Here is a 115,343-nt window from a genome sequence, read left to right as displayed (position 1 = left end):
CACCCAGGCCGGGGGGCGCTGGCGCAGATACTCACGCAGGGCCGCGGCGCCCGGCTGCCGCAGCGGCGCGCTGAGCAAAAGCCAGGCATCTTCGGTGAGCGGAAGGCTGCTGCTCAGGCGCTGACGGGCGCCCAGCAGCAGCTCGCCGCCGGCAGTGCGGCGCGCTGACCGGGTAATGATTTGCCCGCCCGCCAGTATGCCGGCCTGAAAGGTAAACAGGCGGCGCTGCCATAGCGGGTTTTGCGCCCGTTCAGCCAGCGGCCAGCGGTGCGACAGATGCAAAATGCTGCCGGTATCCGGATCGCTAAACCAGAGACGTAAGCCGTACTGCTGGTTATCCTGCCAGCCGCGCATGCCAAGGGAAATCAGCCGCAGATGATCGAGCTGCGCTTCACCGGCAATACCCTGACCGACGACGGTGCGCCACGGCAGGGGCGGCGTCTGGCCGGCATCGGCAAGCTGCGCCATTCGGTCGGCGCTCTCAAGACGGGCATTAAGGCCCGCGAGCTGGGCCAGCAGCTGCTCAGGCACGTAGTGGCTGGCGCGCTGCTGGCAGGCATCGACGCCTTCGCGCAGCTCGGCAAGCGCGCCGATGACCCAGCGCCAGTTGGCCGCATGCGCTGCGCGCTGCGCGCGGGTGAACGCGGCTTCGAAGCTGATTGGCGGCTGGCTGACGCCGTTTTGCCACAGCAGTTGGCTTAGCTGACGGAGGCTTTGTCGACAGGCTTCGCCCTCGGGCGTAGCAAAAGGTCCGCCGCGGGCGGCGACCCTGCGGCTGCGGGTTTGCCAGACCAGATGCGTAAAGCCCGGCTGTTGGGCTTCGGCGTCGGTAAAGGCCTGCACCGCCAGCGCGATATGCTCGCACAGGGAGCCTTCGATGCAGTCGCAGCGGGCAAAGCGGATACTGCTGCGGGAATAAAAACGCACATCGCTCATCGGCAGCTTTGCCGACGGCGTTTCGTTGGGTCGGCAGAACAATTCCACCGTCAGCCCTTTATCCGCCAGCTGCTGCGCCCGCTTGAGAATCGACTCGGGCAGGGTGGCCAGCTCCTCCTGCCACAGGCCGGGATGCCAGCGCTCGTCAGCGTTTGGCTCCCCTTCAGGAGCCGCGTGACCGGCGTTGGCGCGCTGATAGCTCAGGATCAGCATCACGCGATGGCGGCACATGCCGCTAGCGCCGCAGGTACAGCTAGACTCTTTGAGTGCCCGATCTTTTTCCAGCCGGGTACGGGTACCATCGCGAAAAACGGCGGTCAGCGTACCGGCCTCATCCTGCTCCAGCGCGGGGATATTGCCGTTATCCAGCTCTTTTTGAGCGCGTTTCACAAACCCGGCGTTGCTCAGCGCGGTGAGCGCCTGCGGCGTGAGCTCCAGTAATTCAGGGCGTAAAGGCATCATGATTGTAAATTCTCCGCCAGCCAGGAGGCGAGCTCGCCGGGCGTCATGGCGGCGATTTGCGCCCCGACGTTGACCAGCGACTGGGCCATTTCATGGTCATAACAGGGGGACGCCGCGTCGTCCAGCGCCGCCAGGCCGAGGACTTTGATGCCGCTTTGTACGCTCTGCTTGACCTGGTTAATCAACAGCGAGTTCGCTCCGCCTTCAAAAAAGTCGCTCACCAGCACAATCACGCTCTTGTGCGGTTGCTCAATCAGCTGCCGCGCATACTCTACGGCCTGGGCGATATGGGTGCCGCCGCCGAGCTGAACTTTCATCAGCAGCTCGACCGGGTCGGCGACATCCGCCGTGAGATCCACCACGCTGGTGTCGAACGCCACGAGGTGCGTGCGAATGCCGGGCAACTGCCATAAGCAGGCCGCCATGACCGCGGAATGAATCACGGAATCCACCATTGAACCGCTCTGATCGACCAGCAAAATCAGCTGCCATTTTTCGCTGTGGCGCTTCACGCGGCTGATAAACTTTGGCGATTCAATGTACAGCTTGCCGCGCTGCGGGTCCCAGTGCTGGAGGTTGGCGCGCAGGGTGCCTTTGAAATCAAAGTTGCGCGCCAGCGGGATGCGCGAAGGCCGCTGCCGGTCGCGCGCGCCGGAAAACGCCTGACGAACCTCTTTTGCCAGCCGGGCCATAATTTGCTCCACCACCTGGCGCACCAGCTGTCGGGCGGCGTTCAGCACGTCAGGATTCATCAGATGTTTGGTATGCAGCACCGCGCGCAGCAGGCTTTCGGAGGGTTGAATTCGTTCCAGCACTTCCAGATTCGTCACCACCTCGTCAATGCCGTAGCGCAGCACCGCATCGCTCTCCAGCCGCTCGATAACCGGCTGCGGAAACAGCGTATGAATGGCGTTGATCCACTCCGGCGTCGTCAGGTCGGACTCTTCCAGCCCGCCCAGCCGTTCGCCCCGCTGCAGCCGTTGCGGATCGCGGCCGTAAAGCCACTCCAGGGCCCGGTCTACCTGGCGGGCACGCTCGTCGAGACCGCCGAGGCTATTGTCGGCGGCCGGGCCCAGAATCAGCCGCCAGCGCTGGAGTTCACGGGTTGTCAAAATATCGGATAGCGGATGCATTAGCGTCCTCCCCAGTGGCGAAGCGCCGCCAGCGCCTGCTGCTCCAACAGCTGGTGATGGATTAACCGCTGCGGCGAGCAGGAAACCGGCGCCTGTAGCGCATGGGTCGGCAGCATGGTCATGTGATAGTGATCGAGCACCTGGCGGGCCAGCGCGCCGCGTTCGCGGGGCGGCAGCCAGGCCATCGCCGCGCGTAAATCCGGCAGCGCGAGAATAAACTCCTCTTCCGCCAGACGGGCGAGACGCTCGCTGAAGCCAGCGATAAAGGCGGGCTGACAGGCAAGCTGATGGCGGGCCAGCGCCAGCATGCCATGTACCGCCTCTCCCAGACGCTGCGCGGGCAGCCGCGTCAGCAGGGCCAGCGCCGTTTCAGCGGTAGCGGCGGGGTGCTCGAGACGCATCAGCGCGCCAAGCGCCGCGCCGCGGTCGAGCGGTGCGGCATCGGCTGCGTGAATTCGCCGTTCAAGCAGCGCGAGAGCGGCGCTGAGCGAAACGCCCGGTAAAACGCTGCCGCTGTGGAGATCGCGCAGGATGTGGCACAGGGTCTGCCAGCTATGCAGATGGGCGTGAAACTGCTTCTCGTCGGCGACGCCGCTGGATTCGCAGAGCCACAGCGTCCGGTCAAGCGCCGCGCTGAGCGTGATTTCCAGCACGGCGGCGTTCTGCATGCCGCCGATGTCATCCCGCTGCCAGAGGGCATACAGCACCTCCAGCGCCGGCCCCATTTCGGCAAACTGGCTCTCTTCGGCAATCAGTTGCGCCAGCTGTTCCAGCATCTGCTGGCTAAAGGTGGCGAGCCCCGCCAGCGCCGCCTGATTGAGGCTGGCGGCGAGGCTTTTGATGCCAAAGGAGGAGAGAATATTCCCTTCCAGCCGCCGTCGCGCGGCATCCGCGAGGGAGGCGCCGTAGCGGGCGGATTCAATCAGGACGGCATGCTGTTCCATGGTGCGAAACACTCCCCAGCGCTCTTCGCCATCGCCGGAAAGGGCTACCGCGCTGCCGGTTCGCTGCTGGAACCCGGGGATCTCAAGAATGGCCAGCCGGTGTAATACCTGACTTTTCGCTAATCCGTCGGGCGCAAAGCGGTTGAGGTTCAGATTCGCCGGCGGGGCAATCCCGACGCGCGCCAGCTCGCGTTCGACGTCCTGCGGCAGCGGCGGCAGCGGCGTTCCCGGCGCGAGCTTGCCGAAATCCGCCCCCGCCAGCGCATCCACGATGGTCAGCAGAATAGGATCGGTTTGCGGATGGATGGCGCCGCGATAGCTCCACGGCAGCGGGGCGTTTAGCGCTTCTTTGATTAACGAGCCCGCCAGCGCGTCAAGCCAGTCGCAGCGCAGGGGCTGGGTATGGCCGCGCATCCGGGCCAGCGCCATGGCGCGCAGATGGGCGGCTGCCAAATCGGCGGTTGAGGCCGGAAGGCGATGCTGACGCAGGCGGGCGAGCAGGGTTTTCAGCAGCTGTTCCCCGGCCTGCCGCTGACCGAGCTGCCAGCACCAGCGCTGCCAGACCGGCGCCGGCATCCCGGAAAGATAGCCCGCCAGTACGTCCAGCCGCTTTTCGCTGTACGGCGTCAGATAGCAGCCGGTGACGGCATCGGGCGTCGGCGGAGGCGGTAATGCCGGCTCCTGCTCCTGCGCCGGGCAGTTCCGCCACAGGGTAGCCAGCGCCGGAGCGTGCCAGCCGCCGCAGACCACCACCACCGGGCCGTTATTTTGCCGCATCGCCCATGCCAGCCAGCGGGCCATATAAGCTTCCCGTCGCCGGCTGTTTTCGCCACCGCCGCTGTCGCCGCGTAGCTGGACAAACCAGGTCTCCAGCGCCTGTTTCAGCCCGGCGCGCTGGTTTTCATCTTCGAACAGATGGTCCCACAGCGCGTCGGTATTCTCCATGCCGCTGACCTCGAGCAGGCGCTGATGGTCATCGGCGCGGCGGGCGTCAGAGGGATCGCTGTCGTTGTCGTCCTGCGCCCAGACGGGTAAATCGATAAAGCGGATATGCGCCCCCGTTGCCCGCGCGGCCAGCAGCGCCTGCCACTCCGGCGAGAATTCGGCGAACGGCGTCCAGGCGCTGCGTCCTGCCGCGCCGCCATGCTGCTGCTGGCAGTAGCTGTAGACGGCGATGGGCTGTTGGTGGGGTAAAAAAAGCTCGTCCAGGCGATGGTTAAAATCCGCCGGACCTTCAATCAGAACGTAGCGCGGGCACACGCGTTCTATTCGTTCTTTCACCAGCCTGGCGCAGGCCGGGCTGTGGTGACGAACGCCGATGATTAACGGCTGTTCTGGCATGCGTGTTCCCTCACGGCAGGCGGTGGCGGGCCTGATAATAGGCCTGCCAGTGGGCTTCTTTATGCGTGCCGACGCGTTGTTCAAAATAGCGGCGCAGGCGGGCGCGGTCATCTTCATTGTCTTTCACGATGGTACCGGCGATGCAGTCTACCAGGTCGGCGGGTTCGCCGGCGCGACCGGCGAGGAACCATGCCCGCACGCCGACGGCGTGGGCGACGTTGACCGCTTCGGCGGTGGACATCACCGCGCTGAGGGTATCCATCGCGGTTTTCTTACCCCCGTCGGCGCGCAGATCGCGGAAGGTCTGGATCAGCAGTTCCAGTACGACATCGGGGACTTTATGCGGGATGCCGCTATGCTCCAGCAGGCGGGCCGACGCGTTAGCCACCAGTTCCAGCTCCTGCTGAAAATCCATAATCGGAAAGACGGTTTCGAAGTCGAAGCGGCGTTTTAGCGCCGCGCTCATTTCGTTAACCCCGCGATCGCGGGTATTGGCGGTGGCAATAATATTAAATCCGGCGCGGGCATAGAGCTGGCTATCGTCGCCGGTTAGCTCCGGGATCGCCATGACGCGGTCGGATAGCATCCCCAGCAGGCAGTCCTGAACCTCCAGCGGCGTACGGGTAATCTCTTCAAAGCGGACGATTTTACCGTCACGCATGCCCTGATACAGCGGGGCGGGCACCAGCGCCTGCGTCGACGGGCCCTGGTTTATCAGCAGCGCATAGTTCCAGGCATATTTGATTTGATCTTCGGTAATCGCCGCGCCGCCCTGAATGGTGAGCCCGGCGTCGCCGCAGATGGCGGTGGCCAGCAGCTCCGAGAGCAGCGATTTAGCCGTGCCCGGCTCGCCGACCAGCATCAGGCCGCGCCCGGTCGCCAGCGTGACCAGCATCCGCTCGACGGCGGCCGGACTCATGACCACCTTGCGGCTGATGTCGCGAGCGCTATCGCCAAGGATAAACGCGCGCGCCGCAGGCAGGCTTAGCTGCCAGCCGGGCGGGCAGGGGAAACAGTCGTTCTGCTGCAGCCGGGCGAGCTCATCGGCGTAAAGTATGGCGGCAGGGGGGCGCTGAAGATGTGGTTCCTGTTGTATCATCGTTTCTTCCTTAAAGAGACCGCGGTAATGGGAGCGTTTTTATCCTATGTGCAGCGAATAGCGTAAACGCGCTTTGCTTATCCACGGAAAATGACCTCAATCGTGCTTAGCGCCTCGCTGAGATCCTGTGGATCGAGCTGTGAGAACGCAGCGGGCCGTTCGCCATCATAGAGTCTGATGGCGGCAAACCGCTGAGGAGCCTTCGCATCCATGTTGTAGTGCACGAACCCTGGCGTGATTTCCAGAATCAGTCGATGCCGCCCGACATCGTAGCAGAAACGGTTTTCAGCGCCCTGCCACCAGCCGCGACTGCGGATGCCCAATAATTGCCCGCAGGTTGTTGATTTTCCCTGCCAGCGCGTAAGCTCGCTGCGGGCGGTTTCTTCCGCCAGCAGCTGCACCGTCTGGCGCGTTAGCTGGCGGAACGGTGGCAATAGCTGATAATCGGCAAAAATTTGGCTAAATGCTGCCCGCGTCGCGTCATCCATTTCCAGCGGATGAGCAAGGCCGAACAGCGCCTCTTCCGGTAGAGCGATAGGGTCATCCTGGCCATCGCAGAATTCCTCTTCCGCGGCGACGCGAAAGGCGTTGAGCAGGCGACGGGGTTCACTGGCGGCGTAGATTCCCCATACCAGGCGCCGGGTAAGATTGTTGGTCAGCGGATGATCGACAAACAGCGATTGAAACTCCGTTCGCGTCCAGCGCCGTGCCAGCCGCAGGGCGTTTTCCAGATGCGGCAGCAGGCGTTTGGCCACCTGGGCTGCGTCTTTTTTCAGGCCTTTCAGCCTGGCCAGCGCTTCCGCGGCTTTTACCTGGTCATCTTCGGCGCGCAGGCGCGGCAGGCTCTTTTGCCGCGCTCCCTGCTGGTCGTAAATCACCGGCAGCAGATTTTCATCAAAACGGACATAAAAGCCGCGGGAACCAAAATCAAAAGCCAGCGTTTGGGGATCGTCCAGCCCCAGCGTAGGCGTTAGCCGATCCTGCAGCTGCTCTTCGCTGAGATCGCGGGCTTCGGCGACCTCTTTAAGAGACTGCCTGGCGCTTTCGCGCAGCGGGCGGGATTTGGCGCCCTGCGCGATGTGGTGCAGCTGCAGCAGCGCCATATCGCTGCCGATGCGGGTGAGAAGATGCAGCCCGCTGGCGGCGCGGGCGGATTTCCCTTCCTGCGGCCAGGCCAGGATAAGCTGGGTTAAATCACGCACTGTCGCTTCATCGCCAAAAATCCCCAGCGCCTGAAACGCCCAGTTATCTTTGGCTGGGGCTCCGGCAGTCTGCCATGCGTTAAATAAATCCCAGACGAAAGCGGCCAGCGATTGGGGCTGGCAGGCGGCTTTGGCTAAATCCAGCCCGCCGTAATGATGGCCGCCCTGGGCGAAGCGCAGCATTTCGCCGAAGATCTCCAGCGCATCGTCAGTCAACGGCTGGTCGGTGCCGATAAGCCGCGGCCTGCGCCAGAGCGTCGGTTGCCAGAAGTCAGGCACTTTTGGAATGCGGACAGGGTAGTTGTCCAGCGGATCCTGCGTCAGCAGCTGTTCCAGCTTCGTCCACAGTGCCGGTTCGTTCCAGCGTTGTGCTACCGCTTTCAGCCGTTCATGGTGGCCTTCCTGGTACAGCAGACGCAGCGCGTTAATAGCCGCCTCGCGGCTATCGCCCGCTTTATCGAACGCCAGTGGGATTAACGCGGCGGCTGCGTGCTCCGGCCACTGCAGGAGCCACTGACGAGCCAGTTGGCTGTGCGCCTGCAAGCGTCGCCAGACGCGGGCCATCGGTAGCGCCAGCTCCGTTGCGCCGAGATGCGTCAGCAGGGGGAAGATCTCCTTTGGCCGATGCTGCAGCGCCAGCAGCAGGCCGGGTAGGGCATCGGTCCCGAGAATGCTCAGCGCATATTCGGCGCCGACAAATCTAAAGTTAGCGGCATTGATGCCCTGCCAGGCCACCAGCGCCCGCTCGCGAGGCAGCTGCATAAGCAGATAAAGATTCCAGCAGTCGTTGGGGTTGTAGGCCTTTACCAGGTAATCCCCCCATGCCTCCAGTAGCGTAGCGATATCGAAGTTTTGCAGTGCGTGGCAGGCGTTGCCCCACCAGACATAGCGATGAAAATATTTCTCCGTATCGAAATGGTCCCGCTTGCCGCATAACGTGTACTGGTGGAACAGGTATTCAATACTCTGAAAGCCCAGCTCCTGCATGACGATGGTGCAACCTATGCTGGCGAGACGTTCATCGAGCGGAAGGTTATTAAAGAAACAGGCGGGTTTGCTGGCAGCCAGCGCTTCCCGCTCTCCTGGCTGCCAGTGCTCCTGAGGCGCAACGGTCAGCGACGTTAGCGCAAAACGCGGGGGCGCGACTTTTTTCTTTTTGCCGCGCCACGGCGGCGAGCGCAGGATCTCCGGCAGGCAGGAGCGATCGGCTGCCAGCGTAACGTCTGAAGGCATCGATGGTCGGCTGGCCGCCAGAAGTTCCTGTGCCTTCGTGCTTAGCCAGGGAGTAACCTGCTCAGCCAGCTGAGGATGCGTATTGAGCAGCGTCCGCAGCAGCATTCTCCAGCTTTCTTCACGCTTTTTCTGCTGCTGCGGACGCTTTTTCTCTGCGATCTCAGGATAGCCCGGACGAGCGGGCGGTTCCGGCAGCGCCAGCAATTCCGCTACAGCGGCCAGAGCTGCATGGGGATATTTTTTGGCGAATGTTGACACGCGCTGCTGGCTGGGTTTGTTTTTATCCGCCACCAGCAGCAGCAGCCGGATAGCCTGCGGATGGTTAATTTGCGCCAGCAGGCTGCCGCAGTCATCCCGGTGCGCATATATCGCCAGCCTGGGGATCGCCGCCAGCCCCTGCTCGCGCAGCAGGGCCGCGCAGGCGGAGTAACCGTAGCGGTTTTCGTCGCACATCTCGCTGGCCTGACAATCGGTAAAGACATCAAGCCAGCAGGATTGCTCCAGTACTGCCAGCTTAGCAGGATCGGTCGCTACCGCTTTCAACCACTCGCTTGATGAACGGCTGGCGTATTTATCAGCGTCGAGCAGGCTATTCGCAACGTCCGGTCGTTCCGGCAACAGCAGGGCAATAAACGGTTTACGATTAAGCTCGATATCAGGGAGCGCGCGGATAAGTTTGTCAGCGCAGCGTAGCCAGATCGCCTCTTCAGCCAGCGAAAGGTGTTTTCGCAGACGCAGATCGAATTCGTGGTAAGTATCGCAGCGAAAACCGTACTGGTACGCTTTTTTCGGATGAGAAAAAACGATGCTGGGTGGCTGAAGATTGCTGTGGGTCACGGTGATAAATTGCCGTTCAATCACCACTTCGGTGGCATATTCCACGCCCCTTAGCTGGACGATTTCATCGAGTAGCTCGGGACTGTCATCTTCTGCCAGCCGGGTAAGCGCCGCCAGCGCGCGGGGGGGCATTGCCGGTTTGGCTTCGCCCACATAGCCGACCGCCTGCGCAATAGCCTGCCGCCATTCGGCAGTGCATGTTTCATAGTCCCACGTAAGGGCCTGAATATGCTGATAGCGCGAGGGAATATCGTTCGCCAGTCGTTGCAGGCGTCCCTCTTCGATCGGCGGTACCGGGTCGCCAGGCCAGCGGCGATGGCTTAACGGTTGTTTGCCCTTTTTAAAGGATAGCTCCAGCTGCGCGTCATCCGCCAGCCATGGCGGGAGTGCTGTGTTGTGCATAAACGTTCCTTGTGTTACTCAAACAGCCCGTCGATATCGTTAATCAATTCGCTGAGGGTGACGTTATCCAGCACCGAAAACGTGGCCTGCTGTTTGCCGTTGCCGCCCCAGCCGTACTGGTGCGCATTTTCGGCACACAGCCATATTTTGCTCAGCAGCTGCTCGGCGCTGAGTTCATCCGGCAGCAACCCGACGGCAAAGCCTTCGTCGATTTCCATCACCAGCGTCCACTGGCCCAGCGGTTTAAGCATCCAGCCAATCCAGCCTGCATCCTGCGGTTCGCCGCGCAGCCAGCCTTTATTCGCCAGCCCTATTACCCGCCCGCTCGGGCATTTGCGCCCGGCCCAGCGGGTCAGCTCGGTGGCCGCCAGTTCGGCGGTCGTCAGGGTGTAGCAGCTGCGGTCAAGCTGGCGGAACGGCGGCAGCAGCTCATAATCGGCGAACAGCTGACCGAAGGCGGCGGCGTCTTCCGCGGGCATTTCCAGCAGATGCGGAAGACCGATTTGGACCGCGCCTTGCGGCAGGGTGAACAGATCGTCATCGGCGTTACCGTAGCTGTTGTCTTCCGCCACGCGGAAGCAGGCCAGCAGCCTGTTTTCGGCGTCGTAGACTCCCCATACCAGGCGGCGGGTGAGGTGGCAGACCAGGGGATGATTAACCAGAAACTGCCGGAAGTTTTCCGCCGTCCAGCGGCGACGCTGGCACATGGCGGACTCCATGCGCGCGATTTGCTGGGCGGCAATCGTGCGGGCGTCTTTTTTCAGGGCTTTGTAGCGATTAACGGCCTCGGTAGCCAGCGCCTTATCATCGCTTTTATTCGGCTTCGGCAGGTCCTTAAGGCGGCTGCCGTTTTCATCGCGCACGTACGGCCTGAGGGCTTCACCAAAGCTAATGATAAAGCGCCGCGGGCCGAAATCGAGGGTCAAGGTTCCGTCGGCGTTGAGTCCCAGATCCGGCGCGAGGCGGTCCTCCAGCTCTTCCACGGTCAGCGCGCGGCTTGCGGCGATATGGCCGATTTTCTCTCTGGCGCGCTCCTGCAGGGCTTTGAACTTGAGTTTCCCGGCGATGCCGTTCAGCTGCATCAGGGCGATATCGGTGCCGATGGCGGCGAGAATATCCAGCCCGACGGTAGCGCGTTTATGTTGGGATTCTCCCGGCCAGGCGCGGATCAGCGGGGTGAGCGCGCGGGCGGTATCGTCGTTACCGAAGATGCCGAGCGCGGTAAAGGCCCAGCTCTCTTTCGACGGCGCGCCGGCGGTTTGCCAGGCGCTGAACAGATCCCAGGCGAAGGCGGCGAGTGATGCCACGGTACAGAGATCTTTTACCTGCTGCAGGCCGGGGTAAATACCTTCCTCTGACGGGAAGCGCAGCATTTCGCCGAGCGTTTTTAATGCGTCGTCCGGCAAGGCAAGGCCATTTTCCCGCAGCAGCGGTCGCGCCCACAGCGCGGGCTGATAAAACGCGGGCAGCGGCGGAATTTTCGTCGGATGGTTATCCAGCGGATCGAGCGCCAGTAGCGCGCCGACCGCCGCCATCACCTCCGGCCGATCGTAGCGGCGGGCAACCTGTTCAAGCAGCGGCTGATGACCGTTATCCATCAGCATGCGTATGGCCAGGCGCGCACTGTCCTGCGCTTCGCCCGCTTTGCCGAGAGCGGCGGGCAGCAGGCCGGCAATGGCGTGCTCCGGATAGGCCAGCAGCCACTCGCGCGCCTCTTCGCGCAGCGTTTTCAGCTTGTGAAAGGCGCGGGCGACGATGGGGGCCAGTTCGCTGGCGGCAAACCAGATAGCGACCGGTAAATTCTCCTGCGGATAGCGGGACAGGGCGTGAATAAAACCCGGTAGCCCGGCAAGACGCAGATAGGCCATCACATATTCCCCGCCGGTATGGGGCTCTTTACTCAGCGAGCTCCAGGCATCGGCTGCCCGGCCGGCGGGCAGCGCGGTGAGCATATAAAGATTCCACTCCCCCGGATAAGGGGCGTGGTAAGCGTGGAATTCGGCGATCAGCGCGGGATAATTCTGCCGCCGCCAGGCATCTGCTGCGGCGTCGGAGGCGTGTTCATAGCGATTGTTTTGACGGCTCCAGACCCTGAAACCCAGGCGCGTAAGGTACGCTTTCTCACTCTCCTGTTGGCTCATCTCCACCTGCTGCGCGTACCAGTTCCGCTGGGCGAGAAGCGCGTTGGCCGCCTCTTCCGTCAGCATACAGGCCGGTTCTAAAGCCAGCGGCGTTAAGCTTAGCTGAGGGATCGGTGATTTTTTCTTTTTCGCCGTCCACGGGGGCGAAACCAGCACCGGCGGCAGAATATCGGCCCCGGCGCAGTCGACCCGCTGGCTTAACTGCCGTTGGCAGGCTGCCAGCAGCGTTGCGGCCTGCGACGAGAGCCACGGCGAAATTTGCGCCGCCAGCTCCGGCTGCGCGCTCAGCAGGGTCATCAGCATAATGCGCCAGCGCTTCTCTTCTTTCTGCGCCAGCAGTTCGGCCAGCGCCGCCAGCGCCGCGTGCGGGAAGCGGGCGCTGGCGCGGGCCATCCGCTCGTGGCAGCGTTTGCCTTGTTCGCTCACCCGGATCAGCTGCATCAGCGCCTGGGGATGGTTCACGCCGCTTACCCGCTCTCCGCACAGGTCATCGTGAACGTAGGGCGCAAAGCGGGCGATACCGGCGACGCCCTGTTCGCGCATCACCGTCGCGTTCCAGACGCTGCCGTGGTAATAATCGTTAAACAGATTTTCCGTCTGGTAAGGCTCCAGCGCTTTGACCACCTGCGGGTCGCGGGCGACGACCTTCAGCCATTCCGCCGTCTTCACATTTTTGTGCGCCAGTACCCGACGGGCGATATCGTTCACGATATCCTGGCGTTCCGGCAGCAAGAGCGCCACCAGCGGCTGTTGCCCGATGGGCATATCCGGCAACGCGGCGATCAGTTTATCCACGCAGCGCCGCCAGAGCGCCTCATCCGCATGAGCCAGATGGGCGCGCAGGCGCACGTCGAGCAGCGCCGGCCCGCGCGCGCGGGTGGGCTCGGCGCGGAAAGTCACCTGAAGGGTTTGATAATTATAATCAAACTCAATGTGCTGCAGGGCGATAAACATCTCGATGGCATATTCCAGACCGTAAACGTAAACAATCTCGTCCATCAGACCGGCATTATCAGCGCTGCGCCAGCCGCGGCGCGTGGCTACCGCCACCTGAACCGCCAGCGCCGCGGGTGAAAGCGGGCCATCGGTCAGGGCCTGGTTGATGATTTGCTGCCAGTACGCGGAGCAGTCGGCAGAGTTAAAGGTGACGATATTCCCTGATTGTTTGTGGATCTCGTTGCCGAGGTCCATCAGTTTGCTATTTTCAGGCGCGGCGATCGGTTTACCGGGAAAGAGGCGAGAAGGGAGCACCTCTTCAAGCAGCTCATCCGATAAAAGCAGTTCGCCATCGTCCGCCAGCCACGGACGGGTGATGTCTGAGGGCGTTGAGGCGTATTCGGGCTGTGGGGCGGCTGGTGGCGATGCGGGTAAGGCAGGCTGCTCGGTGCGAGTAACTTCAACGTAGCCTTTGCGGGTTTTTTCGTTAATCAATTTGACTTCAGCCTTGCTGGCCGCCGCGTCGGCAAAGGTTTTGATCTGGCTCTGCCCGTGTGTGCCAACCTTGCCCCAGCGTAGATGCAGCTCGTGGCCCTGCTGCTCAATCGCCCAGAATTTATGTGATTTTTCGTCCTGATAAATAAAGGTTTTCATCAACGTCCCTGTGTTTTTATCCAGCCTGGCGTTGATGCTAACAGCTATTGACAGGAACACCGAGGGTGGGGGTAGCAAGAATACAATTTTCAGAATTTATAAAATAAAAAAAGCGCTGCCGGAGCAGCGCTTTATGCGTCATTACTTGACCTGCTGGCCCGGCTGGGCGCCGCTGTCCGGGCTGAGCAGGAAGATATCTTTCCCGCCAGGACCCGCGGCCATCACCATGCCTTCAGAAACGCCGAAGCGCATTTTGCGCGGCGCCAGGTTGGCGACCATCACCGTCAGGCGGCCAATCAGCACCTGCGGGTCCGGGTAGGCGGAACGGATGCCGGAGAAGACGTTGCGCTTCTCGCCGCCGAGATCCAGCGTCAGGCGCAGCAGCTTGTCGGAACCGTCCACGAACTCGGCGTTTTCAATCAGCGCGATGCGCATATCGACTTTGGCGAAATCGTCAAAAGTAATGGTTTCCTGAATCGGATCGTCCGCCAGCGGGCCGGTGACCGGCGCTGACAGCGCTTTGACTTCTTCTTTCGACGCTTCGACCAGCGCGTCAACCTGCTTCATCTCAATGCGGTTGTAGAGCGCTTTGAAAGCGTTAACCTTGTGACCGAGCAGCGGCTGCTGGATAGCATCCCAGCTCAGTTCGCCGTTGAGGAACGCTTCGGCGCGGGCGGCCAGCTGCGGCAGGACCGGCTTCAGCCAGGTCATCAGCACGCGGAACATATTCAGGCCCATGGTGCAGATGGCCTGCAGGTCGGCGTCGCGCCCTTCCTGTTTAGCCACCACCCACGGCGCCTGCTCGTCAACGTAGCGGTTCGCCACGTCGGCCAGCGCCATGATTTCGCGGATAGCTTTACCGAACTCCCGGCTGTCCCACGCTTCGCCAATGCTTGTTGCCGCATCGGTAAAGGTTTTATACAGCTGAGGATCGGCCAGTTCGGCGGACAGCATGCCGTCGAAACGCTTGTTGATGAAACCGGCGTTGCGCGAGGCGAGGTTAACCACCTTGTTGACGATATCGGCGTTAACGCGCTGCACGAAGTCTTCCAGGTTCAGGTCGATGTCATCGATACGCGACGAGAGCTTGGCGGTGTAGTAGTAGCGCAGGCTGTCTGCGTCAAAATGATTCAGCCAGGTGCTGGCCTTAATAAAGGTGCCGCGCGACTTGGACATCTTGGCGCCGTTGACCGTCACGTAGCCGTGAACGAACAGGTTGGTCGGTTTGCGGAAGCTGCTGCCTTCCAGCATCGCCGGCCAGAACAGGCTGTGGAAGTAGACGATATCTTTACCGATAAAGTGATACAGCTCGGCGGTGGAGTCTTTCTTCCAGTATTCGTCGAAGCTGGTGGTATCGCCGCGCTTGTCGCACAGGTTCTTGAAGGAGCCCATGTAGCCGATCGGCGCGTCCAGCCAGACGTAGAAGTATTTGCCCGGCGCGTTCGGGATTTCGAAGCCGAAGTACGGCGCATCGCGGGAGATATCCCACTGCTGCAGTCCGGACTCGAACCACTCCTGCATTTTATTCGCCACCTGCTCCTGCAGCGCGCCGCTGCGGGTCCACGCCTGCAGCATTTCGCTGAACGACGGCAGGTCGAAGAAGAAGTGCTCGGACTCGCGCATCACTGGCGTCGCGCCGGAGACGACCGATTTCGGCTCGATAAGCTCGGTCGGGCTGTAGGTCGCGCCGCACACTTCGCAGTTATCGCCGTACTGATCCGGTGATTTGCACTTCGGACAGGTGCCTTTTACAAAACGGTCCGGCAGGAACATGCCTTTTTCCGGATCGTAGAGCTGAGAGATGGTGCGGTTTTTGATAAAACCGTTCTCTTTCAGACGCGTATAGATAAGCTCCGACAGCTCGCGGTTCTCGTCGCTGTGCGTGGAGTGATAGTTGTCATAGCTGATGTCGAAGCCAGCAAAATCGGTCTGATGCTCCTGACTCATTTCGCCAATCATCTGTTCCGGGGTGATACCGAGCTGCTGCGCTTTCAGCATGATCGGGGTGCCGTGGGCGTCGTCGGCGCAGATGAAGTTGACCTCGTGGCCGCGCATTCGCTGGTAACGGACCCAGACATCAGCCTGGATGTGCTCCAGCATGTGGCCGAGGTGGATTGAGCCGTTTGCGTACGGCAGCGCGCACGTTACCAGAATTTTCTTCGCGACTTGAGTCATAGTGGGCATTACATCTTCTATTGTAAAAAGGGGTTTCGATGTTACCGCAAAGGCAATAATTTGGTAAGCCCAAAGCTTATTGTGGGGGAATTATTCCCTTTAAGGTAAACTTAACGCACAAGATTCAACTCACAATAACAAAGGAGTCGGGATGAGTTCGCAATCCCAGGCCAAATCCCCCGAGCGTCTGCGCGCGATGGTCGCCGGGACCCTGGCTAATTTCCAGCACCCAACCCTGAAACATAACCTCACTACGCTGAAGGCGCTGCATCACGTCGCCTGGCTGGACGAGACCGTGCACATTGAAATTCAGATGCCGTTCGTCTGGCATAGCGCGTTTGAGGTGCTCAAGGAGCAGTGCAGCGCCGAGCTGCTGCGCATTACCGGCGCTAAAGCTATTGACTGGAAGCTGACGCACAGCATCGCCACGCTGCAGCGGGTAAAAAATCAGCCCGGCATCAACGGCGTGAAAAACATCATCGCCATCAGCTCCGGCAAGGGCGGGGTGGGTAAATCGTCTACCGCGGTCAACCTCGCGCTGGCGCTGGCGGCGGAAGGGGCGAAAGTCGGCATTCTGGATGCCGATATTTACGGCCCGTCGATTCCGACCATGCTCGGCGCGGAAGATCAGCGTCCCACTTCGCCGGACGGCACCCATATGGCGCCGATTATGAAATTTGGTCTCGCCACCAACTCCATCGGCTATCTGGTCACCGACGACAACGCCATGGTCTGGCGCGGCCCGATGGCCAGCAAAGCGTTAATGCAGATGCTGCAGGAAACCCTGTGGCCGGATCTCGATTACCTGGTGCTGGATATGCCGCCGGGCACCGGTGATATTCAGCTGACGCTGGCGCAAAACATTCCGGTCACCGGCGCGGTGGTGGTGACTACGCCGCAGGATATCGCCCTGATCGACGCCAAAAAAGGTATCGTGATGTTTGAGAAAGTCGAAGTGCCGGTGCTGGGGATTGTGGAAAACATGAGCATGCATATTTGCAGCAACTGCGGACACCACGAGCCTATCTTCGGTACCGGCGGCGCGCAAAAGCTGGCCGAGAAATACCATACCCAGCTGCTGGGCCAGCTGCCGCTGCATATCACCCTGCGCGAAGACCTCGACAAGGGAACGCCGACGGTGGTGGCGCGCCCGGAAAGCGAGTTTACCGAAACCTACCGCCAGCTGGCAGACCGCGTCGCGGCGCAGTTGTACTGGCAGGGCGAAGTTATCCCCGGTGAAATAGCTTTCCGCGCGGTCTGATTTTCCCTCTCTTCTGAACCGTACGGCACGTTGCGCCGTACGGTTTGTTATCGTATCCGCCCCGTTTTCTCTTTCCAAAATAATCACCGCGTGAATGATATAAGCGTTAAATATTACTTGTTTTTATTCACATTTAGCGATGTTGAGATTTGTCAATAAAACATATTGTTAACATTGTTTTCCTCTGGCGGTTGTGCGAGCTTGATTAGCATAGAAGTGAAGTATTTTAATTCGCCGTGACGATGTTTAATTTTGGCTGTGTGATTTGGCGAAACGTGGAAGTTATCAGTACTACGTCAATAAAAACGATGGAAGGAAAGTATAGCCGTAATACATTTCCGGAGTGCATGATGAACAATATTGCTCTAATCGTTAAGTTACGAGAACTGCTGGTTATTTCTATGCATACGCGCACGCTGCCGGAGAAAGCCGCAGACGCGTTACGCTATTGCCAGGAGCATCTCCCGATGGCTGAAATTCCGATTGGTGCTTATGGTGAATACAGTGATATTTTTGAACAGCTTGTTTTTTTATCGGATGAAAAGAGTCGTACTGCCCCGGATGATTTATTGCGTAGCGGCGGCGATTTGATATTAAGTATTTTAATGCTCTATGAGCACGTGGCTTCCGGTATTGCCGTCGAGGAATTTATGCATAAACAAAACCGCTTTAACGGATAGCGTTATCGCATCGAAAAACAAAACGCCAGCGGCAGGGATAGCGCGCTGGCGTTCGGCTTTTAGCGATGGTAGAAAATCTCGCCATCATAGATTTTGAGGATTTTTCCCTCGGTTTCGGTAATCAGAACGTAGCTTCCGCCCATATAGGTCCAGCGGGTCCCGGCATCCGGGGCAGGCAAATTGCGCTGCTGCCACTGCTTGATGTTGTATTCTGGCGTGAGGTACAGCGGCGGTACGGTGTCGCCGATGTGGAATTGTTTGAAGTCTGCGGTCACCCCATCCAGCTCATATTTCTGTATACCTTCGCCGGACGCCGCCCACGCTCCGCTGGAGCAGGCCAACAGTACGCCCAGAAGCATCATTTTTGTTTTACGCATAATTTCCCCATTATTATCCTGGACACAAAATCGCAGCCTCGTATGATTCCTGATAGGTCAAGGAAATGGCAAGCATTGGTTTGGTTAAAAGTGTAAGCAAACGGTGATACGGCGACGTTTTTCATCGGGGCGCGTCTGTTTTGAGAATAATCCGGGGTGGGGAGTGGGTATGTTCAGGCTGGAAGATCTGGCATTGTTTGTCCGCGCAGCGGCGTTAAGCAGCTTCAGCGATGCGGCGCGGGAGGCCGGGCTGCAGCCCTCGCAGGTCAGCGCGGCGATAAAGCGTCTTGAAACGACGCTGAATATCCGTCTTTTCGCTCGTTCGACGCGAAGCTTACGCCTGACGCCGGAGGGCGAAACCTGGCTGCCTTATGCCACGCAGATGATCGATACGCTGCACGCCGGGCTGCAAAAAATCCACACGCCGGATGACGAAGTCCGCGGAACGTTACAAATCGCCGTGCCGTCTGACCTTGGGCGCAATTTGCTTCTGCGCGTGTTTCGCGATTTTCGCCAGCGGCATCCTGCGCTGCGCCTGCGGATACTGTTTTCCGATCATCGGACCGACGTGTTTAAAGACCCGGTGGACGTCGCGTTTCGCTACGGCGATAACGACGATGCCTCGTTTATTTCTCTGCCCGTTGCGCCGGATAATCGCCGGGTGCTGGTAGCCTCGCCCGGCTGGATAGCCGAAAACGGCGAACCGCAGACGCTGGAAGATTTGGCCCGACACAACGCGCTGACCTACGTGCTGCGCGGCAGAGCGTTCGACCGCTGGCCGTTGAGCCTGGAGGGGAAAGTCCATCACGTGCAGGTTTCCGGCACTATCGTGAGCGATGACGCCGAGGTGATACGCCGCCTGGCGGTTGCCGGGGAGGGCATCGCCTTCAAGTCTGAACTCGACGTCGGCGATGATATCCGCGAAGGGCGGCTGCGGGTGCTGTTGCCGCACTATCAAGGAGACGTGGTGCCGCTGAATATGATTTGCCCGCACCGTAAACAGCTTTCTCCCGCGGTACGGCTGCTGTATGACGCAGTGAAAGAAGCGTGCGAAGCGGTTAATTCCCGCGCGCCCTCTGCGGGCCGGTAGCACCGCCTGCGGGAACGGTGTCGGGGTGATAAATCGGCGTGGCTTTTTCCCGGTGGCGCTGCGCTGACCGGGCTACGGGTTCACAGCTGTCTGCGGGCCGGGAGCCCGGATAAGGCGCGCCAGCGCCGCCTCCGGGAACACGATTGGCACTAACCTTAATGCTTCACCAGCGTGGCAAAGTAGTACACCAGCGGAATTGCCAGGATCCACAGGCCAATCGGGATTTCTCGCCACTTCCCGGCGATGGTTTTGATCACCACATAAAACAGCAGCCCGCCGGCAATTCCGGTGCCGAAGCTATTGGCAATCAGCGTAATCATCACCATCATCAGCACCGGCAGGCCGTCGGTGAAGTTTGCCAGATCCACTTTGCGCAGGCCGCTGAACATATTCAGGCCGATCAGGATCAGCGCCGGCGCGGTCGCCTCTTTCGGAATCATCAGCGCCACCGGAGTAAACAGCAGCATCAGCAGGAACATCACCGCCGCCGATAGCGCGGTTAACCCGGTTTTGCCGCCGGCTTCCGCGGCCGCCGAGGATTCAATCAGCGCGGTCGCCGCCGGAATGCCCAGCCAGGGGCCAACGGCCGCGGCGATCGAGTCAACCATAAACGGGCGATTGATATGCGGCATATTGCCTTCTTCATCCAGCAGACCCGCTTCGCCGCCCACAGCCAGGGTAGTGCCCATGGTGGAAAAGAACTCTGAAGCGAAGAACACAAACAGGAACGGCAGGAAGGCGATATTCAGCGCGCCCAGCATATCGATTTGCCCCAGCACCGGCGTCAGCGAATGCGGCATATCGATAAAGCTGCCCGGCAGCCTGGTAACGCCCATCGGAATCCCGACCAGGGTGGCAAAGAGAATCGCCCACAGAATCGACCCAGGAATTTTTCTCGCCTGCAGGGCGATGGCCAGAAACAGCCCGCAGAGCGCCACCAGCGCCCCCGGCGAGAGAAAATCGCCGAGCATCAGGGCGTTGGTTTTGGCGTTGGCCAGCACCAGCCCGGCGTTACGGAAGCCCAGCACCGCGACGAACAGCCCGATGGACGCCGTCAGGCCGAGCTTGATCGACTGCGGCACCGAACGGGTCACCACTTCACGCAGGCCGAACTTCGTTAGCAGGAAAAACAGAATCCCCGACCAGCAGGCGATACCGAGACCGACCTGCCAGCCAATGCCTTCGCTGCCCGCCAGCGTGACGCCGACCAGCACCGAGCCGCCGATGCCCGGCCCGACGATAAACGGCAGGTTGGCATAAAACGCCATCAGCAGCGTACCGCCGACGAACACCAGGATCGTGCCGGTGGTTGCCGCGCCTTTATCCATCCCGCCAACCGCCAGCAGGCCGGGGATAACCACCAGCAGATAGGCGGCGGCGAGAAAGCCGGTGATGCCCGCGAGGCATTCGGTGCGCAGCGTACTGCCGCGGGAATACAAGGCAAAACGGCGCTCCAGCCAGCTACCTTGCGCGGATGAGTTAAGGGTATTGTCGGCCATGCTCAGGCTCCCTGATGATTATTGTTGTGTTCTGGGCGTTCCGGGATTTCCCGGCTCTCTATCAGCGGCTCGACTATCTGGCGAGTGCCGCCATCGGTCAAACCTAAATCCGTCAAATGCGGACCGGCATTACAGGCCAGGCAGGTACCCTCAATCGCCTTAAATACGCGGTAGGGCGGCTCCCAGTCGGCGATTTCCGCGCTCAGGTCGCGAAGCTCGCGGAACTGCCGCGCCAGCTCCGTGGCGGGTAAGTCGGAGAGCATCCCGGCAATCGGCATCGCTACGTGGGCGAGGATTTTTCCCTGCTGCGACAGCGCCATGCCGCCGCCGGATTCGATCAGCCGGTTTGCCGCCAGCGCCATATCGTCAGGATCGCGGCCGAGCACCACCAGGTTGTGGGAATCGTGGGAGTAGCTGGTGGCGATAGCGCCGCGCAGTTCGCCCCAGCCCTCTAATAGCGCAATTTGCGGTTTTGCTTCGTGGCGGCCGTGGCGATGCTTAACCCAAATCAGGCTAAATCCGTCCGGGATTTGCACTTTGCCATCGCGGACCTGTACCTCAACCTCTCCCCACTGGGTGAAGCGTGCGCCGCGGATATGCCGCAGGCGGGCGACGCCGTGGCGAATAGCGCCGACGCGAAGGATAAAATCGGCTGGGCTGAGCGGCGGCATCTGTAGGGTATCGCGCGGCGGGGTCACGCCGCTCGCCGACGGAATCGGCTCCAGCAGGGCGCCCGCGCGGGCAATCAGCTTACCGGCGACGTAAACTTCCCGCGCGGCGAGCTTTTCTAATGAATCGAAAACTACCAGATCGGCACGGCGTCCGGCGGCAATCAGCCCCAGATCGTTACGTTGCAGCCGGATCGCCGCGTTTAAGGTGGCGAAACGCAGGACGTCTGTTGCCGGCAATCCGTGCTCAATCAGGAGGTTGAGCAGGGCGATAATGCCGCCTTTTTCCAGCAGCATATCCGGCGGCACATCGTCGGTGCAGACGGTGATTTGCGAGGAGAGATGCGGCAACGATTTCAATGCGTTAACGATATCCGGCAGCAGGTAAGGGTGCGAACCGCGGATCTCTACCGTCAGCCCGGCGCGCAGTTTTTCCAGCGCATCTTCCGCCGAGGTGAGTTCGTGATCGGAGGTGACCCCGGCGGCGAGATAGGCCTGCAGATCCGCGCCGCTCAGGCCGCGCGCGTGGCCTTCAATCAGCTTGCCGCTGTCCAGGCCGGCCTGGATAATCTCCTGCATCCTCTCGCTGCCGTGCAGCACGCCATGCATGTCCATCACTTCGGCGACGCCGCAAACTTCCGGCCAGGCCAGCATGGTGGCCATTTCCGCGCCGGCGAAATCGGCACCGGACATCTCCAGCCCCGGCGTGGACGGCACGCTGGAGGGGGCGGCGACCATCACCTGTAGCGGCAGATGGCGGCTGGCGGCGACGGCGTAGCGCACGCCCTCAACGCCCAGCACGTTGGCCAGCTCGTGCGGGTCCCAGAATACCGCCGTCGTGCCCTGAGCCAGGACGATTTCGGCATAGCGTTCAGGCGGCAGGTGAGAGCTTTCAAGATGGACGTGGGTATCCATCAGCCCCGGAGACAGGAAACACCCCGCCAGCGAGCGGCGTTCGCGGGCATCGGAGCGGCTGCCGCGCGGGTGCACGCTGGCGATCCTATCGCCGACGATCCCGACATCGGCCTCGCGAATTTCGCCGGTGGCCATGTCGACAATCTGCGCGTCGGTTAATAAGAGATCGAAAGGGGATTCTCCGCGCGCGGCCTGCACGGCGCGGCGGCGAGTTTCAGCACTGCTGGACATAACAACTCCGGCACAAGGATAATGGGGATACTCTAGGGGCAGAGCAAACGTTTGCCCAGATGAATAAATTTATCGCCCGATAACCTCGGGTTATTCTGCATGCTCACCGTTGACGAAAACATGATGACCGAACCCTGGCAACGTCTGCCCGCGCTCTCTCTCAAGCAGATTCAGTACTTTGTGACCCTGGCCCAGCTGCGTCACTTCACCGACACCGCTAACCGGTTGGCTATCAGTCAGCCGGCGCTAAGCAGCGCGCTGCGGCAAATCGAGACGGTGCTGGGTGGTAAGCTGGTCAACCGCACCGCCTCGGCGGTCACCTTAACCGAACTGGGGGCGGCGATTTTGCCCCACGCCCGGCGGGTGCTGAGCGTGGCGCAGCTGGCGTTTCAGGATATGCAGCAGATAGTCGAGGCCGGCGGCGACGGTACGGTGCGTATCGGTCTGGTGCCCTCGGTGAGCTCGCTGCTATTTCCTCTGCTGCCGCAAACGCTGGCTCAGGCGTTTCCGCGCCTGAGAGTGGAGTTTCACGATCAGACTAACGACGCCCTGTTTTGCGAGCTGCAGTCGGGAAAGATAGATTTTGCCGTAGGCGCAATAGACCGTTCGTTACCGCCTGAGCTGCAGGTTTATCCTCTGCGCGAAGATCCGTTTGTGGCGGTGCTGCACTGCGACGATCCGCTGGCCGGGCAGCCGCATCTGCCGTGGAAGCTGCTCGCGGGGCGCGATATCGCGGTGTTCTCAAAGGGCAATATTCAGCGCCTGGTCGGCGCGCTGGCGGAGAGCCATCGCCTCACGCTGCAAACGCGTTATCAGGTTGACTATATTGAAACGCTTTACGGCCTGGTGCGTTCCCGGCTGGCGGTGGCGATTCTGCCTGAGCTTTATACCACCCACCTTCAGGATCCGGCGTTAAAGGTGGCGCAACTTCAGCAGCCGGCGCTGACGCGAACCGTGGCGCTGATGCGCGGGCCGCAGCCTCTGCCGCCGCTGATAGAAGCGTGTTTTACATTATTACTGAGTTCGCTGCGGGAAGTGAATCTGTAGAGGCCGTTGCTCTCTCAGCTTGTTGTGGTGAAATGCGAGAGAGGTAACGGAATAGTTTGTTGTGCCTTTTAAAATCAAATAGTTATGGCTCTTTAAAAACATCAATTTGTTGCAAAAATGTCGGTAGATTGTTCTTGGTGGATAAATTTATTATAAAACAATAAGATATGGTTAGTGTGTTCCCCGCGCCAGCGGGGATAAACCGGTTCCAGTGATTCAGGATCTGGCCGATAGTTGGTGTTCCCCGCGCCAGCGGGGATAAACCGCTTGGCGATCCTGTTCGTGAGGTATTCGGAAGGTGTTCCCCGCGCCAGCGGGGATAAACCGATTGACCAGGCTTCCGCTGACCGACTGTTGAAGTGTTCCCCGCGCCAGCGGGGATAAACCGGCACTGACACACGAGGAGCTTTGCCAGTTAGCGTGTTCCCCGCGCCAGCGGGGATAAACCGACTCCCTTCTTGCCTGCTTCCACTGCTCTGATGTGTTCCCCGCGCCAGCGGGGATAAACCGTTATCTCAGGATATGAGTAGAACAGCAAAAAAGTGTTCCCCGCGCCAGCGGGGATAAACCGGTTTGTTTCTGTCTCTTCGCGCATTCCTTAAGGTGTTCCCCGCGCCAGCGGGGATAAACCGAACGGGCGCAGATATCCATAGGTCCACGTAGCGTGTTCCCCACGCCAGCGGGGATAAACCGTTACTGGAGATCTGATGCACTTGCGTTCAAATGTGTTCCCCGCGCCAGCGGGGATAAACCGAAGATCAACCCGCGGATGAACACATTGATGCCGTGTTCCCCGCGCCAGCGGGGATAAACCGGCCAGTGAACAGCCTGGCGCTGTGGCTGAATAAGTGTTCCCCGCGCCAGCGGGGATAAACCGCCGGTACCGCGCACGTCAAATACTGAAGATGGGTGTTCCCCGCGCCAGCGGGGATAAACCGCCTATGAAGTCAGCAACCTCGGACGGGTCCGCGTGTTCCCCGCGCCAGCGGGGATAAACCGGCGGTGAACTCAGTTGCAAGTGGGCAGGGTGAGTGTTCCCCGCGCTAGCGGGGATAAACCACAGTCAATGTTTCCCGAACATGGTTCTAAAGAGTGTTCCCCCGCAGCTGGCCGCCGCGGGGGCTGATTTACGGCGTCACGATATTGAACCAGAACTCAAATTTATCCATATAGCCCAGCATCTCATCCAGCTTCGCGCCATCGCCGGTCACTTTCACTTCACCCTTATCTTGCGCCTGTTTTAGCGTTTCCTCTTTCAGGATGATTTTGTTCAGCGTGGCGCGTTCCAACGCAATGGTAGCATCCGCGTCCTTGGCTTCGGCATCGGCGGTGTGGTTGAGCACGCCGTTTTCCAGCTCCAGCTTATATTTACCGCCATCGTTACCCAGGTCGATATTGAACACCGCTTTGGCGGTTCCGGCTTTCTCACCATTAATATGCACCGCAAGGTAATCGAAGAACATTTCCGGGGTCATCGCCCGTACGGTATCCGGGCTGGCGGTGTTCGGCGTCGGGCCTTTCACTACGCCGTTGCGTAGCTCCTGAGCGCCGGTCAGGTAGAAATTACGCCACGGTCCTGATTCCGCCTGATAGCCCAGCTGCTCCAGGGCATCGGCTTCCAGATTGCGCGCCTCCAGATTACCAGGATCGGCGAAGACAATTTTACTCACGACCTGCGCTACCCAGCGATAGTTGCCCTGGTTGTAGTCCTCTTTGGCTTTCTTGAGGATAGCGTCGGCGCCGCCCATATAATCAACGAATTTCTTCGCCGCTTCTTCCGGCGGCAGTTCATCCAGCGTAGCCGGGTTGCCGTCGAACCAGCCGAGGTAGAGGACGTAAGTCGCTTTTACGTCATGGCTGACGGAACCGTAGTAGCCGCGGTTGGCCCAGGTGTTGGCCAGGCTGTCCGGCAGCTTGAATTTGGCGGCGATCTCATCGCGGGTCAGGCCCTCGTTGGCCATGCGCAGGGTCTGGTCATTGATGTATCGATACAGATCGCGCTGGCTCTTCAGCAGGTTAACCACGTTCTCATTGCCCCAGGTCGGCCAGTGGTGCTGGGCCATAATGATTTCGGCCTTGTCGCCCCAGCGTACGATGGCGGCGTTGATATATTTCGACCACGGCAGCGGTTCACGAATTTTCGCTCCGCGCAGCGAGTAGGTGTTATGCAGGGTGTGGGTGACGTCTTCTGCGGATTCAATCAGCTTCTTCTCTTCGATATACCACAGCATTTCCGACGGTGCTTCTGAACCCGGCGCCAGCATAAAATCGTAGGTCAGCCCGTCGATGGTCTCTTTCTGACCATCTTTCTCGATGATATTGGTGGGAGCAATCAACGTGACGGTGCCGGCGGAGGTCGTGGTGCCGAGGCCTGCGCCAACCTGGCCGGTGGCATCCGGTTTCAGCAGGTTGCCGTACATATAGCTGGCGCGGCGGCTCATTACGTTCCCGGCCATAATGTTTTCAGCAACGGCGGCTTCCATAAAACCGGAAGGCGCGTAGATTTTGACTTTACCGGATTTCACATCGGCTTCATCGACCACGCCGCGAACGCCGCCGTAATGATCGACGTGGCTGTGGGTGTAGATCACCGCAACGACCGGCTTATTGCCGCGATTTTTGTAATACAGATCCATTCCGACCTTTGCGGTCTCCGCCGATACCAGCGGATCGACAACGGTGATGCCTTCTTTGCCTTCGATAATGGTCATGTTGGAGAGATCGAGGTTGCGGATCTGGTAAACGCCTTCGGTCACTTCAAACAGGCCGCTAATATTGATCAACTGGGATTGACGCCAGAGGCTGGGGTTGACCGTATCCGGCGCCTTTTCACCCTCTTTAACAAAGTTGTACTGCTGCGGGTTCCAGATAACGTTGCCCTGTTCGCCTTTAATCACCTCCGTAGGGAGCGCGGCGATAAAGCCTTTATGCGCGTTGGTAAAGTCGGTGTTATCGGAGAAGGGAAGCTGTTTGTACAGCGCGTCGTTTGCCTGTTTGGTTGCCGCGGCGGCTGCTTTGGGAGACGTTTCGGCCCAACTGGTCATGGGGAGGGTCGAAATGATTCCTGCCAGAGCCAGACTTTTCATAATCGGTGTTAATTTCATCGGAATCCTCATGGGTTTACGCTGATTCACTCGTTAATTTCGATATGACGCCGGGTTACATCCTGTAACGCCTCCTAAACTATAAACACGTATCTGAAAAAGTGTTTATTTTGTTAATTATTTGATTTCTTATTGTTAAATTCAGATCGGCGTGCGCTCCTCTAACCGCGCCAGGCCAGCTTGCGTTGTCCCGCGACTTACCGTAACCTGCCCGCTGAGAACGTTTTTATCTCTCAATGACTCGGGGTGCCCTTCTTTGTGAAGGCTGAGAAAAACCCGTACCACCTGATCTGGATAATGCCAGCGTAGGGAAGTCAGAGACCGCAGGGTCGTCGCTTCTTCATCGCCTGGCGGGAGCAAACGATGTCTGACCTGCTGAACCCCGCGCATATCGCCCATCTGCGGCACCTTTTTCACCGTCATTCCCCTCTTGTGCACTGCATGACGAACGACGTGGTGCAGACCTTTACCGCCAACGTCCTGTTAGCGATTGGCGCATCCCCGGCGATGGTTATCGACCCGGACGAAGCCAGCCAGTTTGCCGCTATTGCCGATGCGCTGCTGATTAATGTCGGTACGCTGACCGTCGAACGCGCGGCGGCGATGCGTGCGGCGGCGCATAGCGCAACGCAGGCGGGCAAGCCCTGGGCGCTGGACCCGGTGGCGGTCGGCGCGCTGACCTTACGGACAGAATTTTGCCGGGAGCTGCTGGCGCTGCAGCCTGCCGCTGTTCGCGGTAATGCCTCGGAAATTATGGCCCTGGCCGGAATGAGCGGCGGCGGGCGCGGTGTCGATACCACCGATACCGCCGCCGCAGCGCTGCCCGCGGCGCAGGCGCTGGCCCGCCAGTTGAATACCGTGGTCGCGGTCACCGGCGAGGTCGATTACATCACCGATGGCCAGCGCACGCGCGCGGTCACCGGCGGCGATCCGCTAATGACCCGGGTAGTCGGCACCGGCTGCGCGCTATCGGCGGTGGTTGCCGCCGCTGCGGCGATGCCCGGCGATCGGCTGGAGAACGTGGCCGCGGCCTGCGGTCTGATGAAGCTGGCGGGGGGAAAAGCGGCGCGGCAAGGCGGCCCCGGCAGCTTTACTCCCGCCTTTCTCGATGCGCTCTACGCGGGAGGTGACCTGTGAAACGAATTAACGCGTTAACCATCGCCGGCACCGACCCGAGCGGCGGCGCTGGGATCCAGGCGGATCTCAAAACCTTCTCGGCGCTGGGCGCTTACGGCTGCTCGGTCATCACCGCGCTGGTGGCGCAAAACACCCGCGGCGTCCAGTCGGTGTACCGTATAGAGCCTGATTTTGTCGCCGCGCAGCTCGATTCGGTCTTCAGCGATGTGCGCATCGATACCACCAAAATCGGGATGCTGGCGGAAACCGATATCGTCGAGGCGGTGGCGGAACGGCTGGCGCGCTACCGGATAACCAACGTGGTGCTGGATACCGTCATGCTGGCAAAAAGCGGCGATCCGCTGCTCTCAGCCTCGGCGGTGGAGACGCTGCGCCAGCGCCTGCTGCCGCAGGTGTCGCTGATCACCCCGAACCTGCCGGAGGCGGCGGCGCTGCTGGATGCGCCACATGCCCGAACGGAAAAGGAGATGCTGGAGCAGGGCAGAGCGCTGCTGGGAATGGGCTGCGGAGCGGTATTAATGAAGGGCGGCCATCTTGATGATGCGGAAAGCCCTGACTGGCTCTTTACCCGCGACGGGGAGCAGCGCTTTACCGCGCCGAGAGTCCAGACCAAAAACACCCACGGTACCGGCTGTACGCTGTCGGCGGCGCTGGCGGCGCTGCGTCCGCGTTACGATGATTGGGGGCGAACCGTGGAGGAAGCCAAGGGCTGGCTCTCTGCGGCGCTGGCGCAGGCCGATTCGCTGGAAGTGGGGCACGGCATCGGTCCGGTCCACCATTTCCACGCCTGGTGGTAACCGGCAAGACAACGTGTCAGCAGACTATGCTGAAAAAATAGGCTCCCGGCTGGAAAATATGCTGAGTCGGTACCAGGCTTAACCTGCCCAAAATAATTGGGTTGGGAAAACGCATGCCGGTTTCGACCGGCACTTACGGGAGATAGCTATGACTGATATTACGCAGTTGCTTGGCAAAGATGCCGACACGCTTTTACAGCACCGCTGTATGACGATTCCAGCCGACCAGCTCTATTTACCGGGGGCGGATTATGTCGATCGGGTGATGGTGGATAACAATCGTCCGCCGGCGGTGCTGCGTAATATGCAAACCCTGTATAACACCGGCCGCCTGGCGGGAACCGGATATCTGTCGATCCTGCCGGTCGACCAGGGCGTAGAGCATTCTGCTGGCGCCTCTTTTGCCGCCAACCCGCTGTACTTTGATCCGAAAAATATCGTCGAACTGGCCATTGAGGCCGGTTGTAACTGCGTGGCCTCCACCTATGGCGTGCTGGCCTCGGTGTCGCGCCGCTATGCGCACCGCATCCCCTTCCTGGTCAAACTGAACCATAACGAGACGCTGAGCTACCCGACCGAATACGATCAGACGCTGTACGCCAGCGTTGAGCAGGCATTCAATATGGGCGCCGTGGCGGTCGGGGCGACGATCTATTTCGGTTCCGAGCAGTCTCGTCGGCAAATCGAAGAAATCTCCGCTGCGTTTGAACGCGCGCACGAGCTGGGCCTGGTGACCGTGCTGTGGGCCTATCTGCGTAATTCGGCATTTAAGAAAGATGGCGTCGACTACCATGTTTCCGCTGACTTAACCGGCCAGGCCAACCACCTGGCGGCGACCATCGGCGCGGATATCGTGAAGCAGAAAATGGCGGAAAATAACGGCGGCTATAAAGCGGTGAACTTTGGCTATACCGATGACCGGGTTTACAGCAAGCTCACCAGCGATAATCCGATCGATCTGGTGCGTTACCAACTGGCGAACTGCTATATGGGCCGCGCCGGGCTGATTAACTCCGGCGGCGCGGCGGGTGGCGAAACCGATCTCTCCGACGCGGTGCGCACGGCGGTTATCAATAAGCGCGCGGGCGGCATGGGGCTGATCTTGGGACGTAAGGCGTTTAAAAAATCGATGGCCGACGGCGTGAAGCTGATCAATGCCGTGCAGGATGTCTATCTGGACGGCAAAGTCACTATCGCTTAAGCACTCGCGTCGTCTGCCTTCCCCGGCGGCGCTGCGCTTGGCCGGGCTACCGGTTCACCGCCGTCTGAGGATCGGAGCCCGGACAGGCGCGTCAGCGCCGCCTCCGGGAATATGCAGAGCAGGGTGACCGGTTCACCGCCGTCTGCGGGCCGGTAGCCCGGATAGGCGCGTCAAGCGCCGCCTCCGGGAAGCTATGCAGAGCAGGGCGACGGGTTCACTGCCGTCTGAGGATCGGAGCCCGGACAGGCGCGTCAAGCGCCGCCTCCGGGAAGCCATGCAGAGCAGGCGACGGGTTCACTGCCATCTGAGGATCGGAGCCCGGACAGGCGCGTCAAGCGCCGCCTCCGGGAAGCTATGCAGAGCAGGGTGACCGGTTCACCGCCCTCTGCGGGCCGGTAGCCCGGACAGGCGCGTCAAGCGCCGCCTCTGGGATCCCGCTTATTCGCGAATCAGCCGCGCCGTGTGCTGTAGCGTTTTATACGCTTCATAGCGCCGCTGATGCTCGGCGCTATACTGCGCAACGCAGCGATAGGTTTTATCCACCCGCGTAAACTGCTTCATCGCTTCCGGCAGTGAAGGGGCGACTTTACCTGCTACCGCGCCGAGGATGGCCGAACCTAACAGCACCGGCTCGCTGCTGGCGGTGCTAACTACGGTAACGCCGCAGGCATCGGCGAGTAGCTGGCGCACCAGCGGATGCTGCCCGGCTCCGCCGCTGATGATGATATTCTCGCTGCGGATGCCGCACGTCTTCTGCGCGTCAATAATCTGCCGCAGGCCGTAACCGATCCCGCACAGCCCGGCGACGTAGAGCGCCATCAGGTTGTCCAAATCCCGTTCCATCCCCAGTCCGGCGATAATCGCTTTCGCATGCGGGTCGGCCAGCGGCGCCCGATTACCTAAAAATTCAGGCACCACGTGCAGCCCGGCGGCGAGGTTAACCGCCGCAGAAGAACTTTCCACTTTCGCCAGCACGCTATCGGCAAGATAAACCGGTAGCGGGACGCCGCGCGCCTTGGCCAGCGCCTTAGCCTCGGCGGCGGCGGGATGGAAGCTCAGCAACTGGTCGATGGCCGCTCCGGCCGCGCTCTGTCCGCCTTCGCTCAGCCAGAACCCTGGCACCATCGCCGAGTAATATGGTCCCCAGACGCCGGGCACGAACACCGCTTCCTGAGTGGTGGTCATGGTGCAGGAAGAGGTGCCGAAAACGTAGGCCATGTTATTGACCGCGCCGTTCAGCACGCCGACGGTGCCGATGCCGCCCGCGTGGGCGTCGATCATACCGACCGCCACCGGGGTACCGACCGGCAGGCCCATCTCTTCTGCCGCCGTGGCGCAGAGGCCGTCGCCGCAGGGGGTTCCCGGATCGACAATCCGCTGGCCGATGCGGACAAAATCTTCATCCGCCAGCTCTTCGAGGCCAATCTGGCGGAAGTACCCGGCGTCCCAGCGTTGTTCATGCGCCAGGTAGGTCCATTTACAGGTCACGGTACACGCCGAGCGGGCTAAATCGCCGCTTGAGCGCCAGGTCAGATAATCCGCCAGATCGAAAAAGTGGCGCGCCTGCTGGTAAATGTGCGGGCGGTTCTCCTTCAGCCAGAGAATTTTCGGCGTTTCCATCTCCGGCGAGATTTTGCCGCCAACGTACTGCAGCACCGGGTGGCCCGTGGCGTTAATTTTTTCCGCCTGGCCAGTGGCGCGATGATCCATCCAGACGATAATGTTACGGTCCGCATCTTCCGAAGGCCCGACCGCCAGCGGCGCGTCGTTTTCGCCGATCACCACCAGCGAGCAGGTGGCATCGAAGCCGATACCGGCAATTGACGATGGAGCGACCCCGGCGCTGGCCACCGCCGTTTTAATGCAGTAGCACACCGCCTGCCAGATCTCGCGGCTCGACTGTTCCACCACATTTCCGGCACTGCGAAACAGGGTAATTTCCCGGGTCGCGTGGGCGAGAAGGTCGCCCCGCAGATTGAACACCCCAGCGCGAACGCTGCCCGAACCGACATCGACGCCAATAATATGTTGCGTATCGCTTTGCATAAAATCCTCTCACACAGGCTGGTTGAACGGTCAGAGATCGACGCTGTTAGGCAGAATCACGATGTCGCGTACGGTGACGTTTTTCGAGCGCGTGACCATAAACAGTACCGACTCGGCCACTTCAATCGGCTGCATCAGGCTGCCGTTGGCCAGCGCTTCGTCCATTTTTGCTTTTGGCCAGTCGTCCAGCAGGGCGGTGACCACCGGACCCGGCAGCACGGCGCCGACGCGCACGCCGTACTGGGAAACCTGGCGACGGGTGGTATGCACAAACGCCTGGACGGCAAATTTCGACGCGGTATAGATAGGTTCCCAGATCACCGGCACCACGCCCGCGATAGAGCTGGTGAAGATAATATCGCCGGATTTTTGCGCGATAAGATGCGGCAGGACGCTGCGCACGCAGCGGAAGGCGGCGTTGATGTTGAGATGCAGCACGCGGTCCCATACGTCCGGGTCGCCTTCAGCCACCGGCCCGCCGATATAGGCTCCGGCGTTGGCGTGGAAAATATCGAGACGTCCGGCAAGGCGTAAAATGCCCTGCAGCAGGTTATCAACCTGTTCCGCCTGCATCAGGTCAACCTGCAGGGCGAAGGCGTTTTCGCCTAGTTCAGCGACGATTTTGTTGAGCTTCTCGCCTTCGCGGTCGATAAGCACCACTTTAGCGCCAGACCCGAGCAGGGTTTTCGCGCATTCGAGGCCGATACCGGATGCCGCGCCGGTGATAGCGGCGACTTTACCGCTGAGGGAAGTATTCATAGAGGAGACAGAGTGGTTCATTTTATAATCCTTTACAGAGTCAGTTGGCGCTAACGAACACGAGGGCATCACGTTCGACGCCAGGGGCGAAAACTTGTTAAGGTATTGAATATGAGCCTCATTATTTGATGTTCGCTGGAATATTAACGCTCAATGCGTGAAGGCTCCGGCGGGTAAAATGCAAGCTCAATCGATGAAGCTCATGTTGCTCCAGCTTCATCGATTGAGCAAGTGGGGAAATTAACAGCGAAATGATTTTGTGACGCAAGTTGGAAAAATGAAGAAAATCACGATTTACGACCTGGCGGAACTCTCCGGCGTTTCGGCGAGCGCGGTCAGCGCCATTCTTAACGGCAACTGGAAAAAGCGCCGCATCAGCGCGAAGCTTGCCGAAAAGGTCACGCGGATTGCCGAAGAGCAGGGATATGCCATCAACCGCCAGGCCAGCATGCTGCGCAGTAAAAAATCGCACGTCATTGGCATGATTGTCCCCAAATACGATAACCGCTATTTCGGTTCAGTCGCCGAGCGTTTTGAGGAGATGGCCCGCGAGCGCAGCCTGCTGCCGATCATTACCTGTACGCGCCGTAGCCCGGAGCTGGAAATTGAAGCGGTAAAAGCGATGCTCTCCTGGCAGGTTGACTGGGTGGTGGCGACCGGGGCGACCAACCCGGATAAAATTACCGCCTTATGCCAGCAGGCGGGGGTTCCGGTGGTTAATCTCGACCTGCCGGGTTCTCTTGCGCCATCGGTGATTTCGGATAACTACGGCGGCGCGAAGGCGCTGACGCATAAGATCCTCGCCAACAGCGCCGGGCGTCGTGGGACGCTGGCGCCGCTGACCTTTATCGGCGGACGCAGCGGCGACCATAATACCAGCGAGCGTTTACGCGGCTTTCACGATGCGCACCGGGAGCGGGGGCTGAGCGTGCCGCAGGAGAACATCCTGGCGCCCGGTTATTCGAAAGGTAAAGTCGAGGCCTGCCTGCAAGCGCGGTTTGGCGCCGCGAACACCTCATTGCCGGGGATATTTGTCAACTCGACGATATCGCTGGAAGGAGTGGTGCGTTGGCTATCGCAGGCGGGACTGACCGGCAGCGAGCAGCCGCCGATGGGCTGCTTTGACTGGGACCCGTTTGTCTATCTGCTGGGGCACGATATCGACATGGTGCAGCAGGACGTGCCGGCGATGCTGGAAGCGGTGTTTCAGATTATCGATTCCGGCGATGCCAGCCAGCAGCGGATTGAAATCCCGCCGCTGTTGATGAGCAGCCGCTGAGCCGCTTGCTGGCGGTTGACGTTAGCGCGTCAGCAGCCAGCGGGCGGTATGTTCATCGGTCACCAGGCCATTGATCCAGCCGCCTTTAAGCGCCGCCAGAATCGCCGGACGTTTGTACTCGCCGCACGCCACCGCGATACGCGGACACTGGTTCTGGCGAATGTCATAGCTGGTAATCATTCTGTTGATTTCGCTGTCAACCACGCCGCCTTCGGCATCGATAAAGCGCCCCATGATCTCGCCGATGCCGCCGCGGGCGGTCAGCTCATCCATCTGCGCCTGATTGATAAAGCCGTCTTTGAAAATCGGGCTTTGGGTACCTAATGGCCCAATGCCGACAAAAATAACGTCCGCCCGGCGGGCGACGGTGGAAACGCTGCAAAACAGCCGGCTGGTGCACCACATGTCGTACTCCTCCTGGGTCTGCGCGTAGCGCGGCGCGGGCCACTGATAGTACTTGGCCTTAATTTTGCTGGTCAGCAGCAGCGGGACGTCATCGTAATAGTTGCACTGGCCGTCGGCGTCCATGGCGCTGATCAGCGCCACGCAGCGGGTATTCTGGCTATCGAAATCGATGCGCTGCAGCGCTTTTTTCAGGGTCAGGCCGGAACCCAGGCCGATGATTTTCTCTTTATCATCCTGTAGATAGCGGGCCATCAGCTGATAGCAGCCGAACGACACGCTATCGAGGGTGCTTTCTTCGTTAAAGGCGGGCACGATATTGCACTCGATAAGCCGGTACTTCTCCTGCAGCAGCTGCGCGTAATCGAGGCAGTTAGCCACCGGATGGTGCAGGCTAATCGACACGATCCCTTCTTCTTTCGCGGCGGCGATCAGCCGCTGCACCACCGGCCTCGAGGTGCCAAGCTGGCTGGCGATTTCGCTCTGATTCTGCCCGGCGATGTAGTACATCCACGCGGCGCGGACCTTCTGATCCAGCCGGATATCGTCTTCTTTGCTCATGGTTTCCCGCCCTAAGTTGCTGGCCGCGGCGATAATTTCACCCGGCGAATACCCGCATTCTGGCCGTGGTCGGGATAACTGGCAAGCTTTTGCTCTTTTCTGGTCATTTGTAATTTGATTGGGTAATTGTTCTTTTGTGATCCGTGGCTCTTATTTCGGTCAAATGATCAATTACAGTGAGCCCATCAACTCAAGGAGAGCAGAACATGAACAATCAATTCACATGGCTTCACATTGGTCTGGGTTCTTTTCATCGCGCTCACCAGGCGTGGTATCTGCATCGTTTGATCGCTTCCGGAGATAAGCGCTGGCATATCGCGGCGGGGAATATCCGCAACGACGCCGAGCAGGTGGTCCAGGCGCTGGCGGCGCAGGGGGGGCGTTACGTGCTGGAAACCGTCAGCCCGGAAGGGGAGCGCGAATATGAAGAAATCACCTCCATTCAAAAACTGCTGCCGTGGCAGGCCGGGCTGCAGCCGCTGATTAACGAAGGGGCAAACCCGCAGACCAAAGTTATCGCCTTTACCGTGACGGAGGGGGGCTACTACCTGAATACCCGCCATCAGCTGGAAACCAGCAACCCCGATTTGCAGGCCGATCTGGCAGGGGAGTGCAAAACCATTTACGGCACCCTCGCGCGGATTCTGGAAAAGCGCATGGCCGACAACGCCGGGCCGCTGACCCTGCTGAACTGCGATAACGTGCGCCATAACGGCGAACGCTTCCACGACGGTATGGTTGAGTTTCTGCAGCTAACCGGCAAGCAGGCGGTGATTGACTGGATGGCCGTCAACACCACCTGTCCGAATACCATGGTCGACCGCATTACACCGCGTCCGGCGGCGGACCTGCCCGCGCGCATCAAAGCGCAAACCGGTATTGACGATAAAGCGCCGGTGATGGGCGAGACCTTTATCCAGTGGGTAGTGGAAAACAACTTCCGCGATGAGCGCCCGAAGCTGGAAGCAGTCGGCGTGGAGATGGTTGCGTCGGTGATCCCTTATGAAGAGGCGAAAATCCGCATTCTCAACGCTTCGCATAGCTGCATCGCGTGGGCGGGGACGTTAATCGGCCAGCAGTATATTCATGAAAGTACGCTGACCGACTTCATCTACGCCATTGCCGACCGCTACGTCACCGAGGATGTGATTCCGTGCCTCGGCGATAACGGCATTGACCTGCCGACCTATCGTGACGTGGTGCTCAAGCGCTTTACCAACCCGTATATCCAGGACACCAACCAGCGCGTCGCCGCCGATGGCTTCTCGAAAATTCCGGCGATGATCGCGCCAACCCTACAGGAGTGCTACCAGCGCGGCGTCCGCCCGGAAGCGACCGCCATGCTGCCCGCGCTGTTCTTCGTCTTTATGGAACAGTGGCATAAAGGAACCCTGCCGTATCAGTACCAGGACGGTATCCTCGACGCTCAGGCGGTACATGAAATGTTTGAAGCTCAGGATCCGGTGGCCCTGTACGCCCGCAATACAGCGCTGTTTGGCACGCTTGCCGACAATGCCGATTTCCTGGCGCTGATGCGCGAGAAGATCGCCGCCGTTTATACGCTGATTAAATAAGAGGTGGCTATGTATCTGGGTATCGATCTCGGCACATCGGAAGTCAAAGCGCTGGTCATTGATGAGAACAATGAGGTTATCGCCAGCCATAGCGCGCCGCTGAGTATTCAGCGTCCCCATCCGCACTGGTCAGAACAGTCGCCGCAGTCATGGTGGGAGGCGACGGAGTATTTGATGGCCACGCTGCGGGAAAAATGCGCCCAGCACTGGCCGGCCATTAAAGCGATCGGCCTTTCCGGGCAGATGCACGGCGCGGTCCTGCTGGATGCCGAGGGGGAGGTGATTCGCCCGGCCATTCTGTGGAACGACACCCGCTGCGCCGCGGAGTGCGCGGAGCTGGAAGAGATGGCGCCGGAGCTGCATCAGGTGGCGGGAAACCTGGCGATGCCGGGCTTTACCGCGCCGAAGCTGCTGTGGGTACGCCGCCACGAGCCGCAATACTTTCAGCGCACCGCCACGGTGCTGCTGCCGAAAGACTATCTGCGCTACCGGATGACGGGTAAGAAAGTCTCCGATATGTCGGACGCCGCCGGGACGCTGTGGCTGGACGTGGCGAAGCGCGACTGGTCCGATTCTCTGCTGGATAAGTGCGGCCTGTCGCGCAGCCAGATGCCGACCCTGGTCGAAGGCTGCGAGGTGTCCGCCACGCTTGACCCGCAGGTGGCCGAGCGCTGGGGGCTGAACGCCTCGGTAGCGGTTGCCGGAGGCGGCGGCGATAACGCGGTCAGCGCCATCGGCGTCGGCGCGGTCTCGCCGGGAGACGCGTTTATTTCGCTTGGCACCTCCGGGGTGCTGTTTGTGGTGACCGACGCCTATCGTCCGGCGCCGCAGTCGGCGGTACACGCCTTTTGTCACGTTCTGCCGAATCTGTGGCATCAGATGAGCGTCATGCTCAGCGCCGCCAGCTGTTTGCAGTGGTTCTGCCGCCTGACCGGCACCACGGAGGTGGCGCTGCTGGAGGAGATTGCCCAACTTAGCGAGGAGGAGAAGGCCCATGCGCCGTTCTTCTTACCCTATCTCTCCGGCGAACGTACTCCGCACAACGATCCTGACGCGCGCGGCATGTTCTGGGGCATGACCCACTCCAGCCTGCGCGCCCAGCTCGGCTATGCGGTGCTGGAAGGCGTGAGCTTCGGCATCAACGACGGCCTGCGGGTGCTGAAAGAGAGCGGGACGCGGATCGAACAATGTTCACTGGTTGGCGGCGGCGCCCGCAGCCCGTTCTGGGCGCAGCTGTTGGCCGATATTCTCGATATGCCGGTGGTGACCCACAAAGGGGGAGAAACCGGCGGCGCGTTGGGCGCAGCGCGGCTGGCCTGCCTGGCGGCGGGCAAACCGCTTGCCGCCGTGTGTGAAAAACCGGAGGTCTGGCAGACCTGGCGCGCTGACCCGGTACGCCATCAGACCCTGATGCGCCGCTACGCGCAGTTTAACGCCTTGTATTTAAACGATCTGAACTATCGGCAGCACTAATTTTTATCACGATAACCGTTCCGGTGAACTGACCGGAACGGCCTCCTGTACCCTAAAACGAGGTCATTATGTCTATCAATAATAAACAGTGGCTCGGCTTACCCCTGAACCTGCTCTGGGGATACATCGCCATTGCCGTATTCATGACCGGCGACGGTTTTGAACTGGCATTTCTCTCGCATTACATCAAAGAGCTCGGCTTCTCTCCGGCGCAGGCTTCATTTGCCTTTACCCTCTACGGCCTGGCCGCGGCGCTGTCGGCGTGGATCTCCGGCGTGGTGGCGGAAATTATTACCCCGCTGAAAACCATGATGATTGGCTTCGTGCTGTGGTGCGTGTTCCACGTGCTGTTTCTCGTCTTCGGCCTCGGCCATGCGAACTATGCGCTGATCCTCGTTTTTTACGGTATTCGCGGCTTCGCGTATCCGCTGTTCCTCTACTCGTTTATCGTGGCCATTATCCACAACGTGAAAAGCGATAACGCCAGCTCGGCGATCGGCTGGTTCTGGGCGGTTTACTCGATCGGCATCGGCGTTTTCGGCAGCTATATTCCGAGCTTTACCATTCCGCATATCGGCGAGCTGGGGACGCTATGGCTGGCGCTGGCTTTTTGCGTCACCGGCGGCATCATCGCGCTGGCTTCCCTGCGCCATATTCAAACGCCGCGCCATATGCAGAACCTGACCACCCGCGAGAAGTTTTCCGAACTGGGGCGCGCGGCGACGCTGCTCTATACCAACCGCAATATTCTGCTGTCGAGCATGGTGCGGATTATCAATACCCTCTCGCTGTTCGGCTTCGCGGTGATTATGCCGATGATGTTTGTCGATGAGCTGGGCTTTACCACCTCCGAGTGGTTGCAGGTGTGGGCGGTGTTCTTCTTCACCACCATTTTCTCTAACGTGCTGTGGGGCATTCTCGGGGAAAAACTGGGCTGGATGAAGGTGGTGCGCTGGTTTGGCTGCATCGGCATGGCGCTCTCCAGCCTGGCGTTTTACTACATTCCGCAGCATTTCGGACATAACTTCGCGATGGCGATGATTCCGGCCATTGCCCTCGGGATCTTTGTCGCCGCGTTCGTACCGCTGGCGGCGGTCTTCCCGGCGCTGGAGCCGAAGCACAAAGGGGCGGCCATTTCGGTTTACAACCTGTCGGCGGGGATGTCGAACTTTCTCGCGCCGGCCATTGCGGTGATTTTACTGCCGTTCTTCAGCACTATCGGGGTGGTGATCGCCTATACCGCGCTGTATGTGGCGGCCTTTTTCCTCTGCGCGTTTATTCGCGTCGAGCAGCCGGGTTTTACCCGCAAGGAAGCGCCGGCCGGCGAGCAGGTGGAGTTCTCTTAAGGTAATGCGGCTGGCATGCCCGGCATGCCAGCCTTAACGAGGTGGATGATGAGTATTCAGGCAGTAATTTTTGACATGGATGGCGTCATTATTGATTCCGAATCCCTGTGGCGACGGGCGCAAATCGAAGCCCTCGCCCGCTGGGGGGCAACGGCGAGCGATGAGGAGTGCGAAAGGCTGACCAAAGGTAAACGCCTCGACGACATTGCCCGCACCTGGTGTCAGTATTGCCAGCTTGACCTCGCCCCGCAGCGGCTTGAAGAGGCCATACTGCAGCGTATCACCGGCCTGATCGCCGCCGAAGGCGAGGCGATGCGCGGGGTGCATGAGGCGTTACGCTATTTTCGCCACGCGGGCTATAAGATTGCGCTCGCCACGTCTTCATCCCGGCAGGTTATCTCCGCGGTGCTGAACAAGCTCTCGCTCTGGCACTATTTTGACGTTATCTCCAGCGCGGATGATGAAGCGCAGGGCAAGCCGCATCCGGCGGTGTATCTGACGACGTTGCGTAAGCTCAATCTCGACGCCAGCCGGTGCCTGGTGATTGAAGATAGTTTCAACGGCTTTAGCGCGGCCCGGGCCGCAGGGATCGCCACGGTGATTATTGCCGAAGATAGCCAGCATGCGCGCTTCCAGGCCGCCGCTGGCCGCTATCAGGCTTTACCTGAGCTGCTGGAAACCCTCACCGCAGCGGCGGAAGCGGTCGAATAACTGACTCTTTCGTGGGCGCAGAACATCTCGGGATGTACCCGGTCGGTCACTCTCTTTTCTGCGCTCACGCCCCCTTTTTCACCATGACGATCCTTCTCACATATCGCCCATCTTTTGTGAAAACAGTCACGTCCTGTTGTGCCAATGCCCAAATTTATTGCCTTGCTTAGCGGTGTTTGTCCGAGGCACTGCTACGTAATTGTGCTTAGATTAGATATTGAAACGTTTTTTCAATAATGTGAAACCACTTTACCGATTTACCTCTATAGATCGGATTTGGCCGTGATAAGGACCGAGCATGAAAATTGAATCTGTAAATGTCACCGTTTTCCAGTATCCCACGCGTCGGGTTTCCGACAGCGCCGGGCACTCCCATCCGGGAGCGGAAAGCATGGCGAAAATGGCGATGCTGACCATTACCGCCGATGATGGCACCCGGGGTTTTTCGTTTGCACCGCCGGAAGTGGTACGCCCGTTCGTGGTGAACACCTTTTTTCGCAAGGTGATGGTGGGGCAGGACCCGTTTAACCGCGAGCGTATCTGGCAGGATCTTAACCACTGGCAGCGCGGCAGCGCCCATCAGCTGACCGAGCGCGCGCTGTCGTTTGTTGAACAGGCGCTGTGGGACCTGATTGGCCGCAAGCTTAATATGCCGGTGTACAAACTGCTCGGCGGCTATCGCGATACCGTCCCCGCCTACGGCAGCACCATGTGCGGCGACGATCTGCCGGGCGGTCTGTCGACCCCGGAGGAGTATGCCGCCTTTGCCGAAAAGCTGGTCGCCCGCGGCTATAAGGCCATCAAGCTGCACACCTGGATGCCGCCGATCGCTTTTGCGCCCAATCCGAAGATGGACATTAAAGCCTGCGCGGCGGTGCGCGAAGCGGTAGGGCCGGATATCGACCTGATGATTGACGGCTATCACTGGTACAGCCGCGCCGAGGCGCTGTGGATTGGCAAAGAACTGGAAAAACTCAACTTCGCCTGGTTTGAAGAGCCGATGGAGGAGGATTCGATGTCCTCCTACGCGTGGTTGGCGGAAAACCTGTCGATTCCCATCGTCGGACCGGAGAGCTTCGGCGGCAAGCACCATATGCGCGCCGAGTGGGTGAAAGCCGGAGCCTGCGACATCCTGCGCGCCGGGGCCAACGGCGTGGGCGGCATTACCCCCACCATGAAGGTGGCGGCGCTGGCGGAATCCTTCGGTATGGACTGCGAAGTCCACGGCAACGGCGCGGCAAGCCTGGCGGTGGTCGGCGCGATCCGCAACTGCCGCTGGTACGAGCGCGGACTGCTGCATCCATTCCTCGACTACGATGAGCCGGCGGCCTATCTCAACAGCATTGTCGATCCTATGGATGACCAGGGCTTTGTGCATTTGTCCCAGCGTCCGGGTCTCGGCGAAGACATTAATTTTGCCTGGATCGAAGCCAATACCGTTAGCCACGACTGATGAATAACTAAAAAAACAGGCGCGTGCTGAGTCGCGACGCCTGAGTACCCTACAGGCGATAGATATGAAAAAAAACTCCTTACTGGCAGCGTGCTTACTCGCGCTCGCCGTGTCGATGGGGAGCGGGGCGGCGTTGGCGAAAACGCCGCCGGATCAGCTCATCATCGGCATGAATATGAATAACCTGCTCACCCTTGACCCGGCGGCGATGACCGGGAACGAAGTGGTGGGGATCGTGGTTAACCTCTACGACTCGCTGGTGGAGCTTGATCCTGAGCAGCTCACCAACGTCAGGCCCGCGCTGGCGAAATCCTGGGACATCAGCCCGGACGGTAAAACCCTGACCTTTCATCTGCGCGACGACGTGAAGTTTCACTCCGGCAACCCGCTGACCGCCGCCGACGTGGTGTGGTCGATGCGGCGTATTTTGCATCTCAACCTCGCGCAGGCCTCGGTGTGGAAGTCTTACGGCTTTAGTAAGAAAAATATCGACGGCCAGGTCAGCGCGCCGGACAGCTTCACGGTGCAGATCGTGCTGCCGAAAGATAACGACCCGCAGCTGGTTATCTACTCGCTGGCGGCGCTGGGCAACCTCGGGGTGCTGGACAGCAAAACGGTGCAAAGCCACCAGCAGGATAATGACTGGGGCAACCGCTGGCTGACCACCCATGAAGCCGGTTCCGGGCCGTTCACGCTGGAAACCTGGCAGGCAAAAGATGTGCTGCGCATGAAGCGCAATCCTGACTACTGGCGCGGCGAGGCGAAAATGAGCCGCGTGGTGCTGCGCCACTTCCAGGAGTCGCAAACCCTGCGCCTGATGATCGAAAAAGGAGACCTCGATATTGCCAACAATATGGCGGTTTCCGACATCAACGCCCTGCGCGGCGACCCTCAACTGACCGTCGACGCGGTGCAGCGCGGCACCATGTACTACGTGGCGATGAGCATGAAAGAGGCGCACTTCGCTAACCCGAAAGTGCGCGAAGCGGTGCGCTATCTGATTGATTATCAGGGCATCAATAAAGCGCTGATGCCGGGCTATGGGGTGCTGCATCAGCGGCCGATTAAGGCGGGTATGCCGTCAACGCTGCCCGATCCTGGCTACAGGCTGGACGTGGCGCGGGCGAAAAAGCTGCTGGCGGAAGCGGGCTATCCCAACGGGTTTAATACCACGCTGCGGGTGCTCGCGGATCAGCCGTTTCTCAATATCGCCATCGCCGTGCAGTCGACGCTGATGCAGGCGGGGATTAACGCCAAAATCATCACCGGCACCGGTAACCAGATTTACGGCGCGATGCGCGAGCGTAAATTTGACCTGCTGGTGGGGCGCGGCGGCAGCGGCATGGAGCCGCATCCGCACTCCAGCCTGCGCGCGCTGGTCTATAACCCGGATAACAGCGATGAGGCGCGCCTGACCAACTTCCAGGGCTGGCGCACCGGCTTTTACGACCCGCAGCTCAATTCAATGATTGACCACGCCCTGCTGGAGCGCGATGCGCAAAAGCAGGTCGCCGATTACCAGGCCATTCAGGCGCGCTACGACCAGCTGATCCCGGCGTTAATTCCGCTTTCGCAGATGGTCGATTCGGTGGTGGTGCGCAACGAGGTGCGGGAGTATCAGCCGCACCCCTCCGCCACCACTTTTCTGCGTGACGTCTACAAAACCCGCGAAGGAGAGAAAGGATGAGCACCGCAATCCTTGCGCCCGGCTCACGCGGCCGGCGCTTATCAAAACGGCTGCTGCAGGTGGTGATTACCCTGTTCGGCCTGCTGCTGCTGACCTTCACCATCGGCCGCGTTATGCCCATCGACCCGGTGCTGGCGATTGTCGGCCCGGACGCTGATCAGAGTACCTATCAGCAGGTTTACCAGCAGCTGGGGTTTGATAAATCGCTGACCACCCAGTTTGGGATCTATTTCGTCAACCTGCTGCACGGCGATCTGGGCAACGCGCTGCTGACCGGGAAACCGGTGGTGGACGATATTATCCGCGTGTTCCCGGCCACCATGGAGCTGGCGACGATGGCGATTCTCGTCGGCGCCGGGCTGGGCATCCCGCTGGGCGTGCTGGCGGCGGCGCGACGCAACAGTATTTCCGACTATGTGGTACGCATTATCAGCCTGGCGGGCTACTCAACGCCGATCTTCTGGGTGGGGATGATGGGGCTGCTGCTGTTCTACGCCTGGCTTGGCTGGGTGGGCGGCGCCGGTCGGGTAGACCTCGGGCTGGACGGTATCGTACCGCGGCGTACCGGTTTAATGACCGTCGATGCGCTGCTGGCGGGCAACGGGCAGGTGTTCTGGAACGCGATTAACCACCTGATTCTCCCCGCCTCGCTGCTCGGCTTTCACTCGCTGGCCTACATCAGCCGCATGACCCGCAGCTTTATGCTAGCCCAGCTGTCGCAGGAGTTCATTATTACCGCGCGGGTGAAGGGGCTGACCGAGCGTCAGGTCATCTGGAACCACGCGTTTCGCAATATCCTCGTACAGCTGCTGACGGTGGTGGCGCTGGCCTACGGCGCGCTGCTGGAAGGCGCGGTACTGATTGAAACCGTCTTCTCCTGGCCGGGCTTTGGCTCCTATCTCACCGGCAGCCTGCTGCTGGGCGATATGAATGCGGTGATGGGCTGCGTGCTGCTGGTGGGGGTAATTTTCGTGATGCTCAACCTGCTCTCCGACATGCTGTATCAATTCTTTGACCCGAGGACAAAATCATGACCGTTTCTCTGGATTCGCCGCTTTCCGACGGCACGGGTGAAGGCCGCCAGCGGCTGCGGCGCGCGGCGTCGCGGACGGCCGGGTTTATCGGCAAAATGGCGCGCAACCCGCTAACGGCGATCGGCGGCGGAATTATCTTTCTTCTGCTGGTGGTGGCGATTTTCGCGCCGCTGATTGCGCCTTATAACCCGCTGGTGCAGGACCTGAACAGCGCGCTGGTCGCGCCGAACGCGCAGCACTGGTTCGGCACCGATGAGTTTGGCCGGGATATCTTTAGCCGCCTGGTGTACGGCTCGCGCATCACGCTTTACATCGTGCTGCTGGTCTCGGTGACCGTCGGTCCGCTCGGGCTGCTGCTCGGCGTCAGCGCCGGCTATTTCGGCGGCAAAGTCGATATGGTGCTGATGCGCGTTACCGATATTTTCATCTCCTTCCCGAGTCTGGTTCTGGCGCTGGCGTTCGTCGCCGCCTTAGGTCCGGGGCTGGAGCACGTGGTTATTGCCATCACGCTTACCGCCTGGCCGCCGATTGCCCGTCTGGCGCGCGCCGAAACCCTCTCTCTGCGCCAGGCCGATTTTATCTCCGCCGTACGTCTGCAGGGCGCGTCATCGGCCCGCGTCCTCTGGCGACATATCGTGCCGCTGTGTCTGCCGTCGGTGATTATCCGCATCACCATGAATATGGCGGGGATCATTCTGACCGCGGCCGGTCTGGGCTTTCTCGGCCTCGGCGCCCAGCCGCCGGAGCCGGAGTGGGGGGCGATGATCTCCAGCGGGCGCACTTATATGATGGAGTGCTGGTGGGTGGTTACGATTCCGGGGCTGGCGATTCTGATCAACAGCTTAGCGTTCAACTTTTTAGGAGATGGCCTACGTGACATCCTCGATCCTCGCAGCGAGTAATGCTCCGCTGCTCGACGTACGCGATCTGTGCGTCGACTTTGTTAACGGCAGCGCGGTGACCCATGCCGTGCGCGGCGTCTCCTTCCAGCTGGGGCGCGAAAAGCTGGCGATTGTCGGCGAGTCCGGTTCGGGTAAGTCCACCGTTGGGCGCGCGCTGCTGCAGCTGCATCCGAAAAAAGCCCGCGTCACCGCCGCCCGGATGCAGTTTGCCGACCTCGACCTGCGGCATCTTAGCGAAGCGCAGATGCGCGGCGTACGCGGTAAGCGTATCTCCATGATTATGCAGGACCCGAAATATTCGCTCAATCCGGTGGTCTGCGTCGGCAAGCAAATCGCCGAGGCCTGGCTTACCCATCATCCGGGGCGTAAAGATGAGGCCAAAGCAAAGGCGCTGGAGATGCTGGAGGTGGTGCGTATTCGCCAGCCGGAGCGTGTTTATCAGCTTTATCCGCATGAAATATCCGGCGGGCAGGGGCAGCGCATCATGATCGCCATGATGCTGATTACCGACCCGGAGCTGGTGATCGCCGATGAACCCACTTCCGCGCTGGACGTGTCGGTGCGCCTGCAGGTGCTGGGCCTGCTGGATGACCTGGTTCAGTCGCGCGGGCTGGGGCTGATTTTTATTAGCCACGATATCAACCTGGTGCGCAGCTTCTGCGACCGCGTGCTGGTGATGTACGCCGGACGGGTGGTGGAGTCCATCGCCGCTAAGGATCTCGATAACGCCCGCCATCCCTATACTCAGGGATTGATTAACTCGCTGCCGGATATGCAGCATCGTCGCCCGATACTGCCGGTGCTGCAGCGTCAGGCCAGCTGGTTAACGGAATAAGGAGCGGATGATGATTGAAGTTCAACATCTCAACCTCGCGTTCGGCGAAGGGGAGAAGCGCAATCAGGTGCTGTATGAGGTCAGTTTCCACGTTAAGCCCGGCGAGATCTACGGTCTGGTGGGCGAGTCCGGCTCCGGTAAAACCACGGTACTGAAGTGTCTGGCGGGGCTGTTTACCCACTGGCAGGGGGAGCTGGCAATCGATGGTCAGCGTTTAGGCCACGAGATTAACCGCGAGCGCTGCCGGCAGGTGCAGATGGTTTTTCAGGATCCGTACGGTTCGCTGCATCCTCGTCACACCATTGGCGACATCCTCGAAGAGCCGTTACAGATTCATCGCATTCGCGATCGCGACCGGCGGATCAATGCGCTGCTGGACAAAGTGGGCCTCAATCGCGCCTTTCGCGAACGCTATCCGCACCAGCTCTCCGGCGGCCAGCGGCAGCGCGTGGCGATTGCCAGAGCGCTGATCCTTGAGCCACGTGTGCTGCTGTTGGATGAGCCGACATCGGCCCTGGATGTGTCGGTGCAGGCCGAGATCCTCAACCTGCTGGCGGAGCTGCAGCAGGAGGCGAAGCTCACTTACCTGATGGTGACCCACGATCTGGGCGTTATTGCCCACTTATGCCAGAAAGTAGCGGTGATGCAGTACGGCAAGATCCTCGAAACTTTGACGGTGGACGCGCTGGTCAACGGCGAAGCGCAAACGGCCTATACGCAGATGCTGGTTAACGCCAGCCAGCAATATACGCGCGAAATGGCGCGGGCGGTGGCTGCCTATTAGGCAATATGGCGCATTCTCTACCGGAGTGTGCGCCATTTTTTAGATAAAAGATTGAAATTATATGTATTTATAGTTATAAATATCGTATATTAATGTAAAAGTGGTGTTTAGATCTAAAATGATTATATCTTTCGTATAAATGAAATTATATGAAACTATAATTTATATTTATGGTTTTTAATGACATAAACGACCATTTTCTGTTTAAAGTGCAAAATCATCCCTTCTGTAAATTCGCTTAAACCTTGTTAATAGCAAGGAAAAACTGCGTATTGTGCCTCCAGATCCGCTGAGTAATAGAGTAAACTCGCTTGCGAAAAATCTTAAGCTGTCATCTCCGTCATGGAGGATTATCGTATTTAAAATACGGTACCCATGCCGCTCATCCACATGATTACCACGCTCAGGGAACAGGATGGAAAAATATACGATTAATGGAATAGTGGAATTTACTCCGCAACGTAGCGTTTTAATACTCATTGCTGACGAGACGAAAGCGGTATCATTAAATATGCCGGCCAGCCGCTGCCTGTTGCTGCTTATTCAGCAGGATGGCAAAAACGTAGCCCGTGAAACCTTTTTCGAGGAAGTGTGGATAAAGCATGGTGCCCAGGTGACCAGCAACGGTTTCTATCAGAATATTTCCCTGCTGCGCCGCGCATTTAAGGAACTGGGCGTCGAGGAAGATATTATTATTACGGTGCCGAGAGTGGGCGTCAGGCTGGAGGCGACATTAACGATGACGGAATTTCAGCCGGACGAGGCGGAAAAGACGCCGGTCGCGGAGGAACAACGCCCGCACGTTGACGAGCCTGGGCATAAGGAGGTCGCTGCTGCGAGTGTGCCGGGAAAAAAGCGGTTAAGGCCGCGAAGCTCTCTTCTGTGGGGGCTTGCGGCGCTGTTGAGCTGTCTGGTGGGCGGTTTTGTTGCGTGGTACACAGAATTCGACTCTTATTTGCAAAGTTATGTGCCCATTAATGCTAAATTTTCGCAACAATGTCATTTTTTTGCCAATAATGATGTGGTAGATCACGTTCGGCATACGACTTTTATCAATCGTAGCAAATTTGATTGTGAAAAATATTCGTGGGTTTATTTGACGCTTTATCCTGGGGGAGCCCGCGTTTCGGTGATTAGCTGTCAGCAAAAATTTAGTCAATGGCGTGATAATCAATGCCTCACCAAATATTACATTAAGGAGGTAGTCAATGCGCCGGCGTGAAATTAACTGGTTAATCACTATCGTATTTATCGGCATATTAACTGGGGTAGCAATAAAATCCTGGCAATACTGGCAGCGCAACCATTTTCAGTGTAGCGGGGAGCTGCGGCTATTTAGCGCGGGTTACCAGGGCGATATTTCGTTACGCTATGTATTTGATAGCAGCCGCGGGCTGGTGATTGTTCGCGGGGAAATTACGCCGCCGCAGGGCGATTCGTTTACTATTAATCAGAACATCTGGTTTAGCTTTACCCGCGACGGCCGGCACTACTTCCTGCGTTCAGAAACCGTCTCGGCCAGCATCGGCGAGACCGAGCAGGAGGAGCACATAAAGCGCATCCTGCCCTCGTTTTTCCTGCAGCCGCAGGTGCCGTTTTACCTGAACATCCAGCGGCTTAACGAGCGTACCCGGCTGCTGTATACCAGCCGGGCGCCGTCTTTACTTTGCGAAGCCTGATTAGCGTAACAGCGGGCAGTCGGGCGGCAGTCGGCAGCGCAGCGCGGCCGGTAAGAGCTCCATCCGGAAGGTTTTGCCGGTTAGCGGTTCGCCGTCGAGGTTAAACGTCATCTCATGGGGAGCGGTTATCTCAAACCACGATGAGACGCCGTCGATAATATTCGGTGAGTTTTCCGGATTGGCGAGGGTGCTGAACAGCGTAGGGATCAGCTCTTCGCCGGTGAAGATGCGCAGGTGCAGCAGGCCGTCGTTAATTAACGCTTCCGGGCACAGCTGCTGGCCGCCTCCGGCCTGGCGTCCGTTGCCGATGCCGATGACCAGCGCATCGCCGTGCCAGTGAAAGTTCTCGCCGCGGATTTCGCAGCGGTCCGGTTTGAGCGCGTCCATACGCATCAGGCCGTGGATTAAATAAGAGACGCCGCCGAGCGCGGCCTTGAGTTTCTCCGGGGTTTCGGTCGTGATTCGGGTGCCAAAGCCGCCGGTGGCCATATTAATAAAACCGGTCTTATCATTAACCCGCGCAATATCTATCGCCACGTCGCGGCCAACAATGGCCAGCTTCAGGGCGCTGGCCAATTCCTGGGGGATACCGACGCTGGTAGCGAAGTCGTTCGCCGTGCCCAGCGGTAAAATTCCCAGCGCCATATCGCCGTCGCGCTCGACCAGCGCCGTCGCCACCTCATTGATGGTGCCATCGCCGCCGCCGGCAATCACCGTTTCGACATTCAGCTTCAGGGCCTCATCGATAAACCGAGCGGCATCGCCTTTTTCCCAGGTCACGCGGACGTGAATATCAATTCCTTCGTCGCGTAACAATTTAACCGCCTCTCGTAGCGACGGTTCATTGGCGCCTTTGCCATTCAGAATCAGTAAGCTGGCTGGAAACGTGGACATTATCAGGGGACCTTTGTTGCTCAGTAATGCATAAAGTGTACCGCATGAAGAAAGGGAAGGATGGGGGAGAGATAAAAAAATAAGCCCGCGTAAGGGAGATTACGCAGGCTAAGGAGGTGGTTCCTGGTACAGCTAGCATTTATGGGTTATGTTTTTCAGCGAAATGGATGATATCTGCTTTGAACGAAACGGTATGTGATCCGTTTCTAATATCTTTACATCGTGAAAAAATAACCCCGATTAACTAGTTTCCGTGTGGGTTTCTGGTCGTCTGACCCGCAAAATTGCGCATCAGCAGCGCATACTGCAGCGCCATATCTTCCGGAACGGGCAGCCATACCGTGTGGCCATCGCCTGGCGCGACCGGCATGATTTCGCCTTTGCCGTTTTCCATATGCTCAAGGGTAAAGTTGACGTTGCCCTGCGGGGTCATCAGCTCCAGGCTGTCACCGACGGAAAATTTGTTTTTCACCGCCACCGCGGCCAGCTGGCCTTTGCGCTCGCCGGTAAATTCGCCGACGAACTGCTGGCGTTCGGACACGGAGTAGCCGTGCTCGTAGTTCTGGTAGTCATCGTGGGTATGGCGGCGCAGAAAGCCTTCGGTGTAGCCACGGTGAGCGAGGTTTTCCAGAGTATCCAGCAGGCTGGCGTCGAACGGTTTGCCTGCGGCAGCGTCGTCAATGGCCTTGCGGTAGACCTGAGCGGTACGGGCGCAGTAGTAATGTGATTTGGTGCGGCCTTCGATTTTCAGCGAGTGGACGCCCATCTGGGTCAGGCGCTCAACGTGGGCAATCGCGCGCAGGTCTTTCGAGTTCATGATGTAGGTGCCGTGTTCATCTTCGAACGCGGTCATATATTCGCCCGGACGCTTGGCTTCTTCAATCATAAACACCTGGTCCGTGGGCGCGCCGATGCCCAGCGTCGGCTCGACGTTCTGCACCGGGATCGGTTCGTGCTTGTGAACGATATTGCCGACGTCGTCTTCTTTGCCTTCCTGAACGTTGTACTCCCAGCGGCAGGCGTTGGTGCAGGTGCCCTGGTTGGGATCGCGTTTGTTGATATAGCCCGAGAGCAGGCAGCGGCCAGAGTAGGCCATGCACAGCGCGCCGTGAACGAAGATTTCAATTTCCATCTCCGGCACCTGGCTGCGAATTTCGGCGATCTCATCCAGCGACAGCTCGCGGGAGAGAATCACGCGGGTCAGCCCCATTTGCTGCCAGAACTTGACCGTCGCCCAGTTGACGGCGTTAGCCTGTACCGAGAGGTGAATATCCATGTCGGGGAAATTCTCGCGCACCAGCATAATTAACCCCGGATCGGACATGATCAGCGCATCCGGCCCCATTTCCACTACCGGCTTCAGATCGCGAATAAACGTTTTCAGCTTGGCGTTATGCGGCGCGATATTGACTACCACATAGAACTTTTTACCCAACGCGTGGGCTTCGTTGATGCCGAGCTGCAGATTTTCGTGATTGAATTCGTTATTACGCACGCGCAGCGAGTAGCGCGGTTGGCCCGCATACACGGCGTCTGCGCCATAAGCGAAAGCGTAACGCATATTTTTCAGCGTTCCCGCCGGGGAAAGGAGTTCCGGTTTAAACATGATTTTCTCGTTCTGATGACAGGTCAGATTCGCCGCACCCGGTGCGGCGAGTTGGGGAGTGCCCCCACATTAAGGGCGGGCATTGTAGCGCCGTGGGGGAGGGGAGTAAATATCAGCCGGGTATCTTTGGCGATCAGCGGGCGGCAAATCTTTACAGGGCATGAATCGCGCGGCCGCTCTCTGCTGGTTTCAGCCGCTGCTTTTCCCCGGAGGCGGCGCTTGACGCGCCTGTCCGGGCTACCCGGCCCGCGGACGGCGGTGAACCTGTAAGCGCAGCGCGAGCCGGGGCTAACTACGCCAGCCGGCAGGCGTCGGCTTCCCAGCGGTATCCAACGCCGTACACCGCGCGGATAAACGACTGATCGGCGTCCAGCGACTCCAGCTTACGCCGCAGGTTCTTGATATGGCTGTCGATCGTTCGGTCGGTGACCACGCGGTAATCATCGTACAGATGATTCAGCAGCTGTTCGCGCGAGAAGACTTTACCCGGCTCCTGGGAGAGGGTTTTCAGCAGGCGGAACTCGGCGGGAGTGAGGTCCAGCAGCTTATCGCGCCAGGAGGCCTGGAAGCGCCCCTCGTCGACAATCAGCGGGCTTTGCGCATCCAGCGCCTGCAGATCGCGCTGCGGTTTGCAGCGGCGAAGAATGGTCTTCACGCGGGCCACCACCTCGCGCGGGCTGTAGGGCTTACAGATATAGTCATCGGCGCCGATCTCTAACCCCAGCAGGCGGTCGATCTCTTCGATTTTGGCGGTCACCATCACCACCGGAACCTCAGAAAAACGGCGGATTTCCCGGCACAGGGTGAGCCCGTCGGTGCCGGGCAGCATCAGATCCAGCAGGATCAGGTGCGGCGGCGTCTGGCGAACGTACGGCAGAACCCGATCGCCGTGATTAATCAGCGTCGGCGCATAGCCCGCCGCCTGAAGATAATCAATCAGCAGCTGACCCAGCTTGGGCTCATCTTCCACGATAAGAATGCGTGGCGTGTTTTCATCAACAGGTAATTCAGTCATACGTCTCTCGATAAATTACGTTCCAGAGGTAGCTCTACTTTAATGCTAACCCCGCCCAAAGGCGAATGGCCGACACGTAAAGTGCCGCCGTGGGCCGCGACGATGTTAAGGCAAATCGCCAGTCCTAAACCAGAGCCGCCGCTGGCACGATTGCGCGACCCCTCAGTACGGTAAAAACGCTCAACCAGCCGCTCCAGCTGTTCATCGGTGACGCCGGGGGCGCTATCGGCGAAATCGAGAATTAGCCTATCGCCGCTCTGGCTGGCGCTAATCTGCAGGCCGCCGCCGCTATCGGTATAGCGCAGGCTGTTTTCCAGCAGGTTATTAAAAAGCTGCATCAGGCGATCCCGGTCGCCGAAAACCGTCGCGCTTTCCGGCAGCGAAACGCCGATCGACAGTCCGCGGCTGGCGAAGCGTTCGCGAAACGCGCCGGCGGCGACCTCCAGCAGGTTGATGATATCCACCGCGCTTTTCTGATAGGAGAGGGCGCCTTCATCGGACATCGACAGCTGGTGCAAATCATCGACCAGTTTGGTCAGGGTGGCGACCTCCGCCTGCAGGGAGGCGATGGAATCCGGGGTGAATTTCCTGATCCCATCCTGAATCGCCTCCAGCTCGCCGCGCAGCACCGCCAGCGGCGTGCGCAGCTCGTGGGAGATATCGGCCATCAGGTCCCGGCGCATCTGCTGGTTGCGCTCAAGGGTGCTGGCCAGCTGGTTAAAATCTTTGGCCAGACGCCCTAGCTCATCGCTGCTGGTGGCGGCGACGCGGGTGGAAAAATCCCCGGCCGCCAGACGGTGCGTCCCATCAACCAGTCGTTTGACCGGCGCGAGCAGGCCGCGCGCCAGCGGGAAGGTGGCCAGCGCCGCCAGCAGCGTGGCGAGGGCGACAATCAGCCAGCTGGTGCGCTTCTGCTGGCGGTCGAAGTTGATATCGGTATTGCGCGTCAGGCGTTCAACCGGCGAGGCGATGACCGCGCCAACCTCAACGCCGTCGACCATAATACTGCGCCGGGTCCCGTCCTGCGGCACGCGCTCGCGCGGGCCCACCAGCACGCGCCCTTTTTGATCGACCACCCAGAACATGGTGCGCCAGCCGTGGGGAGGCATATCGGGGCCGGGACCGCGATCGCCACGATCGCCGCGCGGACCGTCGAGCGGCCGGTCCGGCGCGGCATCCGGCGGCATCTCTTCGGGGCCGGGGCCACCGTGCGGCTCATCTCTCGGACCATGACCCATACCGCGGCCCGGCGGCGAGCGGTCGTCGTTGTCGCGTTCAAAGGTTTTCAGCAGCTGGAAAATAAAGCGATCGTTGTTGCGCAGGAACGTCCAGCTGCCGTGCTGGGCATACTGCTCGCTCAGGGCATCGCCGAGCATCGTCAGCCGCTGTTCATTGCCGCGTTTGATATAGTCGATAAACCCGCGTTCAAAGCTGATGCGCACCGCCCAGTGCATGCTGATCAGCAGCACGATGCAGGTGGCGAGGATCGCGATAAACAGCTTGCCGGTAATGCCGGGACGCCAGAACTTCAAGACTCACTCCTTTTACGGCGACGAATCACGGTATTGACCGTGGTGTCGTCCGGTACGCGGGCAAAAATCAGCGCGGGCAGCGCGATAACCACCGCCATGCTTAAGTAGGTATAGAGAAAGACCTGGTGCGTGGTCGGCGCATCGGCGCTGATATGCTGCTGGCCGTAGAAACCCAGCAGCATGCCGGCGACGGTCACGCCGATACTCATCGACAGCTGCATGACCATCGACAGCAGGCTGTTGCCGCTGCTGGCCAGATCGTCGGGCAGGTCTTTCAGGGTCAGCGTATTCATAGAGGAAAAGCGGCTGGCGTTGATCATCCCCTGCATAAACAGCACCACCGGCAGTAGCCAGTACCAGCCCGCGAGGGCGACGGCCATGAACAGCAGGCTGACCAGCGCGAGGCCGATCGTCGAGGCCACCAGCACCCGACGGTAGCCGAAGCGGTTGACCACCTGGACTACGATGCGCTTCATCCCCATGCTGCCGAGCACCATCGGGATCATCATCAGACCGGCGTGGAACGGCGTAAAGCCGAGGCCAATCTGTAAAAACACCGGGGTCATAAACGGCAGCATACCGCTGCCGATGCGCCCGGCGAAGCTGCCGCCAAGGCCGAGCGAAAAGGTGCGGTTGTTGAATAACTTAAGGCTAAACAGCGCGTTGCGGTTGCCGCGCGCGTGCCGTAAATAGTACAGAATGGACGCCACGCCGACCGCCACCAGCCCCGCCAGCCACAGGGGAGAAATCCCGAGCCCTTTGTTGCCGTCCAGCGCCAGGGTCAGCGTCGCCATCCCGGCGGCCAGCAAAACAAAGCCGAAGAGATCGAAGCGGCGGGTTTGCAGGGTGTAGTTGGGCATCAGGCACAGCGTGGCGATGGCGCCGACAATACCGACCGGAATGTTGATCAGAAAGATCCAGTGCCACGAGGCGTACTCCACCAGCATTCCGCCGAGAGCCGGGCCGAGCAGCGGGCCCACCTGGCCGGGTAGGGTGACGAAGGTCATCGCCGCCATATATTGGCTGCGCGGGACGATTTTCATCACCGTCAGGCGGCCCACGGGAACCATCATCGCGCCGCCGACGCCCTGCAGCACGCGGGCGAGTATTAACCCATCGAGGGTAGCGGCCTGGGCGCAGAACAGGGAGCCGGCGGTAAACAGCACGATGGCGCAGAAAAAGATATTGCGTACCCCAACGCGGTCCGCCAGCCAGCCGCTGGCGGGCAGCATCACCGCTACCGTCAGGACATAGGAGACGATAACCATATGCATATGCAGCGGGCTCTCCCCAAGGCTTTTCGCCATCGAGGGGAGAGCGGTGTTAACGATAGTGGTATCCAGCGCCTGCATAAAGAAGCCGAAGGCCACTATCCATAGCTGCCAGCGCACGCTGGAGGGGAGGTCTGTCATGTTATTCGCTTACCGGTTGATGGACTTTTCGCGAAAAACGCAGCCGCAGACGATCGAAGAACAGATAGACCACCGGCGTGGTGTACAGGGTCAACAGCTGACTCATCACCAGACCGCCGACAATGGTAATCCCCAGCGGCTGGCGCAGCTCGGATCCATTGCCGCCGGAGAGCACCAGCGGCAGCGCGCCGAACAGCGCCGCCAGGGTGGTCATCATTATCGGCCGGAAACGCAGCAGACAGGCCTGGAAGATGGCCTCTTCCGGCGGCAGGTTGCCGTTGCGCTGCGCCTCAAGGGCGAAATCGACCATCATGATGGCGTTTTTCTTCACGATACCAATTAATAGCATAATCCCGATGAGCGCGATTAGGCTGAACGGGGCATCGAAAAGCTCCAGCGCCAGCAGCGCGCCGACGCCGGCGGACGGAATGGTCGACAGAATGGTCAGCGGATGAACGTAGCTCTCATAGAGGATCCCCAGCACGATATAGACCGTGGCGATGGCCGCCAGGATCAGGATCACCTGCGAGTTCATGGTCTCCTGGAACACCTGCGCGGTCCCGGCGAACGACCCGCGTACGCTGGACGGCACGCCAATCTGGGTCATCGCCCGGTTGATGGCGTCACTGGCTTCCGACAGCGACTTGCCGGTAGGCAGGTTAAAGGAGATGGTCGATGCCGCCGAGAGTCCCTGGTGATTCACCGACAGCGGCGCGTTGGCCGGCTGCCATTTCGCGAAATAAGCAAGCGGAATCGGCTTGTCTTCGCTGTTGATCACAAACATCTTATCGAGGGCGCTGACGTCCTGGGTGTAGACCGGGTCGACCTGCATCACCACTTTATACTGGTTCAGCGGCTGGTAGATGGTGGAGATCTGCCGCTGGCCGAAGGCGTTGTTCAGCAGATTGTTGGCGTCCTGCACGCTGATGCCGAGCCGCGACATGGTATCGCGATCGTAGATCAGGTCCATCTCCGCGCCGTTATTCTGACTGTCGGAGTTAACGTCCGCCAGCTCCGGCAGCGCCGCCAGCGTTTTGCGGATTTTCGGCTCCCATTCCCGCAGCGCCGCGAGGTCGTCTGACAGCAGGGTGTACTGATAGCTGGCGTTGGCCTGACGACCGCCGACGCGGATATCCTGTACCGCCATCAGGAACAGGTTGGCCCCCGGCTCCTTCGCCAGCTTTTTGCGCAGTCGATCGATAATCTGCTGCGCCGTCTCATGGCGCTCATCGCGCGGCTTCAGGGTGATAAACATCATCCCGCTGTTGACCCGCGAGCCGCCGGTAAAACCGGTGACGTTGTCTACCGCCGGATCTTCACGAATGATCTTCATAAAGTCCTCCAGCTTGCCGCGCATCGCCTGGAACGAGATGCTCTGGTCCGCCTGGATGCCGCCCATCAGCACCCCGGTGTCCTGCTCGGGGAAGAAGGTTTTGGGAATCGAGATATAGAGCCAGACGCTTAGCGCGATGGTGCCGAGCAGCACCAGGCCGGTTAAGCGGCTGTGCTTCAGCACCCACTTCAGCGACTTACCGTAGCCGCCCTGAATCGCCACCAGCAGGCGGCCAAACCCGCGCTTGCGCGTCGGCTGGTGGGGCTTGCCGCTTTTCAGCAGCCAGCCGCACATCATCGGCGTCAGGGTCAGAGAGACCGCCAGCGAGATGCCGATCGCCACCGACAGGGTGACGGCGAATTCGCGCAGCAGCCTTCCCGGCAGGCCGCCCATCAGCAGCAGCGGCAGGAACACCGCCACCAGCGACAGGCTCATCGACAGGACGGTAAAGCCGACTTCCCGGCTCCCCTGCAGCGCGGCCTGCAGCGGCTTCATGCCGGCTTCGAGATGGCGGGAAATATTCTCCAGCACCACGATGGCGTCATCGACCACGAAGCCGGTGGCGATGGTCAGCGCCATCAGCGACAGGTTGTTGAGGCTGAAACCGCACAGGTACATAGCGGCGAAGGTGCCGATCAGCGATACCGGAACGGCCACCGCCGGGATCAGCGTCGCGCGCCCTGAGCGCAGGAACAGGAAGACCACGAGGATCACCAGCGCCACCGAAATCACCAGCGTTTGCTCGACTTCCTCCAGCGAGGCGCGGATGGTCGGCGAACGGTCCTGGGCGATCTGCAGATCGACTGAGGCCGGGATGGTGCGCTGCAGCTCCGGCAGGCGGGCGCGAATGCTGTCCACCGTCTCAATGATATTGGCTTCCGGCAGCTTGCGGATCATCAGCAAAATCGCCGGTTTGGCGTTAGTCATCCCGGCGTTGCGCACGTCCTGCACCGAATCGGTGACGTTGGCGACGTCGCCGAGGCGCACCGCCGCGCCGTTATTGTAGTGCACGATCAGCGGCTGGTATTCGGCGGCGGTCTTCAGCTCGTCGTTGGTCGCTACCTGCCAGCGGTGGGTCGCGTCTTCCAGCGCCCCCTGCGGTCTACGCACGTTGGCGTTGCTGATGGCGGTTCGCACCGCGTCCAGCGACACGCCCTGGTTAAACAGCGCCTGCGGGTTGAGGTCGACGCGCACCGCGGGCAGCGAACTGCCGCCGACGTCAACGTCGCCGACGCCGTCAATCTGGGCAAGGGTCTGCGCCAGCTGGGTAGAGGCGAAGTCGTACAGCTCACCCTGGGACCAGGTATCCGAGGTGAGGGTGAGGATCATGATCGGCGCGTCGGACGGGTTGGCTTTGCGGTAGGTCGGACGGCTCGGCATGCCGCTCGGCAGCAGGCTTTGCGCGGCGTTAATCGCCGCCTGCACGTCACGGGCCGCGCCGTTGATATCGCGGTCAAAGTTGAATTCGAGAATGATTCGCGTACTGCCGAGCGAGCTGGAGGAGGTCATCTCATTGACCCCGGCAATCCGCCCCAAAGAGCGCTCCAGCGGGGTCGCCACCGACGAGGCCATGGTCTCCGGCGACGCGCCGGGCAGCGAGGCGCTGATCATGATCACCGGGAAATCCACCTGCGGCAGCGGCGCCACCGGCAGCAGGCGGAAGCCGAGGATGCCGCACAGCGTAATGGCGAGCGAAAGCAGAATCGTCGCCACCGGACGATAAATGAAGAGGGCGAAAAACTTCACCTACGCCTCCTCCTCACGCCGCGGGAAGCGGCTCTTCATATACAGCGACAGGCGGTCGAACAGCAGATAGATAACCGGCGTGGTGAACAGCGTTAGCACCTGGCTGAGCATCAGGCCGCCGACCATACCAATCCCCAGCGGTCGCCGCAGCTCCGCGCCGACGCCGGTACTGAGCATCAGCGGCAGCGCGCCGAACAGGGCGGCGAGGGTGGTCATCAGGATCGGGCGAAAACGCAGCAGACAGGCCTGATAAATCGCCTCGCGCGGCGGCATACCCTGTTCGCGTTCGGCGGCCAGCGCGAAGTCGATCATCATGATGGCGTTTTTCTTGACGATGCCGATCAGCAAGATGATGCCGATAATGGCGATAACGTCCAGCTCGCTCCCGGCCAGCCATAGCGCCAGCAGCGCGCCGACGCCCGCCGTCGGCAGGGTGGAGAGAATGGTGATCGGGTGAATAAAGCTCTCATACAGCACGCCGAGGACGATATACATCGCCACCACCGCGGCGACCACCAGCCAGACGGTACTGCCGAGCGCCGACTGGAAGGCCAGCGAGCTGCCCTGGAACTGGGTGCGGATGTCGCTCGGGAAGTCCAGCGCCTGCTCGGCGCTAAGAATCGCCTCGACCGCATCGCCCAGCGAATAGTTGTCCGGCACGTTAAACGAAATGGTGGTGACCGGGAATTGATCGAGGTGGTTAATCGACAGCGGAGCAAAGCGCTGCTCGACTTTGGCGATCGCGGTGAGCGGCACGATCCCGCCGTCGCTGCTGGTGAGGCGGATATTGTCCAGCGCCGCCAGCCCCGGCGTGGCCTGGGTATCATGCTCCAGCACCACGCGGTACTGGTTCGCCTGGGTATAGATGGTGGAAATCAGACGCTGACCAAAGGCGTTATACAGGGCGTTATCGACGTCCGCCATGCTGATGCCGAGGCGGCTGGCGCTGTCGCGATCAACGTTGATATACGCCGCCAGCCCCTTATCCTGCCAGTCGCTGCTGACGTCGGAGAGCTGCGGCAGCGCCTGCAGCCGGGCCAGCAGCTGCGGGACCCAGTTGCTCAGCGCGTCCAGCGAATTCGCCTGCAGGGTGAACTGGTACTGGGTCCGGCTGACGGTGGTGTCAATGGTCAGATCCTGGGTCGGCTGGAGATAGAGCTCGACGCCGGGGATGCCGCTCACCGCGTTTTGCAGACGGCCGATCACCGTCTGCACACGATCGTCGCGTTCATCCAGCGGCTTGAGGTTAATCTGCAGGCGGGCGCTGTTCAGCGCCGGGTTGGTGCCGTCGACGCCGACGAAAGAGGTCAGGCTTTCCACCGCCGGATCTTTGAGTATCGCCGCCGACACCTGCTGCTGGCGCTCGGCCATATTGGCGAACGACGCCGACTGCGGCGCCTGTAGCGTGCCCTGGATAATACCGTTGTCCTGAATCGGGAAGAAGCCTTTCGGAATAAACACCCACAGCATAATCGACAGCGCCAAGGTGCTGAGGGCTACGCTCAGGGTCAGCCACGGATGATTCAGCACCCGGCTCAGCCAGCGGCCGTAGACGGCAATCACCCGCTCAAAAAAGCGTTCGCTGGCGCGCGAGAAGCGGTTCTGCTTGCGCAGCGATTCATGGCTGAGCATGCGGGCGCACATCATCGGCGTCAGGGTCAGCGACACCACCGCGGAGATCAGGATCGCCACCGCCAGGGTAATGGCGAACTCGCGGAACAGGCGGCCCACGATATCGCCCATAAACAGCAGCGGGATCAGCACCGCAATCAGCGAGAAGGTCAACGAGATAATGGTAAAGCCAATCTCTCCGGCCCCTTTCAGGGCGGCGGCCAGCGGCTTTTCGCCTTTCTCGATATAGCGCGAGATGTTTTCGATCACCACGATGGCGTCATCGACCACAAAGCCGGTGGCGATGGTCAGGGCCATCAGCGTCAGGTTGTTAATCGAGAAATCGAGAAACACCATTACCGCAAAGGTGCCGACCAGCGATAGCGGCACGGCGATGCCGGGAATAATTGTCGCCGGGACGTTGCGCAGAAAGACGTAAATAATCATCACCACCAGGGCGATAGCCAGCATCAGCTCGAACTGGGTGTCGCTAACCGACGCCCGGATGTTGGTAGTGCGGTCGGAAAGCACCTGTACTTTGACTGATTTCGGCAGGCTTTCGGTCAGCTGCGGCAGCATCTGGCGGATGCTGTCGGCGGTCGAGATAATATTCGCCCCCGGCTGGCGCTGGACGTTCATGACGATCGCCCGCTGATTGTTGGCCCATGCTCCGAGCCAGCTGTTTTCCGCGCCCTGTTCCACGGTAGCGACGTCGCCGAGGCGAATCGGCGCGCCGTTCTGCCAGGCGATAATCAGCCGGCGGTAATCCTCCGCCGACTGCATCTGATCGTTGGCGGAGAGGGTAACCGCCCGCGACGGGCCGTCGAGGCTACCCTTCGCCGAATTGACGTTAGCGCTGGTAATCGCGGTGCGTACCGTTTCGCTGGTCAAGCCGAGGGCGGCGATGGCCTGGGCGTTGAGCTTGACGCGTACCGCCGGGCGCTGCCCGCCCGCCAGAGTCACCAGTCCGACGCCGGAAACCTGGGAGATTTTTTGCGCCACGCGGGTCTCGACCATATCTTCGACCTGGGTCATCGGCACGGCGGAAGAGGTGACCGCGAGGGTCATAATTGGCGGATCGGCAGGGTTCACTTTGCTGTAGACCGGCGGGTTAGGCAGGTCCGAAGGCAGCAGGTTGGTGGCGGCGTTGATCGCCGCCTGCACTTCCTGCTCAGCGACGTCCAGCGGCAGCGTGAGCTGGAACTGGAGCGTGACCACCGACGCGCCGCCGGAGCTCTGGGAGGACATCTGCTTAAGGCCGGACATCTGGCCAAACTGCCGCTCCAGCGGGGCGGTCACCGACGAGGTCATCACGTCCGGGCTGGCGCCGGGATAGAGCGTTACCACCTGAATCGTCGGGTAGTCCACTTCCGGCAGCGCCGAAACCGGTAGGAAACGATAGCCGATAATCCCGGCCAGCATAATGGCCACCATTAACAGCGTGGTGGCGACCGGGCGCATGATAAACAGACGGGATGGGCCGCCCGTACTGCTCGGCGGTAGCACTTGCATCAGGAGCGCGCTCCTTTTTTACCATATTCGCGGCTGGTGGCTTTCGCCGGTTCGGCGGCGCTAGCCGCATTCTGGGCTTCCACCACTTCAACCTTCGCGCCTTCGGTCAGACGGTCGATACCGTCGGTCACTACGCGATCGCCGGCGGAAAGCCCGGCGTTAATCACCACTTTCAGGCTGTCCTGAATACCCGGCGTGACGGTGTGCTTGCTGACTTTGTTCTCATCGTTCAGAACCCAGACAAAATGGCCTTCGTTACCCATTTGCAGCGCGGCGGTTGGGATCACCACCGCGTTCTGCTCGGTATCGACCAGCATCCGGGCGTTAACGAACTGATTCGGGAACAGGGCATCGTCCAGGTTAGTAAAGCGCGCTTTCAGTTTGATGGTGCCGGTGGTGGCGTCAATCTGATTATCGAGGCTCAGCAGTGAGCCTTCGCTGATTTTCTGTTTATTGGTGCGGTCCCAGGCTTCGACGACCAGCTTTTTCCCCGCCTTTTGCGCCTGTACCACCGTGGCGATTTGGTTTTCCGGCAGCGTAAACACGACGTCGATCGGGTGCGTTTGCGTCAGCACCACGATCCCGGTGGTATCGCCGCTGGAGATTTGGTTGCCGATATCCACCTGCTTTAAGCCGACCCGGCCGTCGATCGGCGCGGTGATGCGGCTCCAGTTCAGCTGCAGCTGGGCGCTGGCGACGGCGGCTTCGTCCGCTTTGATCGTGCCCTGGGTTTCGCTGACCAGCGACTGCTGGGTATCCAGCTCCTGACGGGAAACCAGATTGGTTTTCACCAACTGCTGGTAGCGCGCCAGATCGCGGCGGGCGTTGGCCAGGGTTGCCCGATCTTTCGCCAGCTGGCCTTCGGCCTGGGCGAGGGCGACCTTAAACTGGCTGGGGTCGATTTCCGCGAGCAGATCGCCCGCTTTAACCTGCTGGCCTTCGGTAAAGTGGATAGCCAGCAGCTGACCGTCGACGCGGCTGCGAACGGTGACGGTATTCGCCGCCGTTACCGTACCGAGGCCGGAAAGATAGCGGGGCACCGCTTCGCTGGCGGCGGTTGCCGCCTGCACCGGCGCGAGGGCGGCGCCAAAACGGCCAGCACGCCCGCCGCCGGGCCCCGGACCTGCCGCCGTTGCCGACGGCGCGTTTGCCGCTTCGCGACCCTGCCAAAACCAGTACGCGGCACCCGCGATGATTGCCACCACCAGCACGGCTGCCCAACGGCTTTTATTGCTACCTTTCATTAATTTGCTATCTCATCCTGAAACGTTTCACGGAATGATACTAGTTTAGCCAGCGAACGCTGCTTAAAAATGGAGGAATTATGAAAAGACTGTCCAGATATGTCTGTAAAAAAGGCTTTTCGCTGAGCCGTTTACGGTGAATATTTACGCGCAATTTACGCTTAGTCATTTTCGACTACCGGCCTGGCGAACAGGGCTGCTTATTACCCTCATTCGGCGCTTTCAGGGGGCCAACAGCGGAATACGTCGAACCTGAACTGATATACAGCGTGAATAAGCGGCCCGGGGAAGTGATTCAGCCTGATTGGCGGCGGCATCTGATTAATAATCAAATTCACTCACCGTTTTGCCTTAAACAATGCGACCAATACCAGAGGGTTCTTTATGCATTTTACCCAGGCTATCGCCCGCCTACCGGCCGCCACCTGCGGCGCGGGACAAACTACCGCCCAACTGGGCGCGCCGGATATCGCCGCCACCACCCGCCAGTTTCTCGCCTATGTGGAAACCCTGCTGCAGCTTGGCCTGAAGGTCACGGTGCTGCCCCCGGCGGCGGATTATCCTGATGCGCACTTTGTTGAAGATACCGCCGTGGTCATGCCGGAACTGGCGGTGATTACCCATCCGGGCGCGCCGAGCCGTCAGGGCGAAGTTGATACCATTGCGCCGGTGCTGGCGGGGTTTCGTCCGCTGGCGCGGATGAGCGAGCGCGGGCATATGGACGGCGGCGACGTGCTGTTAGTGGATAAGCAGTTTTTTATCGGCCTGACGGCGCGCACCGATGAGCAGGGGATCCGCGAGTTTGCCGCCGCCGTTGAGCCGCACGGCTATCAGGTCGCGGCGATCGAAGTCAGCGCCGGTCTGCATCTGAAATCAATCGTCAACTACGTGGGCCGCAATACGCTGCTGCTGACGGAAGGCTACGTTAACCATCCGGCGTTTAGCGGTTTCAACAGCATCGTGATCCCGGAGGAGGAGGCCTACGCCGGAAATACGCTGTGGATCAACGATACCTTAATTACGCCGCAGGGCTATCCCCATACCCTCGGCGAAATCAGCAAGCTGGGAATGCCTATCGTGCAGCTCGACACCAGCGAATTTAAGAAAATGGATGGCGGCCTGACCTGCCTCTCACTGCGTTTTTAATCATCGCGCCAACACCGGGGAATCAAAATGAAAATACGCCTTGCCGCATTACTGGCCTGTATGGCGCTGAGCGCGCCGCTGGCCGCCCAGCAGTTTGACACCATCAGCTTTGGCGTCGATGGCGGCTATCCGCCTTTTGACGTGCTGGCGCCCAGCGGCGAAATCACCGGCTTTGATATTGATATCGCCAACGCGCTGTGCACCCAGCTAAAAGCCAAATGCGTTTTCGTGAAGCAGCCGTTTGAGAGCATGATCGCCGCGCTTAACGCGCATAAGTTCGATGCTATTATTGCCTCGCTCAATATTACCGATGAACGTAAAAAGGAAGTGGATTTCACCGACCGCTACTACCGCAGCGCGGCGCAGCTGGTGGCGCGCAAAGGCAGCCCGCTGCTGCCGGATGCCGCCAGCCTGAAAGGCAAAACCGTCGGCGTCCAGACCGGCTCTACCCATGAAGCGTTTGCGAAGGCCAACTGGGCCAATCATGGCGTGAAGATTGTCGGTTACGCTAACCAGGATAACGTCTACCTCGACCTGCTCTCCGGGCGCATCGACGCCGCGTTGCAGGATAATATCCAGGCGGCGACCGGCTTTATTGATACCCCGCGCGGGCAGAAATTCGCCTTTGCCGGCCCGGTTATCCAGGACGGCGGCATCTCCTCCGACGTCGGGATTGCGGTCAATAAAGACAATCCGGCGCTGCGCGATGCGCTGAACGGGGCCATTAAGGCAATCCGCGCCGACGGGACCTATGACGCCATTCAGAAAAAATACTTTAGCTTTGATATTTATGGCAAATAAGTCGTAAAGGTGCGGGCGTGGGCGCTGGCCTGCGCCCCTTTACGACCTCCGCGGAAGGCTGAATATGGTCGCAGACTATTTACCCCTGTTGTTACGCGGCGCGGCGCTTTCGCTGTGCGTGATGCTCTCTTCATTACTGGTCGCTCTGCTGCTGGGGCTGATTAACTCGCTGATTAAGCTCTTCGGCCCGCCGTGGCTGCGCCTGTTTTCCACCGCCTACACTACGCTGGTACGCGGGATCCCGGAGCTGGTGATTATGCTGCTGCTGTTTTTCGGCGGCGAGATGCTGGTTAACCTGCTGCTGGGTCTGGTGGGGCTGGGGCCGGTGCGCTTCAATACTTTTATCTCCGGCGTGCTGGCGATTGGCTTTGTTTTCGGCGCCTATTACACCGAGACTTTTCGCGGCGCGTTTCTGACCGTCGATAGCGGGCAAACCGAAGCCGCGCAGGCCTACGGGATGCGACCCTGGACGGTATTCCGCCGGGTGATGCTGCCGCAGATGCTGAGCTTCGCGATCCCGGGCATCAACAACAACTGGCTGGGGCTGATGAAAGCGTCAGCGCTGGTGTCGATCCTCGGCCTTGAGGATATGGTCTGGCTGGCCGAACAGGCTGGGCGCGCCACGCAAAAGCCGTTCCTCTTCTATTTTCTGGTCTCGCTGATTTACATGGTGATTACCGCGCTCTCCAGCTGGCTGTTCAGCCGCCTGGCGAAGCGTTACGCGCTGCGCTCTTCCACGGCGGGGGTGGCCTTATGAATCTGCAAACCTTTATCGATGCGATTCCGAGCTTTTTGTGGAGCGACGGCAACGGCGCCGCCAGCGGACTGGCGGTCACGGCGGAGCTGTTTTTACTCTCCATCGTTCCCGGAATGGCGCTGGCGATAGCGATGGCGGTGGGGCAGGTGTACGGTCCGCGCGGGCTGGCGCTGCCCATTCGCGCGTTTACATATTTTTTTCGCAGCACGCCGCTCTATCTCCAGCTGATGCTGATTTACTACGGCCTGTCGCAGTTCGATATCGTACAAACGGGCTGGATGAACGACCAGCCGTTCTGGCTGCTGTTTCGCGATGCGACCTTCTGCGCCACCCTGGCGCTGGTTCTCAACACTGCCGCGTATGTTGCGGAGCTGCTGGCGGGGATGATGGTGACTTTCCCGCGCCAGGAGTGGATCGCCGGAGAAGCCTACGGGATGGGGAAATGGCAAATTATTCGCCGTCTGGTTCTGCCCGCGACCCTGAGGCGCGGGATCCCGGCGCTGAATAATGAAATGGTCTTTTTGCTGCACGCCACGTCGCTGGCCAGCACCGTGACCCTGCTGGATATTACCGGCGTGGCCCGCGCGTTCTACGCCATGACCTATTCGCCGTTTATTCCGTTTCTGATGGCCGCGGCGCTGTATCTGCTCTGCACCTTTTTGCTGATTTTCACCTTCGCGCGCGCCGAGCGGCGCTGGCTGGCGTTTATCCGTCGTGGCTAATCAGGAGCGCTTAATGGCCTGCAGTTCGGTGAGGGTGACGATTTTATCGACGTGAAACTTTTTACTGGTCAGCCAGCTATCCGCCAGCTGGCAGTAGTGCGCCATGCTGCGGCAGCCGATACGCACCAGAAAGTCGAAGCTGCCGCTGACCAGCCAGCAGTCCAGCACTTCGGGCGTCTGGCGCATCTCCTGTTCAAACACTGGCTGCGATCGCCCGTGGTCGGCCAGCGCGATTTGCGCCTGCACCACAAACGCGTGCTCCGGCTCGGGCAGTTCTACAATGGCGCTGTAGCCGCGAATAATGCCGTCGCGCTCGAGGCTGCGCACCCGTTCCAGGCACGGACGGGCGGTAAGGTTTACCTGCTCCGAGAGCTTTTGATAAGAAATGCGGCCATCCCGGCGCAGGATTTCAAGGATCTTGTGATCGATACGGTCAAGCCGGATTTTCTTTTCCACAACCAGGACGTCCAATGAAAATTAAACACTATACATTACCTGAACATGCACTCGGTGGGCAGCGGCAATTAAGCCATTTTCATTTCGGCGCGCCCGGCACAGGAGAGAAGGTCTATCTGCAGGCGGGGCTGCACGCCGATGAAATTCCGGGCATGCTGGTTCTGCATTATCTTAAAAGATTACTCAGTCAGGCGGAACGGCGCGGCGAGCTGCGCGGCGAAATCATTCTCGTGCCGGTGGCCAACCCGCCGGGGCTGGCCCAGGTGCTGCTCAGCGGCGGCATAGGTCGTTTCGATCTGGCAAGCGGGCGTAATTTTAACCGCGACTTCCCCGATCTGGCTGCCCTGGCGCAGCCCTATCTGCGTGCGCCATCGCCCGGCTCGCGCCGCGAATACCTGCAGCAGGTGCGCGCGGCGATGCGGGAGGCGCTGGCGGCGCTGCCCGTGGTCAGCGAAGTTCAGGCCCTGCGCCATCATCTGCTGGGCCTCGCCTGCGATGCCGATTTGGTACTCGATCTGCACTGCGATGACCAGGCGATTTTGCATCTCTACGCCGACCCGGCCTGGCAACGCGAGGCGAAAGTTCTGGCGGCTTTCCTCGGTATTGGCGCCGTGCTGCTGTCGCAGGAGAGCGGCGGTCATTCGTTTGATGAGGCCTGCGGCCTGCCGTGGCAGCGCCTGGCGGCGCGTGATTCATCGCGCTCGCAGCAGCAGCCCGGCTGTATGGCGGTGACCGTCGAACTGCGCGGCCAGCAGGAGGTGGATCACGCCACCGCCTGCGACGATGCCGAACGTCTTTATCGCTATCTGCAGTACCGCGGCGTACTGGCCGGCGCGAAGCCTGAGATTCCGCAGCAGGAAACGGTAATGCTGCCGTTTGCCGCCGGGGAGATTGTTACCGCCCCGGCGACCGGCATCCTGGTGCTGTTAAAACAGCCCGGCGAGTGGGTCAGCGCCGACGATGTGGTCGCGGAAATCATCGATCCGCTGACCGATATGGTCAAAGCGGTGCGCCCGACATCGGGCGGGCTGATTTATGCCAGCCGTCGGGCGCCGTTTGTCACCCTGGGGGCCGAAGTGATGAAAATCGCCGGCGAGCGGCCGTTCAGCGGCGGAGGCGGGCTGGCGCTGTAAGCGGCTTTTCGTTTATCGCGCGGCTTAAAAAGTCGTTTACCGTCTTCATGCACAGCTCGCGCTCTTCGACGTGCGGCATATGGCTTGAGGCTTCGAAAATGACCCACCGCGCGTCGGGGATGTTGTCCATAAAGGGTTGTACCACCTCCGGGGTGGCTTCATCGTAGCGCCCGGAAATCAGCAGGACCGGAACGTCAATGCGCGCGAGGCGGTCGATAATCGTCCACGCTTTCATGCTGCCGATGACGTGGAATTCGGTGGGGCCATTCATGGCGTGATAAACCGTCGGGTCGGCATCCATGGCGTCGAAGGTACGCCGCACTTCCGCTGGCCAGGGATCGAGGCGACAGACGTGGCGTTGATAAAATACCTGGCTTGCCGCCTTATATTCCGCGCTGTCCAGCATTCCCGCCGCCTCATGGGCCAGCAGCGTCTGCTGGACGTCGGCGGGCAACTGCGCCCGCAGCCTGGCCGCTCCCTGTAGCCACAGCGCCATCGACGCCGGGGAGTTGGCGATAATCAGCGCCTTTAACCCCTTTGGCCGCGTCACGGCGTGCTCCGCGCCGAGCATACCTCCCCACGATTGGCCGAGCAGGGCGTAATGATCGGCAATATTGAGATGCTGCAGCAGGTTGGCCAGTTCGTCGAGGAACAGCGCCGGTTGCCAGAAATCGGCGGGCTGCTGCGGGAGATGGGTTGAGCGTCCGTTGCCTAACTGATCGTAGTGGATCACCGCCCGCCCGCTGAGGGCGATATCGCGGAACGCATCAACATAATCATGCGTGCACCCCGGCCCGCCGTGGGCGATGACCAGCGGCGTGAGCCCGCTATCGATATCGCCGCAAACGCGAAACCAGGTTTGATAGCGCCGAAACGGGGCGTAACCTTCGCTGATGGTATACATGAATCATCTTTACCCTGCTAAGTGGACCGGCTTTCAGGGTAAAGGGTGGCAACCGCGGCTGAACACTAGCAAAAATGCTAGTTCTTAGCTGTCGAGCAGGCGGTAGTGCAGGGCGCGGACTACCGCCTGTACGCGGTTGCTGGCGCCGAGCTTTTTGGCCGCGGTATTAAGATGCAGCGTCACCGTCGCCACCGAGCGGTGCAGCTTGCGGGCGATCTCTTTAGCGGTAAGTCCTTCGGCGGACCACGCCAGGCATTCGCGCTCGCGGTTGCTTAGCTTCACATGGCGGCAGGTAAGCAGGGTGCTGTCAAACAGCGGAAACGCCGACTCCTGAAACTGGTGGGCGAGCAGCATCAGCTGCGCCAGGGTGGCGCTGATTTCCCGTTCCTGACGCTGGCCGGTATGGATGCCGGTGAGAGTGACGAAACTGCCGTTGGGGAGATGCAGGGGAACCGTCGCCCCGCAGGGCATATTATGTTCGCGCATATAGTCGGTGACCGCGGTGGCGTGATTGTTCAGCCTCCCGCGCAGCATGCTGTTGTCCGGTCGTTGATAGGACCAGACAAAAGGCGCGCAGCTTTCGAGCGCGCAGTGCTGCACCGGATCAAGCTGGTAATATCCGCGCTCGCACCATAGCTGGCGCATATCTTCCGGCACATTGCACGTTTTCAGCAGCGAAGGCGTAATCAGCTCCCCTTCCAGAGAACGCGGGACCGGCGTGTAGTCGTAAATGACCGCGTCAAATCCTAACTTCCGGGTGGCCTGAAAAAGTCCGCTGAATGCCTCATCCAGGCTAGCCGCCCGCGCGCTGCCGGGGCGTTCAAATTCCAGTCGCATATAACCCCCTTCATCTAAAACGAGACCTGCGACGGGCACGATTTGTGCAAATCCGTCAATAGTTAGCGCAAAAGGCATGCAATTCCGGTGCCGCACCGGCGCCGCGCAAAACTAGTATTTTTGCTAACTGTTCAGCCTCCGGCGTTGCCGTTAGCGTTAACGCAACGCCAGAACCGGGCCATCGACGATGAGGAGTACACCATGTGGAGCGAAATAGCGCCCGATCAGTACCATAACATTGCGGTGGAGGGATATAACGTCGTGGCCTATCAGTTTGGCGACGGCGAGGAGACCGTTCTCTGCCTCAACGGCGGGCCGGGGCTGCCCTGCGATTATCTGCGCGAAGCCCACTCCTGCCTGAAGCAGCACGGTTATCGGGTGATCGCTTTTGACCAGCTGGGTACCGGCAAGTCCGACCGGCCGGATGATGCCAGCCTGTGGACGATGGCACGCTACGTGCGTGAAGTGGAGACCGTGCGTCAGGCGCTGGGGCTCGGTCAGGTGCATCTGCTTGGTCACTCATGGGGCGGATGGCTGGCGATTGAAGTGGCGTTGCACCATCCTGGCGCAATTCGCTCGCTGATTCTGGAAAACACCGTCGCCGATATGCCGCATCTGGTGCAGGAGCTGAACCGTCTGCGCGGGGCGCTGGGGCCAGAAACCGTCGCGATGATGCAGCGCTACGAAGCGCTCGGCTGGTTGGATCATCCGGCCTATCAGGCGGCGATTACTCTGCTGAATTATCGCCACGTGTGCCGTCTCGACGTCTGGCCGGAGCCGGTTACCCGCTCGCTCGGCGACTGGAATATGGGGCCGTATACCACCATGCAGGGGCCGAACGAATTCCTCTATACCGGCAATTTAAAAAACTGGAACCGCAGCGCTGAGCTGGCGTCAATCCGCGCGCCCTGTCTGATCACCAGCGGCCAGCACGATGAGCTGACGCCCGCCTGCGCCCTGAAAATGAAGCAGGGCCTGGCGAACGCCGAAATAGCCATTTTTGCCAACAGCAGCCATATGCCATTTTACGAAGAGCCGCAGGCTTACTACCCGGTGCTGCTCGATTTTCTGGCGCGCCAGCGCGACGCGGGAGGCTGTTGATGCACCGTTACCGCTTTCTGCTTCTTCGCCCGCTACAGCTGCTGCCGGTTCTGCTGGGTATCAGCCTGATCACCTTCATGATGGTGCGCGCCATCCCCGGCGATCCGGCGCGTATTCTGCTCGGGGTGCGCAGCACGCCGGCGGCGCTGGCCCGCATCCGCGCGCAGTTTGGCCTCGACGAACCGCTGTGGGTTCAGTACGGCTATTTTCTGCGCAATCTGCTGCAGGGCGAGCTGGGTAAGTCAATTGTTTACCGGGTCGATACCCTGAAGCTGATTGCTTCGCGTCTGGAACCGACGCTGTGGCTGGTGCTCGGCAGCGTTCTGCTGGCGATAGCGTTGACGGTACCGCTGGCGGCGATGGCCGCCCGCCAGCGCGGGCGCCTCGCCGATCGGCTGATTCGTCTGTTTACGACCGCCGGGCTCGGGTTTCCGGCGTTCTGGCTCGGCATCATGTTGATTCTGCTGTTCAGTATCGTGCTCGGCTGGTTTCCGGTCTCCGGCTACGGCAGCGATTTTGTAGACCAGCTGCACCATATGGTTCTGCCGTGCCTGACCGTGGCGCTGGCGCTGTCGGCGGTATTGATTCGCAACCTGCGCGCCAGCCTGCTGATGGAGATGAATAGCGACTATGTGGTGGCGGCCCGGGCGCGGGGACAGCAGGAAAGACGTATCTTCTGGCGGCACGTGCTGCCGAATTCTCTGGTGCCGACCATCAATCTGCTGGCGGTGAATATTGGCTGGTTCATCGGCAGTACGGTGGTTATCGAAAGCGTGTTTGCCATCCCCGGCCTCGGACAGCTGTTGGTTAAGGCGATTTTTAGCCGCGACTACATGGTGGTGCAGGGCGTGGTGATGGTCTTTGCCCTTGCTACCGTAGCGGTCAGCCTGCTGGCGGATATTCTGACCGTGGCCCTCGACCCGAGGATAAAACTATGAAGGCGATAGCGACGTTTTCCCGTCTGCGTCAGCGGGCTATCCCGCGTCAGCAGGCGCTCTACGCCGGGCTGGCGATCGTCGGACTATGGCTGCTGGTCGCCTGTCTGGCGCCGTGGATCGCGCCGTTCGATCCGATTGCCCAGGACGCCTCTTCCAGCCTGCTGCCGCCGGGCGGCGCGCATCTCTTCGGTACCGACAACTTTGGCCGCGACGTTTTTTCCCGCGTGCTGTGGGGCGCGCGGGTCGATCTCCAAATCTGCCTGCTGGGGGTGCTGTTCCCCTTTATGCTCGGTACCGCGCTGGGGGCGCTTGCCGGCTATTCTGGCGGCGTGGTCGATGCGCTGGTGATGCGGGTTATTGATATCGTGCTGGCCTTTCCGTTTCTGGTGCTGATGCTGGCAATCATCGCCATTCTCGGGCCGGGACTGAGCAGCTTTTACATCGCCATGGCGATGGTGGGCTGGGTCTCCTACGCCCGGCTGGTACGCGCTCAGGTACTGACGCTGAAACAGCGCGATTTTATTCTGGCGGCCCGCAGTCTGGGCTACGGCCATCCGCGGATTTTGTTCCGTCATCTGCTGCCGAACGCGCTAACCGGAGCGATCGTTTTTTTCGATGTCCGACTGCGTACTGGTGCTGCTGAACGGAGCCGCGGTGAGCTATCTCGGGCTCGGCGTGCAGCCGCCAACCGCCGAATGGGGCGTTATGGTGGCCGAAGGGCAGAGCTTTATCACTACCGCGTGGTGGATAACCACCTTTCCAGGGCTCGCCATCGTGCTGCTGGCGATGGGCTTTAGCCTGCTGGCCGATGGGCTCGGTGACAAGTTAGGAGGACGGGGATGAGTTTGCTGAAGGTGAATCGCCTGGCGGTCACGGGCGGCGAGGATATCGCGCTGGTCGATAACGTCTCATTCACGCTTGAAGCCGGGGAGATGCTGGGGCTGGTTGGCGAAAGCGGGTCGGGAAAAACCGTGACCTGCCGGGCGCTGATGCGCCTGCTGCCGGGGGACGGACTGCGGATTAGCGGCGGTGAGGTTGTGCTCGACGGCCGGGATATCTTACCCCTCAGCGAAGGGCAAATGTCGGCGGTGCGCGGGCGGGAAATCGGTATGATTTTCCAGAACCCGACCAGCCATCTCAATCCGGTGATGACCATTGGGGAGCAGATCGCGGAAAGCCGGCGCCTCCATTTTGCGGCAAACCGCCGTCAGGCGCGGGAAGATGCGCTGGCCCTGCTGCGCCAGGTCGGCATCCCGGACCCGCAGAATCGGCTCAATAGCTATCCGCACGAATTTTCCGGCGGTATGCGCCAGCGGGCGATGATCGCCGTCGCCCTCGCGTCGGAACCGCGGCTGCTGATTGCCGACGAACCGACGACCGCGCTGGACGTCACCGTGCAGATGCAGATTTTGCGCCTGCTCAGCGACCTGCGTGCCGAGCTGGGGCTGGCGGTCATTATGATCACCCACGATCTCGGGGTGGTGGCGCAAACCTGCGACCGGATCGCGGTGATGTACGGCGGCAGGCTCTGCGAGGTGGGCGACAAACGCGAAGTGCTCGCCGGGCCGCTGCACCCCTATACCCGCGGGCTTATTGATTGTCAGCCGGCCAGCGAAGGCGGACGGGGGAGGCTGACAATCATCGACGGCCAGCCGCCGAGCGCCGACCACTTTCCATCAGGCTGTCGCTTTCATCCGCGCTGCCGCCGCGCCGATGAGGCGTGCCTGCAGCCGCCGCCGCTGCATTACGGGCAGGATCGCCATAGCCACGCGGTGGCTTGTCATCACCGCTTACCCACGCTGACCCGACAGGAGGGATAATGGCTAACGCTCACTGGCCGCTGCTTGAGGCCGATAATCTTTGCGTCACCTTCCCGGTGTCGGGTGGTCTTTGGCAGCCGAAGCGGGTCGTGCACGCGGTGAACCAGGTCACGATGCAGATCTTTCCCGGCGAAACGCTCGGTCTGGTCGGCGAATCCGGCAGCGGCAAGAGCACGCTTGGCCGAGCGTTGTTACAGCTTGAACGGGTAGCCGATGGCGAGGTGCGGTTCGAGGGGCAGCGTATTACCCATGGCTTAACCAGCGATATCGCCCGTCTGCGCCAGCAAAGCGCGATGATTTTCCAGGATCCCTTTGCCTCGTTGAACCCGCGGCAGAGCGTGGGAGAGAGCATCGCCGAGGTGCTGCGCGTGCATCAAAAAGTGCCCCGCGGGCAGGAGGCGCTGCGGGTAGCGGAACTGCTCACCCTGGTGGGCCTGCGCCCGCAGCAGGCCAGCGCGAAACCGGCCCAGCTTAGCGGCGGCCAGTGCCAGCGCGTCGGTATTGCCAGAGCGCTGGCCATGGAGCCGCGGCTGATCGTGGCCGATGAGTGCGTCGCGGCGCTGGACGTCTCTATTCAGGGACAGATCGTCAACCTGCTGATGGATCTGCGGGAGAAGATGGGGCTGGCGATTCTGTTTATCGCTCACGATCTGGCGATTGTGCGGCGGCTCTGCGATCGGGTGGCGGTAATGTACCTTGGGCGGATTGTGGAAGAGGGGCCGGCAGAGGCGGTCTTCACCCGTCCGCTGCATCCCTATACCGCCGCGCTGGTCTCGGCGATCCCGGAAATCGACCCGGATAAACCCCTACCGAAAAATTTGCTGGGGGGCGAGCCGCCCAGTCCCGTTGCCGTTCCACAAGGCTGTGCATTTCATCCGCGCTGCCCTTATGCGCAGGTGCAGTGCCGCACCGGCGCACCACCACCAACCCGGCAGATTGCCGATCGCGCTTATGCCTGCGTGCTCAACCTCGCGGGCGATGAGACCGTTTTTCCTTTAACAGGGGGATCTTTTGATGAAGCACAGGCAAGTTAAATTACTGGCGGCGAGCGTTTTTCTGGCGCTTAGCGTGGTGAGCGAAATGGCCCAGGCGGCGGGGGTATTGACCATTGGCCGCCGGGAGGACAGCACCACGTTTGACCCGATAAAATCGGCGCAAAACGCGGATAACTGGGTCTTTTCCAACGTCTTTGACCCGTTGGTGCGGGTGGATAAGAGCGGGACGAAGCTGGAGCCGGGCGTGGCTGAGAGCTGGACGATTTCTCCGGATGGCAAGGTCTACACTTTTAAAATTCGCGACACGACCTTCTCTGACGGCACACCGCTAACCGCCAGCGATGCGGCGTTTAGCTTGATGCGTATCCGCGATGATGAAGGCTCGCTGTGGCGCGACTCCTATAGCATTATTGCCAAAGCGGAAGCCCCGGACCCGCGCACGCTGGTAGTGACGCTGAAATCGCCGTCAGCGCCGTTCTTGTCGCAGCTGGCCCTGCCGAACGCCTCGGTGATTTTGCAGAAGGCGATGAAAGCGGAAGGCGAAGAGGCGTTTGCCGAAAAACCCGTGGGCTCCGGCGCGTTTAGCGTGAAAGAGTGGCTGCGCGGGGAAAAGATCGTGCTGGTGAAGAACCCGCACTTCTGGCAGGCGAAAAACGTCAGCCTCGATGGCGTGGAGTGGTTAACCATTCCGGACGATAATACCCGCATGCTGAAGGTGCAGGCCGGCGAGCTCGACGCCGCGCTGACCGTGCCTTTCTCGCGCATTGCATCGTTACAAAAGGATGCCAATCTGAAGGTGGAACTGGACCCCTCCACGCGCGAGGACCATCTGCTGATCAACCATTCTCACGGCGCGCTGGGCAAGGTGGAGGTGCGCCAGGCGCTGGACTTCGCGATTGATAAAGACGCGATCGTGAAGACCGTGACCTTTGGCTACGGCCAGGTGGCCAACTCCTATATTCCCGCCGGGGCGCTTTACCACTACCAGGATAATCTTCGTCGGCCATACGATCCGCAAAAGGCCAAAGCGATGCTGAAAGCGGCGGGCGCTGCCGATCTGAAGCTGAACTACGTGGTCAACGCCGGGGATGAAGTCGATGAGCAGATTGCCATTTTGCTGCAACAGCAGCTGGCGAAAGCCGGGGTGACGGTGAATTTGCAAAAAGTCGACCCGAGCCAGAGCTGGGATATGCTGGTGGCCGGAGAGTACGATATTTCGGTGATGTACTGGACTAACGATATTCTCGACCCCGATCAGAAAACCACTTTCGTGCTGGGTCACGATGCCAATATGAACTATATGACCCGCTATCATAACGAGCAGGTAAAAGCGCTGGTGGCTGCCGCGCGCGTCGAAATGGACGGTAAAAAGCGCGAGCAGATGTATATCGACCTGCAAAAAATGGCCAAGGCCGATGTGAACTGGGTCGATCTGTATTACAGCCCGTACCGCAACGTCAGCCGCAAAAATATCGACGGTTTTTATCAGAATCCGCTGGGACGTTTCTTCCTGGAGGATACCGTAAAACGCTAGTGCCTCTTTGCGCCGGTTGTCCTCTGACGCCGGCGCCTTTTTCATCTTACCGGCGGCGCGACGCGGTTTGATGCATATCAACGAGCACATTAACTTTTACTATAAAAACTAAAAAAGAGTTGTAACCCCGCGTGCTTTTATTCAATTTATGTGGTGAATGTTTAATGTATTCCAATAAATAAAGCATATATACATTAAAAAACAACACGTTAAATAAATCAGGGGTTAATTTTTGTGGCAAGTGCAAACAAACTCACGCTGTTCATCGTCATCTTCATGCTGCTGGGGATCCTCTCCGGCGCGGCCATCCACGCTTACGCCGGGCAAACGACCATTACCGCATGGTCGGAAAACATTACGCTGCTAACCGATGTGTTCCTGCGCCTGATTAAAATGGTGATAGCGCCATTAGTCTTCAGTACCCTGACGGTCGGCATTATGCGCCTTGGCGAAACGGCGACTATTGGCCGGGTCGGCGGTAAAGCCATGGTGTGGTTTATTACCTCGTCAATTCTCTCCATTCTGGTCGGGCTGGTGATCGTCACCCTTGAGCATCCCGGCGCCGGTCTGAACCTGGCGATCCCGAAAGAGTCCGTGGATACCGGGCTGGCGGTGAGCGGGATGAGCCTGAAAGGCTTTCTGACCCATACCATCCCGACCAGCATTACCGAAGCGATGGCCAGCAACGAGATTCTGCAAATCGTGGTGTTCTCGATGTTCTTCGGTATTGCCGGGGCGTCGCTGGGGGAGAAATTCAATGCTCCGCTGGTGGCGGCGCTCAACGTGGTTTCCCACATTATGCTGAAGGTGACCGGGTACGTGATGTACGTCGCGCCGCTGGCGATTTTCGCCGCTATCTCTTCGGTTATCGCCTCGCAGGGGCTGGGGATCCTGCTTAACTACGCCTCGTTTATCGGCGGATACTATGTCGCGATCCTGCTGACCAGCGCGGTGCTGCTGGCGGTGGGGTATATGGTGCTCAAAAAAGAGGTTTTTCGCCTGCTGAATATGCTGAAAGACCCGGTGCTGGTGGCGTTCACCACCAGCAGTTCCGAAGCGGCCTATCCGAAGACCCTGGAGCGCCTGGTGGAATTTGGCTGTTCGCGAAATATCGCGTCGTTTGTGCTGCCCATCGGCTACTCCTTTAACCTGGTCGGCTCAATGGTGTACTGCTCTTTTGCCGCCATGTTCATCGCTCAGGCCTATAATGTTCAGCTGAGCTTTAGCGAAATTACCGTGATGATGCTGACGCTGATGCTGGCCTCGAAAGGGATTGCCGGGGTACCGCGTTCGGCGCTGGTGGTGCTGGCCGCGACCATCCCGAGCTTCAATATTCCGGTGGCGGGTATTTTGCTGCTGATGGGCATTGACCATTTCCTCGATATGGGGCGCTCAGCGATTAACGTGCTGGGTAACGGGATTGCGACGGCGATGCTGTCAAAAAATGAAGGTCAACTGCAGGAAGAGGTCCTGGAGGCTGAAGCCGCGCCTCAGCAGGCCGAAGCCTGATCGTCGCGCGCCCTCTCTGACGGGGGCGCGTTCCGCAGAGAAAAAGAGGCCCCTAACAGGCACGCAAGGGGCAATGTGACGAAGTAACAGATTCCTCGATAAAGACGTTGTTCTTATTATATAAAAATACGCTCCGGTATTTTCACATTGAGGAACCGGGTAATGGTACCCGCAGCCCGTTACCCCTGAGTAGATGTTTTTGAGGTTACCGATCTTTTTCGGAATCCCGTCGCTAACAAGCCGTCAAAATCCTAATTTTAACGTACAAAATGCGCTCACCGGCGGGCGCGGGCGCGAGTTTACCAGCGCTCTTTTAACAAGTTAATGAACTGAAAAAAGTCATGATTGTTATTAAGACGGTATTTTTCCATGATTTTGCTTTTGTGCCAGGTGATGGTTTTGGGGGTGACTTTGTTGAGGGCGGAAATTTTAATGATATCAAAGCCATCGATGATGCCGGTGGCGACGGCAGCCTGCGATTTGGAGAGCATTTTATGCGGGCAATGGGTGCAAACGAGCGTGGAGTTGCTGCTCTGCGCGTCGGGGAGAATTTCGCTCCTTTTTAGCTCATGGGCAATAATTTCGAATATCTCATCGATATTGACCGATTTGATAGAAACAAAGATAACGCCCTTGAGACAGTTAACGATCAGCTCTTTTTCCGGCAGCTTGTCATAGCTGTGCAGGATAATCACCGAACTGTTTTTTTTACGGTTCTTTATGCTGGTATTGCACAGATAGATCTCGCCGGGGAGAACTTCAGCGATGATGATATCTTTATCTAAAAAATCATTATGCTTATAAGAAAAAGCGACTTTAAGATTCCCGCTGCGGCTGATGAGCTCATTGACGACGGAAACCAATGATTCTCTGAGAAAGGTATTTCTGGTGTTGATGGCGATGTTTACTTTTTTCATGGCGTTATTTCCCTGATATATCAACATAACGCCATGTTGTGATCAATCCTCCGGGCGTATGCGGTGATTGTTGCTATGCAGATTTCGTTATTATTAATGTGACTTTAGTTATTTTCTGCGCGTAGAGTTCTTTGCTGAAAACGGAAATTTCTGTTTTCGCCTGTCGCGGATATACGACACAAGACTATAAACAGATACGCAAAGGCAAAATATGCACAGCAATAAGGCTAACCATGTTTGCATGGCCATAATTGAGATCCTTTAACTTAATTTTTGGTGTTAAAAATGTACCTCGCAGGCACGTGAATATTTTTATACTCTTCGTTAAACCGTGCTTGTCATGCGCGGACGAAATGCGCATGACAAGCGGCCTGCATTCGGCTCGCGCTGAATTCAGCAATAGCCTGATAGCTCAGGTCGCTTTGGGTCGAAACACTCACGACGCCCGGTCAATGTAAGAAAATTCTTAATGTGCTGTCAGTCTCATTTCTCTCATTCCTCTCAAAAACTGAAAAAAATTAACAAGAAACGCCAGGCTGAAAACATATTCGCCATGACCCCGCGCGGATGGCGGAACGGTGGCCGGCGGCGTCGCCGCTGCCGGCTGGGGAAAGGTCAGGAGAGAAACGCCAGCCCTTTGCCAAAAATCGCGCGAATCGGCAGGGTGATGCCCTGTAGGCGGGCCTTGTGGCGCAGGCGGCTGATCACCACGTCGATGCGGTGCAGTTCCGGCTCGCCCTCATCGGTAAACAGCGAAGTGTGCAGGTCAACTTTGCTGCACACTTCATTGCGATTACGCATTAAGACTTCCAGCAGCCGGTACTCTTGCTGCGTTAGCGGCAGGATCCGCCCCGATGGCGCCACCAGGCGCTCGCTCTGGAGAATCCAGTGAGAAGGGGCTGACCGCTCCGCTGATGGCGCCGGATTGACGCCTTCCGCCGGTTGTTGCTGGCGAAGCCGGGAGCCCAGCGCGTGGATACTCTCCGCGAGGTCGGAAAAGTTGACCGGCTTGATGAGATAGAGGTCGGCGCCGGCGTTTAAGGCCTGGAGCCGATCCTGCTCATGCCCTCTGGCGGTAATGACGACCAGGCCGAACTGGCCAATCTCGTGCAGATAGTCCAGCACGCTAAACCCGTCTTCGCCCGGCAGGCCAATATCGATAAGAACGATATCAACCGGATCGCGATGCAGCTGCCGCCAGAAGGCCTCGGCGCTGCCGACGCCCCAGGCGTCAAAGCCGCGATGGCGCAGAAAAGCCAGCAGCTCGTCGAGTAGATCTGCGCTATCTTCAATGATAGCTACGCGTAGTGTCATGGTTTGTCCTTCTGCTGTCCCGTCAGCGGGAGAGTGAGCGCAAATTCGCATCCGGCTGAGCTATTTTCTGCCAGCCACAGGTCCCCGCCGTGGGCCTGGATGATTTGTCGGGCGACATACAGCCCAAGACCGGTCCCGGCCGGCGTTGTGGTGTGCGTTTCGCCGCGTCGGTAGCGCTCGTAAATATGCTCGACCTGTTCCGGCGGGATGCCGGGACCGCGATCGCCAATGCGTAATTCAACGTGCTTTTCCTGCTGATAAATCTCGATTCTTATTTCGCCTGCTGCAGCATATTTAACCGCGTTATCGAGCAGGTTGGCGATCGCAATACACAGCAGCCCGCTATCAATAAACAGCACCGGCGAAGGGGATTGCGGGCCGACAGTTTGCCCCTCAAGGGTGACATTCAAATAATGATTAAGCGAAAGATCCACGACGGTCGCCGCCATATGGATGACCGGCAGCAGTTCGGCATCCTGCTTGTCGGCGTGCAGGTCTCGGGAGGAGAGGCGGGCGTCGGCCAGGCAATTATCGGTAAGCTGCACCAGGCGGGTTGTCGCGCGCTGCATGCGGTCGAGGCGCAAGCTCTGGGTGACGGTTGCGGGACTCAGGCGCTGGTTTTCCAGCGCCGCCTGGAGGATCGCCAGCGGCGTTCTGAACTCATGCGCCACCATTCCCATAAACTGGCGCTGGTGGAAGCTGGCCTCGCGTTCAATCTGCAGTTCCCGCGCCAGCTGCTGCTTGCGCACCAGGGTACGGTTTTCCGCCCGCACCCGCAGTACCGCGATGATCAGGACGGTGACGATATGGATAATCAGCGCGTACTGCCAGGTGGAATAAACCATGTTATGAAACGGAATGACGCCGTGAATAGAGAGCAGCGCCAGCCCGGCGGAGACGACGTATACCGGCGGCAGCAGCCCCAACAGCAGGGTGTTGATATCAACCGCTTTGCGCCGCCACAGCATCCATGAGGTGATCAACAGAATCGGCGCGGCGATGAAGAATATCCCCGCTTCAATCTGCATCGCCTGGCCGTAAAACCCTAGCGGGATACTGATCTGCAGAACAATGTTTAAGGCGATCGCCGCCAGCAGCAGTTGATGCAGCCGCGGCATGTTTTTCTTCAAATCGAAAACTTCGCTATGCAACCACAGCGCGGTGGCGTAGCTCACCAGCGACAGGCAGCTAATCATGTAATCCTGCACCGGCAGCAGGGCATCGCCAAAGAGCCATTCCGGGTAGCCATGAAGGGCCGCGACGAGCGGATAGTTGAGCGAGAACAGGCAGATCCCCCACAGCAGGCGTCGGCGCAGCGCGACGGCAAGCCACAGGGCGATACCGCTGGCAATCACCGCCAGGCCAAAATAGAAACTCCAGAAGGCGGTATCGAGGGTTGCCGAACGCACGAACTCCTGCGGCGACGAGAGCGTCGCCAGCAGGATCAGGGTGCTGGTGCTCTGGAGACGGAAGACCATCTCGTAGCCAGCCGCCGTGGGCGGGGGCGGTAAAATCAGCACGCTTTCGCGGTAGTCGAGATCGTTATCGCGGGCGGAAGCGTGGTCGCCAAACTCTTTTTGTTTCCAGGGGGCATCGCTGCCGCAGGGGCGATAAAATACGCTCAAGCGATCGACAAACGACGGACCGAGCTGCAGCCAGCGCTGCTCGCCTGCAAACCAGGCCGCCGGGAGCGAAGTACGTAGCCAGTAGGTCTTTGACGAATAACCGAACGACGGGATAAGCGGCGCCGTTTTTAGCGCCTCCTGTGGCAGCGAAAGAAAGGCGTCGAGGGGCATCGTGTCGCTGGCGTCGGCGTACCAGTAGACCGGGATATCGATACCCAACTGGCGGACTTCCGCGCGCGCCGGCGCCCACCACTGCAGGGAAATAATGACGCCGCACATTGCCCAGAAATACGCGCTGTGGCTCCTGCGAATAAGATCAAAAAAAGCGCACGAACGATTCAATCACGCCCCCTTGCGGCATGGATTAATAAATCAGTACGGTATAAACGAACAGGGACTCTGCTACTGGCACAGATAACCCTCCGCCATTCGGGAAATATACGTGTAGGGCTGGACAACGCAGCATTCTGCTGGTGCCGAAGATATTATTCCAGCGTTATCTACGCGCCGGGGAACTGGCCAGACCTGCTGTAAGAAGATCCTTAATCAAAGTTAACGTATGGGGGAGATGCATAATAAGCAAGCGGAAAGTTCAGTCACGACATACGGATTTACGATGTTATGCCATGAATTCACGCGATAGTTATATAAAAAGTGGCAATAAATTATTTAATCAGCGCATATAAAACCCGATAGTTATATTAAACGTTAATTACCGTTGTTATTGATGGCCGGATAACGGCGGCACATCGCCTACCTCGTCAAACGAAGTTGGGTACGGTCCGAAGGTTTGTAGACGGCAGGGGATGACAATGATTAGCATGGCGTTAACATTCCCGGCCCCCTGTTTTAAGGCGATGGATTTTAACTAGTTGAAATGAAATGGATTAATTGTTTGTTTTTTGTCGTAAATGTTAACAGCAGATGCAAAAGCCAAAAATACCCGTATAATCATTGTCCCTTTTCCTGTCTTAAGTTTAAGCTGGAGGCACAATGGAGCTCAGTCGCAGGCAGTTCTTTCGCATCTGCGCGGGTGGTATGGCAGGGACGACCGTAGCATCGCTTGGTTTTCTTCCCTCGTTTTCCGCTCACGCAGAGACGCGTCAATATAAACTCTTAAAAGCTAAAGAAACCCGTAATAACTGCACCTACTGTTCAGTCGGCTGCGGGATCCTCATGTACAGCTTCGGAGATAACGCCAAAAACGTGCGTGAACGCATTTATCACGTCGAAGGCGACCCCGATCATCCCGTGAGCCGCGGATCGCTGTGCCCAAAAGGCGCAGGCGTACTGGACTATATTCACAGCGATAACCGTTTACGCTATCCGGAGTACCGCGCGCCGGGCTCGGACAAGTGGACGCGTATGAGCTGGGATGAGGCCATCGATCGTATCGCGCGATTGATGAAAGATGATCGCGACGCCAACTTTATCGAAAAGAATGCCCTGGGCGTCACCGTCAACCGCTGGACCTCAACCAGCATGCTGTGCTCTTCGGCGGCGAGCAATGAAACCGGGATCCTTGACGGTAAATTTACCCGCGCGCTGGGGATGGTATCGATTGACTGCCAGGCGCGCCTTTGCCACGGCCCGACGGTATCGGCGCTGGCGCCAACCTTTGGTCGTGGGGCGATGACCAACAACTGGGTGGATATTAAAAACGCCAACGTGGTGCTGATTATGGGCGGCAACGCGGCGGAAGCGCATCCGGTAGGGTTCAAATGGGTTATCGAAGCCAAAATTAAAAATAATGCGACGGTGATCGTCGTTGATCCGCGCTTTAACCGCAGTGCGGCGGTGGCTGACCTGTACGCGCCCATTCGCGCCGGCTCCGACAGCGCTTTCCTGCTCGGCGCGATCCGCTATCTTATCGAACACGATCGGATACAGCATGAGTACGTGCGTCACTACACCAACGCCAGCATGATCGTGCGGGAAGATTATGATTTCGACGAGGGGCTGTTTAGCGGTTTTGATCCGCAGAAGCGTCAGTACGATAAAACCAGCTGGAACTATGAACTCGACGCGAACGGCCTCGCCAGGCGCGATGATACGTGGAACCATCCGCGCTGCGTCTGGAATCTATTGAAGCAGCACGTTGAGCGCTATACGCCAGAGCTGGTCAACCGCCTTTGCGGCACCTCGTTACACGATTTTCAGCGCATTTGCGAACTGTTAGCCAGCACCAGCGCTGCGAATCGAACCGCGACAATCCTGTATGCCCTCGGCTGGACCCACCACACCACCGGAGCGCAGACCATCCGCGCGGCCGCGATGCTGCAGCTGCTGCTGGGCAATATCGGCATGGCCGGCGGCGGCGTTAACGCGCTGCGCGGGCACTCCAATATTCAGGGCTATACCGACCTGGGACTGCTTTCGACCAATCTGCCGGGATATATGCCGCTACCGTCGGAAAAACAGGTTGATTATCAGAGCTATATTTCACAAATCACCCCCGCGGCGCTGGGCGTGAACGAAGTGAACTACTGGCAAAATACGCCGAAGTTTTTCGTCAGCATGATGAAAAGCTTCTGGGGCGATGCCGCAACCGCGGAAAACAGCTGGGGCTATGACTGGCTGCCGAAATGGGATCGTTTATACGATGTCATGACCCAGGCCGAGCTAATGGCCCAGGGCAAAATCAACGGCTACGTGGTACAGGGATTTAACCCGCTGGCGGCGTTCCCGGATAAAAACAAATCCGCCCGCGCGCTGGCGAAGCTCAAATATCTGGTGGTGATCGATCCGCTGGTGACCGAGTCGTCGAATTTCTGGCAGAACCACGGCGAAATGAACGACGTGCGTCCTGCAGATATCCAGACCGAAGTCTTCCGCCTGCCTTCCTCCTGCTTCGCCGAAGAGAACGGTTCGATCGCCAACTCGGGCCGCTGGCTACAGTGGCACTGGGCGGCGGCCGAACCGCCGGGCGAAGCGCTCCACGACGGCAAAATTCTCGGACGCCTGTTTATGCGCCTGCGCGATCTGTATCGGCAAGAGGGCGGCGCAAACCCGGCGCCGGTGCTGAATATGTCCTGGGATTATCACGATCCCCTCGACCCGCAGCCGGAAGAGGTCGCCAGGGAGGCCAACGGCAAGGCGCTGCGCGATATCGTTGACGAGCAGGGCCGGGTAGTTGTCAAAAAAGGCCAGCAGCTGAGCAGCTTCGCGCAGCTAAAAGATGACGGTTCAACCAGCAGCTACTGCTGGGTTTACTGCGGCTGCTGGACCGAGCAGGGCAATCAGATGGCGAACCGCGATAATAGCGACCCGTATGGTTTAGGCTGTACGCCCGGCTGGGCATGGTCCTGGCCAGCGAACCGCCGCATCCTCTACAACCGCGCCTCCGCGGACCCGGCGGGTAAACCCTGGGATCCGCAGCGCTCGCTGTTGAACTGGGACGGCAAACGCTGGACCGGTATGGACGTCGCCGACTATAGCCAGGCGGCGCCGAACACCAACGTCGGGCCGTTTATCATGAATCCGGAAGGCGTGGCGCGCCTGTTCTCGCTGGACAAACTAAACGATGGCCCGTTCCCGGAACACTATGAGCCTGTCGAATCGCCGATTGGCACCAACCCACTGCACCCGAAGGTGGTCTCCAGCCCGGTAGCGCGCATCTATCACGATGACCTGGCGAATATGGGCAAAGCGGATGAGTTCCCCTACGTGGCGACAACCTACTCGATCACCGAACTGTTCCGTCACTGGACCAAGCATGCGCGGCTGAACGCCATCGTTCAGCCCGAGCAGTTTGTTGAAATTGGCGAGGCGTTGGCGAAGGAGAAGGGCATCGTCGCGGGGGACACGGTAAAAGTGATGTCGAAGCGCGGGTTTATTAAAGCCAAAGCGGTAGTGACTAAGCGAATACAGGCGCTGACTATTGATGGCCGTACGGTGAATACCATCGGTATTCCGTGCCACTGGGGTTTTGAGGGGGCGACGCGGAAAGGATTCCTGGCCAATACGCTGACGCCATCGGTGGGGGACGCGAACTCGCAGACGCCTGAATATAAAGCTTTCCTCGTGAACGTGGAAAAGGCGTAACGGAGACGAATTATGGCTTATCAATCGCAAGACATTATCCGTCGTTCCGCGACTAACGGCTTCACCCCCGCGCCCCGCGCGCGGGACCACCAGGAAGAGGTGGCGAAGCTTATCGACGTCACCACCTGTATCGGCTGTAAAGCCTGTCAGGTGGCCTGTTCCGAGTGGAACGACATCCGGGATGAAGTCGGTCACAACGTCGGGGTGTACGATAACCCCGCCGACCTGACCGCCAAATCCTGGACCGTGATGCGCTTCTCGGAAGTGGAGCAGAACGACAAACTGGAGTGGCTCATCCGCAAGGATGGCTGTATGCACTGCGCCGACCCGGGCTGCCTGAAGGCCTGCCCGGCGGAAGGGGCGATCATTCAGTACGCCAACGGCATCGTCGACTTCCGGTCCGAGCAGTGCATCGGCTGCGGCTACTGCATCGCCGGCTGCCCGTTCAACGTGCCGCGTCTGAACCCGGAAGATAACCGCGTCTACAAATGTACGCTGTGCGTCGACCGCGTTAACGTTGGCCAGGAGCCGGCGTGCGTGAAAACCTGCCCGACCGGCGCTATCCACTTCGGCTCCAAAGAGGAGATGAAAACGCTGGCTGGCGAGCGCGTCGCCGAGCTGAAAACCCGCGGTTACGACAACGCGGGGCTGTACGATCCGGCAGGCGTTGGCGGCACGCACGTGATGTACGTGCTACACCACGCCGACAAGCCGAACCTGTACCACGGCCTGCCGGAGAACCCGGAAATCAGCGCCACGGTTAAGTTCTGGAAAGGGATCTGGAAGCCTCTCGCGGCGGTCGGCTTTGCGGCCACCTTCGCCGCCAGCATCTTCCACTACGTCGGCGTCGGTCCGAACCGCGCGGAAGAGGAAGAGGACAATCTGGATGAAGAGAAAGACGAGGTGCGCAAATGAAAAGACGTGACACCATCGTGCGCTACACCGCGCCGGAACGCATCAACCACTGGGTCACCGCCTTCTGCTTCGTGCTGGCGGCGGTGAGCGGGCTGGGCTTTTTCTTCCCGTCCTTCAACTGGCTGATGCACATCATGGGCACCCCGCAGCTGGCGCGTATTCTGCACCCGTTCGTGGGCGTGATTATGTTTGCCTCGTTCATCATCATGTTCTTCCGCTACTGGCACCATAACCTGATCAACCGGGACGATATTTTCTGGGCGAAGAACATTCGCAAGATTGTGGTCAACGAGGAAGTGGGCGACACCGGGCGCTATAACTTCGGCCAGAAGTGCGTGTTCTGGGCGGCGATTATCTTCCTGGTGCTGCTGCTGGTGAGCGGGGTGATTATCTGGCGTCCGTACTTTGCGCCGGCGTTCTCCATCCCGGTTATCCGCGTCGCGCTGATGCTGCACTCCTTCTCGGCGGTCGCGCTGATCGTGGTGATCATGGTGCATATTTACGCCGCGCTGTGGGTGAAGGGCACCATTACCGCGATGGTGGAAGGCTGGGTGACGAAGACCTGGGCGAAGAAGCATCACCCGCGCTGGTACCGTGAAGTGAAAGCGAAACGGACGAAGGATTGATAAAACAAATACGATAAATTTGCTGCCATGCAGCGGATATTATCGTAGCGAGCGCGCGTAATGGCAGGTAAACCGCAAGGTGAACAAGCGATTACGCGCTATTTTTATCGGTAATTATTAGAGGGTAATCAACATAAAACCGCTGATAATAACGCTGTTTTATGAATGTTTTGGTTATCCATATCAAAGAATCGCCGGACGACTCTGGTTATGTTGGCCGTTGCGCCCGGAGAAACGCCCGGGTTAATTCATCACTCGTTGTGGAAGGGGACCTGACAGGATGACGACGAAATCGCTAACGCTTTCTTTGGATGAACAACAGTCAATTCCTTTGAGTACGGTCTCGGGGACCCTGGGCTACCTCGGCATGGATATTCGTCCGCTGGCTTCCGCGGGGATATGCAGTTTCGACCCCGGCTTTGCTAACACCGCAGGCTGTAAGTCGGCCATCTCGTGGATCGATACCGAAAAGAGCATTCTGCTGCACCGCGGCTATCCGGTCGATCAGCTGGCGCGCCAGTGCGACTTCCTGGAAGTGGCATGGATTCTGCTGCGCGGCGATGCGCCTGACGAAGCCAGCTATCAGGACTTCAAAAACACGATTACCCGCCATAGCCTGGTGCATGAGCAGATTGCCCGCATGTGCAGCAGCTTTCGTCGCGACTCGCATCCGATGGCCTTAATGTGCGCCCTGGTAGGCACCCTGGCGGCGTTCTATCACGATGTGCTGGACGTTGAAAATCCTGAGCACCGCGCGCTGGCCGCCACCCGCCTGCTGTCGAAAATGCCAACGCTCGCGGCGATGAGCTATAAGTTTTCAATTGAGCAACCGGCGCAGTATCCGCGCAACGATCTTTCCTATGCGGGGAATTTCCTGCATATGCTGTTTGCTATTCCGGCGGAACAGTATCAGCTGAATCCGGTGATTGAGCAGGCGATGAACCAGATCCTGGTGCTGCACGCCGACCACGGCCAGTGCGCATCGACGACCACCGTCCGGGCGGCGGGCTCCTCCGGGGCGAATCTCTTTGCCTGCGTCGCCGCCGGGCTCGCGTCTCTGTGGGGACCGGCCCACGGTGGGGCGAACGAAGCCAGTATGCGGATGCTGGAGGAGATCAACACCGTTGATCAAATTCCGGCGTTCCTGAGCAAAGCGAAACGCGACCCGCAGACGTTCCGTCGTCTGGGATTCGGTAACTCTCGCTACCGTCATCTTGACCCGCGCGCCGCTATTTTGCGCGAGACTTGTCATCGGGTTCTGGAAGAGCTGGGGATGTCCGACATGCCGTTGCAGGTGGCGATGGCCCTCGAAGAGGTGGCGCTGACCGACCCGTACTTTGTTGAAAATGGCCTGTCGCCGAGCGTGGATTTCTATACCGCAGTGATCCTCAAGGCGATGGGACTGCCTTCATCGATGTTTGTGGTGATTACCGCCGTGGGCAGAACGCTTGGCTGGGTGGCGCACTGGAACGAAATGCACGAAGCGCCGCTGACGATTTATCGTCCGCGGCAGATTTATACCGGCGAACAGCGGCGGGATTATGTTTCACGGCGTGAAGGGAAATAACAGAGCGCGGTTTTGATATTGTGTTCGTATTGTTGCCGGGCAGCGGCTGTCGCCTTGCCCGGCCTACCAAACCCTGGTCGGTAGCCCGGATAAGGCGTCAGCCGCAATCCGGGATCGTACCGTTTGATTAACGAAACACCACCTGCGCCCAGCGGGCCAGCCCGGCGGTGACCGAGCCAAAATCATCGCCGCCGGCCACCGGAATGCCCGGCAGGTGTGCCGCCAGCGCTTTTTTGATCAACGGCGAGCGAGCGCTGCCGCCGGTCAGGTAAATCACATCCGGCTTGTCATTGCTGTTATCCAGCGCCAGCTGAACCTGCTCCATGATGCGGGCCAGCGGCTGATCCAGCGCCGCTTCCAGACCCTGCTGGCTGATGGCTGTCGCCAGCTCGTCGCTGATAAACGGCAGCCCGGCGGTGACGCTCGGCTGCGCGGACAGGGCGATTTTGCTCTCTTCCGCGCTCCGCACCAGGCGATAGCTCAGACGCTGACGCCAGACCTTCAGCAGCAGCGCGACTTTTTCGCTATCGCGGGCGCTGCGCAGCAAATCGTTAAGCAGGCGACCGTTGGCGGCGCTGTAAAAATCGGTTTGCGCCGGGACGTCGTTAATCGCCACCGCATTCCACCACGGCAGAATCGGCAGCGCGATGCCTTTTTCGGTATCGCCGCCCATACCCAGCAGCGGCATCAGGCATTTAAAGGCCAGGGCGATATCAAGGTCGTTACCGCCGACCCGGCAGCCGCTGTGGCCAAGCAGGCTTTGCTGGCGATCGGCTTTTTCCCGCCACTGCGGCCCCATCAATAGCAGTGAACAGTCGGTGGTACCGCCGCCGATATCGACGACCAGCACGCGTTTTTCCTCGCTCAGCGTCGCTTCGAAATCCAGACCGGCGGCGACCGGTTCAAACTGAAACACCACGTCGCGGAAGCCCGCGCGCTTTGCCGCACGTTCGAGAATGCCCTGCGCCTGGGCGTTGGCGTCATCGCCGCCCAGTCCCTGGAAGTTAATCGGCCGGCCGATAACCGCCTGGTCGATGGTTTCTGGCAGCTGCGTTTGCGCCTGGAGTTTGATATGCAGCATCATGGCGCACACTAAGTCTTCAAACAGCGCCACCTGCTGCGGCTTGAGCCCGCTGGCGCCGAGAAAGGATTTCGGCGACTTCACGAAGTAGACTTCTTCTGGATCTTCAACGTATTGATGCAGCGAAGCGAGACCAAACTGCACGCTGTTGCCGAGTACGTCGATATCTTCCTCGCGGTTGAAGCTAATGGCGCGACGCAGCAGCGCCTGGTTTTCATCCCCGTTGGGCGGGACATCGTGATGGCGGTAGAGCCACTCGCTGACCGCTTCGCGGGTCGGCGCGCAAAGCATGGATGGCAGCAGTGAACTGCCGTTTTCCAGCGTTAACAGCTGCGGCGTATTCTCGCGCATTACCGCCACCGAACAGTTAGCGGTACCGTAGTCAAAACCAATAAACATAGCCTGCAAAATCCCCATGCCGGTGAAGAAGGGGGGCGACTTTAGCGGATTGACGGCACTGCGACAACTGGAATTTAAAAGCAAGGCGCCCGCGGCGCAGAGCCGCTATGATTGAAGCGCTAAAAAAGGAGAAATGATGACGCTGCTACCCTGGCATCCCCCCTACGACTGGCAATGGATGTTTCATTTTCTTGAGGCGCGTACCGTGCAGGGGATTGAAACTTTTGTCGACAACAGCTACTGCCGCAGCTTTGCCCTCAATGGCCACGCCGGGCTGATCGCGGTGACGCCGGATGACGCCGCGCAGGGCATGCGGGTGACGCTTTCCGCCGGGCTACAGCCGGTCGCGGAAGAGTGCCTGGCGCGGGTTGCGCGCTTATTTGATTTGTCCTGCGACCCGCAGCGGATCGCCCTGACGCTGGGAAACCTCGCGCTGCCAAGGCCGGGGCTGCGCCTGCCGGGATCCCTGGATGCGTTTGAACAAGCGGTACGCGCGGTGCTCGGCCAACTGGTGAGCGTGGCCATGGCGGCAAAGCTGACCGGGAAAGTGGTGGCTGCCTTCGGGGAACCGTTGACCGATGCGCCGGGCTTTTATCTGTTCCCGAGCGCGCAGCGGCTGGCGCAGGCCGATCCGCTGGCGCTGAAGGCGCTGGGTATGCCCCTGCGGCGGGCGGAGGCGCTGATTCACCTGGCGCGGGCGGCCATCAGCGGCGAACTTCCCCTCCGGGCGCCGGATAATATCGACGCTGGAATAAAGCAGCTGCAGACGCTGCCCGGCATTGGCCGCTGGACGGCGAACTATTTCGCGCTGCGCGGCTGGCAGGCGCCGGATATCTTTCTGGCGGATGATTATCTGATTAAACAGCGTTTTCCCGGCATGACGCCGAGCCGGATTGCGCGCTACGCCAGCCGCTGGCACCCCTGGCGCTCGTACGCTTTATTGCATATCTGGTATACGCAAGGCTGGTCGCCGGAGGAGGAATAGACCCGAGAGGCGCTTAGCACTGGTATCGACGCGCTGAAATCCCTATAATTGCGGCGTTTGGCGGTCAACCGCCACCCTTCCTACATTCCCAGGTTAATCAGGTCGCAAAAATTTATGACTGATACGTCTCATCAGTGCGTCATTATAGGCATCGCCGGCGCATCGGCTTCGGGCAAAAGCCTTATCGCCAGTACGCTATATCGTGAATTACGTGAACAGGTCGGCGATGAACATATCGGCGTTATTCCGGAAGACAGCTATTACAAGGATCAAGGTCATCTGTCGATGGAAGAGCGTGTAAAAACCAACTATGACCATCCAAGCTCCATGGATCATAGTCTGCTGTTTCAGCATCTGCAGATGCTGAGAAGCGGCCAGCCGATAGAGTTGCCGGTATACAGCTACGTTGAACATACCCGTATGCCGGAAACTATCCATATCGAACCGAAGAAAGTCATCATTCTTGAAGGGATTCTGCTGCTGACCGACGCTCGCCTTCGCAACGAACTCAGCTTCTCCATTTTTGTCGACACCCCGCTGGACATTTGCCTGATGCGCCGCATCAAGCGAGACGTCAACGAGCGCGGACGTTCGATGGATTCAGTGATGGCGCAGTACCAGAAAACGGTGCGCCCGATGTTCCTGCAGTTTATCGACCCTTCCAAGCAGTATGCCGATATTATTGTGCCTCGCGGCGGTAAGAACCGTATCGCCATCGATATTCTGAAGGCCAAAATCAGTCAGTTCTTTGAATAACACGAACGAATTGTGTAACGTGCAAAGAGAAGCCAATTTGCCCTTATCCCCGGAAGGCGTAGGGGCGCAATGCCTTAAAGGAGAACGTTCATGCGTCTGTGCGACCGAGATATAGAAACCTGGTTGGATGAGGGGCGACTGGCCATTAATCCGCGCCCGCCCGTTGAGCGCATTAACGGCGCGACGGTCGATGTTCGGCTGGGGAATAAGTTTCGGACTTTCCGCGGGCACACGGCGGGCTTTATTGACCTGAGCGGGCCGAAGGCGGAAGTCAGCGCGGCGCTGGATCGGGTGATGAGCGAAGAGATTGTTCTGCCAGATGGTGAGGCGTTCTTCCTGCATCCGGGCGAGCTGGCGCTGGCGGTGACCTTTGAATCGGTTACCCTGCCGCCGGATCTCGTCGGCTGGCTGGATGGCCGTTCCTCGCTGGCGCGTCTGGGCTTGATGGTGCACGTTACCGCGCACCGCATCGATCCGGGCTGGTCCGGCTGTATCGTTCTGGAATTCTATAATTCGGGTAAGCTGCCGCTGGCGCTGCGTCCAGGGATGCTGATCGGCGCGTTAAGTTTTGAACCCTTATCCGGCCCGGCGGTGCGTCCTTATAACCGCCGCGAAGATGCGAAATATCGCGACCAGCAGGGCGCGGTAGCGAGTCGAATCGACAAGGATTGATAATTTTAGCGGTTTGCTGAGGATGCCATGAGACGAATTCTGACCACGCTGATGATCTTACTGGCGGTAGTTGTCGCCGGTCTTACCGCGCTGGTATTGCTGGTCAACCCCAACGATTTTCGCGCCTATATGGTTAAAGAGGTGGCGGATCGTAGCGGCTATCAGCTTGAACTCAATGGGCCGTTGCGCTGGCACGTCTGGCCGCAGCTCAGCATTCTCTCAGGCCGCATGACCCTGACCGCGCCCGGCGCGGCAGAACCGGTCATTCGCGCGGATAATATGCGCCTTGACGTCGGGCTGCTGCCGCTGATCTCGCATCAGCTGCAGGTTAAGCAGGTGATGTTGAAGGGGGCGGTGATCCAACTGACTCCCAAAACCGAAGCCGTGCGCAGCAAAGGAGCGCCGGTCGTTCCGCACGACAACACGTTGCCTCAGGTTCCGGAGGATCGCGGCTGGTCGTATGATGTCCAGAAGCTGCAGATAGCCGATAGCGTGCTGTTTTTTCAGCATGAAGATGGCGAGCAGGTGACGGTGCGCGATATCCGCCTGCAGATGGAGCAGGACAGCAGCCATCGCGCAACGGTCGATTTCTCTGGCCGGGTGAACCGCGATCAGCGCGATCTGGCGCTTTCCTTCACCGCCCAGGTGCAGGGCGGTGATTATCCTCATTCTCTGAAGGCGGATATTTCACAACTGAACTGGCAGCTTCGCGGCGCGGAGCTTCCCCCTGAAGGGATTAGCGGTCAGGCCAGCATGCAGGCCAGCTGGTTCGAGGATGCGAAAAAGCTCAGCTTCGATAAGCTGAACTTAACGGCTAACGGCAGTACCGTTGCCGGCAACGGTAGCGTGGTGCTGGGCCAACAGCCTGACTGGACGCTGAATCTTCAGGCGGGCACGCTCAACCTCGATAGCCTGCTGTCTCATCCCTCAGCATCTGACAATAATGGCGTTAACCAGCAGGGGCAAAGCCAGGCCAGGCAGCTACGCCCGGTTATTGCGGATAACGGTATTCAGCAGGATTACAACTCGCTGCGCGGTTTTAACGCCCGGCTGAGCATCACGGCTGAGCAGCTGCAGTGGCGTGGCATGCATTTTACCCAAGTGAAAAGCGATATCAGCAACCAGCAGGGGCTGCTGACGATTCATCAGATGCAGGGGAACCTGGACGGCGGGCGACTCTCGCTCCCCGGCTCGCTGGACGCGCGAGGTGAAACGCCGCGAGCCTCCTTCGAGCCGCAGCTCGACAACGTTGAGATCGGCTCGATTCTGAAAGCGTTCAATTATTCGATAAACCTGACCGGCAAGCTCTCGCTGACCGGCGAGTTCTCCGGCGGCAAGATTGATGCCGACGAGTTCCGCCGCAGCTGGCAGGGGCAGGCGCAAATTCAGATGACGGATACGCGCACTGAAGGGCTTAATTTCCAGCAGCTAGTCCAGCAGGCCGTCGAGCGCAGCACCAACGTTCAGGCGCAGGAAAACTACGATAATGCGACCAGGCTGGACTCCGTCAGCACCGAGTTTGCGCTGGATAATGGACAGGTGACCTTAAAGGGTATGCAGGGGCAATCTGAACTGATGGCGTTAACCGGGCAGGGTGAACTCAATCTGCTGAAAGAAGACTGCGATATGCGCTTCAACGTCCGGGTACTGGGCGGCTGGAAGGGCGAGAGCAAACTCATCGATAGGCTCAAGCAGACGGCGATCCCATTGCGAATTTATGGCAACTGGCAGACGCTGAGCTACAGTCTGCAGGTGGACCAGATACTCCGCAAGCAGCTGCAGGATGAAGCGAAAAAACGGCTTAGTGAATGGGCCGAACGCAATAAAAACACTCAGGATGGCAAGGATGTGAAGAAGCTGCTGGATAAGCTGTGAGTCTGGCGGTTGTTGTCGGCGGATGATAATCCATGGCCGGCGTCTTTGCTGACAAAGTGCGACATGTGGCATTGCCCGGCGGCGCTTTGCTTGCGCGGGCCTACGGGGAAGGCGTTATGTGTTGCGGGCGTGGATTTTTAGGCCGGGTAAGGCGTCAGCCGCCGCCCGGCAGTAATGTCAACGGCTCCTCAAAAACCGGTTTGCCATTGTTCGTGCGGCTTTAGAATATTCATTGAAGTGAGCATTACACTTCATAGTCCAGTTCATCTTCATTATGCGCCGGCGGCACTATTTGTACTTTTTGCACCCGATGGCTCTCCACCTGCAGCGTGCGCAGAACGTAGCCGTCAAGGTTCACTTCTTCACCTTCCTGCGGCACATGCTGCAGGTACTCCATCAGCAGACCGGCGACCGTATGGTATTCACGTTTCTCATCCAGCGGCAGGGGGACATACTGGACCAGGTCTTCCAGCGGCATATGCCCGTTGACCGTCCAGCTACCGTCGCCGTTTTTGTGAATATCGTGGCGAGCGTCAATCTCTTCTACTTCATTAGGCAAATTACCGGCGATAGTTTCCATAACGTCGCTGAGCGTGACAATGCCCTCGACGGAGCCAAACTCATCAACCACAAAGGCAAAGTGGGTTCTGGCTTTGCGGAACTGCTCCAGCGCCGGAAGCAGCGGTAGCGTCTCCGGGAACACCAGCGGCTGACGAATCAGGGCCTGCAGGTTGAGCGGTTCATGTCGTAACGATTGCTGCAGCAGATCGATCACATGCACGACGCCAAGCATATCTTCGTCATCATCGACGCCGGTAACCACCAGGCGGGTATGCTGATTCTTGTCGAGTAAGGCGCGGATCTCCTCTTCCGGAGCGCTGAGATCAATATATTCAATATCATGACGCGAGGTCATGATGCTGCTGACGGTGCGCTGATTGAGATTCAGTACCCGCTCAATCATCCGCCGTTCCTGTGGATTAAACAGCGGGTTATCGTCGCGATCGGCAACCAGCGAAGCGGTATCGCTATCCAGCTCGTTATTCTCCTTGTGGCCGCTCAACAGATTCATTACCGCTTCAGTGGTTCGCTGGCGTAACGTCAGGTTGGCCGAGAGAAAGCGATGACGGTTAAAGATCGCCAGCTGATTGAAGGATTCAATCATGACCGAGAAGCCGATGGCGGCGTACAGGTATCCTTTGGGAATAGGGAAGCCAAAGCCTTCGGCAATCAGGCTAAAACCGATCATCAACAGGAAGCTCAGGCAGAGAATAACGATTGTCGGATGACTGTTAACAAAGCGGGTCAGGGCCTTGCTGGCCATCAGCATCAGGCTAATGGCAATAATCACCGCAGCCATCATTACCGCCAGGTGGTCAACCATGCCGACCGCGGTTATCACCGAATCGAGAGAGAAGATGGCATCAAGCACCACGATTTGCGCAACCACTCCCCAGAACCTGGCGCCTTTGCGCTGGGTCGGGTTATCGCTATCTTTGCCTTCCAGCCGTTCGTTGAGCTCAACGGTGGCTTTAAAGAGAAGGAACAACCCGCCAAACAGCATAATGAGATCGCGAGCGCTAAAGCTCAGATCGTGCCACGTAATCAGCGGCCTGGTGAGAGTAACCAGCCATGAGATCGACGCCAGCAGCAGCAGGCGCATCACCATTGCGAGCAGCAGACCGGTCACGCGCGCCCTGTCGCGCTGCGCGGGAGGGAGTTTTTCCGCGAGAATGGCGATAAAGACCAGATTATCAATACCGAGTACCAGCTCAATAACGACAAGCGTGATGAGCCCGGCCCAGATCGAAGGGTCGGCAATCCATTCCATATTCAGTTAAAACCTTTACAACCTAAGAGTGCCATGTACCGATCATGGATAAGCCATAGATAAAATGCAATATTTTCTGCTGTTAATTACCTCGGGCGCCAAACGGGGCCTCGTAATACCTGTAAATAAAATAGCCACTTGCACAGGATATAACCGTATTCAACCACAAGCATATCGGCTGGTTATTATTTGTCATCGTGCGAATTTTCATCGATATAGGCTGAAATGGCCCGCCTGATTTTATGCCGGATTCCGCGCAGGCGCTGAATGGCTATACCAGGGCGGTCTCCGGCAAACGGTAAAGTCTATCAATAGATTTGATGTATATAACAACAATTTCCTGGAATTTAGATATTTATACTACTTAATGTCGTGGCTTGTCGGAGATCAATTTTTGCCGGAGGATGTGATGCGCGTTATCGGGGGACGCAGAGCGGCAAAAACAGCAGTGGGAATAATTTGTTGCCAGTAAAAGGCACCAGGGGTTAGCGGGGAAGACGTCGCTGCTGCTGAAACCCGTTGTGACGAGTAATTTGCTGCCGTTCAGACGGTTTTGTGCGTTAAATAATTTTATTAACACTATAATCGATTATATGGTCTGGATTTTTATTTTTTTGCAGTCACTTGTTCTGTATCAACTCATTGTGAAAGATAACAAGGTATTAAAAGAGGAATGATGGAGGAACGATGAACGTCATTACTCAATCTTATGAATTGAATGGAACGGTTTTTTTGCCTAACATATTGTAAATATTAGATATTTACTTCGAAATATTGCGTATAAGAATTTTCTTAAATCTGTCTATTGGTATGTAGACTTTACGTGTATTCTTAAATTATACGTGTAATTTCAGAATTTGACGGACAGTATGGCAGGGATCAACCGTGTATCATCACTGATAAATGCCAGTGATAGATACAAACTGACAGGATCAAAAGGTTTATAACCATACGGGTGGATATGAAAATGGTGAGTTTGAAAGCAGTTATACCGGTAGCAGGATTAGGGATGCATATGTTGCCCGCCACTAAGGCCATTCCGAAAGAGATGTTGCCGATCGTCGACAAGCCTATGGTGCAGTATATTGTTGATGAAATTGTAGCTGCGGGAATCAAGGAAATCGTGCTGGTAACGCATTCATCCAAGAATGCGGTAGAAAACCATTTCGACACCTCCTATGAACTGGAAGCATTGCTCGAACAACGCGTAAAACGTCAGCTTCTGGCGGAGGTGCAGGCTATCTGTCCTCCTGGCGTAACCATTATGAACGTACGTCAGGGCCAGCAGTTGGGGTTAGGCCACTCCATTCTTTGCGCGCGCCCGCTGATTGGCGATAACCCCTTTGTGGTTGTGCTCCCGGATATCATTCTGGACGACGCCAGCGCCGATCCTCTGCGCTATAACCTTGCCGCGATGGTAGCGCGTTTCAATGAAACGGGCCGTAGCCAGGTTCTGGCCAAACGAATGGAAGGCGACCTCTCCGAGTACTCTGTTATTCAGACTAAAGATCCTCTGGAATCGGCAGGGCAGGTGGCCCGAATCGTTGAATTCATCGAAAAACCTGATGAACCGCAAACCCTGGATTCTGACCTGATGGCGGTGGGGCGTTATGTGCTCTCTGCCGATGTATGGTCCGAACTGGAGCGTACCGAGCCGGGCGCCTGGGGACGCATCCAGTTAACCGATGCCATCGCCGAGCTGGCGAAAAAGCAGTCGGTCGATGCGATGTTAATGACTGGCGATAGCTATGACTGCGGTAAAAAAATGGGCTACATGCAGGCTTTTGTAAGCTACGGTCTGCGTAACCATAAAGAAGGGGCAAAATTCCGCGAGAGCATTAAGAAGCTGCTGGCATAGTTTAAGCGCATAGTTTTTTAGCGGATGAGAGTGAGCGGTCCGAGTTTTCTGATGAAGAACAGACAATTCGTGACCGTTCACACCGTTAAGTACAGCAGGTATCACTGATTAGTATCCATTTTAATACAATGAGTTAGCGGTTTTCTTGTTATATTGTAGCGTTTGCGAACATGAGGCAATGTTCGGAGACTTCTGGTAGTAGAAGAACACGTATCATGCTGAAATGGTCGGACTAGCTAAATTTACTCTTTGCTGATAATTACTTACTAAGACTTTTCTTAAGTAAGTGGCCCTTAGTCAAGGCGTGAGACGAAAATAAAACTTGACTGAGATCATGTTTGCGCATTAAACAACGGTAACGCATGCATAATAATGTGAAGTTACTGATTGTGTATGCCCACACCAATGTCGCGGAAAAGACGTTACGGACTGGAGAGATCGTCAAAGGATGAAAAAGAAATGAACTGGCAGGTTGTCACTTTTTTTGGCGATAGCACCGTACTGTTACCCAGTGCGGCGGTACTGTTTATCGTTCTTTTTCTGCGAAAAGATTCAAAGCAGCTGGCCTGGCACTGGGCTCTGCTGTTCGGTATAACTGGCGCAATTGTCTGCGCATCAAAACTGGCATTTATGGGCTGGGGTATCGGGATTCGCGAGCTGGACTTCACCGGCTTTAGCGGGCACACCGCACTCTCTTCCGCTTTCTGGCCAATCCTCTTATGGCTGCTGTGCGCGCGTGCCACACCAGCTCTTCGTTTTACTGCCGTCGTATTCGGATATGCACTAGCCGGGCTGGTAGGCTATTCCCGTTTGATGGTTCATGCACATTCAACTTCGGAAGTTATTGCCGGCTTGCTGCTGGGCGCCGCAGGGAGTGCAGCCTTTCTGCTGCTGCAGTCGCGTGTTCGCGATACTTATACTGCGCAGTTATCGTTTGGCAGCCTGGCAAGCATGCTCATTATCCCGGCGCTTCTGCTGAATACCGGGGCGAAGGCGCCAACCCAATCGCTGTTGGGCGAGATAGCGGTGAAGCTTGGCCCACTGGAAAAACCTTTTACCCGAGTTGATCTGCACAAGGGATTTTACTGACTCAGGTGAGCGTGGGCGAGATGAAGGATTCAGAGTGATTCATGTGCTGTTCACATTGTATGCAAGATGAAATTTAAGGTGAAATGGCCTGCCGCTGCGATATTTCATATCCATGAAATAAATCTGTGATGGGCCATTCTGCACAATAATTAGCTTAATGATAAGTCGCCAGGATGTTTCCTAAATAAGTTTTCTGGCTAAATATCGAATTTAATAATGATAACACCATGCTGGCATAATTCTTTTCACTATTAATTTTTGTAGTTGACTAACTATAATTAATTTGAAACTAAGTCAACACATTTTTTGTGGTGAAAAAGTAATAAAATCATGAAGTTGAAATTATTCAGTTGTTCTGTACTGCTGTCATTTGTAAGTGGTGAACGGAAAACAATAACCTTATCGACGAGAAGTTCATAGCGCTGCCAGCGTATCTGATAATTTAAGATTACGCTCCCAATTGAGGACAGAATCTCGTAAACTTATGGCCGCGAAATTGTTTGTTTTGATGGATTAATCGCCGATTTATCGAAATCTGCGATTGAATTTAAAGGGAAAGAAGTGCAGTGCATTGGTAGCTGTTAAGCCAAGGGCGGTAGCGTACCTGCGGACGGACGTTTTCTCTATATCACATCTCATTTCATGCGACCGAAATTCCTAAAGTGGACTTCATACAGGTGATTATCTTCACAACCTGTATATACTTGCGTGTTGGCGCCAGCTCAGAGCGTTCCGTTTGGGGGCGGGCAGGAGAAACTGCGGGTGTAAAGCGTAAGGAATGGCCTTCAATAACAATTTCGCATACATTGTGTATTGCAGATAGCCTGTGAATCAAAAGCGGGCGTTGACCTGAGAATCCGATAACATGCTTTCGTTTTCTTTGCTCAAACCTGCAGACCAAAAATAGCAAAGGTTGGCGTCAGAGGGCGCTGCATCTATCTGTGTTCCCCTTGTCGCGCCAGCTTGCGGAAACGGGGCTTTAAATGGATCTTGTACAATGATAAAAATTGCGCGAATCGCACTCGCATTAGGGCTGCTAACTTCAGCCAGCTCACTTGCCTATGCCTCCGGGTTAGTGATGAATGATAACGAACTGCGCAACGATCTGGCGTGGCTTTCCGATCGCGGCGTTATTCATCTCAGCCTGTCGACCTGGCCTCTGAGCCAGGAAGAGATTAATCGGGCACTTAAGAAAGCAAAACCCTCTTACTCTTCTGAACAGGTTGTTCTCGCTCGAATAAACCAACGTCTCGATTCTTTAAAAGCTGATTTCCGCGTGAGTGGCTATACCTCAACGGATAAACCCGGAACGCCGCAGGGATTTGGCCAGAATCAGCCTGCGGATAGTTCTTTATCATTGGCCTTTAATAACAGCGGCGAATGGTGGGATGTGCATCTACAGGGCAACGTTGAAGGTGACGAACGCATCAGCAACGGTTCCCGTTTTAATGCTAATGGCGCCTACGGCGCGGTCAAATTCTGGAACCAGTGGCTCTCGTTCGGCCAGATGCCGCAGTGGTGGGGACCGGGTTACGAGGGCAGCTTGATCCGCGGTGATGCGATGCGCCCGATGACCGGCGTTTTAATGCAGCGTGCTGAACAGGCCGCACCGGAAACCTGGTGGCTGCGCTGGATTGGCCCGTGGCAGTATCAGATTTCCGCCAGCCAGATGAATCAATATACCGCCGTACCGCATACCAAAATTATCGGCGGTCGTCTGACGTTTTCTCCTTTCCAGTCCCTTGAGCTTGGCGCATCGCGCATTATGCAGTGGGGCGGAGAAGGGAGACCGGAGTCGTTTAGCAGCTTCTGGGATGGTCTGGCGGGCAAAGATAACACCGGCACGGCCAATGAACCGGGTAACCAGCTAGCCGGTTTTGATTTCAAATTTAAGTTGGAGCCTACGCTTGGTTGGCCGATTAGTTTCTATGGTCAACTGATTGGTGAAGATGAGGCCGGCTATCTTCCCTCTGCAAATATGTTCTTGGGAGGAGTTGAAGGGCACCACGGTTGGGGTAAAGATGCCATCAACTGGTATGTGGAAGCTCATGATACTCGCTCGAACATGGACCGCCTGAACTACAGCTACAACCACCATATTTATACCGACGGGTATTATCAACAAGGATATCCGCTGGGTGACGCAATGGGCGGCGATGGCCAATTATACGCCGGCAAGGTTGAATTAGTGACGGAAGATAATCAACGCTGGAGCGCACGCCTGGCCTATGCCAAGGTCAATCCAAGAAGTCAGTCGATAAATAAAGCCTTCCCGCAATCGGATACTCTGAAAGGAGTACAGTTGGGTTGGAGCGGGGATGTGTATAAATCAGTGCGTTTAAATACTTCCCTCTGGTACACCGATGCTGATAACAGTGATAGCGACGACGTTGGTGCCAGTGCCGGGATTGAAATACCATTTAATTTATAGCCTAGCTACAGCAACTTTAGAATGTCAGCAGGCTGGTATGCGACCGCTGGTTCAGCAGTCTGTGAAGAGCTAAAAAACGCGCGGTAGTTTGGGAATTAGACACTTTTAGTTTACTGATGATGTGACATTATGAAGAAAAAAATTGTTAGATTTTCGGCATTGGCATTAGCGATAGGGTTTTTATCGGGTTGTACAATCATGCCGGGTCAGGGATTGAATAGCCTTCGTAAGAATGTGGTTGAGCTGCCTGATAGCGATTACGATCTGGATAAACTGGTTAATGTTTATCCTATGACGCCGGGTCTGATAGATAAACTCCGCCCCGAACCCGTCATTGCTCGTTCGAATCCTCAATTAGATAGCCTGTTAAAAAGCTATGAGTATCGTATTGGCGTTGGCGATGTGCTTATGGTTACTGTATGGGATCACCCTGAGTTGACAACCCCTGCGGGTCAATATCGTAGCGCAAGTGATACGGGCAACTGGGTAAACTCTGATGGGACTATTTTCTATCCATATATTGGCAAAGTTCAGGTCGCAGGTAAAACGTTAACGCAAGTGAGACAAGAGATAGCGAATCGCCTGACTACGTATATTGAAAGTCCACAAGTTGATGTCAGTATTGCTGCTTTCCGTTCACAGAAAGTCTATGTAACTGGTGAAGTAACAAATTCCGGTAAGCAAGCCATTACAAACATTCCTCTGACTGTAATGGATGCAATTAACGCTGCGGGTGGTCTTGCGGCTGATGCCGACTGGAGAAATGTCGTCCTGACTCATAATGGTAAGGATACGAAGATTTCACTGTATGCACTTATGCAGAAAGGCGACCTTACACAGAATCACCTCTTATTCCCTGGTGACATACTTTTTGTTCCTAGGAACGATGACCTGAAAGTGTTTGTCATGGGCGAAGTCGGTAAGCAGAGCACGCTCAAGATGGATCGTAGTGGGATGACACTTGCAGAGGCATTAGGTAATTCCGAAGGGATTTCTCAATCGATGAGCGATGCAACTGGTATCTTCGTGGTTCGTCAATTGAAAGGTGATAATAAAGGCAAAATCGCTAATATCTATCAATTAAATGCTCAAGATGCTTCTGCAATGGTTTTAGGTACAGAATTTCAGCTACAGCCTTATGACATTGTGTATGTGACGACTGCGCCACTAGTACGTTGGAATCGCGTAATCTCACAACTGGTACCAACAATATCTGGTGTACATGATATGACTGAAACCGTTAGATATATTAAGAGATGGCCTAACTAATGTTTGATTCAATTTTAGTTGTGTGCACAGGTAACATATGTCGCTCTCCTATAGGAGAACGTTTTCTGCGGCGAGCATTGCCACATAAGAAAATAGACTCGGCAGGAACCGGTGCACTAGTTGATCATTCTGCAGACGAAAGTGCAATAAAAATCGCAGAACTTCATGGACTGTCTTTAGACGGTCACAAAGGTAAACAGTTTACTTCATCTTTAAGTCGACGCTATGATCTTATCTTAGTGATGGAAAAAGCACATATTGAGCAAATTGGTCATATAGCACCTGAAGCAAGAGGAAAGACCATGCTTTTTGGCCAATGGCTAGGCCAAAGGGACATACCAGATCCTTATCGTAAAAGCGAAGAGGCATTTGCATCTGTGTATCAATTGATCGAGCAAGCTGGCTTACGCTGGGTTGAAAAGTTAGGCGCATAATTATTAGGAATTATTGCATGTCATCAATAACAAATAAGACTGCCGCGAAAGAAACAGATGAAATCGATTTAGGTCGATTAGTTGGTGAATTAATTGATCATAGAAAGTTAATCATTTCTGTTACTGCATTATTTACATTAATTGCTTTAATTTATGCACTTTTTGCAACACCAATTTATCAAGCAGATGCTTTGATCCAAGTAGAGCAAAAGCAAGGAAATGCAATACTAAGCAATTTAAGTCAAATGCTTCCTAATAGTCAGCCAAGTTCGGCTCCCGAGATTACTTTGCTGCAGTCCAGAATGATTTTGGGTAAGACTGTAAGTGATCTAAACTTGCAGGCTAAAGCGGTGCAAAATTATTTCCCTGTTTTTGGAAAGGGTTGGGCTCGACTAATGGGAGATAAACCTGGTCGGATATCTATTACAAGATTATATTTACCGGTAAATAATGATGAGCCGCCAGAAATTAAATTAACAGTGCAAGATGACAAGCACTATCTCGTAAAATATAACGACAGAACAATAAAAGGTACTGTTGGCGAACTCTTGGATGATAAAGATTTATCATTAAAAGTAAACTCTATTGAATCCGAACCTGGAACAGAATTTACAATATTATTTGTCGATAAACTTAAAGCTATTACTGATCTGCAAAATGTGTTCACAGTTGTTGACCAAGGTAAAGATACTGGTATGTTGACACTATCGTTAGTTGGTGATGATTCGGAACTGATAGCAAAGATTGTTGATAGTATTAGTAATAATTATTTAGCACAAAATATTGCCCGACAAGCAGCACAAGATGCAAAGAGTTTAGATTTCCTAAATCTTCAATTACCAAAAGTTAGAGGTGATCTTGATATTGCAGAAGATAAACTTAATCAGTATCGTCGGCAAAATGACTCTGTTGATTTGTCGTTGGAAGCTAAGTCAGTTCTTGAACAAATAGTTAATGTTGATAATCAATTAAATGAGTTAACTTTTCGTGAGTCAGAAATTTCACAACTTTACACGAAGGAACATCCTACTTATAAAGCATTAATGGAAAAAAGAAAGACACTGCAAGATGAAAAAGCAAAGTTGAATCAACGGGTTTCATCAATGCCGAAAACGCAGCAAGAGATCCTAAGACTGAGTCGCGATGTTGATTCCGGTCAAGCAGTTTATATGCAGCTTTTAAATCGTCAGCAAGAATTAAGTATTTCAAAATCAAGTGCTATTGGGAATGTCCGCATAATAGATAATGCCGTTACACAGCCAAAGCCAGTTAAACCCAAGAAGATAATTGTTCTACTAGCTGGAATAGTTTTTGGATTATTTGTTTCAATAGGATTGGTGTTGCTGCGTGTTTTTTTCAGGCGTGGGATTGAAAGCCCAGAGCAATTAGAAGAAATTGGGATTAACGTTTACGCAAGCATCCCTGTATCAGAAGCTTTTGCTAAAAAAATGGTGCAGACACCCGGGTGGAGAAAAAAAGAGAAAAGCGAGTATCAGGGATTTCTTGCAGTAGAAAACCCAGCCGATTTAGCTATCGAGGCTATTCGTGGGTTACGGACTAGTTTACATTTTGCTATGATGGAAGCTCGAAATAATGTATTGATGATTTCAGGTGCTAGTCCAAATGCAGGTAAAACATTTGTAAGTACAAATCTTTCTGCTATTATTTCTCAGACTGGTAAAAAAGTTTTGCTTATTGATACGGATATGAGAAAGGGGTATACCCATAAACTATTTAGCGTAAGTAATGATAATGGTTTATCAGATATATTATCAGGTAAAATTGAAATCAACAAAGCAGTAAAAAATATATCAAATGTAGGATTTGATTTTATATCAAGAGGCGCAGTACCTCCAAATCCGGCAGAGCTGCTTATGCATCGCAGATTCGGTGAGTTAATTTCGTGGGCAAGTCAGAATTATGATATCGTTATTTTGGATACGCCTCCAATTTTAGCAGTAACAGATGCCGCAATTATAGGACATTATGCCGGGACTACATTGCTTGTGGCTCGTTTCGAGCAAAATACAGCTAAAGAACTTGAAGTAAGTTTCAAGAGATTTGAGCAAAGCGGAGTAGTCGTAAAAGGTTGTATCCTTAATGGTGTTGTCAAAAAAGCTAGCAGCTATTATGGCTATGGGTATAGCCATTATGGATATACATATACTGACGATAAATAAAAGTGAATAATATATTGGGCCATTATTGGTCCAATATATTTAAAGGCATGCCTCTCTTATTATTATCTCTTTTCCTAAAGTCAGTTAGCATTATCAAAATATATTACAAAATTGAGAGGGTATTATGACGCTTCTCGGAAGGAATTTTATTGTCAGTGTAGCGCTAGCACTATCTGACTTTATAAGTTTTACAGTTTCAATTTATTTAGCATTAGGCTTATTAAGCTTATTTTTAAATGAAACTAATACGCAAATTTATGGATACCAGATTGAAGGATGGATTGCACTTCATTGGTTATTAGGGGGGTGTTGCGTAGCTTGGTATTCAATGCGATTAAGGCATTACTTTTATCGTAAAACATTTTGGTTTGAATTAAAAGAAATATTACGGACCTTGGTGATATTCGCCATAATTGAAATAGCTGTAATGGCATTCACAACTTGGTCATTTTCTCGTTTTTTGTGGATTCTAACTTGGATTTTTATACTATTTCTGGTTCCTGCCTCGCGTATGTTCACAAAGAGAATTTTAGATATATTGGGATTATGGCAACGTGATACATGGATTATTGGAAGTGGGTTAAACGCACATGAAGCATATAAAGCTATTGATAGCGAGCGTAATCTAGGCTTAAACATTGTTGGCTTTATTAGTAGCGAAGGTGGAACCTCAGATGGAAATGAAATTAATGGAATTCCAGTCTTGCCTAATGATTTGAATTGGTTATTAAGTAAAGATAATAAAACACAATTTATAGTCGCAGTAGAAGCTCATCAAAGTGACATAAGAAATACATGGTTAAGAAACTTTATGATTAAAGGGTATCGTTATGTATCAGTGATCCCTACTTTACGTGGAATGCCATTAGATAGTACAGATATGTCATTTATATTTAGTCATGAAGTGATGATTTTTCGTGTACAGCAAAATTTAGCGAAATGGTCGTCAAGAGTTCTTAAAAGAATTTTTGATATAGCAGGGTCACTATCAATAATTTTCGTATTATCACCAGTTCTTTATTATATAAGTCGTAAAGTAAAAGAAGATGGTGGACCAGCTATCTATGGGCATGAGCGTATAGGAAAAGGTGGTAAGCCTTTTAAATGTCTCAAGTTTAGATCGATGGTAATTAATTCTAAGGAAGTTTTAGATAACCTACTTGACTCTGATCAAGAGGCACGAAAAGAATGGGAAGCAACTTTTAAACTTAAAAATGATCCTAGAATTACAAAAATTGGTGGCTTCCTGCGACGTACAAGTCTTGATGAGTTACCTCAATTATTTAATGTGTTGAAGGGTGAAATGAGTTTAGTTGGACCAAGGCCAATTATTACTGCAGAACTAGAGAGATATAATGATGAAGTGGATTATTACTTGTTGAGTAAGCCTGGAATGACTGGTCTTTGGCAGGTAAGTGGTCGAAGTGATGTCGATTATGAGACTAGGGTATATTTGGATGCTTGGTATGTTAAAAATTGGTCTATGTGGAATGATATAGCAATTTTATTTAAAACTATTGGTGTTGTATTGAAAAAAGATGGCGCCTATTAATGTTCGCGTTCTTATAATTCAAACGTTGGTTTTAACATGAAATTTTACATAGCAATTCCTACATATAACGGTGGGGAAATCTGGCAGACAGCTGCTTCAGAAATTAAAAAACACGCCCCACTTAATACAGTCGTCCAAGTGATAGACTCGAGTAGCAGCGATAATACAGTATCGGTTGCTATTTCCAATGGATTCAATGTGCTTACAATACCTGGAAATGAGTTTAATCATGGAGGCACTAGAAACCTTGCGGTTAAAGATTTCGATGATTATGATGTGGTAATTTTCCTAACACAGGATGCAATACCACAACCAAATTTTGTTGAGAATATCCTTTCTGCTTTCGAAAATGAAGATGTTGTTTGCGCGTATGGACGCCAACTTCCTCATACAGATGCAAATCCTTTAGCGATTCATGCTCGCTCGTTCAGTTATCCCGAGAAGGGATATATAGCGGATAAATGCAAAATCCCTAATATGGGGTTGAAAACATTTTTTATGTCTAATTCTTTTTCAGCATACAGGTTATCTGCATTTAAAGAATTAAAAGGGTTTCCGGAAAATACAATACTCTGTGAAGATATGTTTTTTACTGCGAAATCTGTACTTGCAGGATTCAAGGTTGCATATGTCTCGGATGCAATTGTGAAACATTCACATAACTACACTCCAATCGAAGAGTTTAAACGTTATTTTGACATAGGTGTTTTTCACACGGACGAACCATGGATACGTGAAAATAGTGGAGGAGCGGCAGGTGAAGGCAAGAAATATATGATTTCTGAGTTCAAATTCCTTCTTCAGAAAGCTCCACTCTGGATTCCATACGCCTGCATTAGCAATTTTATGAAAATTACCGGTTATAAATTAGGCCAAAAATATAAAATTATGCCAATGAAACTTATTAAGCTATTTAGTATGCATAAAAGGTATTGGAAATTATAAACACTTTAGGCATCAAACGAATGTGAATTTAAAATTTGTTAACAATATATTTCAATACATGAGGGTAAGATGAAAATTTTAGTCACTGGCGGTGCGGGATTTATTGGTTCAGCAGTGGTGCGTCATATAATAAATGACACTACTGATGAAGTAGTGGTTGTGGATTGCTTGACGTATGCAGGAAATTTAGAATCATTAACACAAGTATCAGTTAGCGACCGTTTTAGTTTTGAAAAAGTGAATATTTGTGATAAAGATGAATTGAATCGTATTTTTCATTATCACAAACCTGATGCAGTAATGCATTTAGCTGCAGAAAGTCATGTTGATCGTTCAATAGATGGGCCCGCGGCTTTTATTGAAACAAATATTGTTGGAACTTATACTCTCTTAGAAGTTGCACGTGCTTATTGGAATCAACTAGAAGAGCAATTCAAAAGTAATTTCCGTTTTCATCATATATCAACTGATGAGGTCTATGGTGATCTGCATGGAACAGACGATCTTTTTACTGAAAAGACATCTTATTCGCCTAGCAGCCCATATTCTGCTTCAAAAGCGTCTAGTGACCATTTAGTCCGTGCATGGTTAAGAACATATGGTTTACCCACAATCGTTACGAACTGCTCAAATAATTATGGACCATTCCATTTCCCAGAAAAGCTAATTCCCCTAATTATTTTAAACGCATTAGAGGGGAAACCTCTTCCTGTGTATGGTGATGGCGGGCAAATCCGAGATTGGTTGTATGTAGAAGATCATGCCCGAGCCCTATATAAAGTTGTGACTGAGGGTATTGTAGGTGAAACCTATAATATTGGAGGACATAATGAACGAAAAAATATTGATGTTGTAAAAACAATTTGTCTGTTATTGGAAGAGTATGTGCCCACCAAGCCTAAAGGTTTAAATAATTATTGCGATCTTATTACCTATGTAAAAGATCGTCCTGGTCATGATGTTCGATATGCTATCGATGCTACAAAAATCCTAAATGAACTTGGATGGAAGCCACAAGAAACCTTTGAAAGTGGTATTCGTAAAACGGTTGAATGGTACCTTGCTAACGAGATTTGGTGGAGTCGCGTTAAGGATGGCTCATACACTGACAAACGTCTGGGTCTCTCACGATAATTCTAAGGAAAAAATATGAAAGGTATTGTTCTTGCTGGCGGTTCAGGTACTCGCTTATATCCAATTACCAAGGGGACATCAAAGCAGTTGTTACCCATATATGATAAACCTATGGTTTATTATCCAATCTCTGTTTTGATGCTTGCTGGCATTCGAGATATATTAATCATTTCGACTCCTGATGATATGCCTGGATTTAAGCGTTTGCTGGGTGATGGTCGTCAATTCGGTGTAAAATTTAGTTATGCTATTCAACCAAGCCCAGATGGTCTTGCTCAGGCATTTTTGATTGGTGAAGAATTTATCAATGGAGACAGCTGTGCGTTGGTTCTGGGGGATAACATTTATTTTGGTGAAAGCTTTGGACGTAAGTTAGAAACTGTTGTGCAACGAACAGACGGAGCTACAGTGTTTGGCTATCAGGTAATGGATCCAGAACGTTTCGGTGTTGTCGAGTTTGATGAAAACAGTCGCGCTGTGTCTCTCGAAGAAAAACCTTCCGAACCAAAATCGAACTGGGCAGTTACGGGGCTGTATTTTTACGATAACAATGTTGTAGAAATGGCAAAAAGAGTTAAACCGTCTGCACGTGGTGAGTTAGAGATTACTACGCTAAATGAAATGTATCTGGAACTAGGCAATTTGCACGTTGAAAAGCTAGGCCGAGGATTTGCATGGCTAGACACCGGTACTCATGAGAGTTTACTTGAGGCCTCTCAGTTCATCCATACAATTGAACAGCGACAGGGATTTAAAGTGGCATGCCTGGAAGAGATTGCATATCGCAAAGGTTGGCTCACTAAAGATGAAGTATTAGCACAAGCTAAAATACTGTCGAAAACACAATATGGGCAATATCTCCAAATGTTGGTAGAGGAGAAATAATTATGCAGGTTATTGATACTAAAATTGCTGATGTTAAAATTATTCAGCCTAAAGTTTTTGGTGATGCTCGGGGTTTCTTTGTGGAAACTTTTGAGAAAAAACGCTATCAGGAAATGTTAAATATAGAATTTGATTTCGTTCAAGACAATCACTCTCGTTCAACGAAAGGAGTCCTTCGCGGACTTCATTTTCAAACGCAGCATGCGCAGGGTAAATTAGTTCGGGTGGTTCGTGGTGAAGTTTTCGATGTTGCAGTTGATATTAGACCTGAATCACCTACTTTTGGCCAATGGGAAGGGGTAATTCTTTCAGAAGAAAACAAAACTCAATTCTGGATACCACCAGGCTTGGCTCATGGTTTTGTTGTGCTATCCGACATAGCTGATTTTGAATATAAATGCACAGATTACTATAATCCAGGATTTGAGGGATGTATTTTATGGAATGATGTGGATATTGGCATCGAATGGCCTGAGAAAAATCCTTTACTTTCCGAAAAAGATAAGCAAGGGAAAACTCTTAAGGAGCTATTTGCATGAAGATATTGTTAACTGGTGCAAATGGTCAATTAGGTCAGTGTTTTCAGGATCGGGTTCCCGATGATTGGGATGTTTGGGCGACTGATACTTCTGAACTTGATATTACAAATAATAAAAGGGTTTTGAAGGCAGTTGAAACATTTAAACCAGATATTATTGTAAATGCTGCGGCTTATACCGCAGTTGATAAAGCCGAAACTGAAATTGATATTGCAAAAAGTGTAAATGAAGACGGACCAAGGAATTTAGCCATAGCGGCAAATCGATATGGTGCAATTTTATTCCATATTTCGACGGATTATGTATTTGATGGAAGTTCAACGATACCGTATCTTGAAAATGATCTGACTAATCCACTCGGTATATATGGAAAAACCAAACTTGATGGTGAGAAGGCTGTAATTAAAAATAGTCCAACGGCGATTATAATCAGAACGGCTTGGGTTTTTAGTGAATATGGGGGTAATTTTGTCAAAACAATGCTTAGGCTTGGTCGCGAAAAAAAAGAACTGTCGATTATAAATGATCAGCGCGGTTGTCCTACCTATGCAGGCGATATCGCTCAAGCGATCATCGAAATGATTAAAATAAAAACATCATGCGGGATATATCATTTCTGTGGAGATAAAGAAGTCTCATGGTATGAGTTTGCTGAACATATTTTTAAAAAAGCGGTAGATGCTAACATTATCTCTAGGCCTCCTTCGCTTAATGCTATTACAACTGAGGCATATCCTACTGCAGCAAAAAGACCTTCTTACTCAAGTCTTAACTGCACCAAAATGAAAGTTATTGGAATTAATCCATCAAACTGGATGTATGCTTTGGAAAATGTGTTAGCTAAGTTATAGAGTTGGTGAATTCTGTATTAATAATTTAGTTCATTACTTTTATATGTTACTGGGATTGCCTTGAGTGATGAATCTTTATATTTTTACAAAAGCAATTGAACTAATAGGGCCCTGCGGGGCTCTTTACTTACAAAATTACACATTTAAGATTATTTAATCATGTGCCAAGCTCAAACTTAATATATGCCGGGAGTATTTAAATTATAGTCATTAATAATATTATATCTTAAGTTTTAAAGGTGTTATAATTCACATTCAATTATTTCAATTAATGACTTATTTCATGAACAATAAGATAAATCATTTCGGAAATTAAAATGATTATAAAGAAAGAAAGACTTCTAACAATTATTTTTATTATTATTCCCTATGTGCTTTTTTGTGCATATATGGTTGGTATTAAAGACCCGTTAGTCTGGCGTGATTATGGAGTCTACCTAAATTATTTTGATGATTCAGCAAATGATATTATATATATAATAACTAATATCCAAGACCCCGTCTTTGTGCTGCTGATGCATCCTTTCCATAGCCTGGCAGAAGGCTTTGATATATTTCTTTTTTGGTGCGCCATTATCACATTATCTTTAAAAATATATTCAATTAGTCTTGCGACGCAACGCTTTTCATTTTTTTTAGTTCTCTATAGCTCATATCTTCTTTGTTTGCATGATTATATTCAAATTAGAATAGCATTAGCGCTGGCTATATTTTGCTATGCAATGTATGTGCGTAAAGGCTGGGTTCAGTTTTTATTGTTTGTTGTATCAATCTTTGTTCATTTATCCTTAGTTGTTCCTCTTTGTATATTTTGCTTGGTGCATGCTAAGCGTATTGGATATAAGAGGATTTTTTGGTCAGGTCCGGCGATCATAGCACTGTCACTGTTGATTCAGCAAGGCGCTGTATTTATATCACGTGTTAATCAATACCTAGAATTACAAAAGCAAGGAATCGGCGTAGATATAAATGTATATTCTGTCTTGCCTTTCTTTCAGTTATTAACAGTTTTGTTTGTTTTTTTTAATAAAAAACTTATTTCATATAAATATACGTTTGAATTCGTTATGTCTTATGTGGGCGTCATAATTTTTTATTCAACCTTGGCAATCCCTGCAGTTGCTCTAAGATATTTTGAGATATCAAACCTTTTCTTTATTATATTGTTGTCTCGTTTGTTTTTTAAATCTTATTTTTTTATTGCCATCTTCTTCATGTATATAATTGTTGGTATAAAGAATTATGGACAACTATTAAATTTAAACATTCCCTTTTTAACATCTTAAGATCCTTAAAATATACTCACAATACTCATTATCAGAAATGGTGCCTAAAATGCCTAAGATGCTGTATATAACTAACATTTATGAGGATAAAAGTGATGGGATCTGGAATAAAATAAAGTATAACGTTCTGGCTTATCAACGACTTGGGTTCGATGTTGATTTTGCGTATAGAAAAGAGGATGGGTTTTATGTGATTGAGAATGAACCTTACACAGAAAATAGCAAATCCCAGGTAGTTGAATGTATATATAAAGATTTATTTTACTATAATTTATCTCTTAAAATTAATTGTGAATATGATCTTGTTTATATAAGAAAACCGGTTGGAGGTGCTGGTTTTATTTTTTTGAAAGCACTTCTTAAAAAGCTAAAAAATAATAGGCGCTGCAAGATCGTTTTCGAAATACCTACTTTTCCCTATGAGAAGGAAATCAATACTGCGCGATTAAAAATTTCAGATTTAATTCTAAAGTGTTGTCTTCCTTTTACATATAAATATATAGATGTAATTACTTACATGGGGGATAAGTATGAAAGAATTTGGGGCGTACCTACACTTAGAATTGCAAATGGGATTGATTTGAATTTTATCAATGTTGTAAGAACTGAGCTAAAACCACTTAATGATGAATTCATTTTTGTGGGGGTTGCACGCTTATCCTTTTGGCATGGATACGATAGACTGATTAAAGCCATTTACAATTATAAAGGAAAATATACTTTAAAATTTATTATCGTTGGCAGTGGTGAGCCAGAAATGTCTGCACTTCAAGAAAAAGTGCGGCAATACGGAATCCAGGATAATATTTTGTTTACTGGTTCTAAGAGTGGAAATGAGCTTGATGCAATTTATGAACAAGCTCATGTGTGTGTGGACTCGTTAGGACGGCACAGGAGCGGTTCTTTTTATAATAGTTCACTAAAGTCTAAAGAGTATACTGCTAAAGGGCTTCCTTTCATCAAAAGCCATATGGATGATTCTTTCATGGATGTGGATTTTATATTTGATGTTACGCCAGATGAGAAGGATATTGATGTTAAAGAGATAATTCAGTGGTATTCATCATTATCACTTGATACACCAGCAAGAATGCGTCATTTTGCTCATGATAATTTATCTTGGGATATTCAGTGTAAAAAGATATTAAATGAGTTATTAATTAAATAAAATCAACAATCTATGGTAAAATAATGAAAGATTTATTCGCAGTAATTGTTACTTATCATCCCCAACTTATTAATTTAAAAAAATTGATCGTGGCTTTAAGAGAGCAGGGGGTATCTCCAGTAATTGTAGATAACGGTACTTTAAAGCAAGATTCCCTCTCTGAAATAGAAAATATTGCTCATGTTATTAATCTTGGCGATAATATGGGTATTGCTTTTGCTCAGAATAAAGGGATATTATATTGCAAAAGTAAAAATGCCAAAGCTATTGTTTTTTTTGATCAAGATAGTGAAATAAAAGCTGAATTCATCGAGTCGCTAGTAAATGATTATAATGATTTAATTGCTGCTGGAGATAAAGTTGCAGTTATAGGGCCTACTTTTATTGATTCAAGATATGGCTTTTATTATAAACAGATTCGGTTGAATAAGTTTGGCATTAGAGAAAAAGTTGATCCTGCCCATTTTTCTAAACCGTTTGAGGCTACCATTATTATTTCTTCAGGTTCTTATATTCCGGTCAAAGTACTTGATGATGTGGGGTATATGGATGAAGATTTTTTCATTGACTACGTTGATACTGAATGGTGCTTACGAGCAATATCAAAAGGATATAAGATTTTTGTATCAACGAATGCTGTCATGGAGCATGCAATTGGGGATAAAATGATTAATATAGGTGGATTGCATGTCCCGGTGCACTCTCCTATCAGACGTTATTACAGGATTAGAAATGCAATACTTTTTTCAAAATTATCACACATACCTTTGATGCTAAAAATTCGTGATAACTTAATGAATATTGTTCATCAGCTATTGTTAATACTAACGCAGAAGCATAAATTCTTGAATGCAAGAACTATGTGTAAAGGTATTAAGGACGGTTTTGTTGGCAAGGTTGGAAAGGGATAGAATATATGGTGAGGTGATATGAAACTTTCTAGAAGGCGTTTTTCGAAGTTTTTGTTTTTTTCATTTTCAGTATTTTCCTCCAGAACAGGATTTTCAGCATTATATAGTGAAGCAGGTACTGATAATCGTTTTCATCCCATTGCAAGATTAAATGTTGTTAATTCATTTGACGAACTCAGGGAATTGGTACCCAGAAATGAAGGCCAGTGTATCGAGTTAAAAAGTTGGCACCAAGGATTAAATGAAGGTTCTGGAGAGTTTATTGCAGTTAAAGGATATATTGAACACGATGATGGTGGCACTTTAGCTAAAGTAAATAATGAGTGGTTTTGGAAAAGAATTATTAAAGGGCATTATACACCAGAAATGTATGGGGCTGTCGGTAATGGTGTATTCGATGATTATAAATATTTCCAAAAAATGCTCGACTCCATTCCCTCTAATGCTGTGGTTATGTTGGATGGAAAAAAAGTTTATTATAATAATTTTTCAGGACGAGAAAATAAAGCTAATATCTGGACTCTAACCAAACCTATAACTATCTTTGCTAATAGTGCACTCTTAACAAGACGCACTCCCAAACGCATAGGCACTAAAGATAATAAAAGTAGCGTCCTTAAATTGTCGGGTGACGGCCCTTTCAATCTGTATAATTTAAGAATAGAAGGGGCAAACCCAATAGGAAAAATTAAGAATCATTTAAAGCAAGATACGGATATCTCTGGTTATGCTATTTGTGATTGTCAAGACTTCGGGGTTCATATCATAAATGCGAATAACATTAAAATAGTTAATGCTGATATATCCTGTTGTTCTTTTAATATATGGGTGGAATCATCTTCAAATATTAAAATTACTGGGAACCTCCATCATTCAGGCCAGGTTGTACCAAATATAACAGCGAAAGATTTGGCATATGGTGCGGGTGTAAAAATATTGAATTCGCGAAATTTTAACATTGACGTTGAGGGTAGGTATAACACAAACGCTACGGTTGAAGTTGAACCTAATAATAGTTTTGGAAACGTTAGGGTGCTGTCGTTTGACAACCTAAGTAATGGGTTGGTTATATACAATAGTAATAATATCCAATTTTATTCTTATACAAAAAATACCATTCAGGGTAATGGTACGTTTATAATATCCAATAATGGAAAGATTGAGACTGGAAATATCAAAGGAACGTCGATAACTGAGGGGTGTTCTTGGGTTGGGACATATGTTCAATTAAAAGGCGACTCCGGGTTTAATGTTTCTAATATTGATTTGGTTTGTGTTAGTTCATTATGCGATAACTACGGCCTAGTTATTGAAAATAAATCAACAAAGTCTTTAGAGAATGTTAGAATAGATTATAGAGGTGAAAGCAATAGCACCGTTAAGAAAGGGTTTGATATGAAGGTCATTGGTGATGTTGCTGGGGAAATAAAAGGAAGTATAAGAAAAAGTTTAAATGGTGTATTTTTTGATGGAAATGAAATGAATCGTTTGAACGTTAAATTGGATTTGTCAGAAATAAAATTTAAACATTATCAAATGGGTAGTGTTGTAAAAGCTAGATTCACAGATAAATAATTTTTAGAAAGGCAGTGCTTATTTTATCGCAGTTGCTCATTCTT

The 115,343-nt window shown here is 55.8% G+C and carries 86 protein-coding genes, 1 pseudogene, 1 CRISPR repeat array and 1 riboswitch (1 of these 89 only partly in view); of the genes and pseudogenes, 56 read left to right on the top strand and 31 right to left on the bottom strand.

Annotated elements, in window-relative coordinates:
* The 7 genes from BWI76_RS19455 to metG all read right to left on the bottom strand — a co-directional run.
* Positions 1-1,398, bottom strand: partial view of an SWIM zinc finger family protein gene (locus tag BWI76_RS19455; protein WP_004138604.1) — the 5' portion only. 609 nt of this gene lie to the left of the window's left edge; the window shows 1,398 of its 2,007 coding nt (coding positions 1-1,398); its start codon is at positions 1,396-1,398; its stop codon lies beyond the left edge, outside the window.
* On the bottom strand, positions 1,395-2,531 hold the full coding sequence (locus BWI76_RS19450; RefSeq protein ID WP_004138606.1) for a vWA domain-containing protein: 1,137 nt from the start codon (positions 2,529-2,531) through the stop codon (positions 1,395-1,397). Before BWI76_RS19450 ends, BWI76_RS19455 begins: the two co-directional genes overlap by 4 nt.
* On the bottom strand, positions 2,531-4,816 hold the full coding sequence (locus BWI76_RS19445) for a DUF5682 family protein (RefSeq protein WP_004138607.1): 2,286 nt from the start codon (positions 4,814-4,816) through the stop codon (positions 2,531-2,533). Before BWI76_RS19445 ends, BWI76_RS19450 begins: the two co-directional genes overlap by 1 nt.
* A 10-nt stretch (positions 4,817-4,826) precedes the next feature.
* Complete coding sequence (locus BWI76_RS19440; RefSeq protein WP_004138609.1) at positions 4,827-5,915, bottom strand: ATP-binding protein; 1,089 nt, start codon at positions 5,913-5,915, stop codon at positions 4,827-4,829.
* 77 nt (positions 5,916-5,992) lie between these two features.
* Positions 5,993-9,589 carry a DUF4132 domain-containing protein gene (locus tag BWI76_RS19435; RefSeq protein WP_004138611.1) on the bottom strand — a complete coding sequence of 1,199 codons (3,597 nt, stop codon included), beginning with the start codon at positions 9,587-9,589 and terminating at the stop codon, positions 5,993-5,995.
* Positions 9,590-9,603: 14 nt separating this feature from the next.
* Positions 9,604-13,320, bottom strand: a complete 3,717-nt coding sequence (locus tag BWI76_RS19430; protein WP_064371596.1) for a WGR and DUF4132 domain-containing protein — start codon at positions 13,318-13,320, stop codon at positions 9,604-9,606.
* 141 nt (positions 13,321-13,461) lie between these two features.
* A complete protein-coding gene (metG, locus tag BWI76_RS19425) occupies positions 13,462-15,495 on the bottom strand; it encodes a methionine--tRNA ligase (RefSeq protein WP_004138615.1) in 2,034 nt (677 codons plus the stop codon).
* Positions 15,496-15,646: 151 nt separating this feature from the next.
* On the opposite strand from metG, the gene apbC reads away from it, so the two are divergent.
* Positions 15,647-16,756 (top strand): iron-sulfur cluster carrier protein ApbC, encoded by a 1,110-nt coding sequence (apbC, locus tag BWI76_RS19420; protein WP_004122768.1) that lies wholly within the window; start codon positions 15,647-15,649, stop codon positions 16,754-16,756.
* Positions 16,757-17,106: 350 nt separating this feature from the next.
* Positions 17,107-17,436 carry a hypothetical protein gene (locus BWI76_RS19415; protein WP_004138617.1) on the top strand — a complete coding sequence of 110 codons (330 nt, stop codon included), beginning with the start codon at positions 17,107-17,109 and terminating at the stop codon, positions 17,434-17,436.
* Positions 17,437-17,495: 59 nt separating this feature from the next.
* Here the strand turns inward: BWI76_RS19415 and BWI76_RS19410 are convergent, their stop codons facing one another.
* Positions 17,496-17,813 (bottom strand): RcnB family protein, encoded by a 318-nt coding sequence (locus BWI76_RS19410; RefSeq protein ID WP_024359184.1) that lies wholly within the window; start codon positions 17,811-17,813, stop codon positions 17,496-17,498.
* Between the two features lie 169 nt (positions 17,814-17,982).
* Here BWI76_RS19410 and BWI76_RS19405 point away from each other — a divergent pair, with 169 nt between their 5' ends.
* Positions 17,983-18,903 (top strand): LysR family transcriptional regulator, encoded by a 921-nt coding sequence (locus tag BWI76_RS19405; RefSeq protein WP_024359183.1) that lies wholly within the window; start codon positions 17,983-17,985, stop codon positions 18,901-18,903.
* A gap of 155 nt (positions 18,904-19,058) precedes the next feature.
* On the opposite strand, the gene BWI76_RS19400 is transcribed toward BWI76_RS19405, so the two are convergent.
* Positions 19,059-20,402 (bottom strand): NCS2 family permease, encoded by a 1,344-nt coding sequence (locus tag BWI76_RS19400; protein ID WP_024359182.1) that lies wholly within the window; start codon positions 20,400-20,402, stop codon positions 19,059-19,061.
* Between the two features lie 2 nt (positions 20,403-20,404).
* Positions 20,405-22,216: an adenine deaminase gene (locus BWI76_RS19395; RefSeq protein WP_024359181.1), complete on the bottom strand. Its 1,812-nt coding sequence runs from the start codon at positions 22,214-22,216 to the stop codon at positions 20,405-20,407.
* 120 nt (positions 22,217-22,336) lie between these two features.
* Between BWI76_RS19395 and BWI76_RS19390 the strand changes: the two genes are divergently transcribed.
* The gene (locus tag BWI76_RS19390) at positions 22,337-23,263 is read left to right on the top strand and encodes a LysR family transcriptional regulator (protein WP_171820856.1); all 927 of its coding nucleotides are present in this window, start codon (positions 22,337-22,339) and stop codon (positions 23,261-23,263) included.
* Between the two features lie 176 nt (positions 23,264-23,439).
* Positions 23,440-24,323: direct repeats of the CRISPR family, unit length 29 nt; unit sequence GTGTTCCCCGCGCCAGCGGGGATAAACCG.
* Positions 24,324-24,390: 67 nt separating this feature from the next.
* Here the strand turns inward: BWI76_RS19390 and BWI76_RS19385 are convergent.
* Positions 24,391-26,367 (bottom strand): alkyl/aryl-sulfatase, encoded by a 1,977-nt coding sequence (locus tag BWI76_RS19385; RefSeq protein ID WP_004138622.1) that lies wholly within the window; start codon positions 26,365-26,367, stop codon positions 24,391-24,393.
* Between the two features lie 232 nt (positions 26,368-26,599).
* Positions 26,600-26,696: riboswitch (TPP riboswitch) on the top strand.
* Positions 26,697-26,730: 34 nt separating this feature from the next.
* Between BWI76_RS19385 and thiM the strand changes: the two genes are divergently transcribed.
* The 3 genes from thiM to fbaB all read left to right on the top strand — a co-directional run bounded on the left by thiM (position 26,731) and on the right by fbaB (position 29,502).
* Entirely contained in the window at positions 26,731-27,504 is a 774-nt protein-coding gene (gene thiM / locus BWI76_RS19380) for a hydroxyethylthiazole kinase (protein WP_004138623.1), read from the top strand.
* Positions 27,501-28,301: a bifunctional hydroxymethylpyrimidine kinase/phosphomethylpyrimidine kinase gene (gene thiD / locus BWI76_RS19375; protein WP_004138624.1), complete on the top strand. Its 801-nt coding sequence runs from the start codon at positions 27,501-27,503 to the stop codon at positions 28,299-28,301. The genes thiM and thiD overlap by 4 nt, the downstream gene beginning before the upstream one ends.
* A 148-nt stretch (positions 28,302-28,449) precedes the next feature.
* Positions 28,450-29,502 carry a class I fructose-bisphosphate aldolase gene (gene fbaB / locus BWI76_RS19370; RefSeq protein WP_004103793.1) on the top strand — a complete coding sequence of 351 codons (1,053 nt, stop codon included), beginning with the start codon at positions 28,450-28,452 and terminating at the stop codon, positions 29,500-29,502.
* A gap of 438 nt (positions 29,503-29,940) precedes the next feature.
* On the opposite strand, the gene BWI76_RS19365 is transcribed toward fbaB, so the two are convergent.
* Together BWI76_RS19365 and BWI76_RS19360 are read right to left on the bottom strand one after the other, a co-directional pair.
* Positions 29,941-31,548, bottom strand: coding sequence for an FGGY-family carbohydrate kinase (locus BWI76_RS19365; RefSeq protein WP_064371595.1), 1,608 nt, complete (start codon positions 31,546-31,548; stop codon positions 29,941-29,943).
* A gap of 30 nt (positions 31,549-31,578) precedes the next feature.
* Positions 31,579-32,328, bottom strand: a complete 750-nt coding sequence (locus tag BWI76_RS19360; protein WP_064371594.1) for an SDR family oxidoreductase — start codon at positions 32,326-32,328, stop codon at positions 31,579-31,581.
* 256 nt (positions 32,329-32,584) lie between these two features.
* Between BWI76_RS19360 and BWI76_RS19355 the strand changes: the two genes are divergently transcribed.
* Positions 32,585-33,586, top strand: a complete 1,002-nt coding sequence (locus BWI76_RS19355; RefSeq protein ID WP_064371593.1) for a substrate-binding domain-containing protein — start codon at positions 32,585-32,587, stop codon at positions 33,584-33,586.
* Positions 33,587-33,607: 21 nt separating this feature from the next.
* Here the strand turns inward: BWI76_RS19355 and BWI76_RS19350 are convergent, their stop codons facing one another.
* Complete coding sequence (locus BWI76_RS19350; RefSeq protein WP_004138636.1) at positions 33,608-34,549, bottom strand: sugar-binding transcriptional regulator; 942 nt, start codon at positions 34,547-34,549, stop codon at positions 33,608-33,610.
* Between the two features lie 206 nt (positions 34,550-34,755).
* Here BWI76_RS19350 and dalD point away from each other — a divergent pair, with 206 nt between their 5' ends.
* The 12 genes from dalD (at position 34,756) to BWI76_RS19290 (ending at position 48,027) form a co-directional block, all read left to right on the top strand.
* The gene (gene dalD / locus BWI76_RS19345; protein ID WP_024359174.1) at positions 34,756-36,123 is read left to right on the top strand and encodes a D-arabinitol 4-dehydrogenase; all 1,368 of its coding nucleotides are present in this window, start codon (positions 34,756-34,758) and stop codon (positions 36,121-36,123) included.
* Positions 36,124-36,132: 9 nt separating this feature from the next.
* Positions 36,133-37,596, top strand: a complete 1,464-nt coding sequence (gene xylB / locus BWI76_RS19340) for a xylulokinase (RefSeq protein WP_064371592.1) — start codon at positions 36,133-36,135, stop codon at positions 37,594-37,596.
* A 68-nt stretch (positions 37,597-37,664) separates the two neighbouring features.
* Positions 37,665-38,942, top strand: coding sequence for a D-arabinitol transporter (gene dalT, locus BWI76_RS19335; RefSeq protein ID WP_004138639.1), 1,278 nt, complete (start codon positions 37,665-37,667; stop codon positions 38,940-38,942).
* Between the two features lie 48 nt (positions 38,943-38,990).
* Positions 38,991-39,653, top strand: a complete 663-nt coding sequence (locus tag BWI76_RS19330; RefSeq protein ID WP_049087591.1) for an HAD family hydrolase — start codon at positions 38,991-38,993, stop codon at positions 39,651-39,653.
* A 298-nt stretch (positions 39,654-39,951) separates the two neighbouring features.
* On the top strand, positions 39,952-41,106 hold the full coding sequence (locus BWI76_RS19325) for a mandelate racemase family protein (protein ID WP_024359170.1): 1,155 nt from the start codon (positions 39,952-39,954) through the stop codon (positions 41,104-41,106).
* Between the two features lie 64 nt (positions 41,107-41,170).
* Complete coding sequence (locus tag BWI76_RS19320; protein WP_004138645.1) at positions 41,171-42,793, top strand: ABC transporter substrate-binding protein; 1,623 nt, start codon at positions 41,171-41,173, stop codon at positions 42,791-42,793.
* A complete protein-coding gene (locus tag BWI76_RS19315; protein WP_004138648.1) occupies positions 42,790-43,827 on the top strand; it encodes an ABC transporter permease in 1,038 nt (345 codons plus the stop codon). Before BWI76_RS19320 ends, BWI76_RS19315 begins: the two co-directional genes overlap by 4 nt.
* Complete coding sequence (locus BWI76_RS19310; protein WP_004138649.1) at positions 43,824-44,729, top strand: ABC transporter permease; 906 nt, start codon at positions 43,824-43,826, stop codon at positions 44,727-44,729. Before BWI76_RS19315 ends, BWI76_RS19310 begins: the two co-directional genes overlap by 4 nt.
* Positions 44,701-45,564 (top strand): ABC transporter ATP-binding protein, encoded by an 864-nt coding sequence (locus tag BWI76_RS19305; protein WP_004138651.1) that lies wholly within the window; start codon positions 44,701-44,703, stop codon positions 45,562-45,564. Before BWI76_RS19310 ends, BWI76_RS19305 begins: the two co-directional genes overlap by 29 nt.
* Before the next feature lie 10 nt (positions 45,565-45,574).
* Positions 45,575-46,348, top strand: a complete 774-nt coding sequence (locus BWI76_RS19300; RefSeq protein WP_049131862.1) for an ABC transporter ATP-binding protein — start codon at positions 45,575-45,577, stop codon at positions 46,346-46,348.
* 415 nt (positions 46,349-46,763) lie between these two features.
* Complete coding sequence (locus BWI76_RS19295) at positions 46,764-47,570, top strand: winged helix-turn-helix domain-containing protein (protein WP_004138652.1); 807 nt, start codon at positions 46,764-46,766, stop codon at positions 47,568-47,570.
* Entirely contained in the window at positions 47,557-48,027 is a 471-nt protein-coding gene (locus tag BWI76_RS19290) for a hypothetical protein (RefSeq protein ID WP_004138654.1), read from the top strand. The genes BWI76_RS19295 and BWI76_RS19290 overlap by 14 nt, the downstream gene beginning before the upstream one ends.
* Here BWI76_RS19290 and yegS read toward each other — a convergent pair whose 3' ends face one another.
* The 8 genes from yegS to BWI76_RS19250 all read right to left on the bottom strand — a co-directional run bounded on the left by yegS (position 48,028) and on the right by BWI76_RS19250 (position 61,932).
* On the bottom strand, positions 48,028-48,921 hold the full coding sequence (gene yegS / locus BWI76_RS19285; protein WP_004138656.1) for a lipid kinase YegS: 894 nt from the start codon (positions 48,919-48,921) through the stop codon (positions 48,028-48,030).
* 244 nt (positions 48,922-49,165) lie between these two features.
* Positions 49,166-50,527 (bottom strand): tRNA 5-hydroxyuridine modification protein YegQ, encoded by a 1,362-nt coding sequence (gene yegQ / locus BWI76_RS19280; RefSeq protein ID WP_004138658.1) that lies wholly within the window; start codon positions 50,525-50,527, stop codon positions 49,166-49,168.
* Between the two features lie 292 nt (positions 50,528-50,819).
* On the bottom strand, positions 50,820-51,542 hold the full coding sequence (gene baeR / locus BWI76_RS19275) for a two-component system response regulator BaeR (protein WP_004138660.1): 723 nt from the start codon (positions 51,540-51,542) through the stop codon (positions 50,820-50,822).
* On the bottom strand, positions 51,539-53,074 hold the full coding sequence (gene baeS, locus BWI76_RS19270) for a two-component system sensor histidine kinase BaeS (RefSeq protein WP_004138662.1): 1,536 nt from the start codon (positions 53,072-53,074) through the stop codon (positions 51,539-51,541). The genes baeR and baeS overlap by 4 nt, the downstream gene beginning before the upstream one ends.
* Entirely contained in the window at positions 53,071-54,486 is a 1,416-nt protein-coding gene (locus tag BWI76_RS19265; RefSeq protein WP_049100341.1) for an MFS transporter, read from the bottom strand. Before BWI76_RS19265 ends, baeS begins: the two co-directional genes overlap by 4 nt.
* Before the next feature lies 1 nt (position 54,487).
* Positions 54,488-57,565 (bottom strand): multidrug efflux RND transporter permease subunit MdtC, encoded by a 3,078-nt coding sequence (gene mdtC, locus BWI76_RS19260; RefSeq protein WP_064371591.1) that lies wholly within the window; start codon positions 57,563-57,565, stop codon positions 54,488-54,490.
* Entirely contained in the window at positions 57,566-60,688 is a 3,123-nt protein-coding gene (locus tag BWI76_RS19255; protein WP_004138668.1) for an MdtB/MuxB family multidrug efflux RND transporter permease subunit, read from the bottom strand.
* Entirely contained in the window at positions 60,688-61,932 is a 1,245-nt protein-coding gene (locus BWI76_RS19250; RefSeq protein WP_004138669.1) for an MdtA/MuxA family multidrug efflux RND transporter periplasmic adaptor subunit, read from the bottom strand. Before BWI76_RS19250 ends, BWI76_RS19255 begins: the two co-directional genes overlap by 1 nt.
* A 384-nt stretch (positions 61,933-62,316) precedes the next feature.
* Between BWI76_RS19250 and BWI76_RS19245 the strand changes: the two genes are divergently transcribed.
* The 4 genes from BWI76_RS19245 (at position 62,317) to BWI76_RS19230 (ending at position 65,358) form a co-directional block, all read left to right on the top strand.
* A complete protein-coding gene (locus BWI76_RS19245; RefSeq protein ID WP_004138671.1) occupies positions 62,317-63,078 on the top strand; it encodes a dimethylarginine dimethylaminohydrolase family protein in 762 nt (253 codons plus the stop codon).
* A gap of 27 nt (positions 63,079-63,105) precedes the next feature.
* A complete protein-coding gene (locus tag BWI76_RS19240; protein WP_004122619.1) occupies positions 63,106-63,879 on the top strand; it encodes an ABC transporter substrate-binding protein in 774 nt (257 codons plus the stop codon).
* Positions 63,880-63,943: 64 nt separating this feature from the next.
* The gene (locus BWI76_RS19235; RefSeq protein WP_004138672.1) at positions 63,944-64,636 is read left to right on the top strand and encodes an ABC transporter permease; all 693 of its coding nucleotides are present in this window, start codon (positions 63,944-63,946) and stop codon (positions 64,634-64,636) included.
* Complete coding sequence (locus BWI76_RS19230) at positions 64,633-65,358, top strand: ABC transporter permease (protein WP_004138673.1); 726 nt, start codon at positions 64,633-64,635, stop codon at positions 65,356-65,358. The genes BWI76_RS19235 and BWI76_RS19230 overlap by 4 nt, the downstream gene beginning before the upstream one ends.
* On the opposite strand, the gene BWI76_RS19225 is transcribed toward BWI76_RS19230, so the two are convergent.
* Positions 65,359-65,814 (bottom strand): Lrp/AsnC family transcriptional regulator, encoded by a 456-nt coding sequence (locus BWI76_RS19225; protein ID WP_004122605.1) that lies wholly within the window; start codon positions 65,812-65,814, stop codon positions 65,359-65,361.
* 14 nt (positions 65,815-65,828) lie between these two features.
* On the opposite strand from BWI76_RS19225, the gene BWI76_RS19220 reads away from it, so the two are divergent.
* The gene (locus BWI76_RS19220; protein ID WP_004138674.1) at positions 65,829-66,947 is read left to right on the top strand and encodes a succinylglutamate desuccinylase/aspartoacylase family protein; all 1,119 of its coding nucleotides are present in this window, start codon (positions 65,829-65,831) and stop codon (positions 66,945-66,947) included.
* Here the strand turns inward: BWI76_RS19220 and BWI76_RS19215 are convergent.
* Both BWI76_RS19215 and BWI76_RS19210 read right to left on the bottom strand, forming a co-directional pair.
* Positions 66,919-67,851: a proline iminopeptidase-family hydrolase gene (locus BWI76_RS19215; RefSeq protein WP_004138675.1), complete on the bottom strand. Its 933-nt coding sequence runs from the start codon at positions 67,849-67,851 to the stop codon at positions 66,919-66,921. The two genes, BWI76_RS19220 and BWI76_RS19215, sit on opposite strands and share 29 nt — an antisense overlap.
* An 84-nt stretch (positions 67,852-67,935) precedes the next feature.
* Complete coding sequence (locus BWI76_RS19210; RefSeq protein ID WP_024359155.1) at positions 67,936-68,688, bottom strand: helix-turn-helix transcriptional regulator; 753 nt, start codon at positions 68,686-68,688, stop codon at positions 67,936-67,938.
* A gap of 201 nt (positions 68,689-68,889) precedes the next feature.
* Here BWI76_RS19210 and BWI76_RS19205 point away from each other — a divergent pair, with 201 nt between their 5' ends.
* The 7 genes and pseudogenes from BWI76_RS19205 to BWI76_RS19175 all read left to right on the top strand — a co-directional run bounded on the left by BWI76_RS19205 (position 68,890) and on the right by BWI76_RS19175 (position 76,585).
* Entirely contained in the window at positions 68,890-69,789 is a 900-nt protein-coding gene (locus BWI76_RS19205; protein WP_004138678.1) for a proline iminopeptidase-family hydrolase, read from the top strand.
* The gene (locus BWI76_RS19200; protein ID WP_004138680.1) at positions 69,789-70,727 is read left to right on the top strand and encodes an ABC transporter permease; all 939 of its coding nucleotides are present in this window, start codon (positions 69,789-69,791) and stop codon (positions 70,725-70,727) included. Before BWI76_RS19205 ends, BWI76_RS19200 begins: the two co-directional genes overlap by 1 nt.
* Positions 70,724-71,570, top strand: a pseudogene (locus tag BWI76_RS19195) (ABC transporter permease). Before BWI76_RS19200 ends, BWI76_RS19195 begins: the two are co-directional and overlap by 4 nt.
* A complete protein-coding gene (locus BWI76_RS19190) occupies positions 71,567-72,547 on the top strand; it encodes an ABC transporter ATP-binding protein (protein WP_004138683.1) in 981 nt (326 codons plus the stop codon). Before BWI76_RS19195 ends, BWI76_RS19190 begins: the two are co-directional and overlap by 4 nt.
* Positions 72,547-73,581, top strand: coding sequence for an ABC transporter ATP-binding protein (locus tag BWI76_RS19185; protein WP_024359150.1), 1,035 nt, complete (start codon positions 72,547-72,549; stop codon positions 73,579-73,581). Before BWI76_RS19190 ends, BWI76_RS19185 begins: the two co-directional genes overlap by 1 nt.
* Complete coding sequence (locus BWI76_RS19180; RefSeq protein WP_064371590.1) at positions 73,562-75,076, top strand: ABC transporter substrate-binding protein; 1,515 nt, start codon at positions 73,562-73,564, stop codon at positions 75,074-75,076. The genes BWI76_RS19185 and BWI76_RS19180 overlap by 20 nt, the downstream gene beginning before the upstream one ends.
* A gap of 234 nt (positions 75,077-75,310) precedes the next feature.
* A complete protein-coding gene (locus BWI76_RS19175; protein ID WP_004138684.1) occupies positions 75,311-76,585 on the top strand; it encodes a dicarboxylate/amino acid:cation symporter in 1,275 nt (424 codons plus the stop codon).
* A gap of 299 nt (positions 76,586-76,884) precedes the next feature.
* Here BWI76_RS19175 and BWI76_RS19170 read toward each other — a convergent pair whose 3' ends face one another.
* The 4 genes from BWI76_RS19170 to BWI76_RS19160 form a co-directional block, all read right to left on the bottom strand.
* Positions 76,885-77,502 carry a helix-turn-helix transcriptional regulator gene (locus BWI76_RS19170; protein WP_004138685.1) on the bottom strand — a complete coding sequence of 206 codons (618 nt, stop codon included), beginning with the start codon at positions 77,500-77,502 and terminating at the stop codon, positions 76,885-76,887.
* A gap of 108 nt (positions 77,503-77,610) precedes the next feature.
* Positions 77,611-77,751, bottom strand: coding sequence for a small membrane protein (locus BWI76_RS28210; RefSeq protein WP_004138686.1), 141 nt, complete (start codon positions 77,749-77,751; stop codon positions 77,611-77,613).
* Between the two features lie 366 nt (positions 77,752-78,117).
* Positions 78,118-78,816 (bottom strand): response regulator transcription factor, encoded by a 699-nt coding sequence (locus BWI76_RS19165; RefSeq protein ID WP_024359146.1) that lies wholly within the window; start codon positions 78,814-78,816, stop codon positions 78,118-78,120.
* On the bottom strand, positions 78,813-80,783 hold the full coding sequence (locus BWI76_RS19160) for an ATP-binding protein (RefSeq protein WP_369816491.1): 1,971 nt from the start codon (positions 80,781-80,783) through the stop codon (positions 78,813-78,815). Before BWI76_RS19160 ends, BWI76_RS19165 begins: the two co-directional genes overlap by 4 nt.
* 651 nt (positions 80,784-81,434) lie before the next feature.
* Here BWI76_RS19160 and fdnG point away from each other — a divergent pair.
* The 4 genes from fdnG (at position 81,435) to BWI76_RS19140 (ending at position 87,593) form a co-directional block, all read left to right on the top strand.
* Entirely contained in the window at positions 81,435-84,485 is a 3,051-nt protein-coding gene (fdnG, locus tag BWI76_RS19155) for a formate dehydrogenase-N subunit alpha (RefSeq protein WP_004138687.1), read from the top strand.
* A gap of 12 nt (positions 84,486-84,497) precedes the next feature.
* Positions 84,498-85,400: a formate dehydrogenase subunit beta gene (gene fdxH / locus BWI76_RS19150; RefSeq protein ID WP_004138688.1), complete on the top strand. Its 903-nt coding sequence runs from the start codon at positions 84,498-84,500 to the stop codon at positions 85,398-85,400.
* Positions 85,397-86,026 (top strand): formate dehydrogenase cytochrome b556 subunit, encoded by a 630-nt coding sequence (fdoI, locus tag BWI76_RS19145; RefSeq protein WP_004138689.1) that lies wholly within the window; start codon positions 85,397-85,399, stop codon positions 86,024-86,026. The genes fdxH and fdoI overlap by 4 nt, the downstream gene beginning before the upstream one ends.
* Before the next feature lie 280 nt (positions 86,027-86,306).
* A complete protein-coding gene (locus BWI76_RS19140) occupies positions 86,307-87,593 on the top strand; it encodes a citrate synthase (protein WP_004138691.1) in 1,287 nt (428 codons plus the stop codon).
* Between the two features lie 127 nt (positions 87,594-87,720).
* Here the strand turns inward: BWI76_RS19140 and yegD are convergent, their stop codons facing one another.
* Positions 87,721-89,073: a molecular chaperone gene (gene yegD / locus BWI76_RS19135; RefSeq protein WP_004138692.1), complete on the bottom strand. Its 1,353-nt coding sequence runs from the start codon at positions 89,071-89,073 to the stop codon at positions 87,721-87,723.
* Between the two features lie 136 nt (positions 89,074-89,209).
* On the opposite strand from yegD, the gene alkA reads away from it, so the two are divergent.
* The 4 genes from alkA to asmA all read left to right on the top strand — a co-directional run bounded on the left by alkA (position 89,210) and on the right by asmA (position 93,361).
* A complete protein-coding gene (gene alkA / locus BWI76_RS19130) occupies positions 89,210-90,058 on the top strand; it encodes a DNA-3-methyladenine glycosylase 2 (RefSeq protein ID WP_004138693.1) in 849 nt (282 codons plus the stop codon).
* Between the two features lie 114 nt (positions 90,059-90,172).
* A complete protein-coding gene (udk, locus tag BWI76_RS19125) occupies positions 90,173-90,814 on the top strand; it encodes a uridine kinase (RefSeq protein WP_004122537.1) in 642 nt (213 codons plus the stop codon).
* Positions 90,815-90,904: 90 nt separating this feature from the next.
* Positions 90,905-91,486, top strand: a complete 582-nt coding sequence (dcd, locus tag BWI76_RS19120) for a dCTP deaminase (RefSeq protein WP_004138694.1) — start codon at positions 90,905-90,907, stop codon at positions 91,484-91,486.
* Between the two features lie 27 nt (positions 91,487-91,513).
* On the top strand, positions 91,514-93,361 hold the full coding sequence (gene asmA, locus BWI76_RS19115; RefSeq protein ID WP_049087582.1) for an outer membrane assembly protein AsmA: 1,848 nt from the start codon (positions 91,514-91,516) through the stop codon (positions 93,359-93,361).
* 244 nt (positions 93,362-93,605) lie between these two features.
* Here asmA and BWI76_RS19110 read toward each other — a convergent pair whose 3' ends face one another.
* Positions 93,606-95,192 carry a TerC family protein gene (locus BWI76_RS19110; RefSeq protein ID WP_004138695.1) on the bottom strand — a complete coding sequence of 529 codons (1,587 nt, stop codon included), beginning with the start codon at positions 95,190-95,192 and terminating at the stop codon, positions 93,606-93,608.
* A gap of 961 nt (positions 95,193-96,153) precedes the next feature.
* Between BWI76_RS19110 and galF the strand changes: the two genes are divergently transcribed.
* From galF to BWI76_RS19030, 16 genes are all read left to right on the top strand, one after another.
* Positions 96,154-97,050: a UTP--glucose-1-phosphate uridylyltransferase GalF gene (gene galF / locus BWI76_RS19105; protein ID WP_024360046.1), complete on the top strand. Its 897-nt coding sequence runs from the start codon at positions 96,154-96,156 to the stop codon at positions 97,048-97,050.
* Positions 97,051-97,509: 459 nt separating this feature from the next.
* Positions 97,510-98,139, top strand: a complete 630-nt coding sequence (locus BWI76_RS19100; RefSeq protein WP_004138697.1) for a phosphatase PAP2 family protein — start codon at positions 97,510-97,512, stop codon at positions 98,137-98,139.
* A 997-nt stretch (positions 98,140-99,136) separates the two neighbouring features.
* Positions 99,137-100,570, top strand: a complete 1,434-nt coding sequence (locus BWI76_RS19095; RefSeq protein WP_004138698.1) for a capsule assembly Wzi family protein — start codon at positions 99,137-99,139, stop codon at positions 100,568-100,570.
* Between the two features lie 129 nt (positions 100,571-100,699).
* A complete protein-coding gene (locus BWI76_RS19090) occupies positions 100,700-101,839 on the top strand; it encodes a polysaccharide export protein (RefSeq protein ID WP_004138699.1) in 1,140 nt (379 codons plus the stop codon).
* Complete coding sequence (locus BWI76_RS19085; RefSeq protein ID WP_004138701.1) at positions 101,839-102,273, top strand: protein-tyrosine-phosphatase; 435 nt, start codon at positions 101,839-101,841, stop codon at positions 102,271-102,273. The genes BWI76_RS19090 and BWI76_RS19085 overlap by 1 nt, the downstream gene beginning before the upstream one ends.
* 17 nt (positions 102,274-102,290) lie before the next feature.
* On the top strand, positions 102,291-104,453 hold the full coding sequence (locus tag BWI76_RS19080; protein WP_004138703.1) for a polysaccharide biosynthesis tyrosine autokinase: 2,163 nt from the start codon (positions 102,291-102,293) through the stop codon (positions 104,451-104,453).
* A gap of 124 nt (positions 104,454-104,577) precedes the next feature.
* Entirely contained in the window at positions 104,578-106,005 is a 1,428-nt protein-coding gene (gene wbaP / locus BWI76_RS19075) for an undecaprenyl-phosphate galactose phosphotransferase WbaP (protein ID WP_064371588.1), read from the top strand.
* Between the two features lie 36 nt (positions 106,006-106,041).
* Complete coding sequence (locus BWI76_RS19070; RefSeq protein ID WP_064371587.1) at positions 106,042-106,950, top strand: glycosyltransferase family 2 protein; 909 nt, start codon at positions 106,042-106,044, stop codon at positions 106,948-106,950.
* Between the two features lie 69 nt (positions 106,951-107,019).
* A complete protein-coding gene (rfbB, locus tag BWI76_RS19065) occupies positions 107,020-108,084 on the top strand; it encodes a dTDP-glucose 4,6-dehydratase (RefSeq protein ID WP_004138707.1) in 1,065 nt (354 codons plus the stop codon).
* 15 nt (positions 108,085-108,099) lie between these two features.
* A complete protein-coding gene (gene rfbA, locus BWI76_RS19060; RefSeq protein ID WP_004138709.1) occupies positions 108,100-108,969 on the top strand; it encodes a glucose-1-phosphate thymidylyltransferase RfbA in 870 nt (289 codons plus the stop codon).
* A gap of 2 nt (positions 108,970-108,971) precedes the next feature.
* Positions 108,972-109,508: a dTDP-4-dehydrorhamnose 3,5-epimerase gene (gene rfbC / locus BWI76_RS19055; protein ID WP_004138711.1), complete on the top strand. Its 537-nt coding sequence runs from the start codon at positions 108,972-108,974 to the stop codon at positions 109,506-109,508.
* Entirely contained in the window at positions 109,505-110,359 is an 855-nt protein-coding gene (gene rfbD, locus BWI76_RS19050; RefSeq protein ID WP_004138713.1) for a dTDP-4-dehydrorhamnose reductase, read from the top strand. Before rfbC ends, rfbD begins: the two co-directional genes overlap by 4 nt.
* A gap of 317 nt (positions 110,360-110,676) precedes the next feature.
* Positions 110,677-111,645 (top strand): EpsG family protein, encoded by a 969-nt coding sequence (locus BWI76_RS19045; protein ID WP_004138716.1) that lies wholly within the window; start codon positions 110,677-110,679, stop codon positions 111,643-111,645.
* A gap of 49 nt (positions 111,646-111,694) precedes the next feature.
* Entirely contained in the window at positions 111,695-112,813 is a 1,119-nt protein-coding gene (locus tag BWI76_RS19040; RefSeq protein WP_004138718.1) for a glycosyltransferase family 4 protein, read from the top strand.
* 23 nt (positions 112,814-112,836) lie between these two features.
* On the top strand, positions 112,837-113,724 hold the full coding sequence (locus tag BWI76_RS19035) for a rhamnosyltransferase (RefSeq protein WP_004138719.1): 888 nt from the start codon (positions 112,837-112,839) through the stop codon (positions 113,722-113,724).
* A gap of 18 nt (positions 113,725-113,742) precedes the next feature.
* The gene (locus BWI76_RS19030) at positions 113,743-115,299 is read left to right on the top strand and encodes a hypothetical protein (RefSeq protein WP_145977446.1); all 1,557 of its coding nucleotides are present in this window, start codon (positions 113,743-113,745) and stop codon (positions 115,297-115,299) included.
* Positions 115,300-115,343: the final 44 nt, after the last annotated feature.

The sequence above is a fragment of the Klebsiella sp. M5al genome (assembly GCF_002090195.1).
Taxonomy (GTDB): Bacteria; Pseudomonadota; Gammaproteobacteria; order Enterobacterales; family Enterobacteriaceae; genus Klebsiella; species Klebsiella grimontii.
Note: the sequence above shows the minus strand (reverse complement) of the source record. Positions and strands in the feature narration are given on the sequence as shown.

What these genes read in the sequence shown, in the direction of transcription:
- BWI76_RS19045 (WP_004138716.1), top strand. Translation starts at nt 110,677, where the DNA reads ATGATTATAAAGAAAGAAAGACTTCTAACAATTATTTTTATTATTATT.
- BWI76_RS19265 (WP_049100341.1), bottom strand. Translation starts at nt 54,486, where the DNA reads ATGACAGACCTCCCCTCCAGCGTGCGCTGGCAGCTATGGATAGTGGCC.
- BWI76_RS19235 (WP_004138672.1), top strand. Translation starts at nt 63,944, where the DNA reads ATGGTCGCAGACTATTTACCCCTGTTGTTACGCGGCGCGGCGCTTTCG.
- alkA (WP_004138693.1), top strand. Translation starts at nt 89,210, where the DNA reads ATGACGCTGCTACCCTGGCATCCCCCCTACGACTGGCAATGGATGTTT.
- BWI76_RS19040 (WP_004138718.1), top strand. Translation starts at nt 111,695, where the DNA reads ATGCCTAAGATGCTGTATATAACTAACATTTATGAGGATAAAAGTGAT.
- rfbD (WP_004138713.1), top strand. Translation starts at nt 109,505, where the DNA reads ATGAAGATATTGTTAACTGGTGCAAATGGTCAATTAGGTCAGTGTTTT.
- BWI76_RS19180 (WP_064371590.1), top strand. Translation starts at nt 73,562, where the DNA reads ATGAAGCACAGGCAAGTTAAATTACTGGCGGCGAGCGTTTTTCTGGCG.
- dalT (WP_004138639.1), top strand. Translation starts at nt 37,665, where the DNA reads ATGTCTATCAATAATAAACAGTGGCTCGGCTTACCCCTGAACCTGCTC.
- fdnG (WP_004138687.1), top strand. Translation starts at nt 81,435, where the DNA reads ATGGAGCTCAGTCGCAGGCAGTTCTTTCGCATCTGCGCGGGTGGTATG.
- BWI76_RS19095 (WP_004138698.1), top strand. Translation starts at nt 99,137, where the DNA reads ATGATAAAAATTGCGCGAATCGCACTCGCATTAGGGCTGCTAACTTCA.
- BWI76_RS19410 (WP_024359184.1), bottom strand. Translation starts at nt 17,813, where the DNA reads ATGCGTAAAACAAAAATGATGCTTCTGGGCGTACTGTTGGCCTGCTCC.
- BWI76_RS19240 (WP_004122619.1), top strand. Translation starts at nt 63,106, where the DNA reads ATGAAAATACGCCTTGCCGCATTACTGGCCTGTATGGCGCTGAGCGCG.
- BWI76_RS19440 (WP_004138609.1), bottom strand. Translation starts at nt 5,915, where the DNA reads ATGATACAACAGGAACCACATCTTCAGCGCCCCCCTGCCGCCATACTT.
- rfbC (WP_004138711.1), top strand. Translation starts at nt 108,972, where the DNA reads ATGCAGGTTATTGATACTAAAATTGCTGATGTTAAAATTATTCAGCCT.
- BWI76_RS19245 (WP_004138671.1), top strand. Translation starts at nt 62,317, where the DNA reads ATGCATTTTACCCAGGCTATCGCCCGCCTACCGGCCGCCACCTGCGGC.
- BWI76_RS19435 (WP_004138611.1), bottom strand. Translation starts at nt 9,589, where the DNA reads ATGCACAACACAGCACTCCCGCCATGGCTGGCGGATGACGCGCAGCTG.
- BWI76_RS19080 (WP_004138703.1), top strand. Translation starts at nt 102,291, where the DNA reads ATGTCATCAATAACAAATAAGACTGCCGCGAAAGAAACAGATGAAATC.
- thiM (WP_004138623.1), top strand. Translation starts at nt 26,731, where the DNA reads ATGTCTGACCTGCTGAACCCCGCGCATATCGCCCATCTGCGGCACCTT.
- BWI76_RS19215 (WP_004138675.1), bottom strand. Translation starts at nt 67,851, where the DNA reads ATGTATACCATCAGCGAAGGTTACGCCCCGTTTCGGCGCTATCAAACC.
- BWI76_RS19315 (WP_004138648.1), top strand. Translation starts at nt 42,790, where the DNA reads ATGAGCACCGCAATCCTTGCGCCCGGCTCACGCGGCCGGCGCTTATCA.
- BWI76_RS19200 (WP_004138680.1), top strand. Translation starts at nt 69,789, where the DNA reads ATGCACCGTTACCGCTTTCTGCTTCTTCGCCCGCTACAGCTGCTGCCG.
- BWI76_RS19400 (WP_024359182.1), bottom strand. Translation starts at nt 20,402, where the DNA reads ATGGCCGACAATACCCTTAACTCATCCGCGCAAGGTAGCTGGCTGGAG.
- BWI76_RS19360 (WP_064371594.1), bottom strand. Translation starts at nt 32,328, where the DNA reads ATGAACCACTCTGTCTCCTCTATGAATACTTCCCTCAGCGGTAAAGTC.
- yegS (WP_004138656.1), bottom strand. Translation starts at nt 48,921, where the DNA reads ATGTCCACGTTTCCAGCCAGCTTACTGATTCTGAATGGCAAAGGCGCC.
- BWI76_RS19205 (WP_004138678.1), top strand. Translation starts at nt 68,890, where the DNA reads ATGTGGAGCGAAATAGCGCCCGATCAGTACCATAACATTGCGGTGGAG.
- BWI76_RS19390 (WP_171820856.1), top strand. Translation starts at nt 22,337, where the DNA reads ATGATGACCGAACCCTGGCAACGTCTGCCCGCGCTCTCTCTCAAGCAG.
- BWI76_RS19230 (WP_004138673.1), top strand. Translation starts at nt 64,633, where the DNA reads ATGAATCTGCAAACCTTTATCGATGCGATTCCGAGCTTTTTGTGGAGC.
- BWI76_RS28210 (WP_004138686.1), bottom strand. Translation starts at nt 77,751, where the DNA reads ATGGCCATGCAAACATGGTTAGCCTTATTGCTGTGCATATTTTGCCTT.
- BWI76_RS19300 (WP_049131862.1), top strand. Translation starts at nt 45,575, where the DNA reads ATGATTGAAGTTCAACATCTCAACCTCGCGTTCGGCGAAGGGGAGAAG.
- metG (WP_004138615.1), bottom strand. Translation starts at nt 15,495, where the DNA reads ATGACTCAAGTCGCGAAGAAAATTCTGGTAACGTGCGCGCTGCCGTAC.
- xylB (WP_064371592.1), top strand. Translation starts at nt 36,133, where the DNA reads ATGTATCTGGGTATCGATCTCGGCACATCGGAAGTCAAAGCGCTGGTC.
- BWI76_RS19385 (WP_004138622.1), bottom strand. Translation starts at nt 26,367, where the DNA reads ATGAAATTAACACCGATTATGAAAAGTCTGGCTCTGGCAGGAATCATT.
- BWI76_RS19355 (WP_064371593.1), top strand. Translation starts at nt 32,585, where the DNA reads ATGAAGAAAATCACGATTTACGACCTGGCGGAACTCTCCGGCGTTTCG.
- BWI76_RS19445 (WP_004138607.1), bottom strand. Translation starts at nt 4,816, where the DNA reads ATGCCAGAACAGCCGTTAATCATCGGCGTTCGTCACCACAGCCCGGCC.
- BWI76_RS19320 (WP_004138645.1), top strand. Translation starts at nt 41,171, where the DNA reads ATGAAAAAAAACTCCTTACTGGCAGCGTGCTTACTCGCGCTCGCCGTG.
- BWI76_RS19430 (WP_064371596.1), bottom strand. Translation starts at nt 13,320, where the DNA reads ATGAAAACCTTTATTTATCAGGACGAAAAATCACATAAATTCTGGGCG.
- BWI76_RS19395 (WP_024359181.1), bottom strand. Translation starts at nt 22,216, where the DNA reads ATGTCCAGCAGTGCTGAAACTCGCCGCCGCGCCGTGCAGGCCGCGCGC.
- BWI76_RS19170 (WP_004138685.1), bottom strand. Translation starts at nt 77,502, where the DNA reads ATGAAAAAAGTAAACATCGCCATCAACACCAGAAATACCTTTCTCAGA.
- BWI76_RS19090 (WP_004138699.1), top strand. Translation starts at nt 100,700, where the DNA reads ATGAAGAAAAAAATTGTTAGATTTTCGGCATTGGCATTAGCGATAGGG.
- BWI76_RS19210 (WP_024359155.1), bottom strand. Translation starts at nt 68,688, where the DNA reads ATGCGACTGGAATTTGAACGCCCCGGCAGCGCGCGGGCGGCTAGCCTG.
- BWI76_RS19295 (WP_004138652.1), top strand. Translation starts at nt 46,764, where the DNA reads ATGGAAAAATATACGATTAATGGAATAGTGGAATTTACTCCGCAACGT.
- BWI76_RS19350 (WP_004138636.1), bottom strand. Translation starts at nt 34,549, where the DNA reads ATGAGCAAAGAAGACGATATCCGGCTGGATCAGAAGGTCCGCGCCGCG.
- BWI76_RS19140 (WP_004138691.1), top strand. Translation starts at nt 86,307, where the DNA reads ATGACGACGAAATCGCTAACGCTTTCTTTGGATGAACAACAGTCAATT.
- BWI76_RS19185 (WP_024359150.1), top strand. Translation starts at nt 72,547, where the DNA reads ATGGCTAACGCTCACTGGCCGCTGCTTGAGGCCGATAATCTTTGCGTC.
- yegD (WP_004138692.1), bottom strand. Translation starts at nt 89,073, where the DNA reads ATGTTTATTGGTTTTGACTACGGTACCGCTAACTGTTCGGTGGCGGTA.
- asmA (WP_049087582.1), top strand. Translation starts at nt 91,514, where the DNA reads ATGAGACGAATTCTGACCACGCTGATGATCTTACTGGCGGTAGTTGTC.
- BWI76_RS19365 (WP_064371595.1), bottom strand. Translation starts at nt 31,548, where the DNA reads ATGCAAAGCGATACGCAACATATTATTGGCGTCGATGTCGGTTCGGGC.
- BWI76_RS19085 (WP_004138701.1), top strand. Translation starts at nt 101,839, where the DNA reads ATGTTTGATTCAATTTTAGTTGTGTGCACAGGTAACATATGTCGCTCT.
- BWI76_RS19415 (WP_004138617.1), top strand. Translation starts at nt 17,107, where the DNA reads ATGAACAATATTGCTCTAATCGTTAAGTTACGAGAACTGCTGGTTATT.
- BWI76_RS19290 (WP_004138654.1), top strand. Translation starts at nt 47,557, where the DNA reads ATGCGCCGGCGTGAAATTAACTGGTTAATCACTATCGTATTTATCGGC.
- udk (WP_004122537.1), top strand. Translation starts at nt 90,173, where the DNA reads ATGACTGATACGTCTCATCAGTGCGTCATTATAGGCATCGCCGGCGCA.
- apbC (WP_004122768.1), top strand. Translation starts at nt 15,647, where the DNA reads ATGAGTTCGCAATCCCAGGCCAAATCCCCCGAGCGTCTGCGCGCGATG.
- fdoI (WP_004138689.1), top strand. Translation starts at nt 85,397, where the DNA reads ATGAAAAGACGTGACACCATCGTGCGCTACACCGCGCCGGAACGCATC.
- dalD (WP_024359174.1), top strand. Translation starts at nt 34,756, where the DNA reads ATGAACAATCAATTCACATGGCTTCACATTGGTCTGGGTTCTTTTCAT.
- baeR (WP_004138660.1), bottom strand. Translation starts at nt 51,542, where the DNA reads ATGACTGAATTACCTGTTGATGAAAACACGCCACGCATTCTTATCGTG.
- fbaB (WP_004103793.1), top strand. Translation starts at nt 28,450, where the DNA reads ATGACTGATATTACGCAGTTGCTTGGCAAAGATGCCGACACGCTTTTA.
- BWI76_RS19190 (WP_004138683.1), top strand. Translation starts at nt 71,567, where the DNA reads ATGAGTTTGCTGAAGGTGAATCGCCTGGCGGTCACGGGCGGCGAGGAT.
- fdxH (WP_004138688.1), top strand. Translation starts at nt 84,498, where the DNA reads ATGGCTTATCAATCGCAAGACATTATCCGTCGTTCCGCGACTAACGGC.
- BWI76_RS19325 (WP_024359170.1), top strand. Translation starts at nt 39,952, where the DNA reads ATGAAAATTGAATCTGTAAATGTCACCGTTTTCCAGTATCCCACGCGT.
- BWI76_RS19220 (WP_004138674.1), top strand. Translation starts at nt 65,829, where the DNA reads ATGAAAATTAAACACTATACATTACCTGAACATGCACTCGGTGGGCAG.
- BWI76_RS19030 (WP_145977446.1), top strand. Translation starts at nt 113,743, where the DNA reads ATGAAACTTTCTAGAAGGCGTTTTTCGAAGTTTTTGTTTTTTTCATTT.
- BWI76_RS19405 (WP_024359183.1), top strand. Translation starts at nt 17,983, where the DNA reads ATGTTCAGGCTGGAAGATCTGGCATTGTTTGTCCGCGCAGCGGCGTTA.
- BWI76_RS19165 (WP_024359146.1), bottom strand. Translation starts at nt 78,816, where the DNA reads ATGACACTACGCGTAGCTATCATTGAAGATAGCGCAGATCTACTCGAC.
- BWI76_RS19255 (WP_004138668.1), bottom strand. Translation starts at nt 60,688, where the DNA reads ATGCAAGTGCTACCGCCGAGCAGTACGGGCGGCCCATCCCGTCTGTTT.
- BWI76_RS19310 (WP_004138649.1), top strand. Translation starts at nt 43,824, where the DNA reads ATGACCGTTTCTCTGGATTCGCCGCTTTCCGACGGCACGGGTGAAGGC.
- galF (WP_024360046.1), top strand. Translation starts at nt 96,154, where the DNA reads ATGAAAATGGTGAGTTTGAAAGCAGTTATACCGGTAGCAGGATTAGGG.
- BWI76_RS19450 (WP_004138606.1), bottom strand. Translation starts at nt 2,531, where the DNA reads ATGCATCCGCTATCCGATATTTTGACAACCCGTGAACTCCAGCGCTGG.
- BWI76_RS19100 (WP_004138697.1), top strand. Translation starts at nt 97,510, where the DNA reads ATGAACTGGCAGGTTGTCACTTTTTTTGGCGATAGCACCGTACTGTTA.
- BWI76_RS19110 (WP_004138695.1), bottom strand. Translation starts at nt 95,192, where the DNA reads ATGGAATGGATTGCCGACCCTTCGATCTGGGCCGGGCTCATCACGCTT.
- BWI76_RS19330 (WP_049087591.1), top strand. Translation starts at nt 38,991, where the DNA reads ATGAGTATTCAGGCAGTAATTTTTGACATGGATGGCGTCATTATTGAT.
- rfbB (WP_004138707.1), top strand. Translation starts at nt 107,020, where the DNA reads ATGAAAATTTTAGTCACTGGCGGTGCGGGATTTATTGGTTCAGCAGTG.
- wbaP (WP_064371588.1), top strand. Translation starts at nt 104,578, where the DNA reads ATGACGCTTCTCGGAAGGAATTTTATTGTCAGTGTAGCGCTAGCACTA.
- BWI76_RS19035 (WP_004138719.1), top strand. Translation starts at nt 112,837, where the DNA reads ATGAAAGATTTATTCGCAGTAATTGTTACTTATCATCCCCAACTTATT.
- BWI76_RS19070 (WP_064371587.1), top strand. Translation starts at nt 106,042, where the DNA reads ATGAAATTTTACATAGCAATTCCTACATATAACGGTGGGGAAATCTGG.
- rfbA (WP_004138709.1), top strand. Translation starts at nt 108,100, where the DNA reads ATGAAAGGTATTGTTCTTGCTGGCGGTTCAGGTACTCGCTTATATCCA.
- dcd (WP_004138694.1), top strand. Translation starts at nt 90,905, where the DNA reads ATGCGTCTGTGCGACCGAGATATAGAAACCTGGTTGGATGAGGGGCGA.
- yegQ (WP_004138658.1), bottom strand. Translation starts at nt 50,527, where the DNA reads ATGTTTAAACCGGAACTCCTTTCCCCGGCGGGAACGCTGAAAAATATG.
- BWI76_RS19250 (WP_004138669.1), bottom strand. Translation starts at nt 61,932, where the DNA reads ATGAAAGGTAGCAATAAAAGCCGTTGGGCAGCCGTGCTGGTGGTGGCA.